The organism is Serratia myotis, assembly GCF_027474885.1.
Lineage (GTDB): Bacteria > Pseudomonadota > Gammaproteobacteria > Enterobacterales > Enterobacteriaceae > Serratia > Serratia proteamaculans.
In genome coordinates this window covers 2,814,000-2,929,342 of sequence record NZ_CP099707.1, presented here as the reverse complement: position 1 = coordinate 2,929,342, position 115,343 = coordinate 2,814,000, and the positions used below count along the sequence as shown (strand labels likewise).

Below are 115,343 nucleotides of genomic sequence, written 5' to 3'. Positions count from 1 at the left end.
CCAGCTTGATTTTGTGATCAAATTAACAGATTTTAGTAAATTCTACAATTGGTTAGCCCATTCCGGTAACGCTAAAAACGGGTAAGCGTTATCAATAGCGGCGGTATTAATTAAGGGTAGTTGGCGACGCTGGAGCATGACGGATATTCGTGGCGAATACGGGGTGAAATAACTTCGTTGGCCTGAGCCAAAAAAAATCCCCACGGGGGTGTGGGGAATGGCTTCTCTAGTACAGTTAGCTGGTTGCTGACTTTTGTTAGAATGCTTGCAAGACTATTAATGATCAAATCTAACGACAATAACAAAAGTCTGAAACAGGCCATATTCATGTGATGAATATGTAACTAAAACTTACAGCACCCGCATCAATGGCTATAAAAGCCCCTGTCCGGGGCATCTTCTTCGGTCTCGGCTTCACCCTATGTCAAATTCATGCCATCATTATTGCCAATTCAGGCATAGACTTAGCCTAAAGGGTCTTTGGCCCGGGCAAAGGGCGGCTAACTCAGGAATGAAACAATCATTTAATGACTAAGCGATTGAAAGTATTCATAGGGATTGTGGTAAGTATGCTGATCCTGCTGCTGGCGCTGTGGCAAACTCTGCCGCGCTGGCTGCCGCGTGTGCTCTCACACTGGTTGCCGCAGGGCAGTCAGTTGGTTTTGCAGGGCAAATTACAGTGGCGGCAGGGAGCCTTGCAGTTGGATGGCGCCCGCTTTTTAGCCCAGGATTGTTTACTTGCCGCCGTCGGCCCAACCCGATTGGCTTATCAGCAGGGCCGCTGGCAACTCGTCAGCGACAAGCTGAACGTCGATAGTGCCTGTTTATCAAAATTGCCTGCCGGTGACGCCAATAGTGCGCCTCTGGCGCTAGACCAATTGCAAAAGCAATTGCCACTGCTGGATATCACCATCAAGGATCTCTCGGTGCTGCCATGGCAGTATTACGCCGGCAAACTGCAGGTACATGCCACTGCAGAAGGCCAGCGTCTGCAGTATCAGGGCCCTAACATCAGCGTCGACGCGCTGTTGGATCCCCATCAGCAACTGACTCTGAACAGCCTGACGCTCAAGGCGCCAAACAGCCCACAGCCGCTGCATCTGACCGGCAAGATAGCCATTCCGCTGGATTTGGACAGTATGCCGACGCAAGGAGCACTGCAGGGCGAAATACAGACCGCTTACCTGGAAAAACCGTTGCTGCTGGACATGCGCTGGCAGCAGCAGCAGGGGGTGCTGACGCTGACGGAAAAGGGGGCAGATAAACCGCTGGCGAGCTTGCCGTGGGAAATCAACCCACAGCAGGTCAGTATTAAACAGGGGGAGTGGCGTTGGCCGTACAGCCAGCAACCGCTTAACGGTGGCCTGAGCATTGCGCTGCATAACTGGAGCAAAGGCTTTGATGAAACCCAGATCAGCGCCCGTTTAAACGTCATTACCGACGGCCATAACGGCAAAGGCAATGCGGTATTGACGTTGGGGCCGGGTAAGGTCGGGTTGATTGACAGCGATTTACGCTTCCAACTGACCGGTCAGGCGAATCTGGCCGATTTTTCAATGACCGCCTCCATTCCCGGCATCCTCAGCGGCACCATTCTTAACCCGACGCTGGTATTGCAGTCAGGTTCACTGCTGCGGTTGTGGGGCAACGCCACGCCGGAAATGAAACTTGAAGAGGCGCGGTTGCCGCTAGCCGGTGTGAAAGTCACTGCCGCCGGTATCACCGGCCGGCTGCAGGCGATCATTAACGCCAGTGACAGCTACTGGGGCCGCTTTAAGCTGCATCTGGACGGTAAGGCACAGGACTTTTGGCCGGACCATGGCAACTGGCAATGGCGCTACTGGGGTAACGGTCAATTGCCGCCGCTGCAGGCCGCCTGGGATGTCGCCGGCAGCGGCAGTTGGCAGGATACCACCCTGGTACTGGATCGCCTTTCTACCGGTTTCGATCAGTTGAAATACAGCATGGTGACGGTGGATGCGCCGCGGCTTAGCCTCAGCCAACCGCTGCGTTGGCAGCGTGACCCGCAGGCACTGGCGTTGAATGGTGAACTGCAACTGGTCTCGGGCAAGGTCAGCTTCACCAACGGCGGTTACCTGCCAGCCCCGGTGCTGGCTCTGCAGCTCAAGGGCAAGACGCCGGACAGCTTCCAGTTACAAGGCAAGCTGCAGGCGGAACAGATAGGGCCGATAACTCTGCGGGGGCGCTGGGACGGCGAACGTTTACGCGGCGAGGGCTGGTGGCCGAAACAATCGCTGAAAGTGTTCCAACCGCTGATCTCGCCGGATCTGAATATCAAACTGCGTGACGGCGAGTTTTATGCCCAGTCCGCGTTCTCCGCCGCCCGGGTTCAGGGCTTTGAGGCTGGTGGGCACTGGGTGGTGAAAAATGGCGGCATGTGGCTGAAAGACGGTGAGATGAGCGGCCTGGACTTTGTGATGTCCTACCGACTGAAAAATCATCTGTGGCAACTTGGTGCCAAGCAACCGGTGACGTTACGTATCAAGTCGTTCAGCAACCTGTTCGAAATGCAGAATATTAGCGCCGATCTTCAAGGTACCTATCCTTACAGCGAGCAGGCACCGCTGACGCTGAGCAACGTCGGGGTGGACGCGCTGAACGGCCGTATCAGCCTGTCAGCACTGCGCATGCCGCAGCACGATGCTGCGGTACTGAAACTGGATAAGGTCGATCTCAGCGCCTTGTTTACCGCGCTGAAGCCCAAACAGTTTGCCATGTCCGGGCGGGTGGACGGCGAGCTGCCGTTGTACCTGAATCACCCCAAATGGCTGGTGCACAACGGGTGGATCGCCAACGCCGGCATGCTGACGCTGCGGTTGGACAAGGACATGGCCGATGCTATCGGCAGTAATAATCTGGCGACCGGCGCGGCAATCGACTGGCTGCGCTATATGGAGATTAACCGCTCCAAGGCCAGGGTCGATCTGGACAATCTCGGTGAACTGACGCTGAAGGCGCGTATCGACGGGGTCAACCCGCAAAAAAGTGCCAAACGAGAGGTTATCCTGAACTATAGCCATCAGGAAAACGTGTTTCAGCTGTGGCGCAGTCTGCGCTTTGGCGACAATTTACAGGAGTGGCTGGAACAGGCCCTCTCAAAACCTGGGGAACAACCATGAAAATCATTAGCGGGCCATTGCTGCTCGCCGTGCTGGGCACCTCTATGCTGAGTGGCTGCGTGCCGCGTATTGAGGTCGCGACGCCTAAAGATCCGATCACCATCAACATGAACGTGAAGATCGAACATGAAATTCACATCAAGGTGGATAAGGACGTCGATAATCTGCTGAAAACCCAAAGCGGCCTTTTCTAGGAGCCAACATGAAAAAACGTTATTTAGGCTTATTGGGCGCCGGGTGGTTGTTCAGCAGCATGGCGATGGCGCTGACGTTGGATGAAGCCAAACAGCAGGGCCGCGTAGGGGAAACGCTCAGCGGTTATATCGCGCCGGTGAAGCAGGACGCCGAAACGCTGACGCTGGTGAAAAACATTAATGCCGGGCGCACTGAAAAATACCAGCAAGTGGCGGACGGCAATCATATCACCATCGACGATGTGGCGCGCATGGCCGGGCAGAAGCTGGTAACGCGAGCTCCTGCCGGAGAATACGTACGCGGCATCAACGGTCAGTGGTTGAAGAAATAAAAAAGCGCGCCATCAGGCGCGCAATAAAATACAGCATTGGATTTTTATGAGGGTAGAACAGGTGTGACAGGACTTGGGTCTTTCTGTTGTGGCTTCGCAGGGGCACAACACCCCTGCGAGGGATATCAGGCAGCAACCACCTGAGTCAGCACGGCCTTGGCATCGGCCTGCGCTTTGGTCGCGACATCCGGGCCGTAAGCGATGCCTTCAGCGAACACGAACTCAACGTCGGTGATGCCGATAAAGCCCAGGAACAGACGCAGGTAAGGTTCAATCAGGTCAGTTGGGGTGTCTTTATGAATGCCGCCGCGGCTGGTCAGGATGATGGCGCGTTTGCCTTTCACCAGGCCTTCCGGGCCGTTTTCGGTGTAACGGAAGGTTACGCCGGCACGGGCAATCAGGTCGAAATAGTTTTTCAACTGGGTAGGGATGTTGAAGTTATACATCGGCGCTGCGATAACGATGGTGTCATTGGCCTGCAGCTCAGCGATCAGTTCATCGGACAAGGCCAGCGCTTCGGTCTGACGTGGGGTCAGCGGGGTATCGGAAGGACGCAATGCACCCACCAGTTCGCCGTCCAGTACCGGGATTGGCTGTGCAGCCAGGTCACGTACGGTGATGGTGTCGTTGCCATGAGCGCTTGCCCACTGTTCAACGAAGAAATCGGCCAGTTGATTAGACTGAGAGTAGCCCGCCAGGATGCTTGATTTGAGAACCAATACTTTGCTCATCGGTAATTCCTTACGTTATGACAGTGACATCAGGACGGTGCGTCCCTTGCATGCAGTACACTCTATTCACATTTTTCCAGCAGTGATAGCGCAATATTTCGAGGCCTTTGTTCGATTTTATTGAATGACCTGTTGGGCCATAAGCGGCCGGATTATGGGGAAAAAGCGGCTTGTGATATTCTGCGCGTCCAAAGCTAAAAACTGGCTAACCCATTATCAAAACGTTGCTAAAGCTTGATACAGCAGCGATGAAACAAGGAATACCGAACGTGAAATCTCCGCTCGCGGCATTGTCTGTCCAACTGGGCGAGCTGATGCTCCGTGATCAACAACGCCTGCAACGTCGGCTGCAGGGCGCACGAAAAATCAAAAATCCCGATGCTCTGTTGGCGGCCGCCGTTGAAATCGAAAGTGACATCGCGCTGGCGTTGCACAAGGCACAGTCCCGTGCCGCGAGCTGCCCAAAAATAACCTACCCGGCCAACCTGCCGGTCAGCCAGAAGAAGCAGGATATTCTGCAGGCGATCCGTGACCACCAGGTGGTGATTGTCGCCGGTGAAACCGGTTCGGGGAAAACCACGCAGTTGCCGAAGATCTGCCTGGAGTTGGGGCGTGGGGTGAAAGGGCTGATCGGCCATACCCAGCCACGACGTCTGGCGGCGCGTACCGTGGCCAACCGCATTGCCGACGAGCTGGAAACCCCGTTGGGCGGCAGCGTCGGTTACAAGGTGCGTTTTCACGATCAGGTCGGGGAAAACACCCTGGTCAAGCTGATGACCGACGGTATCCTGCTGGCGGAAATTCAGCAGGACCGGCTGTTGATGCAGTACGACACGCTGATTATCGATGAGGCGCATGAACGCAGCCTGAACATCGATTTTATTCTCGGTTACTTGCGTGAACTGCTGCCGAAACGCCCGGATCTGAAAGTTATCATCACCTCGGCAACTATCGATCCGCAGCGGTTTTCGCGCCATTTCAACAACGCGCCGATTATTGAAGTTTCCGGCCGGACTTATCCAGTGGAGGTTCGTTACCGTCCGGTGGTGGATGACGCCGACGATACCGACCGCGATCAACTGCAGGCGATTTTCGATGCGGTGGACGAACTTGGCCGCGAAGGGCCGGGGGATATCCTGATCTTTATGAGCGGTGAGCGCGAAATCCGCGACACCGCCGACGCTTTGAACCGCCTGAATCTGCCGCATACCGAAGTCTTGCCGCTGTATGCGCGGCTGTCGAACAGCGAACAGAACCGGGTGTTCCAGTCGCACCACGGTCGGCGCATCGTGCTGGCAACCAACGTGGCGGAAACCTCACTGACCGTTCCGGGCATCAAGTATGTGATTGACCCAGGTACCGCGCGTATCAGCCGTTACAGCTTCCGTACCAAGGTACAGCGACTGCCGATCGAGCCGGTGTCGCAGGCCTCTGCCAATCAGCGTAAAGGCCGCTGTGGCCGCGTGTCGGACGGTATTTGTATTCGCTTGTATGCGGAACAGGATTTTCTGTCGCGACCGGAGTTTACCGACCCAGAGATCCTGCGGACCAACCTGGCATCGGTGATCCTGCAGATGACCTCGCTTGGGCTGGGGGATATCGCCGCTTTCCCGTTTGTGGAAGCGCCGGACAAGCGCAATATTTTGGACGGTGTGCGCCTGCTGGAAGAACTGGGCGCGATTAAAACCGCAGAGAATGGTCATTACCAGCTTACCGCGCAGGGCCGTCAACTGGCACAGTTGCCGATCGACCCACGGCTGGCACGTATGGTGCTGGAAGCACAGAAGAGCGGTAGCGTACGTGAGGTGATGATCATCACCGCAGCGCTGTCGATCCAGGATCCGCGTGAGCGGCCAATGGACAAACAGCAGGCGTCGGACGAAAAACACCGTCGTTTTGCCGACAAAGACTCGGATTTCCTGGCCTACGTAAACCTGTGGGACTGGCTGAAAGAGCAGCAAAAAGAGCACTCCTCCAGCCAGTTCCGCCGGCTGTGCCGCAATGACTTCCTCAACTACCTACGGGTGCGCGAATGGCAGGATATCTACACCCAACTACGTCAGGTGGTGAAAGAGCTGGGGCTGCCGGTTAACAGCGAGCCTTCCGATTACCGCAGCGTGCATACTGCGCTGCTGACCGGATTGCTGTCGCACATCGGCCAGAAAGATGCTGACAAGCAGGAGTTCACCGGTGCCCGCAATGCGCGTTTCTCGATCTTCCCGGGTTCCGGCCTGTTCAAGAAGCCACCGAAGTGGACCATGGTGGCCGAACTGGTGGAAACCAGCCGCCTGTGGGGACGCATTGCCGCGCGCATCGAGCCGGAGTGGATAGAACCGTTGGCTCAGCACCTGGTGAAACACAGCTACAGTGAACCGCACTGGTCTAAATCCCAGGGGGCGGTAATGGCCAGCGAAAAAGTGACGCTGTTCGGGTTGCCGATTGTGGCTGCACGAGCGGTCAATTACAGCAACATCGATCCGCTGCTGTGCCGTGAGCTGTTTATTCGCCATGCGCTGGTGGAAGGTGACTGGCAGACGCGGCATGCGTTCTTTGGCGCTAACCTGAAGCTGCGTGCCGAAGTGGAAGAGCTGGAACACAAATCACGTCGCCGTGACATTTTGGTGGACGACGAAACCCTGTTCGCCTTTTACGATCAGCGCATTCCGAACGATGTGGTGTCCGGACGCCATTTCGATAACTGGTGGAAAAACGCCGGTAAGCAAAACTCAGACCTGCTCAGTTTTGAAAAAGAAATGCTGATCAAAGACGGTGCCAATCAGGTCAGTGCGCTCGATTACCCAAACACCTGGTATCAGGGCAACCTCAAGCTGCGCCTGAGTTATCAATTTGAACCGGGCACTGACGCGGATGGCGTTACGGTACATATTCCGCTGCCTATTCTGAATCAGGTAGAGCAGCAGGGCTTTGAATGGCAGATCCCGGGAATTCGCCGTGAACTGATCATTGCTCTGATCAAGTCGTTGCCGAAGCCGGTACGCCGCAACTTTGTGCCGGCACCCAACTACGCCGAGGCTTTCCTGGGGCGGGTGACCGCGCTGGAATTGCCGCTGGTGGATTCGCTGGAGCGAGAGTTACGGCGCATGACTGGCGTGACGGTGTCACGTGAGGACTGGCAATGGGATCAGGTGCCCGATCACCTTAAGATGACTTTCCGGGTGGTGGATGAAAAGCACAAAACCCTGCGCGAAGGCAAAGATCTGACGGCGCTGAAACTGCAGTTGAAGGACAAGGTTCAGGAAACGCTGTCGGCGGTGGCGGACGATGGGCTGGAGCAAAGCAATCTGCATATCTGGAGCTTCGGCAAACTGCCGGAGTTTTATGAACAGAAACGCGGTGGCTACTCGATGAAGGCCTACCCGGCGCTGGTGGACGAAAAAGACAGCGTGGCAATCCGCCTGTTCGACAGCGAGCAAGAGCAGCAGCAGGCGATGTGGCAGGGTACGCGTCGCCTGCTGTTGCTGAATATTCCTTCGCCGGTCAAATATCTGCATGAAAAACTGCCTAACAAAGCCAAGCTGGGGCTGTATTTTAACCCCTATGGCAGGGTGCTGGATCTGATCGATGATTGCATCTCGTGCGGCATCGACAAACTGATTGCTGAACACGGTGGACCGGTGTGGCAGGAGGAAAACTTCGCCCGTCTGCAGGAACTGGTGCGTGGTGAACTGAACGAAACGGTGGTGGGTGTCGCCAAACAGGTTGAACAGGTCCTGACGGCGGTGTTCAACATCAACAAGCGCCTGAAAGGCCGGGTTGATATCTCGTTGGCGCTGGCGCTGTCGGATATCAAAACCCAGCTCGGTGCGCTGGTTTATCGTGGGTTCGTGACCAATAACGGCTGGAAGCGTCTGCCGGATACGCTACGTTATCTGCAGGCGATTGAACGCCGCTTGGAGAAGCTGGCGACCGATCCGCACCGCGACCGCGCGCAAATGCTACGGGTGGAACAGGTGCAACAGGCCTGGCAGCAGTGGCTGAACAAGCTGCCGCCGAAACGCCTCCAGGATGACGAGGTGAAAGAAGTGCGCTGGATGATCGAAGAGCTGCGCGTCAGCCTGTTCGCTCAGCAACTGGGCACGCCTTATCCGATCTCGGACAAGCGTATTCTGCAGACTATCGAGCAGCTTTCGGGCTAAGCCATTGGGGCAACAAATTGCCCTTGATTCCGGCGCGGGATCCCACGCCGGAACATAACGATTTATTTCCCCGTAGCCAGTGCGTCCAGCGCATCGCGGATACCGGTGACGGCCAAAGCGCGGTTATCGGCGCGGTAACGATCTTTAGCCGCCGGTGCGGAGCTTTGAATGGCAATAAGCCGCCAGCCGTTGGCGGTTTTCAGCAGTAACGGTGAACCGCTATCGCCGGGCAGGGTATCGCACTGATGCGAAAGCACGCCCTGTTGCGCCCAGCCTGTCACTTTGCAGTTCTGGTGACTGTAGAGGTCATCCAGATGATCTCCCGGATATCCTGCCTGGGTAATCAGCCGTTTGGCCTGCTTCATTGCCAGAGTCAGTGCCTTACTGTCACCTTGCCACAGCTGCAGGGGTTTAATCGGCAAGGGCTTTTTATCCTTTAAGCGGATTAGCGCGAAGTCATAGGCCGCCGCTGCCGGCGGCACAATCCAACCCTCACCATCTGGCTTGAGTTTTTTCCCCAGCTTGCGATCCACCAACGTCTCAATATTGTCGGTCTGGTATTTCCAGGTCTTATTACCGGAAACAAAACGCAGCGCAATGGCCTTATCCAATTGACCTGGAGGCGCCAGCACACAGTGACCGGCGGTGAGTGCCAGATGAGGAGAGATCAGCGTGGCGGTGCACAGGTTACCGCTGGCGGTTTCCACCTGCCCAATGGCTTGCCATGGCCACCCGTCGGTTTCCGTGACCTTTATGCGTTCATCTTTACCAAAAAATAAGCGAGTTTGCTCAGCGGCCGACGCGTCGGATGGGCTATCAGCCCGTACTGAAAGGGGAAGTGCGAGTGGGAATGAGCACAGCAACAGCAAAACGGTTATGCGCATAGGTTTCTTGCCTGGAAAATACGGGTCATCCATAAACACACTGAATGGTAACTATAGACTGATTTAGTCGCCGTGTGGATGGGCAGTGATTGATTTTTCAATAATTTCTTATCCAGAGGAGGGGGGCGGTTACAGGTAAAAAAAGGCGGCGATCAGTCCGCAGAGGATCAGCGTGGTCAGAATGATTTCAAATAAGTAGCGACGCAGCATGATGAGAACCCCCGATGAAAAAACACCCGGCGAACCGGGTGTTGGACAACTCAAGTCTTGACTGGTGAGGGGAGCCTCACATCAGATTGCTGTTACGCCGCTTTCTTATGGCTGGTTTTTTTGTGGTGTTTTTTGGCTGCCTGGGCTTTCTGAGCCGGCGCTTTCTTGGCGGTGGCTTTGTGGTGCTTTTTAGCCGCCTGGGCTTTTTGAACCGGTGCTTTCTTCGCGTGATGTTTTTTCACGTGAGTGGTCTTGGCCGGTGCAGCCATGGTGGTGGTAGCCGTTGCCGCTGGTGCGGTAGTCGTGGTGGTGGCAGCGTCAGCAGCGAAGGCAACAGAAGACAGACCCATTGCAGCGGCAACAACCAGAGCTAATACTTTTTTCATTGTTGATTCCTTAAATTACTCATCATGTATCAAGCCCACTGCGGGGCCGGTGACAAGATAGTAGGCAAACGGCGGGAGGCTTTCCGTGAGTGATTGGTTTCGGCGTGTAACCTAATGTACATCGTGGATAGTGGCCGGTTAATCCACCGGGTTTGGCGGCCTTTCAATCTCATTTTAGTTACAACATACATATAGAGGGTAACCAACCCGCACTCTGCGGCCAGGGTGTCTTGGGTAGGGGGAGTGCGCTATGGAATACTTGCGGCAAAACAGGGGGAAAAAGCACGGGGTTAGCCGTGCCTAGGGAAGGTATTACAGGTAACGGCTTTCCAGATGCTTGCGGAAATAGCTCGGGTTCAAGGTTTCACCGGTCGCATTGGCGATCAGGCTATCGGTAGGGAAACGGCTACCGTGACGCCAGATATTCTGTTTCAGCCAGTGGAACAGTGGGTTCAGATTGCCTTCGGCGATGTCACTGTTCAACGTCGGCAGCGCTTCACGCGCACTATTGAACAGTTGCGCGGCATACATGGCGCCAAGGGTATAAGTCGGGAAGTAACCAAATGCGCCATCGGTCCAGTGAATATCCTGCATGCAGCCGTTGCGATAGTTGCCGACGGTGTCCAGGCCCAGGTAGCCGCGCATTTTTTCGTTCCACAGCGCCGGGATGTCTTCCACCTCAATCTCGCCTTCGATCAGGGCCTTTTCAATTTCATAACGCAGGATCACGTGCGCCGGGTAGCTGACTTCGTCAGCGTCTACGCGGATCAGGCCTGGCTTCACTCGTTGATTCAGGCGGATGAAGTTACTTTCTTCCAACGCTGGTTGCTCGCCGAATTGATTGACGACCAGCGGGCGCAGAATTTTCAGAAAATCGCTGCCGCGCGCCAGCTGCATTTCAAACAGCAGGCTTTGTGATTCATGAATAGCGGTAGAGCGTGCCTGCGCCACCGGTTGGCCCAACCATTCACGCGGAAGATTTTGTTCGTAACGGGCATGACCGGTCTCATGCACGATACCGAGCAGAGCGGTCAGGAACTCTTTGTCGTTATAACGAGTAGTGATGCGCACATCTTCCGGTACACCGCCGCAGAACGGGTGTGCGCTGACGTCCACCCGGCCGCCGTCGAAGTTAAAGCCAAGCAGTTTCATCACGCTCAGGCTCAGTTGACGTTGAGTTTCCACATTGAACGGCCCCTGCGGAACCTGGCAAGGTTCCTGAGCCTGTTTGGCTACCACTTTCTGCAGCAGATCGGGCAGCCAGGTTTTCAGATCGCCAAAGATACGGTCAATGTCGCTGCTGCGCATCCCCGGTTCATACAGGTTCAGCAGGGCATCATAACGGCTGGAGCCTGCCGCTTCGGCGCGGATCTGCGCTTCCTGCCGGCTCAGTTTGACCACTTCACGCAGGTTTTCCGAGAAACCTTCCCAGTCGTTGGCCGGGCGTTGGGAACGCCAGGCGTGCTCACAACGTGCGCCAGCCAGCGACTTGGCTTCGACCAGCGATTCCGGTACCAGCACCGCGTTGTCGTACTGACGGCGCATCTCCAGCAAATTAGCCAGATCGATGTCATCCAACGTTTCTTGCTGTGCGCGTTCGAACAAACGACCGGTTTTTTCCGCCGTTAAAATTTGGTGTTGCAGCACGTTCAGCTCGGCCAGCGCTTCCGAACGCGCTTTGCTGCCACTTGGTGGCATCATGGTTTGCATGTCCCAGCCGGCAATGGCGGAGAGGTGACCGAAGCGCGACAGTCGGGTGAAAATGGCACGCAGCTCGTCGTAGGAAGAAGGGGAATGTGCAGATGTCATCGTTTAGCTCCATTTTATTGTAAACCGGATAACTCTTTCGCGTTTTCATGCTGCCGCGTAAACAGGGTTACACCGGGTCTGCTTTTAAATTGAAAGTGGGCTTTAGCGGCCAACAGAAGCGGAAGCTGGCACCGCCGAGTGAACTGGCGTCTACATACACCTGGCCCTGATAGGCCACGGCGATAGAATGAACAATGGCCAGGCCCAGCCCGCAGCCACCGGTAGCGCGATCGCGGCTGGGATCGAGCCGCACAAAGGGTTCGAATACCCGTTCACGTTCTTCCGGTGGAATACCCGGGCCGTCGTCTTCTACCTGAAGGCAGGCGTTGTCGCCGTCAAACCACAGGCCGATACGCAGACGTTTTTCACTATAACGCAGCGCATTGTTCACCAGGTTATCCAGCACTCGCTCCATTAGCCGTAAATCGACGCCGCCAAAATCGCCGACGTGTGGGATATCCAACTCGATTTCCCGTTCCGGGTGGATCAGGCGCAGGTCGTCAGCCTTGTCCTCCAGCCACTTGGGTAAATCGAGAGGTTCTATATTGAGTGCCACCTGCGGACGGTCGAGACGAGCATAGGTCAGCAGTTCGTCGATCAGTGACTCCAACTGACCGATATCGCGGTTCAGCGCCTGCTGCTCGCTTTCGGTCAGGTTATCGCTCATCGCCAGCCGGTAGCGCAACCGCACCAGCGGTGTTCGCAGCTCATGGGCGATGCCGTCGATCAACTGTTTCTTGCTGGCGATCAGCGTATTGACGTTATCCGCCATCTGATTAAACGCCACCCCGAGCCGATTGAGGCTGGAGGTGGGATCGAAATGGGTGCGTTCATCAAGATGCCCGGCACCGAGGCGCTGAGCCGCGTTTTCCAGCTTGAGCAAGTCCTGCCAGTGCGGGCGCATCCACAAAAATACCGGCAGGGCCAGCGACATGCCGATAAACACCAGCAGGGCCAAATCCAGCAACCGCATTTGATGCAGATAGAACAGATAAGGGATCGGCCCGACGACCAGCACGTAGTGGCTGCGTGGAATCCGCTGCATAAAGGTGTATTGGTCGTCGAGGGCGATAATTTCCCCAAGACGTAGCCGCTTCATCAGATCTTCACTCAGATCCTGTTTGCCGAGCGGTTCAATGTGCAGTTTAAACGACAGGTTCAAGTCCAGCGTGGCGATGGTCTTGTTCCAGTCTTTCAGCGGAATTTCCCGCAGTTCACTGCGCATCAGGTACAGCGAGCTTTTCATCAGGTCGTCCATCGACTGGCGGCCGGCGCGTTCGGCGGTGACTTTGTACACCAATCCCACCAGCATCGCCATCACCAGGAAGCAAACGAAAAGCAGCAGGAAGAACTGCACAAAAAGCTTTCTCATTGCTGCACGAACTCCCAGGCATTCGGGGCGAACAGATAGCCTTTATTGCGCACGGTTTTGACGCGGAAGGGCTCCAGCGCATTGTCGTACAGCTTGCGTCGCAGGCGGGAAATCGCCACGTCGATACTGCGATCCAGACCGTCATAACTTACGCCGCGCAGGTTTTGCAGCAGGGCTTCGCGATCCATGATTTGCCCGGCATGGGTGGCCAGTTCCCACAGCAGATCAAAATCTGAGGTGGAAAGAGTGATGATCTCTTCGCCCAGCGTCACCTGACGGTTGACCGGGTCGATGCATAGTAAGCCGAAGTGCAAGGCGTTGTGTTGGGTGATCGGCTGAGTCGATTCTTCCTTTGGCTGATTGCCATGCTGACGCAGATGCAGACGTAGCCGCGCCAGTAATACTGCCGGTGGCGTGGTTTTCAGGATGTAATCGTTAGCGCCCATTTCCAACGACAGGATATGGTTCATGTCGCTGTCGAGTGAGGTGAGCAGCACAATTGGGCCGGGGAAGGTCGGGCGCAGATCGCGACACAGCGTCATGCCGTCCTTGCCGGGTAACATGATGTCCAGCAGCACCAGATCCGGTTGTTCCAACTCGATGCGTGCCTGTGCACTGTCGCCGCGTGGCTCAATCAATACATCAATGTCGTGCTTGCCCAGATAGGCGGCAATCAGTTTGCCGACTTCCGGATCGTCTTCCACAAAAACAATTTTATGCATATTCAGCGGTTTTATCAGAATAACGAAATTCAGCATAGCGCGGGGGGCCGCGATATACCATGCAGATCTGTGCGCTAGCGCAGTGGACGGCCACCGTCTACGCCATGGGTACGGCCGGTGACATAGCGGCTTTCCAGCAGGTAGTTCACCAGGTTGACCACTTCACACTCGCCAGGGGCGATTTTCATCAGTGATTTTGCCAGCGCCTGCTGACGATACGGCTCGTCATCACCCGGATTGAAGATAATCAGCGCCGGTGCGATGGCATTGACTTTGACCTCTGGCGCCAGCTTGCGGGCAAATGAACGGGTCATATTGTCCAGTGCGGCCTTACTGGCGGCATAGGCAATGTGTTTATCGCTGCCTTTCTCCACCACATAGTCGGTCAGGTGGATAATATCCGCACCGGCTTGTCCCTGGCCCAGCAGGCAAGACTCCAGCAATTGATTGAGCAGATAAGGGGTATAAACGTGAATTTGCAGCATCGCCGCCATAACCTGCTCCGGCGGCACTTCCGGCGATTCGGCCTGCCAGGCGCTGGCGTTGTGGATCACCGCGCGCAGTTTGGGAGCGACCTGACGAACCTGCTCAGCAAAACGGTAGATGCCGTCATGCGTCGCGAAATCGCCCTGAATGCAGATTGCCCCCAGTCTTTTCAGCTCGCTCAGTGCCGGGTAGTCGCTGCGATAGGCGATGATCACGGGAATATCGCGTTGCAAGAATGACCTGGCCAGCGCCAGTCCAATCCGGCGTGCGCCGCCCGTAATCAGCACCGGGGCTGAGTTGTGATGTTCCATTGATTAAAGCTCCTGGACAGACTGGCAAACAATAGGGGAATTATGCCATTATACGGCGGAAATTCGTTAAAGCTTCGCATCGATTATCCATTTCAGGATGTAATACACTGGCAATGAGAGGAAGGGATGAACAGCAGTCACCTTGCACCCGTCGCCCGCAGTGAGAGAATCTGCTTTGATTACATGGATTTTCTGTCCGCATCGTGCAAGAAGCACTGGCGCTTTGTTGATGCAATCTATGGTGTGATGCCATTTTTTGGCATGGTATTGAAATCTCAGGCTTCCGCTTCACAAACGCGGAAAGAGCAATTGGAAGCGTTGGCGCTGCAGGTGGTTTCCACCCAGGTCAGCGACGAAACCAACATCGTGCGCCTGATCGATCTGGCGCAGCAGCAGGGGTTGGCAGTATTCGACATTAAATTGCCCTATGCTCTGGATATGCAGCAGTTGGCGACCATTCAGCAAGAGTGCGTTGAGGGGGTTATTATCTCTCAGGTTGGGGAACGCATGACCATCAGTCTGCACCAGTCTCAAAGTTACTGACCGGGTGATCCCACCCGGCCATTCTTCACCTACTGCAGCATAAACCAGCCGGCCGGTACCGTGGCCACCAGCAACAGAAAAATACTGCCTTTCTCCAGTTGATTCAGCAATTTGACGTCATCATGTCCGCTGCGGGCATAGATAAACACCAGCAGCCCCGGTGCATACAGCAGCACCGACATCAGCAAGTGCATCAATCCTGAAGCGTAGAGCAGCCAGATTCCATACAGGCAGGCGCCTGTCGCGGCGAACATCAGCCGTTTGTCCTGACGACGGATCGCCACCTTGAACAGGAAGGCACCGACCAGGAAATAAGGCACCAGGATCATTTCCGAAGCGATAGTCAGCAGAGAATTGTAGTTACTGCCGGTCAGCCAGATCAGCACCAGAGCGAACTGAACCGCAATATTGGTCAGCCATAGCGAAGCCGAGGGCGCGTGGTTCTTGTTCTGCTTGCGGAAAATCTTCGGGAAAGCGCCGTGTTGAGCGGCCAGCAACGGCACTTCGGCGGCCATAATCGTCCAGCTCAGGTAAGCCCCGCAGACCGAAACGATCAGCCCGGCCGCGATAATCACATCACCCCAGGGGCCAATCAGATCGACCATCAGCACCGCCATAGAAGGATTGCGCATCTCGGCCAATTCGCTGCGCGGCACCACGCCCAGTGATAACAATGTCACCAACAGATACACCGCCAATGCGGAGATCACTGCCAGCATGGTGGCACGGCCGACATCCTTCTTATGACGTGCCCGCGCAGAAACCACCACTGCACCTTCCACACCGATAAATACCCACAGGGTAATCAGCATGGTATTTTTTACCTGCTCCCACACCGGTTTACCGAGAGCAACGCCGTGGAAATCCAGCGTGAAGACGTCCATGTTGAACGCCATCGCGGCCAACACGGCAAACATCCCCAGCGGCAACAGCTTGGCCAGGGTCGCGACCAGATTGATGCTGGCGGCGGTTTGCACACCCCGCAGCACCAGCGCATGGACGATCCACAGCAATACGGACTCCGCCAGCAGCGCTTGCCAGGTATTGCCGTCGCCGAGAATGACCTCACCGCCGCGATCGGTGAATAAACTCAGCGCGGCAAACACGATCACCAGGTAAGAGACATTGGCGATCACCGCGCACAGCCAATAGCCCCAGGCAGAACAGAACCCGACCAGCTCGCCAAAACCTTCTTTCGCATAGGTGAATATGCCGCCGTCCAGATCGGGACGCAGGCGGGTAAGCAACAGCATGGCAAAAGCCAGAAACAGGATGCCGACGCCGGTAATCGCCCAACCCAGCAGCAGGGCCGCCGGGCTGGCGACCTGCGCCATGTTTTGTGGCAGGCTGAAAACCCCGGCACCCAGCATTGAGCTCAGCACCAATGCGGTTAACGCGGTAAGACCTAATTTCTTTTCCAATGACGGATCCTGAACGCAGAATAAACAACTGGGAGGGAACTGCTTGGCAGTAACAACGTAATGGCAATTACTGAACGAGTAGACAATAGCCCTAAAAATTGGCGCAAATTCTACGGATGGATGCGGATGGATGCAATGATTAAGTATGCGTAATTTACAAAAAACTATTCAACTGGCAGGGCGCTGCGCGACCCAAACAATAAATATCCTCCGGCATAGCCGGAGGTTTTTCATATGCGCCTATAAGGCTCTGTTACCAGCCGCGCCCTAACAGGCGCATAGCAATCTGACATTTGCATCTATGGATTACTTACGGCCCGTAAACGGGCTACCTGGATACGGGATCGAGAGTTGCTCACCCATTTTATCCTCTTCCAGTTGGTGCTTTATGTATTCTTGTATCCTGGCCGTGTTTTTCCCTACCGTATCAACGTAATACCCTCGGCACCAAAACTCCCTGTTACGGTATTTGAACTTCAAATCCCCAAACTGCTCATAAAGCATCAGGCTGCTCTTTCCCTTCAGGTACCCCATAAACCCCGATACACTCATCTTCGGCGGGATTTCCAGAAGCATATGAATGTGATCCGCACAGCATTCCGCTTCCAGAATATTCACGTTTTTCCATTCGCACAGCTTTCTTAAAATACTGCCAATCGCTTTGCGTTTTTCCCCGTAGAACACCTTTCTTCGGTACTTCGGCGCAAAAACTATGTGATATTTACAGTTCCATCGGGTGTGCGCTAAGCTTTTTTCGTCCCTCATTGGGACCCCCTTTTGATTTCTTGTTGAACATTTGCAGTTGCCAGACCGCAAACTGTTTTAACAAATCAAAAGGGGTTTTTATAACTGGCTCAAAGCTGAAAGCTTTACTGAACCCCCAGCCTAGCTGGGGGTTTTCTGTGCACAAAAAAACGGACAGCTCAATGGCTGCCCGATGGTAAACCGCAAAGTGAAACTTATTTGAACAGGTCAGCGCTGACGGTCAGGTTACCGCCGCTCTTGTTCTGCCACTGGCGGGTCACGTGATAGTACTTGGCGCCTTTCTCGGCAGCACGTTTAGCAACTTCGGTAGAAACGTCGGTCATGCTGTTGAAGTGGCCAGTGAAGGTCACAGAATCAAACGGCACCATCTGCGCAGCAGTCACGTTGTTCACTTCCTGAATCTGGGTACCGTTCGGTAAAGTGACAGTATAACGTTTGCCGGTAGAAGACTGGGTTTCGAAGAAACGGCCCACGTCACGGCTTGGTGAGCCGGAAGAGGCAACACCCGGGATTTCAACCTTGGCAGCAGCAGCGCCACCGGCAGCCAGTGCGGCCTTACCGGCTTCAGAGTCGGCCGGGATGGCATCCGGGCTCTGTACTGCACGTTTAGGGGCATCGGCTTTATAGATATAGGCGGTAATGAACTGGTTGCCGCCCTGATTGGCATCGACCTGACGTACGATAAAGAACGAGGCTGCGCCTTTCTTTTTCGCTTCTTTGGTGATGGCATCGTTGATGTCCGGCTGGCTGCGGTAGAAGCCGCTGACGCTCACCGTGTCGTACGGCTCCAGCAGGAAGGCTTGTTCTTTCGGCAGCTCGGTAACGCCGTTAATCACGCGGTACTTCGGCTCTTTGCTCACTTCCGGCGCATCTTTATGATAAAGATCTGCGGTGACGCGCCAGTTGCCGCCGTTATTGCTGTTATTGCTGTCCTGGATGTAGAAGGAGTCTGCGCCCAGTTTGTCTGCACGGCGGGATACGGCATCAACGGCTTCATTGATGGCATTAAAGCGGCCGGTAATCGTGATGCGATCAAACGGCTTCAGCGCCGCTGCTTTTTCAGGAGTTAACTCTTGTGCCGCCTGAGCAGACAGCGCAGTGAGTGATAACAAGGCTGATGCGATGATCGTGTTCTTCAGCTTCATAAAAAATCCTTTCGCCTAGCGCATTAACGTTGATAACGTGCTGAACTGTTTAGGTGTAATTCAGCCGCCGATTATTACATGTAATCTCGAGCAGTGTCTCAGCATTTTATGTTATCCCATGAGACAAATCCCTTGAACGAGCGTGCCCGTTATTTTGCGCAGAATCGTCATAAGTTTCAATAATAAAGCCTTTGATGTCATAAGTGTTAATTATTCACAATTTTATAACTTTTATGCGTTACTGCCGCGCAACGCCGGAAGTTCTCAACCTGATGGCTGCCACAATATGGCCGTAAAAACGGTATTCCAGCGGGCTTTTTAACTTTAAATTGCGATTTGTCATGTCGTTGCCTGCGTTTTTATGTAAAAACAGACCTGAATGCGTAAGCAATTATGGATCATCGATCATATTTTCAGTAGGTTATAGATGGCGTCTTAATTCGCTGCCGACAAGGTTAACAAAAAGCTTGTCGGCCGGGGCCATCGCTATGGGTAGGAAGATAATAAACATCATCAAAGACAGGTGAGAAGGGAACATTATGCGTATTGGTGTACCAAGAGAACGGTTGGCCAATGAAGCCCGGGTCGCAGCAACGCCGAAAACGGTGGAACAATTGCTGAAGCTGGGCTTTACCGTCGCGATTGAAAGCGGGGCGGGCAAACTGGCAAGTTTTGACGATGGCGCTTATGAAGCCGCTGGGGCAACGATCACCGACACGGCCGATGTTTGGCAGTCGGATCTGATTTTGAAAGTTAACGCACCGCTTGAGGACGAGATCGCGTTAATGCGTGAGGGTAGCACCCTGGTCAGCTTTATCTGGCCGGCGCAAAACCCGGAGCTGATCGCGAAGTTGGCTGAACGTAACGTCACCGCAATGGCTATGGACTCGGTGCCGCGTATTTCACGTGCGCAGTCCATGGATGCACTGAGCTCAATGGCCAACATCGCCGGTTACCGCGCGATTGTTGAGGCCGCACACGAATTCGGCCGCTTCTTCACCGGCCAGATCACCGCCGCGGGCAAGGTTCCACCAGCCAAGGTCATGATCATCGGTGCCGGCGTTGCAGGTCTGGCGGCGATCGGTGCCGCAGGCAGTCTGGGGGCCATTGTTCGCGCCTTCGACACCCGTCCGGAAGTCAAAGAGCAAGTACAGAGCATGGGGGCCGAATTCCTCGAGCTGGATTTTGAGGAAGAAGCGGGCAGCGGCGACGGTTATGCCAAAGTGATGTCCGAAGCCTTCATCAAGGCCGAGATGGCACTGTTTGCCGCTCAGGCGGCCGAGGTCGACATCATTGTCACCACCGCGCTGATCCCGGGTAAACCTGCACCGAAGCTGATCACCAAAGAGATGGTGGCTTCAATGAAGCCCGGCAGCGTGATCGTCGATCTGGCGGCGCAAAACGGCGGTAACTGTGAACTGACCGTCGCCGACCGAGTGACCGTTACCGACAACGGCGTGAAAATCATTGGTTATACCGATCTGCCAAGCCGCCTGCCCACCCAGTCTTCACAGCTTTACGGCACCAACCTGGTTAACCTGCTGAAGCTGCTGTCGAAAGAGAAGAACGGCGAAATCGACGTAGATTTCGAAGACACCGTGATCCGCGGCGTTACCGTAGTACGCAGTGGCGAAGTCACCTGGCCGGCACCACCTATCCAGGTTTCTGCCCAGCCTAAACCGGCGCAGGCCGCCGCCCCCGTTGCCAAACCGGCGGCAAAACCGGTTTCGCCGTGGCTGAAATATGGCCTGATGGCGTTAGCCATCATCCTGTTTGGCTGGCTGGCCAACGCCGCACCGAAAGAGTTCCTGTCTCACTTTACCGTGTTTGCGCTGGCCTGCGTGGTGGGTTACTACGTGGTGTGGAACGTCAGCCATGCATTGCATACCCCGTTGATGTCGGTCACCAATGCGATCTCAGGGATTATCGTGGTCGGTGCGTTATTGCAGATTGGCCATGGCGGCTGGGTGAGTTTCCTCTCCTTTATCGCCGTGCTGATCGCCAGCATCAACATTTTTGGTGGATTCACCGTCACTCAGCGCATGCTGAAGATGTTCCGCAAGAACTAAGGGGTAGCATATGTCTGGAGGATTAGTTACAGCTGCATACATTGTCGCCGCTATCCTGTTTATTTGTAGCCTGGCTGGCTTGTCGCGCCATGAAACGTCAAAACGCGGCAACCTGTTTGGCGTCGCCGGGATGGCAATTGCGCTGATCGCCACCATCCTCGGGCCGGACTCCGGCAACGTGGGCTGGATCATCATCGCGATGATTATCGGGGGTTCCATCGGGGTCTATCTGGCGAAAAAGGTCGAAATGACCGAAATGCCAGAACTGGTGGCGGTGCTGCACAGCTTTGTGGGCCTGGCTGCGGTCCTGGTGGGGTTAAACAGCTACCTGGATCACGGTGCTGCGATGGAACCGGTGATGGAGAATATCCATCTGACCGAAGTGTTCCTCGGTATCTTTATCGGTGCGGTTACCTTCACCGGTTCGATTGTGGCCTTCGGTAAACTGCGCGGCATCATCTCATCCAAACCGCTGGCGCTGCCAAATCGCCACAAAATGAACCTGGCGGCACTGGTGGTCTCCTTCCTGCTGCTGGTGGTGTTTGTTCGTGCCGACAGCGTGGGTTGGCAGGCGGTGGCACTGGTGCTGATGACCGCTATTGCACTGGCGTTTGGCTGGCATCTGGTGGCATCCATCGGCGGTGCTGACATGCCGGTGGTGGTGTCGATGCTCAACTCCTATTCGGGGTGGGCGGCAGCGGCGGCCGGCTTCATGCTGAGCAACGATCTGCTGATCGTGACCGGTGCGTTGGTGGGCTCTTCGGGTGCCATCCTGTCTTACATCATGTGTAAGGCGATGAACCGGTCGTTCATCAGCGTGATCGCCGGCGGGTTTGGTACCGATGGCTCTTCGACCGGTAATGCGGAAGAAATGGGCGAGTATCGCGAAACCACCGCGGAAGAAGTGGCCGAGCAGTTGAAGAACTCCACTTCGGTGATCATCACTCCAGGCTATGGCATGGCGGTGGCGCAGGCGCAGTACCCGGTGGCAGAAATCACCGAGAAACTGCGTGCACGCGGCATCAAGGTGCGCTTTGGTATTCACCCGGTTGCCGGGCGCTTGCCGGGCCACATGAACGTGCTGCTGGCCGAAGCCAGGGTACCCTATGACGTGGTGCTGGAAATGGACGAAATCAATGACGATTTCGCGGACACCGACACCGTGCTGGTGATCGGCGCCAACGATACGGTGAACCCGGCCGCGTTGGAAGATCCACGCAGCCCAATTGCCGGTATGCCGGTGCTGGAAGTGTGGAAAGCGCAAAACGTGATTGCCTTTAAACGTTCGATGAACACCGGTTATGCTGGCGTGCAGAACCCGCTGTTCTTTAAAGAGAACACCCAGATGCTGTTTGGCGATGCCAAAGAGAGTGTGGAAGCGATTCTGCGTGCGTTGCAGGCGTAACGAAAGCCAATAAAAACGGGCCTGTCAGGGCCCGTTTTTTTATGCGCTAAACATCAATCTTCGTCGTCGTGCTCATCGTCCTCATCAGCTTCGATCGGGCAATTGAAGTTTTCCGGCTTAATCACCAGCAGGTCACATTTCAGATGATCGATCACATGTTCTGCCGTGTTGCCAATAAACGCCGCCGAAATGCCGGTACGGCCCAGGGTACCTAGCACCACCACACCTGCCTGCAAGTGCTCGGCCAAATCGGGGATCACCTCTTCCGGCAGACCTTTCTCAACGTGGGTAAATTCTTCTTTAATGCAGAATTTCTGCCTTAACGCCTTCATGGCGATCAGGTGTTGCCCGCGAATGGCATCGTTGTAGACACTGGGGTCAAAATCAGGCAGCTCGATAGCGATATTAATGGGAGTAACGGGGTAGGCGCCGACCAGATGCACTTCGGTTTGGTTGACGTTTTGTGCCAGTTCAACGGTTTCCTGCACCAGCTTGATGTTCAATGGGTCATGGTAGGGTTCTTCGCTGGCCAGATTAACCGCCACCACGGCTTTGCTGCCTTCCTGCCAGGGTTGATCCTTGACCATCCACACCGGGCAAGGGCATTTGCGTAGCAGGTGCCAGTCGGTTGGGGTGAAAATTACGGATTCCAGCCGGTCGTGTTGATGCGCCATTTTCAGCAGCAGATCGTGCTTACCGGCGATCACTTCCTGAATAATCGCCTCATAAGGACGGTTATGCCAGACCACTTTGATTTCTATAGGGACGCCTTCGTCGAGGTAAAAACGGCATTGCTCGTTGATCCACGCGGCACGTTGGCTGATAACACCTTGTCGCATCGCCGTTCTTTCGTCCGGGGAGAGCAAGGTCGTCATCTCGTAAGAGAAGTCGTAAATAGGCAGGAAGGCCTTAATGCGCCCGCCATTTCGTTTTATCAGGTATACCGCCCGGCGTAGTGCCGGCTGGTCGTCCTGATTGGGGTCAATAGCCACCAGAAGATTCTGATACTTCGCCATAGGGCCTCCTTACAGCTGAAATTCAACAGTCTGTTAATTTACAGAGTAACCCAACATTGAAAAACAGAACAGTGGCAGAGATGTGCTGGGTCAATAATTCTGTTGAATTACCAACCCAGCTTAGGATCAGGCGTTTACGGTCACGTTAATCCGTGGCGTACCGGCCAGCACCGACAGGGCGTCGACGTTTTCGATGGTGATGTATTTGCCTTTAACGCTGAGGATTTCGCTTTTCTGGAAGCGGCCCAGCAGGCGGCTGATGGTTTCTACCGTCAGACCAAGGTAGTTGCCGATATCGCCACGGGTCATGGTCAGGCGGAACTCACGGGGTGAGAAACCGCGTTCCGCAAAACGGCGCGACAGGTTATAGACGAAAGCCGCCAGGCGCTCTTCGGCATTTTTCTTCGACAACAGCAGGATCATGTCTTGGTCGCCTTTAATCTCGCCGCTCATCAGACGCATGATTTGCTGGCGCAGGTTTGGCATTTTGCCGGACAGGTCATCCAGGGTTTCGAAGGGGATCTCACACACCATGGAGGTTTCCAGCGCCTGAGCGAAGCTTGGGTGTTTCAGGCCGCCAATAGCGTCAAAGCCAACCAGATCGCCCGCCAGGTGGAAGCCGGTGATCTGCTCATCACCTTGTTCGGTGATGGTGTAACTCTTGATGGTCCCGGAGCGGATAGCGTACAGCGATTTCAGCTCGTCGCCCGCCTTGAACAGGGTCTGGCCCTTCTGGATAGGCTTTTTCCTTTCGATAATGTTGTCGAGCTGGTCCAGCTCATGAGCATTAAGAGTAAAAGGAATACACAGTTGGCTGATACTGCAATCCTGACAATGGATCGCACAACCACCAGACTGGATACGACGAATCACGCGTTTTTCCGGGATCATAGATTACGCTCATTCAATAATTGATATGCGTCAATTTTAACATCTTTTCTTGCAGGTGATAAGGGTAGCATTAATAACAACGGGGGCATTCTGTGCGAAATTTGAGCAAGCATGCCGCAGATTGTTCTGTAGTTGCCTGAAATGTTTTGATTTCCTTGCCACTTACAGCAATACGTAACGCTTTGCGCAGCCGGGGTATCTTGCGATGTCCGGCTGCGGGGGGGTTAAAGCAGTTCGTTTTGCAAATAGCCTTCATGCTTTAACAGCCATTGTTTTCGCTGAACGCCGCCGGCATAACCAGTCAATGCGCCCTGCGAACCGATCACCCGGTGGCAGGGGACCACGATACTGATGGGGTTGGAGCCGTTGGCCATACCTACTGCACGTGAGGCAGTCGGGCGACCGATGCGTTTCGCCAATTCGCCATAGGTAATGATCTCACCGCATGGGATCTGACGCAGTTGCTGCCACACACTACGCTGGAATTCGGTGCCGGCGGTCATCACCGGCAACTGATCAATGACATCCAGCTCACCAGAAAAATAGCGCTGCATGGCATCGGTCAGGCCACCAGGATTGGATTTGTCTACCAGTTGGAAGCGATCGGCACGGTAGTGAGTATTCAGCAGCTTCATCAGGCGTACTTCATGCTCAGTCCAGTCGATGGCGCGTAACCGGTCCTGCTCATCGGCAATCAGCACCAGTTCACCCACTGGCGTCGCCATACGGTCAATAAAAAAAGTTTGCATGTGAACACTCCTCTTGTTTGATGAGCCGATTATTACATGAAATGCGGGGGAGCGATGGCGGATTCCGGACATACAGATGGGCAACCTGAGGTCGCCCATACTGTGAGAATGAATGTGGTGTGTAGATTTATGCCTCAAATGTATAAAATAAATTTATAAATCTTCAATAAGTTTATTTAATTGAATCAAAATTAATACTAAACAAATACCGCAGGTGATTAATAAAAGTAACGTAGGTTATTAATAAAAGTACCGCAGGTTATTTATAGCTTATTGTGATGTTCTTTAGTTTTTCGTTATTATTAATCATTTCGGTTGTCACGTTGGAAACTAGTTCAGGTGATATTTTATTTAATGGGGTGATGATATAGCCATTGCCGTTCGTCGAGGTTTGACCAAAGCAACTGGAGATGATTCCTTCATCTTGATGTTTGATAGTGCAGGCCGGGGAGGTGATTTTACCCGTAAAGCGGATGGTGCCGCCCTGAGCTGCCTGTAAGGTAGCAGGGAGGAGGGCCAGTAACACCAATGCCATGATAGAGTTTTTCATTATTAATTCCTTTTTAAAATGAACTGATAAAATAAGTGATTCCAATTAAATAAAGTTTAAACAGATATGCCTGACTTCATCCGCAAACAAAAACTTTCGATTTTCCTTCTTTAATATCTTATATACTATTCTTAATTTTTAGTGCCGATGGATTTAATAATAGGGTGGGGGGTGGGAAAAACTATGATTTAGATCATGGTGAAGGCGGCTTAATGATTAGCAGGAGAATGTAGCCGGTGTACTGTGAACTCTGTCACGTTAAAAAAATGGTTATGGCCGCAGTTGAATCTGAAACGGCGGCCAGGCTTGGTGCTTTATTCTGAGTTACAGCATGCCGCTGCTGCCGCAGATGCGGATTTTCTCGGCAACCACCTCTTTCATCGCCAGTTTGCCGGGCACGATGTACTTGCGTGGATCGTTGGCGTCCGGGTGCTGGGAGAAATAGCTCTTCACCGCGTCGGCAAAGGCGATTTTCAGCTCGGTCGCCACGTTGACCTTGCAGACCCCCAGTGAAATGGCGCGTTTTACCATGGCTTCAGGAATGCCGGAGGCGCCGTGCAGCACCAGCGGGATATCGACCTGCTCGCGGATCAGCGCCAGACGATCAAAATCCAGTTTGGGTTCGCCATGGTACAACCCGTGGGCGGAACCAATCGCCACGGCCAGCGAATCGATACCGGTCGCGGTGACAAATTCACGCGCGGCGGCCGGGTCAGTAAAGAAGCTGTCGGTAGAATCGACAATCAGGTCGTCCTCCTGCCCACCGAGGCGGCCCAGTTCGGCCTCTACGCTGGCCCCGTAGCGGTGGCACAGCGCCACGGCCTCGGCCACCTTGGCAATATTCTGCGCGAATGGCAGGTGTGAGCCGTCGATCATCACCGAACGAATACCGCTTTTGACCTTGTGTTCGATATCATCCATTTCTTCGTGGTGGTCCAGATGCAGCGCCAACGGCAGATCGTAACGGTGTGCGGCCGCCTGGCAGATGCCAATCAAATAGTCAGTACCGGCATAGCTGAAGGTGCCGGGTGTACCGGCCATGATCACCGGCGAGCGGAGTTCGGCGGCGGTTTCCGCCACCACCTGCACGGTTTCCAGATTATGAACGTTGAACGCCGGTACGGCATACCCCTGGCGCTGCGCTTTCAGCAGCATTTCGCGGTTGGATATCAGGTACATAGAGATTCCTTACGCCACAGATGACGGATAACGGTAAATGGTGACGCCTTTCACTACCCGGTTAACTTCACCGGTCGGGCACGGGTTATCTGGCGTCAGGTCAAGCGCCAGCGAACTTTCAAATGCCAGCATCTGGGTGAATAACAGGTAAGGGAACAGCAGCCAGACGTCATCTTCGGCGTGGTGGAGGTTCAGTATCATGTCGCACAGCGGCTGGGTGCTGCCGGCCAGGCCGACCATCTGCATTGCCAGCCCGTCACGTTGCAGCTCATTCCACAAATCGCGATCGTACTGACGGGCATAGTCGCCGCTGGAGAACATCAGCAGGACCAGGGTCTGGTTATCGACCATAAACTTGGGGCCATGGCGCAGGCCGAGCGGCGAATCGTAGCGGGTGACAATCTGTCCGGCCGTCAGCTCCAGCATCTTCAACGAAGCCTCTTCTGCCAGCCCGGTGAAGCAACTGCCACCCAGCGTGATATAACGCCGGAAACCGCTGGCCGCCAATGCTTTCACCTGAGGCTGCAGGGTTTCACGCAGTTCATTGCAGCGTGCGACCATCGCCGTCAGAGGCCGCTGGGCCTCGGCCAGGGACTGCGGGCCGAGCAATAGCGCGGCAGACAGCATCATGCAGCTAAAGCTGGAGGTCATGGCGAAGCTTTGATCGTTGGAGCCCTGTGGCATCACCAATGAACAGACGTTGTCGCGCTGATGGGCATATTGCGCCAATTGGCTGTCCGGGTTGCACACCAGCATCAGGTGATAGCTTTCCGGCAGCAGTTGGTCTGCCAGTTCCACCGTTGCCACGCTCTCCGGGCTGTTGCCGGATCGGGCGAAAGAGACCAGCAGCGTAGGGCGCGTAAGATCGAGGTACTGGTGCGGGTTGGCGACAATATCGGTAGTGCCGTAGGCCACCACGTCACGGCCGGTTTTCTCACGCAGCCAGGGCGCCAACGCGCGGCCGGCGAAGGCAGAGCTGCCCGCGCCGCACAGCACAATCTGCAGGCGAGGGTTAGCCAGCAGCGGGTCAAGGAAAGGCTGCCACAGCGCTTGTTGCTGCTGTAACTGCTGGTGCAGGGCGGCCCATAAATCCGGCTGCTGCCAAATCTCACGTGCGGTATGCAACGCGTGTCGTTGTTCCAGCCAGCCCGCATCGTAAGCAAAATAACCGTTCATGTTGAAAACTCCTTAAAAAACCTCGGTTAACGGTCGGCGATAATCACATCGACCCCTAAATGGTTCAGCGCATTCAGGTAGCTTTCCGGGATGCGGCTGTCGGTGACCAAACGCTGGATTTGGCCGATTTCACGGATCATGCAAAAACTGGTGCGACCGAACTTGCTGGCATCCGCCACGGCGATCACTTCGCGTGCGACGTCGCACATGGCGCGGTTAAGTTGCGCTTCGCCCGGATCCGGCGTGGTGATGCCGCTTTGCAAATCAAAACCGTCGACGCCGAGAAACAGCTTGTCGAAACGGAACTGACGCATGTGCTGTTCGGCGGCCGGGCCATACAGAGACCAGGATTTACGCCGTACGCTGCCGCCGACCACCATCAGATCAACCTGTTCGTTGTTGGCCAGTTCGAAAGCGATATTCAACGCGTTGGTCATCACCACCAGATCTTTTTTGCCGACCAACTGCTGCGCCATTTGGCTGGTGGTGGAGCCTGAGTCGAGAATGATGGCGTCGCCGTCGTTGACCAGGGCTGCCGCTGCACAGGCAATGGTGTATTTCACGTCGCGATTGATGCGGCCCTTGTCCTGTAACGGACGATCGAAGGCGAACTGCTTGTTGAGCATTGCGCCGCCGTACGCCCGGACCGCACAGCCGCTTTTTTCCAGTTGACGCAGATCGCTGCGGATAGTGACGCTGGAAACGGCAAACTGGGCACTGAGTTGTTCGACGCGTACCGAGCCTTCGCGACAAAGCTGGTCGATAATTAATTCCCGTCGTTTTAGGGTATTGATCATTAACGCGTGACTCCTGATTTAGCTGTAGCCATACCCGGCCGCGGCGCAATGCGTCGCAGTTAATCTGGCAGGAGTGCTTTCAGTTGTTCGTGGCGAATTACAGCAAACGAAACAATGAAATGCAACCGGTTATTTTATAAAAAACTATATGTATCAATTGTTTATATCGCAACTTCCTTTCGGTTCGCCCTCAACCGAAAGCTGCCGGGAAATAAAGTGAAAAGCCGTAATCCGTTATTTATCAGGCGGCAACTTACCGCCCGGGTTAATTTGCCGAAAGCAGGATGAAAGCTGTGCCATTGATTTTTTCCTGACGGCCTTTTCACTCTTTTTTATTGCCAGCTTTGGCGTAATAATGCGGCGCCGCGTACGCCGCTGCTGTCGCCGTGCACCGGTGGGTAGACTGCCGCCGGTTCGGTACCGGGCAACAACCAATGGCTCATGGCTGGCGGCAGCAGGGAGTACAACTCGCCAACGTTGGACAGTCCGCCGCCGAGCACGAAGGCGTCTACGTCCAGCAGCAGTTGCAGGCCGGCCAGTGCGCTGGCCAGAATATCGACGTACATGGCCATCAACCGCCGTGCCAGAGGGTCTCCCTGTCGAAAACTGGCGATTAACGCCGGGACGTTATCCGCCGGATGACCGAAATGGCGGCTCAACGCCAACAGGCCACTGCCGGAAACATAGCGCTCAAAGCAGCCGGTTAGCCCACAGTTGCAGGTGAACAGCGGTAAGTCGTAGCGTTGTGCCAATTGGGCGGAGATAGGGGTGTGCCCCCATTCACCGGCCAGCCCGTTGCGTCCTTTATGCAACTGTTTGTTCATCACCAATCCACCCCCAGCCCCGGTGCCGATAATGGCGCCAAACACCAGCGCCAGATGGTCGGTTTGCGGCGTACTGGCTTCGGAAAGGGCAAAGCAGCGGCAGTCGTTTTCAATTTCAACCGGTCGTGCCAAGGTTTGCGCCAGGTCGTCCGCCAGACAGTGGCCGGTCAGGCAGGGCACATTCACCGCCAGTTGTCGACGGCTGCGCGGATCGGTCACGCCCGGTAAACCGATGCCGATACTGCCCTGGGTGTGCAACTCTCTATCGGCCTGCTCGACCAATTGATGGATGCAGGACAAAAACTCGCGGTAATCGCCGGTGGGGGTGCCGATCCGCTGGCACAGCACCTGCCTGAGCTGCCGGTCGTAGGCCGCCATTTCGATCTTGGTACCACCGATGTCGAAACCGTAGCGTATCTGGGATATGTCCACGTATTCAGGCTCCGCTCAGGGTAATAACGGCGGATTCACGGCGCGCGCGCTCTGCCGCAAACACCATCAGATGACTTTCCAGCGTTTCTGCCGGACCGGACAGTATCTGGGAAGGATCGTTGGTACGGATCGCGTCGATAAAATGCTGCATCAGGTAGTAATCGCCACCGCCGTGGCCGGCCATGGCGTGCAGATCTTCGGCTTCATCGACGTCGTAGACCTTTTCACTGTCGTCGACGAAAGAGGTGATACGGATGTAACGTCCGTCACCTTCGAGACAACCGTGGCTACCAAAAATACGGGTTTGGCGATCTTCCAGTCGGGTAAAGGCGGTCATGGTGAAGGAGGCGGTACGGCCACCGGTAAACTGCATATTGACCACCTGATGGTCGACCACGTTATTGTCGCAGCGGTAGACGCAACGACCATATTGACCGTCGCGCAGTGCCGCCTGCAGATGCGGCTGATCGACCTCGGGTGTTAATACCCGCAGAAAACCCGGCGTTGCCTTGTGGTTGTCACCCAGATAAATGCGTTTTGCGGAGTAAGGGCAGTTGGCTTCCACCGCGCAGTCCAGGCAGTTGTCCGCCGCACCGGCCGGTTGGTTTTCCTGGCGGAAGTGGCGCAGGCCGCCGAAGGAACTGATCTGCTCACAGGGCAATTCCATGATGTAGCGGATCCAGTCGATGTCGTGGCAGGACTTCTGCAGCAACATAAAGGCCGCCTCACCGTCGTTGCGCCAGTTGCCGCGCACGAAGGAATGGGCCTGATGCCAGTAACCCACCGGCTCCAGGTGCTGCAGGCTGACGATGTCGCCAATCACGTTATCGCGCAGCAGTTGTTTCAGCTTTTGGGTATAGCGCGTATAGCGCAGCACGTGGCCGACCGAGAAAATCAGCTTCTGGCGCACCACTTCCTCGACGATAGTGCGGCATTCACTGGCATCCGGCGACAGCGGTTTTTCCAGCAGCATGGCGTAACCCTGTTTGGCAAAGGCCAGCGCCGGTTCGAGGTGCAAAGTATCCTGAGTGCAAATCAGCACCGCATCGGCCAATTTGCCGGCGTCCGCGGCCTGCTGCCAGTCGGTGAACACCTTGTCCGCCGCTATGGCATGTTGTTCGACAAACTGCCGGCGGTAGACATCTCGCGGTTCTGCCACGGCCACCACCTGCATTAAATCCGGGTGCGCCAACGCATAGCGCGAGTAAATTTCCCCGCGTGCCCCGGCACCAATCACCAGCACCCGAACCGGGCGACCGGCATAACCATGTTGTTGAGCTGACGACATTGCACATTCTCCGATCTAGTTATTTGAGGTTTTGGCCGCTGATTTCGTCAAACAGGTGTGCGCGGGACAGATCGAAAGCCAGGTGGATCTGTTCCCCCAGGCGCGGTTCCCAGTCAGGTTGTGACGCCATGCGCAGCACAAAGCGCAGCCCGGCCAGTTCGCAGTGCAGTAACTCTTCATTGCCCATTCGTTCGATGGTGACAATCTTCGCCGGGAAGCAATTGCTGCTGCCGGGGGCGCAAAGCCGCAGGCACTCCGGGCGAATACCAAGGCACACACGCGCATGGGGGTAACTTTCCAACAGCTGTTGCAGCAATGCCGGCAGTTCGAGAGGGTGTTGATTGCCGATACGCAGCCCGATGCCCTGCGCGCTGCGGGTAATCGCCATATCGTGCAGGTTCATCGAAGGACTGCCGATAAACTCGGCGACAAAGCGGTTGGCGGGCTGGTGGTAAAGGTTGATCGGCTTATCCACCTGCATAATGGCGCCCCGATTCATCACGCAGATGCGGTCCCCCATGGTCATCGCTTCTACCTGATCGTGGGTGACATACACCATGGTGGCGGCGACACCTTCCTGTTTCAGTTGGTTATGCAGCTCGATCAGCTGTACGCGCATCGTGACCCGCAGCTTGGCATCCAGATTGGACAACGGCTCATCGAACAAAAACACCTTGGGTTTACGCACGATGGCGCGGCCGACCGCCACGCGCTGGCACTGGCCGCCGGATAACTGACCCGGCTTACGTTGCAGCAGATTGGTGATCTCCAGCTTTTCGGCGGCATCACGCACCCGGCGGTCGATCTCGGCCTTGCTTTCCTTACCTATCAGGCCAAACGCCATGTTTTTGTAGACCGTCATATGCGGATACAGCGCGTAGTTCTGGAACACCATGGCGATGCCGCGATCTTTGGGCATGGTGTCGTTGACGCAGCGATCGTGGATCATGATCTGACCCTCACTAACGCTCTCCAGCCCGGCTATCATCCGCAGCAGAGTGGATTTGGCGCAGCCGGAGGGCCCGACAAACACCATAAACTCGCCGTCTTTAATGTCCAGATCGACACCCTGTAACGCATTGAATCCGTTGGGGTAGACCTTCTTCACATTGTTTAACTGTATACCGGCCATGTTTTTTACCTTGTGTTCGCAGTTAGCCTTTTACCCCAGCGCTGGCGATGCCCTGGATGAAGTAGCGTTGGAAAAGAATGAACAGCATCAGCATCGGGATCACCGCCATCAGCGCACCGGCCATCAGCAGTGGGTATTCCACCCCGGCGCGGCTGGACAGCGACGCCAGCCCGACCGGCAGCGTCAGTTTCTCGGTGGTGGTGTTGACGATCAGTGGCCACATCAAGTTGTTCCAGCTCCACAGGCCATTGATGATGATGCAGGCGATAATGCCGGGGCGGATCAGCGGCAGCATGATGCGCCAGAAGATAGCGAAGTAGCTGTAACCGTCGATCAGCGCCGCTTCCTCCATCTCTTTTGGCACCGCCAGGAAGAACTGGCGCAGCAGGAAGGTAGCGTAAATGCTGAAAATACCCGGCAGCACCAGCCCGGTGATGCTGTTTACCAGCCCCAGTTTCTGTACCACCAGGAACTGCGGGATCAGAAAGGCCTGACCCGGCACCATCAGGATCGAAATACACACCAGGAATACCGCATCACGGCCGCGAAAGTGCAGGCGTGAGAAGCCGTAGGCGGCCATGGTGGCGATCACCATCTGCAGCGTGACGGTGAAAAAGGTCGCCAGCAGCGAGTTCACATAGAAGTCGGTGAAGGGGATTTCGCGCATAACCTTGCCATAGGCCTGCAGGCTCGGGTGCGCCGGTAACAGTGTCAGTGGGATCTGGATACTCTCGGCCTGAGTTTTCAGCGAGGTCACCAGCATCCAGATGAAGGGCACCACCGAGGCCAGCGCCGCCAGAACCATAAACAGATACACCAGCGTTTTTTTACTTATGCTCATCGTCATGGCTCCTCAGCTGACTTTCAGGCGTTTGCCAATCACCATTTGAATCAGGGTGATCAACAGGGTGACGGCGAACAGCACCACGGTGATGGCGGAGGCGTAACCTTTCTCCTGCAGATAAAAGGCGTATTTGTAGAACAGGTTGGTCACGGTCATCACGTCGCTTTCCACCAACGCGCGGTCAAACATCAGGAACACCACGTCAAAGACTTGCAGGATCTCGATAAAACTCATCACCGAGACGAAGAACAGCGTGGGCACCATCATCGGCAGGGTAATGCAGAAGAAGCGGCGCAGGGTGCTGATCCCGTCGATGTCGGCAGCCTCATACAGTTGGCGTGGAATGCTTTGCAACCCGGCCAGCAAAATGATGATTTTCAGCGCCAGCGACGACCAGATAATGATGATGGAAACGCTGATGCGTACCACGTCCGGATCGGACAGCCAGGCCACCGGCGAAATACCCAGCAGGCCCGTCGCCTGGTTAATCAGGCCGAAGTCCTTGTTGAACAGCCATTGCCAGACCATCGCCACTGCGGCAGGCATGGTGACCGCCGGCAGGAACAAGAGGGTGCGCAGCAATGCCTTGCCGCGGATGTTCTGGTTCAGGCCAATCGCCAGCAGCAGTGACAGGCTCAGGCTGATCGGCACGCACACCACCACATAGAACAAGGTGTTGGCGGCGGCGGTGTAAAAGTCGTCGTCTTCAAACAGATTGACGTAGTTATCGACGCTGAGGGTGCTCCAGCGCATAAACTGGTTGAGGTCGGTAAAGCTGTAAAAGATGTTCTGTAAAAAGGGGACCAGGTAAAACACCGTCAAGCCAATCAGCAACGGCAAGATCATCACCCAGCCCCAGAAGCGCTCGGCACGCTCCAGGCGGCTGAGTGCCGGTCGTGGGGTACTTTTTTGTTGTTTTAGGGCACCGTAGCTTTCTGCCAGCGACATGTTGCCTTTCCTCACCTGTAACTGCTCTGCGGTATTCCGCGGCCGGTGCGCCTTCGGGCAGGCGCCACCGGCACGGGGTGATTACTGCTCCATCACGCGTTCAATCTTCTTAACCGACTTGTCCATTTCAGGTTTGGCCTCCGCGCCCATAAAGATTTTCTTCAGGCTGGCGATCCACATGTTCTGCCATTTCGGCGTGTTGGTCCCGGCAGTGGGGTAAGCTTCGGTGACGTTGAGGGTTTCAATGTAAGGCGTCACATCGACCTTGGTGATCGCCGCCGCCCAGGCTTTGGCCGCCAGTTTGTTGGCCGGGATCACCGCTTTCGCCAACTCAGTCTGTGAGGCTTCGGAACTCATAAACTCAATGTATTTCCAGGCTTCCTGCTTGTGCGCGCTGTTGGCAGACATGGCAAACGCCAGGCTGTGCGCCACGCCAGACTGGCGCTCGATTTTCGGCATCATCACCACGCCAATATGATCGTTAATCAGCGGATTGTTGGCGAAGGGGGCCGCCAGCCAGGAACCGGCATACACCATCGCCGCACGGTTGGACTGGAAGATGTTTTCGGTTTTGACTTCGCTCATCTGTTGGGCGCTGGGCATCAATCCGTCTTTCATCATGGATTGCAGCTGTTGATAGACCCAGATCGACTTGTCGTTGGCAATGTCGGTCGGCTGGCCGTCTTTTGGCACAATGTGGTTGCCGTTCTGGAACAGCAGGTTCATATAGCTGTCCTGGCCGTCGATGCTCAGATCCATGACCAATGGGAAGGCGCTGCCTTTCAAGCCGGTTTTCAGTGCGGTCGCTTTGCTCTTCAGGTCATCCCAGCTCCAGTCGTTGGTGGGGTAGCTGACTCCGGCCTGATCGAACAGTTTTTTGTTGTACCACACCGCGATCGAGTCAACATCGCGGGGAATGGCCATCTGCTGGCCGTCATACTGATAGGCTTTAACCGAACTGGCGACGACATTATTTAATTGCACGCTACTGCCGGTAATATAGGGTGTTAAGGGTTGCATGATGCCATTCTTGGCGTATTGCACAAAATAAGGCATGTTTATCCAGAATATATCTGGTGCGACGCCACCGGCAGCGGCGGAATCTAATTTGACAAAGTATTGCGCCGAGGGGGTTAATTCTATGGCGATTTTAATGTTAGGGTTTTCTTTTTCAAATCGCTTGGCAATTTCCTGCTCGGCAGGTAATTGATTTCTGTCCCATACGGCGTAGCGCAAAGTTATTTGATCGGCGGCGTATAACATGGTTGGCAATAATAATGCAGCCGCAATGGCAGAGTGTGCCAGAAGACGACCGGTATTTTTTATCGGTGACATTGCTTTCCCCTTGGTGAACGACGAATCAATATTTTCGTAATGTGAATTCTTTCTATCCCTTAACTTTCAATGTGTCAATACACCCCGATCTGCCCAAAAATGGGGCATGAATGTTTCGTTGTTGTTAAAATCGAAAGGGTTGAAGCCTAAACTGAAAGCGTTACTTGTTCACAATTCGTTAACCTTTCTGGCCGGTTTTAGCCCTGCCGTGCAGCAATTATAGGCTGCTGGCGTCATAGGAATAAGTGATAACCCTTGCACCATAATGGGGATTAAAAACATTTTTATTGTGCATGCCGGGTTATCTTTCATTTTTGTGATGCAAATAAACAAAAAAATCGTATATGACTTCATTCGAAGCCTCTTGCAGTCGGTTTTTGAAAGAGGGCTATTGTTTGAATCGATAAAAGGGTTTAGCCTGAAAATCGCCCCTCGGTATTTTCTAATTAAAGTGAGATTACTGTTATGCGTCTTTCATTGACCTTTACTCATTGCCTGGAAAAAATATTTCACAGCCATAATGCTCCGCAGATCACACAGATAAATAAACTCAGCGGGCTGAATAACGAAATGATGTGTTGGCAGGGGGTTTATTGCCTGCAGCGGACCGATAACGAAACGCGACGTGAATTAGGCTACCGTATTGAGGGACCATTGTCGGAGTATATCAGCGTGCGTCAGGTGCAGTCGGTACCCAGCCACTTTCCCTGTTATACCGAGACCGATGAAAACTATCTGCGCACCGAACCAGGGTTATTTCCCGATCCGCTGGTACCGCTGGTCGATCGGCGTTTCTTTGCCACCTGCAATTATTACGGCGGCCTGTGGTTGACCTTAACCTCACCGTCGATACCGGTGGCTGGCGGGGATTACCCCCTGACACTGACGTTGTTTGATGTGGCAAGCGAGGACGTACTGGCCAGTGCTGAGTTGACGCTGCATATCGTGGCGGCCGCACTGCCACCGCAAACCCTGTTGCACACCGAATGGCTGCATTCCGATTGCCTAGCAGATTATTACCATCTTGCGGTATTCAGCCCCGAATACTGGCTGGCGACGCGCAACTTTGTCCGTACCGCGGTTAACAGTGGGGTAAATATGCTGTTGACGCCGATCTTCACGCCACCGCTGGATACCGCCGTCGGCGGCGAGCGTACCACGGTGCAACTGGTGGGTGTGCAGCGGTCTGCGCAGGGCTACCGGTTTGATTTCCAGCGTCTGGCCCAATGGGTGGATATGGCGCAGGAGGAGGGCATTGAACACTTTGAAATTGCCCCGTTGTTTACCCAGTGGGGGGCCGCCCATGCGCCAAAAATCATGGTGGAGACAGACGGCACGCTTAGCCCGCTGTTCGGCTGGCATACCGATGCCCATGCCGAAGAGTATCAACAGTTCCTGCAAGCCTTGTTGCCGGCACTGACCGGCTGGCTCCGCGAGCGGCAGTTACAACAACGGGTGTGGTTTCACATCTCGGATGAACCGACGCTGGAAAATATCGCTGTTTACCAAGCTGCCAGCGCTACCTTGCAGCCGCTATTGGCCGGGTTCCATACTTTTGATGCCTTGTCAGATTATGCTTTTTACCAACAGGGGCTGGTGGAAACGCCGGTGGCCGCCACCGACCATATCGAACCTTTTATCGAAAACCGGGTACCTGGCCTGTGGGCTTATTATTGCTGCGTGCAAAAAACCGAGGTGGCCAACCGTTTCTTTGCCCAGCCCTCGGCGCGCAACCGCATTTTGGGTATCCAGCTTTACCGGTACAACATCGCCGGTTTTCTGCATTGGGGCTTTAATTTCTATAACAGCGGGCATTCGCGGGAGAAGCTCAATCCCTACGCGGTGACGGATTGCCGCAATGCGTTCCCCTCAGGGGATGCCTTTGTGGTTTATCCCGGAGAAAACCTGACGCCGGTGGAGTCACTGCGTTTACGGGTACTGCATCAGGGCCTGCAGGACATGCGAGCCCTGCAACTGCTGGAAAGCCTGACCGATCGTGCGACGGTAGAAGCCTTGATTGAACAACAACTGGGGATGCACATCACTTTTAAACGCTATCCCCATCAGGCGGAACCGCTTCTGCGGTTGCGCGAAGTGGTAAATCAGCGCATCGAAGCCTTAACTTCGGCGGCATAAAATGCGGCGGTGTGGCGATGGGGGTCCCTTCGCCACCAATTTTTCAATAATTTGCTATAACTGATAGCTGAGGGATTCATTTTTTTGTCATGTTACTGACATGTTAGGGTCATGGCGCTGGCTTAAGTTTGCAGCGACTAAGCCAGGAGATAACGCGATGTTTAGCTTGGACTCTCTGTTGCATGATGCATTTCCACACCGCAAGACCCCTGCCTGGCAGCGTAGCCTGCTGAGAACTTTACTCTTCGAAAAAGAATTCAAACAGTTTGCCGCCGATTATCCGCACCTGAAGGGGCTGGATCTGATCGAACAGGTGGTGGACTACTTCAACCTCAGCTGTGAATTGGTCGATGGCGATTTGGAAAACATCCCGAGCCAGGGGCCGGTGGTGCTGGTGGCTAACCACCCGATCGGTTCGCTGGACGGCCTGGTGCTGCTGCGTGCGGTGGCGGCGGTAAGACCGGATGTCAAAGTGGTCGCCAGCCAACTGTTGACCTACATAGAACCGCTGCGCAACCTGTTTGTACCGGTGGACAACGTGGGCAACAAGACCAACCGCAAGCAAATTGAAGGCATGCAGGCGCAGTTGGATAAGCAGGGCGCGCTGATCCTGTTCCCCGCCGGGGAGGTGTCACGCATGAGCCCGAAAGGCATTCGTGACGGCCATTGGCATACAGGATTCTTACGCCTGGCGGCCAAGGCGCGAGCGCCGATTGTGCCGATCCACATCAGTGCACGTAACAGCAACCTGTTCTATTTCACCTCGCTGGTTTACCGACCCTTGTCCACACTATTGCTGGTGCGCGAAATGTTCCAGCAGCAGGGCGGACGCATCAAAATCCGCGTGGGTGGCCGTATTCCCTTTACTAACTGGCATGACGGGCACACCAGTGCCAAAGATCTGGCCGAACGCTTCCGTCGCCATGTTTATCGTCTGGGCCAGGGTAAGGAAGGGCTGTTCGCCAGTGAATCGCCTATCGCCCTGCCAGAGGACCGATTGGAACTGAAAAAGGCGCTGGCAAACTGTGAACGTCTTGGGGTCACTCCGGACGGAAAAATTATCTTCCTGTATCGCCGTCAGGGTGAGGCGCGTGCGCCTATCCTGCGTGAACTCGGTCGTCTGCGTGAGATTGCCTTCCGTGCGGTGGGTGAAGGATCTGGCCGCCGTCGTGATTTGGACAGCTATGACGACGACTATTACCACCTGGTACTGTGGGATGCCGAGGAACTGGAAATTGTCGGTGCCTATCGTTTTATTCCTACCGCCGAGCAGTTGGAGCGCAAGGGGCTGGAAAGTATCTACAGTAACAGCCTGTTCCATTATGACCGCGAGATGGCCCCGATCCTGGCGCAGGGTATCGAACTGGGACGCAGTTTTATTCAACCGGCTTACTGGGGCAAGCGTGGGCTGGACTATCTGTGGTTAGGCATTGGCGCATATCTGGCAAAATACCCGCAGTATCGCTATCTGTTTGGTCCGGTTTCCATTTCCGGCGGTATGCCGGTGACGGCGCGTGACCTGTTGATTGCCTTCTACCGGCTGTATTTCTCGCCAAATCATGCGTTGGCGCAGTCGCGTCAGCCTTATCCGGCCTCGCTGCCGCAGGTGTTGGCGCAGTTTGCCGGCGATAACTATCAGGAAGATCTGGTTCGGCTGAAAAGCCTGTTGAGCAACATCGGCTGCTCGATCCCGACGCTGTATAAACAATATACCGAGCTGTGTGAGCCGGGCGGGGTGCAGTTTATTGATTTCGGCACCGATCCGGCCTTCAATAACTGCATTGACGGCCTGGTGCTGGTTGATCTCACCCGGCTTAAACCCGCACGGTTCCAACGGTATATTGCGGTGCACCAGCCGCAGGATGCCTGCATAGAATGATCGGCTTCTCATTCATGCATTTTTGATCTAACCCGAAGCTTGGCGTCGGCGGTGGGATTTAGCCTAAGATAAGGCTTTGTTCCTCCGCCGGAGTCTTGCATGCCACAGTCGTTTGTCTCGTCTTTATTATCCGCCGAAGATCCCGCCGCCGTGGCGATTGAAACGCCCAGGGGCGTCGCGCCCTTTTTATTGCTGTGCGATCACGCCGGTCAGGCGATACCGCAGCAGTTGGGCAATTTGGGTCTGCCACCCGGTGAAATCGACCGTCACATTGGTTGGGACATCGGCGCATTAAACGTTTCGCGCTATCTCAGCCGTCAACTGGACACTACGCTGATTCATCAGCGTTACTCACGTTTGGTCATTGACTGTAACCGCACGCCCGGCATCGCCAGTTCGATCCCGTCACTGTCAGAATTGACGCCGATCCCCGGGAATGTCGGTATTGATGCCAGACATGCGCAGGCGCGCGAGCATGAGATTTTTAGGCCTTATCACCAGGCGATAACCGACAATCTGGATCAACGCCAGCGCAACGGGCTGCCGACGGCGATTATCGCCATGCACAGCTTCACCCCGGTATTCAAAGGCAACGAGCGGCCGTGGCAGGTGGGGCTGCTGTTTAACCGCCAGCCGGAGTTTGCATTGCTGCTGGCAGAGCTGCTGCGGGAGGAAGGGGATTTGCAGGTCGGCGTTAACGAGCCTTACGCCATGACCGATGCAACGGATTACACCCTGCCGGTGCACGCCGAGCGGCGGGAGCTTCCCTACGTTGGCATTGAGATCCGCCAGGATTTGATTGCCGATCAACAGGGTCAGCAAGCCTGGGCGGAACGCTTCGCCAGACTGCTGCCACAGGCCTGGCATCGTTGGCAAATTTGACTTTAGGAATATTCCCAGTGATGATAACTGTAAGGAACGTGTAAAGCGTCATTGGGAAGAGTCAGGAGCGACGAGTGGAGCAGAATGATAACGGATTGTTTATCAAGCAGGAGCGTTTTGAGGTACTGGCGATACTGCGTGAGATTTGTAAACAGCGCACGCCACTGAAGGTTGTCAATGACCAACAGCAGTTTCAAAGTCTGCTGTTGAGCGTCGGGCCGGATAATATTGTGTTCAGCGGCGATGAGGCGGACACGACGGTCGACGGTGAATGTACCATTGTGATTGAAAGCCATGACGCAAAGATCGAATTCTCCGTAGGTCAGGCTGAATTTACCAACCATCAGGGCGTTAATGCCTGTTCAACCCGCCTGCCAAAGGAACTGGTGTACATCCAGCGCCGCCGTCAGTTTCGCGTGACAACCCCCCACTGGCGTGAGTTTCTCTGCAGCGGCGAATACGCCGACGGTAGCGAGTATCAGTTGAGGATCCACGATCTTTCTGCGGGTGGTGTTGGTTTGCGCGTTGACGGTCCGCTGCCGGAAAATCTTCAGCCTGGATTCCAGTTCAAAAAGGCGTTGTTGGATTTTGGCAGCTACGGCAGTTTCAAGGTTAATATGGAACTGGTGGTGATCAACGAAGACCAGGAGCTGGATGACGACGACCAACTGGTGCGTTTCTCGCGTCTGTCGTGCCGCTTTATGAAACTGGGCCTGGCGATGGAAAGAAAAATTCAGAGCGCGGTGTTTGCGTTCGAATTGGATTTTAATAAAAAGAAAAAACGTTAAATAGTCACCAGAGGGGCAGCAGGCTGCCCCATCATCCCGGCCTATTTCAAGGCACGCAGGCTGCCAATTTCCTCCCAACCGAAATGCTCCGCTTCAGTCAGCACATCGCAGACCTCGCCGCTGGCCGAGACAATCGCGTCATTGAGGCTTTCACCGTGCAGCAGGTGGCTGACCAGCAACGCGGCAAACATGTCCCCGGTGCCTTTAACCTTCGATTGAATTTTAGGATGGGTATAGCTTTGCACCTGACTGCGACTGACCAGCAGTAGCCCAACCTGATCGTCGTTTTCTGCCACGCCAGGTGCACTGGTCACCAGGACCCACTCGGTGGTGTCATTCAATAATGCCTGTGCGGCATGCTGTGTTTGTTCCAGGCTGGTCAGAGGATGCCCGCAAAGCTGCTCCAGTTCGAAACCGTTAGGGGTCAGACCATTGGCCAACTGCAGGAAGGGGGAGCGATAGCAACTGACGATGCGCTTATCCACATACACGCCTTCACCGTAATCGCCCATTACCGGATCGATATAGATTTTTATTTGCGGGTTGATAGCGCGTACGCGTCGCAGCCAGCTGTCCAGCATGTGGCACTGGCCGACATCGCCCAGATAACCGACGATCACCGCCCGGGTGCGTTTCATCACGCCGCGAGTCAGTAAATCTTCCAGAAAGCCGCTGAACCACTCGGCAGGGATCACGCCGCCGCTGGGTGCGCCGTAATAGGGCGGGCAACCGAACAGTACGCTGGGTACCTGTAGCACTTCCAGCCCCTTTTTCAACAGGGTGCGATAGGCGATACCATTGCCGACGCTGCCGTAAACCACCTGCGATTGAATGCTGATCACATCAATCTGCGGTGGCTGTAATTGAGAAACTTGCTGCATCTATAACTTCCTTGGTTCGATTTTATCCAGCCACCGCGCAAATACCTGGCGGGCGCGCTGTTCTAATTCTGTGCCGTAACGAGCGGCCTGTTGACGCAGGCGCTGCGGCAGGATACCGGCCAACTCCAGCTCGCAGGCATGGCCAACCAGCCAGCGTTCCAGATCGTGATGATCGGCTTCCAGATGGAACTGTAGCCCAAGCGCGAAATCCTGATATTCAAATGCCTGATTAGGGCACACTTCGGTACCGGCCAGGCAGGTCGCGCCCTCTGGGATCATAAACATATCGCCGTGCCAATGCAGTACCGGCGTTGTCCCCAGGGGCGCCAACACGGAGTCTTCATTCTCTGCCAACGTCAAGGGTTCGAAACCGATCTCTTTGACACCCAGCGAAATAACATCGGCACCCAAAGCCTGAGCCATCACCTGTGCGCCAAGACAGATGCCTAGCGTAGGCCGTTTTTGCTGGAGTCGTTGTGTCACCAGTGCTAATTCGTCGTTGAGAAACGGGTAATGCTGCTGGCCGGCAAAATGCTGCGCAGCGCTGATTGGTCCGCCTAGCACCACCAGCAGGTCGGTCTCCTCATTATCGATGGCCCGGATATCGTCACGGCCGGCATCGTAGTAATCAATCTGATAGCCCCGCAGTGAGAGCAGTGAACCCAGAATACCGAGGTTTTCAAAATTGACATGCCTGATAGCGACAACTTTTTTCATTGCTGTACCTCTGTGCTGTGGGGATAAGCTTCCAGTTCCAGCGTATCGCCGAGGATGGTGATGCCGTTGATGCCGCTTTGATAAACTATCCGACGCTCTTTGACCTGGCTGATGTGCAATTGGTAGCCCTGCTCGGCAGGGAACAGCGCCTGAGCCTGCTGCAGTTGGTCGGCAGCCCAGGGGGTGAACATTTGCAAACGGGCAAACGCTTTCCCGCCGTGTTGAATATCGAGCACGTAATGTTTTTCCATTTTTACCCCTTAACTTTTCCATTCGAAACAGGTAATCTGTTTTGAACTAATACAAAAAGGTTTTATGTATGGGTTCATTGTATGCACAAGGCGGCAGCGCTGTCCAGATTGCTGAGCAGATCAGCACGCAGATCAAACAGGGGGATTTGCAGGCGGGGGACCTGTTACCACCGGTGCGTCAACTGGCGGGCGAATTGGGAGTCAATCCCAATACTGTCGCCAGTGCGTATGCCAAGCTGCGGGATGCCGGTTTGGTCGCCACCCGCGGGCGTGCGGGTACGCAGGTGCTTGAGCAACCCCTGATGGCGGCGCGCCATATCCGTCAAGTGCCCGAGGGCATGCGTGATTTGGCCAGCGGCAACCTGGATGGGGCTTTGCTACCGGCACTGTCAATGAGTGTGGATGACATCTTCCCGCAGCAGAATGGCTATGACGTTAGCGGTGATTTACCGGCTTTGTGTCAGCTTGCCGGTGACTGGTTGAGCCAACAGGGTGCGATTCTGGGTGAGACAGCGGTGTTTTCGGGTGCGCTGGACGCCATCGAAAAGGCGCTGCGCAGCCATGCGGCACCGGGGGCGTCGGTGTGGGTGGAAGATCCCTGCTGGCCGCCGTTACTGACGCTGCTGCGGCATCTTCGTCTCAAACCCTTGCCGTTGCTGGTGGATGAGCAAGGGTGTCGATTGCCGGAGAAAGACGCCGGCCAGCAGGGTTGCGCAGTGATCCTGACACCGCGTGCGCAGAACCCAACCGGCATGTCGCTTAGCGCGGCCCGCGCCAATCACTGGCGTGAGTTTCTGGCGCAAAACCCGGGCTGTCTGGCGATCGTCGATGACTTCTGGGGGCCGCTGTCGCAACAACCGCTGCATTTGCCCTGTACTGCCGACAATGGCCTGTATGTGCTGTCGGTGAGTAAATTCCTCAGCCCGGATCTACGTATTGCGCTGGCCTGCGGCAAGCCGCAATTGCTACAGGCGATGCGTGCCGATCAATACATTCGTGAACGTTGGGTCAGTCATATCCTGCAGCAAATTGCCGTCAAGTTATGGACGCAGGCGCAGCGCGATGGTTTGCTGGTTCGCGCGCAGCAAGCTTATCAACAGCGGCGCGATGCGTTGGCGGAACGGTTGCAGGCGTTGACCGGTGCGCCATTGCCAGCAGGGGAAGGGGTACATATCTGGCTGCCGGTGCGTTCGGAAGCCGCCGCTGGCCAAATCATGGCACAGCGCGGCTGGCTGGTGCAGGGCGGCGAGCCGTTCCGCCTGAAAAGCGGCCCGGCGATCCGTGTCAGTCTGGCTAACCTGATCCCGGCACAGTTGGAGACACTGGCGCAGGATCTGGCGGTCGCTATAGGCTCGGGCGCGGTAGTGAACTGATCAGGCCTGCGCCAGCAGTTGCAAAGAGGCCAGGCGGGCAGCGGGAGCGCTGATCGGCGTATCGATCACAAACTCTTCCACGCCATATTGCCGGTGTAATTGGTCTAACTGACTGCGCACCTGCTGCGCGGTACCAAGCAAAATATGGCTTTCACGTGGTTCGATGCGGTAATCGGTGGCCCCGGCCTGCTGAACATAACTCTCTGCCTGCTCCAGGCTGCCGACCGTCACGCTTTGTCCTCCGGCCACATGCACCCGGTATTGCTGGATCCCGGCCGCCAAAGCCTGGGCCTGTTCGGTCGTATCGGCGACGATCACCGCGACCGCCAGCAGAGCTTTACGTCCACCGCTCTGCTCAGAGTAATGTGCCAACGCGTGCTGAATATCGTCCGGATTGCCATTGAGCTGTGCGGCAAACACAAAGGCCCAGCCGTGTTCGGCAGCCAGTTGGGCACTTTCGCTGCTGGCCCCCAGCAGGAAGCGCTGTGCGGGCTGGACTGGTTGCGGTGTGGCACTCAGGCCGGGTTGCGCGTCATCATTCAGGTAGGCATTGAGTTGAGCCAGCTGTTGCGGGAAGTCCGGCTTATTCTGTTGATCGTGGGCGGCCTGCAGTGCCTGGGTGGAGAGCGGTAGCCCGCCGGGCGCTTTGCCCACCCCCAGATCGACCCGACCCGGTGCCAGCGTCGCCAGCAGATTGAAGTTTTCCGCCACCTTGTAAGCGCTGTAGTGTTGCAGCATGACGCCGCCGGATCCGATACGGATACGGGAGGTTTGTCCGAGCAAATAGGCGATCAACACTTCGGGCGAAGGGCAAGCCAACTGCGCGGTATTGTGATGCTCGGCCAGCCAGAAACGACGATAGCCCCAAATTTCCGCCTGCTGCGCCAAATGCAGCGTACGCGTCAGCGCCTGGGCGGCAGTTTCTCCTTCGGCAATCGGACTTTTTTCCAACACGCTCAGGGCATAAGCCATTTTCCTGCTCCTTTATCATCAATTATCCATGACAAATAGCATGCCCAATCCAACAGGCTTAATACTGATTTTGGATAGGATATTCCATTGATAAAAAACGGATTTAGATATGCTCAGAATGGTAAACGGGCGCGTGATTGACGCGCCCGAATCAGATCAGGATTCCAGCCAGGCCTTCAGGCGAATGGCGTCTTTATAGTGGCCATAACGCTGCTTTGATCCGAGCAGGATCATCACCACCGGTTGCCCGTTGATCAGGGTACGCATCACCAGACAGTGGCCGGCTTCGTCGGTGAAACCGGTTTTTTGCAACTGGATTTTCCAGGCGGGATTATTGATCAGACCGTTGGAGCTACGGTAGACCAATTGACCGCGGCCAGGACGCACGATTTGCTGTTTGTCGGTACTGAAACGACGGATGGTCTGATAGCGGTAGGCGTGGTTAACCATTTTCAGCAGGTCATTGGCACTGGCGACGTTGCGCGGTGTCAGCCCGGTCGGATCGTAGAAGCGCGCATGTTTCATGCCGATAGCGCGCGCTTTTTGATTCATTTTCGCTACAAAGGCTTTGCGACCACCGGGATAGTTGCGGCTCAGTGCCGACGCGGCGCGATTCTCCGACGACATCAGTGCGATGTGCAGCATATCGCGACGGCTAAGGGTGGAACCGATGGTCAGACGTGAGTGAGTTTTTTTCAGTAAATCCCGGTCGGCGGGGGTGACCTGCATCCTGTTGCCCAATGGGCGTTTGCTGTCCAGAGCGACCATGGCGGTCATCAGCTTGGTTAGCGAGGCGATGGGTTGCACGCGATTGGCCTGTTTCTGATACAGCGTTTTGCCGGTGCGTTGATTGACTACCAACACCGATGTCGAGTGCAGCGCCAGCGGTGCAGTGGCCTGCGCGGCAGACGTAACCAACAACAGAAAGAGAACCAGAATGGCGCCGAAGCGACGGGGGTGGAGGCGACGAATAAGGGCATTAAATAAAGACATGGCGACCGTGACTGTGTCCTGACAGGTGAATGAATATCAGCAAGAGTCTGCACAGCAAATGTGGAGAAAATAGGGTGGCGTTGTAACGGGATGAGAATCCAGCGGTGACGTTATTGCGGGCAAAAGGCAGGGAAGCGGTGTTCCGCCTCCCTGGGTAAATCAATACACTTCAGGTACTACCATGGTGTCTGGCACCGGATGGCGGTTGTAATCCGGGCTGCGTTTGCGCGGTGGCAGGGTGATCACATTGCCTTCCGCCTCTTCATAGGGCAGCTGTTCCAGCAGATGGCTGATGCAGTTCAAACGCGCCTTTTTCTTGTCGACCCCCTGAACCACCCACCATGGCGCTTCCGGAATGTTAGTGCGCGCTAACATGATTTCCTTGGCTTCCGTGTAGTCTTCCCAGCGGCGGCGGCTCTCCAAATCCATCGGGCTGAGCTTCCATTGCTTTAACGGATCGTGGATGCGGCTGAGAAAACGCAGCTCCTGCTCATCGTCGGTGATCGAGAACCAGTATTTGACGATTTGAATGCCGCTGCGCGTCAGCATTTTCTCGAACTCAGGCACGCTACGGAAAAACTCTTCATATTCCTCGTCATTGCAAAAGCCCATCACTTTTTCCACCCCGGCGCGGTTGTACCAGCTGCGATCGAACAGCACCATTTCACCCGCCGCCGGCAGGTGGGCGATAAAGCGTTGAAAATACCACTGGGTGCGTTCGCGATCGTTCGGTGCCGGCAACGCGGCCACGCGGCAGGTGCGTGGGTTCAGGCGTTGAGTGATACGTTTGATCACGCCACCTTTGCCGGCGGCGTCACGACCTTCAAAAATGATCACCAGCCGGTGGCCGGTGCGCATCACCCAGTCCTGTAGTTTGACCAGCTCACCCTGCAGCCGCAGTAGCTCGCGGAAATACTGTTTGCGCCAGGCTTTCTTCTGGTCGCTGTCCACTTCGCTGTCGTCAAAGCGCAGGTCGTCCAGTTCCATCTCCAGCTCTTCGTCGTAACTGTCGTAGAACTCCTGCAACAGACGCTGATTGAAACTCTCGTCGCGGTCAAATTCATGCATAGCCATAATTAATTCTCCGTGTTAGCCCGGTTTTAGAAATGGTTGAAGATCCAGTACAGCCCGGCGGAAAGCAGCACCGAGGCCGGCAGCGTCAATACCCAGGCCATCAGCAGATTACGCAGGGTAGACATTTGCAGACCGGAGCGGTTGGCCGCCATGGTGCCGGCGATACCGGATGACAGAACGTGAGTGGTGGAGACCGGTAATCCGAAGATGTCCGCGGCGCCAATAGTGGTCATTGCCACCAGTTCGGCGCTGGCGCCCTGGGCATAGGTCAGGTGACTTTTGCCGATCTTCTCACCGACGGTGACCACGATGCGCCGCCAACCGACCATGGTGCCCAGCCCGAGAGCAATCGCCACCACCACCTTGACCCAGAACGGGATAAAGCGGGTGGCGCTGTCCAGATCGCTTTTCAGGGCATCCAGATTGCGCTGCGAGTCAGCGGATATTTGCAGCTGTTTTTCAGACTTCAGGTGTTTAATGACTTCCGATGCCAGATACATATCGTTACGGGTGTTGGAAACCGCCTGCGCGGGGATTTTATCGACCGAACCGTACTGACGAACCTGGTCACCGATGGCACCGGTCAGTTGCGCCAGCGCGGGCACCACTTCTGGCGTCAGTTCATTGGTGCGTACATACCCGGTCAGCACCTCACGGGGCTGTGCCTGGCTGACCGCCGGGAACTGGCTTAGCAATTGGTTTTTGGTGACTTCCGCCAACGCCGCTACACGTGGGATTTGTTCTGGCGGCATTGAACGGTTGAGCGCGTAGGCGATGGGCATGGTGCCGACCAGGATCAGCATGATCAGCCCCATGCCTTTTTGTCCGTCGTTGGAGCCATGGGCAAAGGAAACTCCGGTACAGGTGAGGATCAGCAAACCGCGGATCCACAGCGGCGGCGGCGAGTCATTCTTGGGGGCGGTATACAACTGGCGATTTTTGACAAAGACTTTCAGCGCCAGTAACAGCAGGGCGGCAAACACAAAGCCGATCACCGGTGAAAGCAGCAGTGCGTAACCCACCTTAATCGCCTGGCCCCAGTCGACACCGCTGGTGCCGGTGCGCCCGTGGATCAGGGCATTGGCCACGCCAACGCCGATGATTGATCCAATCAGAGTATGAGACGACGACGCAGGCAACCCGAGCCACCAGGTGCCGAGGTTCCAGATAATCGCCGAAAACAGCAGGGCGTAGACCATGGCGAAACCGTTGCCGGTGCCGGCCTGTAAGATCAACTCGACGGGCAGCAGCGAAATGATACCGAATGCGACCACGCCGCTGGAGAGCAATACGCCGAGAAAGTTAAAGAACCCTGACCAGACTACGGCCACCATCGGCGACAATGAATGGGTATAAATAACGGTGGCCACCGCATTGGCGGTATCGTGAAAACCATTAACAAATTCAAAGCCCAACGCAATCAATAACGCTAACCCCAATAACAGGAACGGCAGATAACTGGTATATACCGCACCGGCATCGCTGACGTCGTTAAATAAATTCACTCCGGCAAAAGCTATCCCCAGAACTAATAAAAAAACAAAAAAAAGAACAGTGAGTCGACTGTTCTTTTGGTAGATCTTTGGCAGACTGGACGCGGATGGCACACCCGCCTGAACGGCGCTGTTATCGCTCATAAAGGACCTTCCCGATAGACTTCATTAGAATACTGACGCTGCGGTACGCTGTTGCCATCAAAGTATTGGGAAATAATGTGACTTTTTTATGACGCTAATATTAATCATCGGGAAAAGTGAAAATAATTAACATTGGCATTTAAAGGTTGATATAAAGGCGGAAGCCGATTAATTAATGGGTGTGGTTATTCAGGATAAAGGTTTATGGCTCAAACGGTTGCGGAAAAATTACACAAACTTGATTTTGATGATGAGGTTACCGGGCTGATTTACGGCCACGTGTTCCGTACGGCCGAGCCGCCGCAGCGGGTGTCTTCGCAGCAGGCTTGCCAGGCCTGTCAGGCGCTGTTGCCGGGTGAGGGTTTTATCTGGTTGCATCTCAATTTGAACCATGCGGCCGCGGAAAAATGGCTGAAAAACCACTTTGCAATTTCCGACTTTTTCTTCGACGAGATCCGCCACGGTTCCCATACCACCCGCATTGAGCGTCAGGGAGATGACCTGTTCGCCGTTCTCAACGACGTGATTTTTCATCCCAAAGAGAACAGCCCGGAGATCGCGACGCTGTGGCTATATTGTCGCAGCGGGTTGGTGGTCACGGCACGGCACAAGCCGCTGCGTTTGATTGAACGGCTGTTGGGGCGGCTGGGGCCGTTGCAACTGGCGTCGTCTACCGAGTTGCTGGCACATTTGCTGGAAGAACAGGAAGAAGTTCTGGAGCAGGTAGTGCGGCAGGCCAACCAGTATGTCGACACCATTGAAGATCGCCTGTTGAGCAGCCATGTGAAGCGTAACCGTACCGAACTGGGGCGCATGCGGCGTATGTTGTTGCGCTTTCAACGCCTGCTGGCACCGGAACCGGCGGCACTGTTTCGCCTGTTGAATCGCCCGCCGACCTGGTTGAGCCGCGACGTCGTTCAGGATCTGCGCCAGTTCACTGAAGAGTTCACCGTGGTGTTGAACGACCTTGCCAGCCTGACCGAGCGCATTCGTCTGTTACAAGAGGAGATCGGCGCCAAGCAGATGGAGCAGAACAACCGCACGCTGTACACCCTGACGGTGATCACCGTCCTGGCGCTGCCGATCAATATCGTTGCCGGTTTCTTCGGGATGAACGTGGGCGGGATCCCACTGGCCAGCAATCACCACGGTTTTATCCTGTTGGTGTTGCTGGTCGGTGGCTTTACGCTGGTGACCGGCTATCTGGCCTTCAGACGCCGGGATGAGGGCTGATTACAGTCTGGCCCGGTACTCTTCCTCCAGCTTGGCGTGGGTGCTCCAGAACGGCTGTGGCTGACGATCGTGCAGGCGATCGACCAGGATATCCAGATGGGTGTGCCAGCCACCGGCCACGCTGAGCATTTCGTCACGGTTGGCCAGGCGACGGTGGGTGACCGTCAGCAGTACGGCGTTACCCTGTTCGGTCAGCTCGAAGGTCACCTCGGAAGGACGGTTCTGCCCCTGTTCCGCCCAGGTAAAACTCAGCAGCCGCGGCGGGAACAGGCAGGTGATATGTCCGATATTGCTGACGCTGCAGCCAAGGTTTTTATATTTGGCCGGTGTGGCTTCATGCTCGCCGGTCAGATCGGAATTGCGAAACACCAGCTCAACCTGGGCACCGTTCTCCAGCTTCATGTCGCCGGCGGCCAGCCAGGTGGCGCGTTTGTCGGATTCCGTCAGATAGGCCCAGACCCGTTCGATCGGGCCGGGCAGCAGCCGCTGAATGCGCAGCGTGCCGGTTTCAATAATCATGCCGTAGTCGTTCATAGTTCACTCCTTGGGAGGATGCGGTTCGGGCTGCAGCAGCGCTATTTCCAACGCGTCCAGCCGCTCTGTCCAGAAATGCTCGTAGGTTTTCAGCCATTGCATGGCCTGTGCCATTGGCTCGGGTTCAAGCCGGCAGATATGGTTTCTTCCTTGCACGGTACGCTGCACCAGCCCAGCAAGCTCCAGTGCCTTGATATGCTTGGAAGCGCCGGCAAATGACATTTGCAGCGGCGCAGCCAGTTCACCAATGCTGTGCTCACCACCGGCCAGGGTACGCAGTATCGCGCGCCGCGTCGGGTCGGAAAGTGCACGAAAAATGGCGTCCAGCTGTGAGGAAGATAATTTAACCATATGGTTGAATATAGAACAGGTGGGCTAATATTCAACCAGTTTGTTGAATATTTTTTTCCAGGCCCCGGCCGATACACCGGGGCTGCGGGATCAGGCGCGGGTTTGCGCCAGCAACGCGTTAAGCAACACGTTGGCCCCGGCGGTCGCCCACGCAGGCGAGATATTTTCCAGTTCGTTGTGGCTGATACCCTCCACGCAGGGAATGAAAATCATCGCCGTAGGTGCCACCCGACTCAGGTAGCAGGCGTCGTGCCCGGCACCGGAAACCATATCGCGGTGCGAATAGCCCAGCGCCAGTGCTGCCTGGCGGACACTGTCGATACAGCCCTGATCAAAGCGTATGGGTTGATACTGGAAGATGCGCTCGGCACTGGCGCTCAGCCCCTGGGTGCCGACCTCGGCCACCGCCGCCAACAGCTGTTGTTCCATCTGTTCCAGCACCACCTCTTGCGGGTGACGGAACTCAATGCTGAAGAACACTTTGCCTGGGACCACGTTGCGTGAATTGGGCGTAATTTGAGCCATACCCACGGTGGCTCGTGCGTCCGGCATGAAATTCTTGCCGATGGTATTGACTGCCATAACCAGAGTGGCGAAACCGAGCAGAGCGTCACGACGGCGATCCATCGGCGTTGTGCCGGCATGGGCGCTAAAACCGGTGATTTCCAGTTCATACCAGCGTTGACCTTGCGCGGTAGTCACTACGCCAATCTCAATGTTTTCCGCCTCGAGGATCGGGCCTTGCTCAATATGCAGCTCAAAGGCGGCGTGGATCGGCATGCCACCCACCGGGTGTTCACCGGCGTAGCCAATGTGCTGCAACGCCTCACCGAGACTGATGCCTTGTGCATCGCTGCGCGACAGGCCGTAAGCCAGGTCGAACACTCCGGCAAACACCCCGGAGGAAATCATCGCCGGGGCGAAACGTGCGCCTTCCTCGTTGGTCCAGTTGACCACTTCCATCGCTCGCTCGGTGGCGATCTGGCGATCGTTAAGGGTGCGGATCACTTCCAGACCGGCCAGCACGCCATAAATCCCGTCGAAACGGCCGCCGTTGGGTTGGGAGTCAACGTGAGAACCGGTGATCACCGGTGCCAACTCCGGGCGAGTCCCCTCACGGCGCAGAAACATATTGCCCATGCGATCAACCCGCACGCTGCAACCGGCTTCCTTCGCCCAGTCACGCAATTGGTCGCGTGCCTGACGGTCTTCTTCGCTCAACGCCAGGCGGGTGACGCCGTCTTTCGGGATGGCGCCGAACCGGGCCATGTCGAGCAGGCTTTGCCACAGGCGTTCGCCATTTACCTGATGCGTCATTTTTTCTCCCCCTGCGATTTGGCGGTGTAGCGGAAATCGCAGCAGGACGCGCCGGACATAATGGTCTGGGTGCGCTGCAGTTCGACATCCGGCGCATAGCCGACGATAAACTGGCTGTCGCGGGCACAGGACAGCAGGTGGCCGATTTCGCCCAGTCCCATCTGGTGGTACATCTCGGCATAACGGCAGCGGGTGACGTTATAGTCGAAATGCTGCGGGTCCTGGTTGATCACCTTCACCTGCAGCGCATCGTCTTTTTCCCACAGGTATTGCAAGGCGGCGAAACTCTGCAAATCAGCGCCATTCGGCTCCTGCGCGGCAAAATTTTTACCGGCTTCAATGGCCGCTTTTTCGATGGCTTCGCCTATCACCGCCTGCGCTCGCTCTTTGCCGATCTCACGCACCAGGATTTGGTAGATTGGCTTGATGATTTCCGCCTCTATGCGGCGCCGGGCCAGAATACCCAATTCGTTTTTTGCTTCGCTCATTGCCTTGCTCCTCATTGCCTTGCGGATGGTTATGGTGCTTTTGCGCCGCCCAGTACGCTTTGCGGCTGCCATTTGCCGTCAACCACCCGGTAAAGGGTGAAGCTCGGCTGTTGCAGGTTGCCTTGTGCGTCGAATGCAATGCTGCCGGTGACGCCCTGATAATGAATGGCGCGCAGCTTGGGCAGATAATCGGCCGGATCGGCGGACCCCGCCTGCTCGATGGCGGCAATCAATACCCGGGTGGCGTCGTAGGCGAACGGCGCATGCAGTTCGATATGGGTTTTGTAGCGGTCACGGTAGGCCTGCTCAAAAGCCTTGCCGCCCGGCATCTGTTCCAGCGGCAGGCCCGGCTCCAGTGCCACCACGCCATCACCTTCTTTCTGTGCCAGCGTCAGGAAAGTCTGGCTGACAAAACCGCCGGCGCCCATCAGTTGGGTGTTCATCCCCAGTTGTTTGATGCGGCGGGCCAGCGGGGCGGCCTGCGAGTCCACACCGCCGAAGAAGATCAGATCGGCGTTCTTGCTGCGCAGGGTAGTCAGCACCGCACTGAAATCAACGGTCTTGTCGTCGACATACTCGCGCGCGACCGGTTGGACGCCCTGAGCCGCCAGTGACTTGATAAACTCATCCGCCAGCCCCTGGCCGAACGCGGTGCGATCGTCAATCACCGCAATGCGTTTGGCTTTCAGTACCTTGACCGCATATTCACCGGCATAATTACCGCCGTCATCATCATGGCCCATCACGCGGAAGCTGGTATCGAACCCTTGCTGAGTATAGCCGTGGCCGGTGGCGACCGGTGCGACCTGAGCAATACCGGCGTCGTGGTAAATGCGGGCCGCCGGAATGCTGGTGCCGGTATTCCAGTGCCCGACCACGCCGGCGACACCTTCGTCCACCAGGCGTTGGGCTACCGCAACGGCGGTACGCGGATCGGACTGATCGTCTTCGGACAGCAGTTTAAAGGTGACCGGCTTGCCTTTCAGCATCGGTTTCTGGGCATTAGCATCGGCGATCGCCAATTGCGCGCCATTCTCCAAATCCTTGCCAATACGGGCGGAAGGGCCGGTCAACGGGCCTGCCAGCCCGATCAGAATAGTTTCATCGGCCAGAACCGGCGATGCCGCGCCCAGGCTGGTCAGAATAGCGGCGGCCAGCGCCAACGGCTTCAAGCGAGTTATCTTGTTCATGTAAAACTCCCGGAGTGATTAAAAGTAAAAACGGTTATTCGCCCAAATAGGCTTGTTTGATTTTTTCATCATCCAGCATGTCGGCAGAGCGGCCACAGTGGCTCAGACTGCCGCTGTCCAATACATAGGCACGGTCAGTGGATGCCAGTGCCAGTCGGGCATTTTGTTCCACCAATAGTAGCGTGACACCGTCACGAGAAAGGTTTTTGATGACCTCAAAAATGGCTTCAACCACGATCGGTGCCAACCCCATCGAAGGCTCATCCAGCACCAACAGGCGCGGACGGCTGAGTAACGCCCGACCGATGGCCACCATCTGCTGTTCACCGCCGGAGAGAAGCCCGGCCTGCTGTTGTAGCCGTTCACGCAGACGCGGAAAAAGAGTACAAACCTGTTCCAGATCCTGGCGTACAGCCGGTTTGTCACGGCGTGAATAAGCACCAAGCTGCAGGTTTTCCCGCACTGTCATACGGGCGAAAATACCGCGTCCTTCCGGGACCATCACCAGGCCCTGTTGCAATAAGCGATGCGGTGGCATACCGCGAATAGAGCGCCCGTCGAACAGGATTTCCCCTTCGAACGGTTGTAGGCCGGTTAGCGCACGCAGGCTGGAAGTTTTGCCTGCACCGTTGGCACCGATCAAGGTCACCTGTTCGCCGCTGTTTACCGTGAAATCGATGCCTTTAACCGCATGAATACCACCGTAAGACACTTTTAACTGTTTGACTGTCAATAAGGGTTCAGACATGAGCCGACCCTCCCAGATAAGCGCGGATCACCGCCGGTTCACGCCGTACCTGTGCCGGTTCGCCTTCGGCGATCACCTTGCCGTAGTCGAGCACCGTCAGGCGATCGCACAGTCCCATCACCAGCTTGACGTCGTGTTCGATCAACAACAGGGTTTTGCCACTCTCGCGGATACGTTGCAGTAGCTCGCGTAGCGCCACCTTCTCGGCGGCGTTCATGCCGGCTGCCGGTTCATCCAGCGCCAGTAATTTAGGTTCGGTGGCCAAGGCTCGGGCGATTTCCAACCGGCGCTGGTGGCCATAGGAAAGATCGCCGGCGCGGTAATGGGCGAACTGACTAATGCCGACGTATTCCAGCAGCGCGTGAGATTTCTCCCGCGTGGCGTGTTCTTCCTCGCGGGCGCGCCGATGGCGTGAAATTGCCGCCCACAGACCGTTGCGGGTGCGCAGATGGCAACCGACCATCACGTTTTCCAGGACGCTCATTTCATTAAACAACCGCAGGTTCTGGAAGGTGCGGGCGATACCGGCCTGTGCCACCTTGTCGATGGCCTGCGGCTTGTAGCGACGATCCTGCAGGCGAAACTCGCCGCTGTCGGCGCGATACAGGCCGGTGATCAGGTTGAAACAGGTGGTTTTGCCCGCACCATTTGGGCCGATCAACCCGTAGATCTCGCCCTGACGAATACTGATGCTGACGTCATCCACCGCGGTTAGCCCACCAAAGTTTTTACTGACGTGACTGAGTGTGAGAAGTGGCGTCATGAGGCGGCTCCCGGTTGATGACGTGCCGGCCACAGGCCCGCCGGGCGATACAGCATCACCAGGATCAGTGCCAGCCCATAGAACAGTTGGCGAATAATCTCGGGGTCAATCCACACCTGACCGAATAGCGCCTGTTGCAGGGGGCCCATGGTGCTGCGCAGCAGTTCTGGCAGGGCAGCCAGCAGCAATGCGCCGAGGATCACGCCGGGTATGTGGCCCATACCGCCCAACACCACCATCGCCAATACGGCAATCGACTCTTGCAGGGTGAAGGATTCCGGTGAGACAAAGCCCTGAAACGCCGCAAACAGTGCACCGGCGACACCGCCAAAGGTGGCACCGATGGCGAAAGCCAGCAGTTTGAAGTTACGGGTGTTGATGCCCATCGCCCGTGCCGCGTCTTCATCTTCGCGGATAGCGGTCCAGGCGCGGCCAACCCGCGAATGCTGCAGGCGCAGGCAGATAAACAGGATCAGCAACAGCAGGGCGGCGAACAGGTAGTAATAGAGATACAGGGATGAAAAACGGATGCCGAACCACGAATGCATACCGGAAAACTTCAGGCCGAACAGCGTGACCGGATCGATAGCGGAAATCCCCTTTGGGCCGTTGGTGATGTTGAGCGGGCGGTCCAGGTTACGCATCAAAATACGCACGATCTCACCGAAGCCCAGCGTGACGATCGCCAGATAGTCCCCACGCAGCCGCAGCGTGGGCGCTCCCAGCAGAATGCCGCACAACGCGGCCAGCAACGCGGCCAGTGGGATCAACAACAGAATCGACAGATGCAGCCCCTCCGGGAACCACTGCAACAGCAGCGGAAATTGCTGAGTGAGGTGCGGTGATGAAAGCAGTGCGGTCAGATAGGCGCCGACCGCGTAAAAAGCGATAAATCCCATGTCCAGCAGGCCGGTAAGGCCGACCACAATGTTCAGACCCAGTGCCAGCATCAGATACAGCAGCGCGAAGTCGATCACCCGTACCCAATAGTTACCGCCGACGGATCCGGCCACCCAGGGGGCCAGCAGCAGGCCGAGCATAAACAGAGCTACGCCAAGTCTGGCGCGATGCGGGGAGGCGGTGTGCAGAGTCTCGGTCAGAATAGTCATCTCGTGTCCTCAGGCGCGGGTGGCGACGCGTTCGCCCAACAGCCCGGATGGGCGCAATACCAACACGGCAATCAATATCAGGAAGGCAAATACGTCCTGATAGTTACTGCCGAAGGTGCCGCCGGTCAGTTCGCCGAGATAACCGGTGCCCAGCGCTTCAAACAACCCCAGCAATAATCCGCCGAGCATTGCACCGCGCAGGTTGCCGATACCGCCCAGTACGGCAGCAGTAAAGGCCTTGATGCCCGGCAAGAAGCCCATGGAGAAACCGGCATTGCCATAGTTGCTGGCCATCATGATGCCCGCCACGGCCGCCAGTGCGCCACCAAGGGCAAAGGTCAGAATGATGATACGGTTGGGATCGATGCCCATCAGGCCGGCGACCTGCGGGTTTTCTGCCGTGGCACGCATGGCGCGGCCAAAGCGCGAGTGCTCGACCAGCAACAGCAACCCGGCCATCACCAGCACCGCGACCACCAGCGTGGCGATACCGGTGCCGGTGATCACAGCGGGCGCGTGTTCGGCGCTACCCTGGGTCAGGGCGATAGGTGACATTGGCAGCAGTTGCGGGAACATTAACGGGTTACGCGACCAGATCAGCATCGCCAGTGTTTGCAGCAGTAGCGATACGCCAATCCCGCTGATCAGCGGTGCCAGACGCGGGGCATTCCGCAGGCGGCGGTAGGCCAGCCGTTCAATGCTCATCGACACCAGCGCGCAGACCGTCATGGCAACCAGCGCCGCCAGCAACAGCATGATGTAGGGTGATAGGCCAGGGAAATGATGTTGCAACACGCCGAGGGTGGACAGGGCGCTCAGCGCGCCGACCATCAGCACATCGCCGTGGGCAAAATTGATAATACGCAGAATGCCGTACACCATGGTGTAACCCAGGGCGATCAACGCATAAATGCTACCGAGCATCAGTCCGTTGACGGTCTGCTGTACCAGCGTATCCATAGGGAGAGTCCCGAAAAATAATGATTCAGGAAGCTCAGAGTAGAGAGTTAAAGAAAATTGTAAAATACGGAAATATAATTTCTTATACAAAAAATGTGTGTTTTTAATTTATTGATTTATTTGTATATTAATTTTAAACCGTCACCGATATTTAGCCAAAATAGTCAACATATGAAAAAAACAGAACAATGCGTCACATCGTTGCCTAACGATCCACCGCTGCGTGCAGTGCGGGCGTTTGAGGCTATCGCCCGTCTGGGCAGCATTACCGCTGCTGCCAAAGAGCTGGCGATATCCCCGTCGGCGGTCAGTCATCAGCTCAAAACGTTGGAGGCCTTTCTGCAAATGCCGCTGACCGAGCGGCAGGGCCGTAACCTGATCTTGCGTAACGAAGGACGGGATTATTACCGCTCGATCCGCTCGGCGTTTAACGTATTGCGTCAGGCGACCGAGCAGGTGCGCGAGCAATCGGCTTCCCGGCAGGTCACAATCAGCCTGATCCCGCTGTTCGGCATGGGCTGGTTTATTCCGCGTTTGCACGGATTTTTGCGCGAGAACCCGGATATCGACATCAATGTGGTGTACGCCAACCACCGTAATTACCTCAGTGACGCCGCCGATATTTCGATTCGTTTTGGCGCCGGGCAATGGACCGGTTATCGCAGCGAAAAACTGATGTCCGGCAAAATGGTACCGGTATGCAGCCGGGGGTTTATCAAGTTGCACGGGTTGTTGGACACGCCGGATCAGCTTTCGCCACTGCCGCTGCTGCATGACGAAGAACGCACCACCTGGATGCAATGGTTTCAGTTGGCCGGAGTCCGGCGGCCGCTGCGCAGTACCGGCCCGATGTTTGAAGATGGCTTGCTGACGTTGGCGGCGGTACAGGCGGGTTTGGGCTGCGCCCTGATGCGTGAGCCGTTGATCGCGCCTTATCTCAGCAGTGGCGAATTGATTAAACTGTTTGATCTGGCGATTGATGACGGCCGAGATTATTACCTGTGCGTAAGGCAGGACACTGAACTGTCGCCGGAGGGACTGAACCTGCAACGCTGGTTACTCAAAGAGGCCGGGGCCTGAGTGCAATGGGCCAATAAAGGACTCACGCTAACTGCCTGAATTGACTATGCTGGTTTTATCCTAATGGCTTGGTCAGGAGCTCTCAATGAGCACAGGGAACGAACCGGAAAAGACGCCCAAAATGAGCCTGCCGCTGCTGGCCGGCGGCGCACTGGGGGTGGTGTTTGGCGATATTGGCACCAGCCCGCTGTATACCCTGAAAACCGTGCTGTTTCTTTCCGGTGATGCGCCGTCCCCGCCGGTGATCCTCGGCCTGCTGTCGCTGATTTTCTGGACGCTGGTGATTGTCACCTCGCTCAAATACGCCATGTTCGCCATGCGTATCGATAACCGTGGCGAAGGTGGCATCATGGCGCTGATGTCACTGTTGGTCAGCAAGAAAAAAATCCGGCCAATGGTAGTGTTTGCCGGTCTGTTCGGTGCGGCGCTGATCTACGGCGATGGGGCCATCACCCCGGCGATCTCGGTGCTGTCGGCACTGGAAGGGTTGAACATCGTGTTGCCCGAATCGCAGCCTTATATCTTGCCGGCGGCGGTGGTGATCCTGATCAGCCTGTTCGCCATTCAGCCGTTGGGCACCGCGCGCATCGGCAGGGTTTTCGGGCCGATCATGGCACTGTGGTTCTTTTCTATCGCCGCTCTGGGCATCTGGGGCATTATTCAGCATCCGGCCGTCTTGATGGCGTTGAACCCGCTGTACGGCATCCGATTCCTCTTCTCTAACGGGCTAACCAGCTTCCTGGTGTTGGGCGGCGTTTTCCTCTGCGTGACCGGGGCAGAAGCGCTGTACGCTGACATGGGGCATTTCGGTAAAAAACCGATTTGGCTCGCCTGGTTTGGCATTGTTTTTCCCAGTCTGTTACTGAACTATGCCGGGCAGGCCGCACTGATCCTCTCCGGTGCTGACGTCACCCAAAATATCTTTTTCCGCCTGTGTCCGCCGGTGCTGCAAATTCCGCTGGTGATTTTGGCGACCCTGGCCACCATCATCGCCAGTCAGGCGATCATCAGCGGGGCCTTTTCCATGACCCGCCAGGCGATCCAACTGGGTTGGTTGCCACGCCTGCGAGTCAAACAGACCACCGAAGAGAGTTATGGGCAAATTTACATCGGTGCCATCAACTGGTTGCTGATGGCGGTGACGGTATTTCTGACCGTGTTCTTCAAATCCTCCGATAACTTGGCCGCCGCTTACGGCATTGCGGTTTCGCTCACCATGATCATGACGACCGGGTTGCTGTTTGTGGCGATGCGTGAGGTGTGGCGCTGGGGAACGATTGCCAGCCTGCTGGTGGCCGGTAGTTTCTTTATCGTCGATCTCAGCTTCTTGCTGGCCAACCTCAGTAAAGTGATGCAGGGCGGGTATGTTCCGCTGCTGCTGGCCACCCTGGTGTATGGCGTGATGTTGATCTGGCATCGCGGGGTGATCGCGGCTTCCCGTACGCTGGGCGAAAAGAGTCTGCCGCTGGCGGATTTTTTGGCCCAGCTCGAGCAGCAGAATATCCCCCGGGTTCCGGGCACCGCAATCTTTCTTACCCGAACCCTGAGCGGCACGCCGCCGGTGATGAAATGGCACGTCAAGCGTAACGGGTCGCTGCATGCCAATGTGCTGGCGCTGCATATCATGATTGTTAACGAGCCCCGGGTGGCAAACGCTGAACGGTTGGTAATGCGACAACAGTCGCCAGGATTTTGGTGTGGCGTGGCGAGCTATGGCTTTATGGAGCGCCCCCATATTCCCCGCTTGTTGCAGCATGCCGAGGCGCAAAAGACCGGGTTGAACTTTGGTGATGCCACCTATTATCTGGGGCATGAAAGCGTGGTGCGCCGTGAAGCCAATGACAGATTGCCGGCCTGGCAACGCAACATTTTTTCGCTGATGGTGCGTAACGGTATGCACGTGACGGATTACTACTATTTGCCGAGCGACCAGGTGGTGGAAATCAGCCGCCGGGTGCCGGTGTGAGCCGTTTGGCTATAGGTTAAAATCAATGGTTATTTAGCCGTCGGCGAATGAAAAGGTAAATTGCCGTGGCAGCGATGGTGCTGCTTACGGATGAAGCCTTATGTCATTATTCGATCTTACTGCGTTGGCCGCCGATTTACCGCAGGCCTGGCGATCCAGCGTGCTTGGGCGCGTCGGCCCAGCCAATATCAAAGTATTGCGGATGGATCAGCGTGAGATTGCCGATGAAGTTCATGACTATCACGAAGGATTACTGGTGATCTCCGGGCAACTACGGATTGAAGTGCAGGGCGAAGAGATTAGGGTGAATGCCGGGCAACTGTATCAGGCCGCGGCCGGTGTGCCTCACCGGGTGCTTGCAGGTAGTCACGGCACCCTGGTGATATTTGATTTGCCGGAATGATTAACCGCCGCTTTCCAACGCCAATAGTGCAATCCTGACCGCGGCTTCTAACCGGGCGCGGCTGACGCCATCGCGCGCCTGCACCGACAGACCGTGCAGGAAGGCGGCAAAATAGTCACCGAGGGCATCAGCATCGGTCTGTGGCGGTAATTCTCCTGTGGCTACAGCGGCACGCAGTTGGTCAATAATCCCCTGGGTGCGCAGCAGGCGGTGCTCTGCCAACCAGTCTTTGATGCTGCTGTTTTCGTCACTGACGCTGGCGGCGGAAGAAACCACCATGCAGCCTTGCGGCAGGTCCGTGCGGCTGTAGAGCATCACCGCGTCGTTCAACAAGCGTTTTATCGCCACGCGAATGCTGCTTTCCTCGCTGAATGCGCGATCGGCAAAGCCGCCCTCATGACTTTCGTAGCTGGCCACCGCTTCGCGGAACAGTAACTCTTTCGAGCCAAACGCCTTATAGATACGTGCGGAGGCAATGCCCAGTTCGGCGACCAAATCCGACAGTGAAGTGCCTTCATATCCCTGACGCCAGAATAGGTCGCGTGCTTTCAGTAACGCCTGTTCGCGGTCGAATTCGCGCGGTCTGCCTGCCATTCCTCTGCTCCTGTTAACCTGTTGCTCTGTGAAACAGGATCGCTTAAATCCACTGTAATACCAACGAGTTTTTAAAATTCGCTTGCTGATATATTCATTTAAGCCTATTGTTTGTCAATCAACAACCAATAGGAGTTTAGGATGAAAACCATGAAAGGTCCAAGCCTGCATCTGGCACAGTTCAGTGACGATGCCGCCCCCTTTAACAGTCTGCCGGCTATCGCCCACTGGGCGGAAAAAACCGGTTTTAAAGCGCTGCAAATCCCAGCGTGGGACCGTCGCCTGTTTGATTTGGCCACCGCCGCAGAAAGCCAAACCTATTGCGACGATCTGGTCGGCATGCTGGCAGAGCACGGGCTGGTGGTCAGTGAACTGACGACCCATATTTTTGGCCAGTTGATGGCGGTGCATCCGGCCTATGACCCACTGTGCGACAGCTTTGCGCCGCCGGAACTGCATGGCAACCCGCAGGCTCGTGGCGAGTGGGCGCACCAGCAACTGCTGTTGGCCGCCAAAGCCTCTGCACGGCTGGGGCTGAGTGAGATGGGCACCTTTTCCGGTTCGTTGGCCTGGCCCTATTTGTTCCCATTTCCGCAGCGTCCGGCGGGGCTGATCGAAACGGCATTCGATGAACTGGCCAAACGTTGGCTGCCGGTGCTCAATGCCTGCGACGAGCAGGGGGTAAATCTGTGTTATGAAATTCACCCCAGTGAAGACCTGCACGACGGTGTGACCTTCGAAATGTTCCATCAGCGCGTCGGGGGCCACCCGCGCTGCCAGATCCTGTTCGACCCGAGTCACTTCGTGCTGCAACAGCTGAACTATCTGGATTACATCGATATTTATAAGGACTTCATCCGCATGTTCCACGTCAAGGACGCCGAGTTCAACCCGACCGGACGGCAGGGTATTTACGGCGGCTATCAGTCATGGGCCGATCGTGCCGGGCGTTTTCGCTCGTTGGGGGACGGTCAGGTGGATTTCAAAGGGATTTTCTCGCGGCTGACCCAGCATGGATACGCCGGATGGGCGACGCTGGAGTGGGAGTGTTGCCTGAAACATCCGCAGGATGGCGCACGTGAAGGTGCCGCCTTTATTCGTGACCACATCATCAACGTCACCGATAAAGTGTTTGATGATTTTGCCGGTGCGCCGGTTGACCAACAACAAATCAATGCCTTGCTTGGCCTGCGTTAAGCCAGACTATTTCACCACGGAGAACACCAATGACACTGCAAAATAACGGGCCCATGCTGAATGGACCTGAACCCGAACACGTCTATGCGCGGGTAAATGGCAACCGTATTCACTGTGTGACGCTTGGCGAGGGGCAGCCGGTATTGCTGATCCCCGGCTGGCCGCAAACCTGGTACACCTGGCGGCATGTGATGCAGCCGCTGGCGGCGGCAGGCTTTAAGGCGATAGCGGTGGATCCGCCGGGCATTGGCGATTCCGACAAGCCTTGTGGCGGCTATGACACCGGCAGCGTGGCCGCCACGCTACACCAGACCATGCTGCAACTTGGGCATGCGCGTTATCAACTGGTTGGTCATGATATTGGCATGTGGATCGGTTATGCGATGGCGAGTGATTTTCCGCAGGCGGTAACGGGACTGGTACTGACGGAAGCGGTGATCCCGGGGTTGGCCCCGGCGCCGCCGATTTTTGTGCCGGCGGAGCAAAACATTTTCCTGTGGCACTTCATGTTCAACCAACTGGCAGACCTGCCGGAGGCGTTGACGTTAGGGCGTGAGAGGGAGTATCTCAGCTATATCTTTAACCGCTGGTCCTACCGGCGCGATAGGGTGGCGGCGGAAACTTACATCGCCGCCTATTCGGCACCGGGCAGCCTGCGGGCCGGATTTGATTACTACCGTGCCATTCCGGAAACCATTCGGCAAAACCAGCGCCGCGCTGAAACTCCGCTCGGTATGCCGGTGATGACCATTGGTGCGGAACATGCAACCGGTGATGCGCCCTTTGTTACCTTACGGGATAACGCCGTTAATCTGCGCGGTGAGACGGTCGCCGACTGCGGCCATTTCATTACCGAAGAGTGCCATGAGGCATTTATTGCCCTGGTGGTGCCTTTCTTGCTGGGGAGTCAGGCTGATGCTGCTTGATCCACAGATTGCCCGTTTTCTGGCGGAAACGGCGGGGGCCGCAGCACCGGCTTCCCTGGCGGAGATGCGCGCCGCCGCCGAGGCCGGGCTGTTGGCATTGCAGGGCGAGGGTGAAGCCAGCGGCGGTGTCAGGGATGGGACGGTGACCGCCAATGACGGGCACGAGATCGCCATTCGCGCCTATATGCCCCTGGGGGCGGTAGCGGATGAACCGATGCCTGCGATGCTATACGCCCACGGCGGCGGTTGGTGCCTGGGCTCGCTGGCGTTATATGACCGACCTTGTCAGGCGCTGGCTAACGCTAGCGGGCGGCTGATCCTGTCGGTTGATTACCGACTGGCACCGGAGCACCCTTATCCACGGCCGTTGGAGGATGTGTATCAGGCGCTGTGCGAGGTGGTTGAACGGGCCGATGAGTGGGGGATCGATGCCTCGCGGATTGCGGTGGGGGGTGACAGCGCCGGGGGTAATCTGGCGGCAGCCGTTACGCTGTTGGCCCGTGACCGGGGTGGCCCATCGATTGAGCATCAGCTTTTGCTGTATCCGGCGTTAAGCCGTGCGATGGATACGGCCAGCTATCAGCAATATGAACAGGGTTTCTTTTTGACGCGCGAGGTAATGGAATTTTGCTGGCACCAGTATCTGGCTGAAGAAGTTCAGGGGCACGAACTCTACGCTGAACCCTTGCATGCCGCGACGTTGCGGCGATTACCCCCGGCGACCATTTTGAGCTGCGAGTACGATCCATTACGCGATGAGGCTGAGCATTATGCACAGCGGCTGCGGGAGGATGGGGTAGCGGTACGTTGTGAGCGGTTACCGGGCATGGTGCATGCCTGCATTCATATGCTGGGCTTAACCCCGGCAGCGCGAGTGTTATTCGATAAGGTTGGTTGAAAAAAATGCCCCGTATAGAACGGGGCATTGGTCGTTGCCTGTGTTAATTATCGACCGGCGACGGTAACAAAGCGGGTTTCCAGATAGGATTCGATGGCTTCGCTGCCGCCTTCGGTACCGTGACCGGAGTCTTTCACGCCGCCAAACGGCGTTTCCGGCAGGCCGAAACCGATATGGTTGATGCTCAGCATGCCGCTTTCCACATCACGCCCCAATGCCGTTACCGTAGCGATGCTGCGGCTGTAGGCATAGGCCGCCAGACCGTAAGGCAGGCGATTGGCCTCGGCGATGGCTTCCTCATAGGTCGCGAACGGACGCAGCAGGGCGACCGGGCCAAAGGGTTCTTCCGACATTGCCCGGGCGCTCAGTGGCACGTCGCGCAACACCGTCGGCTCAAAGAAATTACCGGGGCTAGCTACGCGCTTGCCGCCGGTAGTGGCTTTGGCACCCTCGGCGATAGCATCTTCCACAAAGGCCTCAATGGCGTCCACGCTGCGTTGTAGCACCATGGGTCCCATGGTCACGCCTTCCTGCAAACCGTTACCCAGCTTGATTTCACGCACCGCGGCGGTGAATTTCTCGACAAAGGCTTCATAAACGCCTTGCTGGATCAGGAAACGGGTCGGGGCAATGCACACCTGCCCGGCGTTACGGAACTTGGCCAATGCCAGTTCTTTGGCGGCCGCATCGAGGTCGGCATCGTCAAAAATCAATACCGGCGCATGACCGCCCAGCTCCATGGTGGCTTTTTTCATATGCTGACCGGCCAGTGCCGCCAGATGTTTGCCGACGCGGGTTGAGCCGGTGAACGAGATCTTGCGAATGGTCGGATGCGGGATCAGGTATTCAGAGATTTCCGCCGGGGTACCGTACACCAGCGCGATCACGCCGGCTGGAACACCTGCGTCGGCAAAGGCTCTGATCAGCTCCGCCGGTGAGGCCGGGGTTTCTTCCGGCCCTTTGATGATGATTGAGCAACCCGCGGCCAGCGCGGCGGACAGCTTGCGCACGATCTGGTTAATCGGGAAGTTCCACGGAGTAAAGGCCGCGACTGGCCCTACCGGCAACTTCAGGGTTTGCTGCTGAACGTCCCGGCTGCGGGACGGGATGATCTGGCCGTAGGTACGGCTGGCTTCACCGGCAAACCAGTCAATCACGTCCGCCGAGTTAAGAATTTCGACCTTGGCCTGCGCCACCGGTTTGCCCTGTTCCTGGCTCATGATCGCGGCGATTTGCTCTGCCCGTTCACGAAACAGTGCAGCGGCCTTACGCATCAGGTTTGCCCGCTGGTAAGCGGAGGTTTCACGCCAGACTTTAAAACCGCGTTCGGTCGCAGCCAGCGCCAGATCGAGATCGGCCGTGGTGGCATGTGCCACGCTGCCAATCACCTCATCGGTAGCGGGGTTGGTGACCGGCGTGGTTTTGCCGGCCACTGCGTTGCGCCATTGTCCGTCGATATAGAGTTGAGTATCTGGATACATTGTTGCCTCTTACTTTCAGGGGGGTTAAAGACGGTTTCCCACTCTGTGGCGGGATAATCAACAGGTCGGCGCTGACTTGCAGGCACCAGACGCTGGATAAAATACCCTACGCGCAATGAGCATCAGCGTCCAGAGCACCGCGTGCGCCACTACTCAAAGCCCGTCGCTTTGACTATCATACAGCCACGAGCGGCATTGAAGCAGGGTGGTACGGGTGCAGGGTGTTCCACAGCAGTTTCCCTTTGAAAAAGACAGCGCGCAGTTCCGGCAGTTATCGCAGGTGCCGGGCGTAGAGCTTTATCACGCCCATATTGAGCGTTATGCCTTTGAGCCGCACACCCATAATGCCTTTGCCATAGGTACCGTCGATTTTGGCGCTGAGCGTTTTCGCTATCGTGGGGCGCAACATCGGGCGGCACCGGGTTCACTGGTGCTGATGAACCCGGATGAGCTGCATACCGGCGAGGCAGAAACCGCTGGCGGCTGGAATTATCGTATGCTTTATCTGGAGCCGGCCACGCTGGAGCGGCTGTCTGGCGAGCAGGGGTTCTGGTTCACCGATGCGGTACGCCAGGATCCGCAGGCGGCGCAGCAATTGTCGGCCGCGCTGGCGGCACTGTGGCAAGCCGATGACGCACTGACCATTGACCACCTGTTACTGCAGGTGATTGCCATTTTTCGCCCGCATATTCAGGCCGCCCGGCCGCTGAAGGCGGAAGCCGCGCACCGTTTTGATATCGTCAAAAGCTATCTGCAAGATAACTTCGCCACCGTCATTACGTTGGATCAGTTGGCGGCACTGGTTTCCCTCAGCCCCTATCATTTCCAGCGCAAATTCAAAGCCGAATACCATGTATCCCCTCAACAGATGCTGATGGCGATCCGTCTGTCACAGGCCAAACAGATGCTGGGGCGTGGTATGCCTGCGGCGCAAGTGGCGGTGGCGGCGGGGCTAACCGATCAGGCCCATTTGACCCGGGCTTTCGCCAACCGTTACGGTGTCACGCCAGTGCGTTATCAAAAGCAGGTTACGGCCCGCTAAAACAGCAACCTGCTACAATATTCCTTCGCCAAAGTCGGCTAGCCTGACCCCAGGTTTTATTCACGGGTTCTGATGGAGTCACTATGTTTGCTGGCGTGTTATTTGCCCTGTCTGCGGGCTTGATGTGGGGCTTGATTTTTGTTGGCCCGGTGCTGATCCCGGAATATCCGGCGGCGTTACAGTCCACCGGCCGCTACCTGGCCTTTGGCTTAATCGCTTTGCCGTTGGCGTGGCTGGATCGTCAGCGACTGAAAAAGTTACGGCGTAACGACTGGCGGGAGGCGCTGAAGCTGACGGCGATCGGTAACCTGCTGTATTACCTGTGCCTGGCCAGCGCCATTCAGCGCACCGGGGCACCGGTATCCACCATGATTATCGGCACGTTGCCGGTGGTGATCTCGGTGACCGCCAACCTGTTTTACAGCCGGCACGACGGACGCCTTTCCTGGCGCAAACTGACGCCGGCGCTGATATTAATCGCCTGTGGACTGGCGCTGGTTAACGTTGCCGAACTGCAGGGCAATAGCGCACCGGTTGACGTCTGGCGTTATACCAGCGGGCTGGGGTTGGCGCTGGTCGCCGTGGCATGCTGGACCTGGTTCCCCCTACGCAATGCCCGTTGGCTGCGGGAAAACCCTAACCAAAGGCCTGCCACCTGGGCGACCGCGCAGGGCCTGGTCACCTTGCCGCTGGCACTGGTTGGTTATCTGTTGGTCTGTGGCCAATTGGCGCTCACCCAGCCGGCGTTTGCGCTGCCGTTTGGGCCAAGGCCGGAGGTGTTTTTGCCCTTGATGATCGCTATCGGCATGCTGTGTTCCTGGATAGGTGCGCTGTGCTGGAATGAGGCGAGCCAGCGCTTGCCTACGGTGTTGGTGGGGCCGCTGATTGTCTTCGAAATTCTGGCGGGGCTGGCTTACACCTTTATGCTGCGTCAGGCCTGGCCGCCGCTGTTGACGCTGGGCGGTATTGCCTGCCTGATTATCGGGGTGGTGTACGCGATGCGGATTAAGCCGCAGCCGGTGGTGGTGTCTCTGGCCGCGAAAGAGTGAAGCCTGCCGCTGGGGGCGGCAGGCGATGAGGTTATTTTTTACTGTGGTGAATGATCTCTTCAGCCACGTTGCGCGGCGCTTCGGCGTAGTGGCTGAATTCCATGGTGTAGGTAGCACGCCCCTGCGACATTGAGCGCAGCGTGGTGGAATAGCCGAACATCTCGGACAGCGGTACCTTGGCGTGAATTTCTTTGCCGCCACCGCCCGGGATATCCTCCATCCCCTGTACCATACCGCGTCGTGACGACAGGTCGCCCATCACGCTACCGGCGTAGTCTTCGGGCGTTTCTACCTCTACCGACATGATCGGCTCGAGGATCGCCGGATCGGCCTGGCGGCAGGCCTGTTCCGAAGAGTCGACGTCGTGGTAAGAGCCGAAGGTCAGGTGTACCTTGACATCCACCACCTGATAACCGGCCAGTACGCCATTACTCAGCGCCTCCAGCAGGCCTTTTTTCACCGCCGGGATAAACTCGCCCGGGATCACGCCGCCTTTGATCTCATCTAAAAACTCGAAGCCTTTGCCCGGTTCATTCGGTTCAACCGTCAACACCACGTGGCCGTACTGGCCTTTACCGCCAGACTGGCGCACAAACTTGCCTTCCACATCGGTAACGCGCTTGCGGATAGTCTCGCGGTAAGACACCTGAGGTTTGCCGGTGGTGGTTTCCACACCAAACTCGCGGCGCATGCGGTCGACGATGATCTCCAGGTGCAATTCGCCCATGCCGTAAATAATGGTCTGGCCGGAATCCTCATCGGTGCGCACGCGGAACGACGGATCTTCGGAGGTGAGACGCTGCAGCGCAATGCCCATTTTCTCCTGGTCGGCTTTGGTTTTCGGCTCGATCGCCTGTGCGATCACTGGTTCCGGGAAGACCATTTTTTCCAACGTGATGATGGCAGCCGGATCACACAACGTATCGCCGGTGGTGACGTCTTTTAGCCCCACGCAGGCGGCGATATCACCGGCGTGCAGTTCCTCGACATCCTTGCGATCGTTAGCGTGCATTTGCACGATGCGGCCGATGCGCTCTTTCTTGTCTTTTACCGGGTTGTAGACGCTGCTGCCTTTGGTTAGCACGCCGGAATAAACCCGCACAAAGGTTAGCTGGCCGACGAAGGGGTCGGTCATCAGTTTGAACGCCAGCGCCGAGAATTTTTCATCATCGGCGGCACGGCGGATAACGATATTGTCGTGCTGGTCATGGCCTTCCATTGGCGGAACGTCGAGCGGTGAGGGCATCAGTTCGATTACCGCATCCAGCATGCGCTGCACGCCTTTGTTACGAAAAGCCGAGCCGCACAGCATTGGCTGGATTTCACCGGCCACGGTACGCAGGCGCAGGCCGCGGACGATCTCTTCTTCGCTCAACGGCACCTGATTGAGGTATTTGTCCATCAACTCTTCCGAGCCTTCGGCGGCGGCTTCGATCATTTTGTCCCGCCATTCCTGTGCGGAATCGCGCAGTTCGGCGGGGATCTCTTCAAAGCTGAAGCTCATACCCTGGGACGCCTCGTCCCACAGGATGGCTTTCATACGCACCAAATCCACCACGCCGGTGAAATGGTCTTCGGCACCTATCGGGATGACGATCGGTACCGGGTTGGCTTTCAGGCGGTCGATCATCATTTTGCGCACGCGGAAAAAGTCAGCGCCAACGCGGTCCATTTTATTGACGAACGCCAGCCGCGGCACCTTGTATTTATTGGCCTGTCGCCAGACGGTTTCTGACTGTGGTTGTACGCCGCCCACCGAGTCATAAACCATCACCGCACCGTCCAGGACGCGCATGGAACGCTCGACCTCAATGGTGAAGTCCACGTGCCCCGGGGTGTCGATAATATTGATGCGATGCTGCGGATAATTATGCTGCATGCCGTTCCAGAAACAGGTGGTCGCCGCCGAGGTAATGGTAATCCCGCGTTCCTGCTCCTGTGCCATCCAGTCCATGGTGGCGGCGCCGTCGTGCACTTCGCCCAGCTTGTGACTGACCCCGGTGTAAAACAGAATCCGCTCGGTGGTGGTGGTTTTGCCGGCATCAATGTGCGCCGAGATGCCGATATTGCGGTAGCGTTCGAGGGGGGTAGTACGTGCCATAATTAACCTTTCTTAGCCGCATTAAAGAACAGCGGCTCAAACAGTATGAATAATTATGATAATCCTCTGTGGGTTATCTCCGGACGGGCGAATGATTACACCGGTCACAGACTAATCGTAGTTGATGAAGGGGGTTTTAGTATTCGATGGCTGCGATAGGTTTTATCTTTCTGAACGGCGGGGAAGTAGACGGCTAATAAAGTTGGCTTTGGCCAACTGGCCTGAATAGCTGGGGCACCAAAGCGCCCCTTGCTGTATTACTCGGCAAAGATATGCGCCTGGCCGATGATATTCAGACTGACGTGAGAACCGGCGCGAATACCTTCGCGGCTGACGGTTTTAATCTCGATTGCGGTATCACTGCCGGTCATGCGCAGGTTTAAGGTGGAGACAAAACCGGCGAAATCGATACTGGTCACCATCGCCTGGCTCTGCTGCTGTGCCTCGCACTGGCTGATTTGGATCTGTTCCGGACGCAGCATGATGCGGGCAGGGCCACGGCGCTGACGATCGTCCACGGCAATTCGCCCGAGCACGCAATCGGCCCAGCCTTGCTCAAGCTCGGCGGAAAGCACCAGCGTTTCACCTAAAAAGGTGGCGGTCGGCTCGTCCACCGGGCGCAGATAGAGATCCTGCGGCGGTCCAACCTGCGCCAACCGCCCGTTGCGCATCACCGCCACCTGATCGGCAAACGACAGGGCTTCGGTCTGATCGTGGGTCACCAGAATCGAGGCAACTTTGGCTTCGGCCAGCAACTCCGCCACGGCTTTGCGGGTCGCGGCGCGCAGGCCGGTATCGAGCGCGGAGAAGGGTTCGTCCAACAACATCAGCTTGGGCTGCTGAGACAGGGCGCGAGCCAGGGCCACTCGTTGTTGCTGCCCACCGGAAAGCTCGTGTGGCCACAATGCCCCCAGACGACGATCCAGCGCCACCATTTCCATCAGCGCATCAATACGCAGTTGCTTGTCACGCTTGCTGCCTTTCAGGCCGAAACCGATATTGCCGGCCACGGTAAAGTGCGGGAATAACGCGCCGTCCTGCGGTACAAAACCTATACCACGCAGGTGTGCCGGTACCCAGCCACTGCCGTTGGCCATCGGTTGGCCCTGCAGCATCACCTGGCCGCTGTCCGGTATTTCAAAACCGGCAATGATACGCAGCAGGGTGGTTTTCCCTGAGCCGGAAGGGCCGACAATCGCGGTGCGGCTGCCCTGTTCGACTCGCAAGTCAACATGCTCCAGCACCTTGACCGAATTATAGGATTTACCGATGCCTTGCAGTTCAAGCGTGCTCATAATCCCGCCGTACGTTTGGATTGAGAATAAAGAAGCCAGGTCAGTGGCAGAGACAATGCCACCATAATCAGGGCGTAGGGCGCGGCCGCCACATAGTCAATTTCGCTGGTCAGCGCCCAGAAGCCGGTAGCCAACGTACGGGTGCCATTGGGGGCCAGCAGCAGCGTCGCGGTCAGCTCATTGGAGATTGCCAGGAATACCAGTGCCGCACCGGCGGCGGCGCCAGGCGCGGCCAGACGCAGCGTGGTGCTCCACAGCGCCTGTGCCGGTGAGCGACCAAGACTGCGGGCCACGTTTTCCAGCTCTACCGGGGCCTGAGCAATACCGGCGCGCAGGTTGATCAGGGCGCGTGGCATAAACATCAGCAAATAGGCCAGCAGCAGGGTGATTTCAGTCTGATAAATAGGCCGGAAGCTGTGAATGGTGATGGTCACCAGCGCCAGCGCCACCACAATGCCGGGCAGCGAACTGGTGACGTAATTGCAGCCTTCCAGCACCCGATACAGTCGGGCCGGGTAGCGTACCGACAGCCAGGCCATCGGGATGGCGCACAGGGTGATCAACAACGCCCCGCTGGCGGCCAGTGACAGCGTTTGCAGCAATGCCGGCAGCAGTTCGGCGTTGCGCCATACTTCGATCCCGCCCAGGGTCAGCCAGCGGGCCAGCGTAATAAAGGGCACGCCCAGCGCCAATGCGGTGAGACTCAGGGGCAACAGCAGGCCGAACAGGGTAGCGAGGAGGCCAAGGCGATAGGCCGTTTGACTGCGCGCACTGCCGGAACCGACGCGGGCATAACGCGCCCGGCCGCGGCTGGCAGCCTCCAGCATCAGTAACCCCAGACAGCACAGCACCAGTACCCCGGCCAGCATATTGGCCGCCGGGCCGTTAAAGGTGGACTGGAACTGATCGAAAATGGCGGTGGTGAAGGTGTCAAAGCGGATCATCGCATACAGGCCATATTCGGCCAGCAAATGCAGCGCGATCAGTAGCGAACCGCCCCAAATCGCCAGTTTGAGCTGCGGCAACACCACGCGGAAAAATACCGCCAGCGGTCGCGTGCCGAGCGAAGTGGCAACGTCTTCAATTCCGGGATCCAACCGGCGTAACACCGCAGCGGCCGGCAGGTAAATAAACGGGAAGTAGGCGATGACCGAAATGAAGACTCCGGCACCGAGCCCATGCATTGAGGGGACCAGGCTGATCCAGGCGTAGCTTTGCACGAACGCCGGAACCGCCAGCGGCGCGGTCGCCAGCAGTGACCAAATGCGACGGCCCGGCAGCGAAGTGCGTTCGGTCAACCAGGCCAGCGTTACCCCCAGAATGGCGCAAATCGGCAACGTGAACACCACCAACAGCAGGGTATTCAACAGCAGTTCGGCCACCCGGGGGCGGAATACCAGCGCTTTCACCGTTGACCAACCGGTTTCAAACGCCACGCTAATGACAAAACCCAACGGCAACAACGCCAACAGGGAAAATAAAATGGCGGCCGCGACGATAAACAGCCCTGGCCGTTGATGGCGGCGGGCCGAAGCATAGCGTGGCGCCGTGCCTGCGGCGTTGAAACCGATATTGGACATAGGGTTAAAAGCTCTCTGTACTGATCAACCGGCTTACATCAACCCGGCTTCGGTCATCAATTCGACCACTTTTTTGCCATTCAGCGCGGAAGCGTCAACTTTTGGCGCGTCCAGCTCTTTCAGCGGAACCAGTTTCGGGTTAGAAGCCGCGTTGACGCCAACCGCATATTCGAAGGCGTTGTTGGTGCGCAGGATCTCCTGACCGTTTTTACCAGTGATCCACTTAACGAACTCTTGTGCCTGCTGTTGGTGCTTGCTGGAGGCCAGCACACCGCCACCGGAGATGCTGACGAACGCGCCCGGATCCTGGTGTTTGAAGTAATAAAGCTTGATATTTTTACTGTTCTCGCCGGTTTTGGCACCGTCGACGAACGGATAATAGTGGTAGATAACGCCGCTGTCGATTTGGCCGGCATTGACCGCTTTCATCACGGTGCTGTTGCCTTTATAGGCGGTGAAGTTGGTTTTCATCGCTTTCAGCCATTCCAGCGTGGCTTTTTCGCCTTTCAGTTCAAGCAAAGCACTGACAATTGCCTGGAAATCCGCCCCGGAAGGCGAGGCAGCCCAGCGGCCTTTCCATTCTGGCTTGGCCAGATCCAGCAGCGATTTGGGCAACTGCGCTTCGGTCAGTTTCGCCGGGTTGTAGACGAACACCGTTGAGCGGGCGGCTATGCCGATCCAGCGGCCGTGCTGCGGACGGTATTGCGGTTCAACCTGCGCCAGCGTGGTGGCATCCAACGGGGCAAACAGTTTGGCGTTATCCACCAACACCATCGCCGGGGAGTTTTCCGTCAGAAACACGTCGGCAGGGGACGCGCTGCCTTCCTGCACCAGTTGGTTGCCCAACTCGCTGTCGCCGCCGTTACGCAGGGTCACTTTAATGCCGGTGTCTTTGGTAAAGCCATCCACCCAGGATTTCACCAGGTTTTCGTGCTGGGCGTTATAAATAACAATGCCTTCATCCTGGGATGCCGCATTGGCCGACAACGCCAGCATCATGGACGACGCCAACAGGGCAATCGGGCCGAGAGAAGAAAAACGCAGCTTCATACAGTCATCCTTTTTTATTGAGGGAGTGCAGAGAAGTACAGTCAACAAGGCCTGACGGGCGTCGGGCTGCCCTGATTGTATATAAGAACATTAATAATGATAGTGAAAACGATTCGTATTAATTTATTTTTAGATTTCGCTCACTAATTATCTTGTCTTAAGGAAAAATTAAGTTTCGCCATTATTACGGAGTCCGATAACCTATTTCATAACTGTTTGTATTGTTTAAAAGTCATGTCTGCGGACCCTTAACGCTTCATTTCTGCCGCCACCCAGTCGGCCAGTTGTGCCACGGTTTGCGGGTGCTGGCCATCAGGATTACTGACGAAATAGTGTGCGGCACCCGGCAACGCCATATTGAACGGGGCGACCAATAGTCCAGTGTTCAGCGCGTGTTGAACCATTAACTGACTGACGATCGCTACTCCCTGACCGGCAATCGCGGCCTGAATGGCGTGTGCTTCGTCGGTGAAACGGGGCCCGGCGTCAATCTGCAATGCCGCCGGACCAAACTCGCTGCGCCAATGCTGCCAGTCTGGCGCCGGTTGGGGAACCCGACGGCCATCGGTATGGATCAGCGTGGCCTGCAGCAGATCCTCCGGCGTTTTCAGGGTTAGCTGCGGACTGGCGACCAGCACAAAACTGTCCTGATACAGCAAGCGCGGTGTCAACTGCGCGCCAGGCTCGGCACCATAACGCAGGGCAACATCTATCTGTCTGCTACGCAGATCCACGATGCCGTCATCGGCATGCAGCCGCAGGTCAATATTGGGGAACTGACGCATCAGCGCCGGCAGCCGGGGGACCAGCCAGTGGCTGATCATCGCGGTGGTGGCGGTTAGCGTCAGGACTCTGGGCCGCTGCCTCTCTCCAATCTTTTCCGCCGCGGCTTGCAACAGGGCGAAAGCCTGAGCGGTCGCCTGCTGCAAAACCTTTCCGTCAGCGGTCAGTTCCACTTTGCGTGGCGTTCTTTCAAACACACTGACCTCCAGCAGGCCTTCCAGCAGCCGGATTTGGTGGCTGATGGCCGTGGGTGATACCCCGATTTCTTCGGCGGCCAGCTTAAAGCTTTGCAGCCTGGCGACCGCATCAAAAGCCCGCAGTGCACCCAGCGGCGGCAGTTTTCTTTTCATGGTGAGTTATTTTCATCTTTGGCTGAAAACTATGACTTTGAATTACCGCATGACGGCAAGTTATCTTCTTGAAGCAGCTTAGCAGATGAAAATTACTCAGCCAAATAACCAGGAGATAACCATGTCTGCATCATCGGTAAAACAGCTTCGTCTGGTGATCACCACCGAAGATTTTGATAACGCTTTGTCCTTTTATCGCGATCGGCTTGGGCTGACTCAGGTTGACGCCGTGCCGCCGGACAGCGGCAGGGTGGCGATCCTCGAAGCGGGCAAGGCCACGCTGGAACTGGTTGAGCCGGCCACGGCGGCCTACATCGACAATATTGAAGTGGGTGAACGTGTCTCCGGTTGGGTGCGGGTGGCCTTTGAGGTGACCGATATTGCCGCAACTACCGCCAGCCTGGCACAGGGGGGAGCACAGGTGCTGTCTGAACCCCGTGTGACGCCGTTTAACTCACTCAATAACCGGCTGGAAGCACCGGCCGGATTACAGTTAACGTTGTTCCAACCCTTGTAAATAAAGACCCGCCGTAATGGCGGGTATTCATTTGATTATGAAAGAAATTCATGTTGTTGCATGGGTGCGGTTTTGGTTATGAGTCATAGCGTTTAATCATTTAATTTATTCAACTGCTTCAATGTATATATACGTCGACAAAACACCAATAAGGGATATCGACGTGAAGTATTCATTCAAGCTTAAAGGATTGACTGGTCTAATCCTCTTGTCTTTACAGGCTGGCATTGCGGTTAACGCCGCCGAGGTACCGGCAGGGACTCAACTGGCCACCACGCAGGAACTGGTACGGGCCAATGGTTATGAACCTGCAACACTGGATCCGAACCTGGCGGAAAGCAACGTGGAGTTTTATATCTTCAATGACCTGTTTGAAGGGTTGTTGCGGGTGGGGAAAAACGGTGAGGTGATCCCCGCACTGGCGACCCAATGGGAAAATCAGGGCAATGTCTGGACCTTCCATCTGCGTCCGGAGGCCAAATGGTCGAACGGCGATCCGCTGACCGCTGAGGATTTTGTTTTTAGCTGGCGACGGCTGACCGACCCGAAAACGGCTTCCCCCTACGGCAGTTATCTGGCATCGGCCTACGTACTGAACGCTGCAGAGATCAACGCCGGCAGCAAGCCGCCGAGCGAACTGGGCGTGAAGGCGCTGGATGCGCATACCCTGCAAGTCACACTGACTGAACCCAACTCGTATTTGCTCAAGCAGTTGGTGCATTTCCCTGTGCTGCCGGTGAATCAGAAAGTGGTGGAGAAATACGGCAAAGACTGGACGCAGCCGAAAAACTTTGTCGGCAACGGCGCCTTCCGGTTGGCACAGTGGGTGGTGAATGAAAAGGTGGTGGTAGAGCGCAACACTCAGTATTGGGATAACGCCCACACGGTGCTTAATAAGGTGACTTTCCTGCCGCTGCAAGGGTTCCCGGAGGTGGCACGTTTCCGGGCCGGTGAGATTGAACTGGGCTACAGTGCGCCGTCGGAATTGTACCAACAGCTGAAAAGCAGCCTGGGTGATGAGCAATTGGTGACTTATCCGCTGTTGTCGACCAGCTACTTTGCCTTTAACAACCGGCAGGCGCCGTTTAACGATGTACGGGTGCGTCAGGCGTTAAATCTGGCGCTGGATAAAGAGATTATTGCCACCAAAGTGCTGGGCTATGGCCAACAGCCGGCCTGGACTTTTACCCCAACCGGGGCTGGCGGCTATACCCTGCGGGCCGGTGAAGCGGCGGGGTGGTCACGTGAACAACGCATTGCACAGGCGAAAAAACAGCTGGCCGCAGCCGGTTTTAACGCGGAACATCCATTACGCTTTACCCTGCTGTACAGCAACGACGCGACCATCAAGAAGATTGTGATCGCCGCCAGTGCGATGTGGAAAAAGAACCTCGGTGTGGAGGTCACCTTGCAAAATCAGGAGCGTAAGGTGGTGCTGGACAACATCAACAACGGGCAATACAGCGTGGCCTTCAGCCGTTGGCTGGCGGACTACAACGATCCCTCGACTTTCCTGAACGTGTTCCGCTCCACCAGCAGTGAGAACTCGGCCAAATACGCCAATCAGAATTACGACCGCGTGTTGCATCAGGCCACTGCCGCCCAGACGCCACAGCAGGTGCAGCAATACTTCCAGCAGGCCGAAGACCTGTTGTCGGCAGAGACGCCGGTGGCCCCGGTTTACTACGAAGCCAATGCGACCCTGGTCAAACCCTATGTGAAGGGCATCGACTTTACCCGGCAGGGGCCGCTGTACGATAAAAACGTGTATATCATCGCACATTAAGCTTTTAATAATGCGGATTGGGAGGATTCTGGTCCGCTGTTAATTACTTTTTGTGACTGCTCCCCGCCGTAAACGGCGAGGCTTCCCACTTCTCAGGCCGCAACCGTCGATATGACGGATTTACGCTGGCCTCCGTGGGCAGAAACGACGAGTCCCGCCGCCTGTAAATCCGTTATGCCCTTGCGCTGGATGTTGATGGCCGCGTTAATATCGCGGTCATGTTCAACACCACAGGCCGGGCATGGCCAGATACGTTTATTCAGCGGCATCTCTTCCATCTTGTGACCACAACAATGGCAGGTTTTAGAGCTGGCAAACCACTGATCCAGTTTGACCAAGTGAATACCTGCCGCCGCCGCTTTGTATTCCAGTTTCGTGACAAATCCTGCCCATGCCGCATCGCCAATGGCGCGGGCGAGGCAATGGTTTTTCATCATGTTTGCCGCTTTCAGTGTCTCGACAATTACCGCTTGGTTTTCGTCAACAAGTGTTCGGGACAGTTTGTGCTGGAAGTCGGCGCGGGCGTTAGCTACCCGTTCGTGTACGCCAGCCAGAAGTAATCGGGCTTTACGGCGATTGGCACTGCCTTTCTGTTTTCTGGATAGCGCTTTTTGTTTACGGCGCAGATTGTGGCTGGCATTGATAAGATGGCGGGGGTTCGTGATTTTATCGCCACTGGATTTTATCGCATAGTGGCTCAATCCCATATCCAGCCCGGTTACGCCTGTTATCAGCGTAGGTTTTTCCGGGGCTTCCTGTCCGTCGTCACAGAGAATTGAAGCATAGTATTTTCCCGTGGCGGTGCGGCTGATCGTGATACTGGACACCTTGCCAACAATTTCCCTATGAATATTGGCCCTCACGGGCTTCATTTTCGGGATCTGGATAGCGCCAGTTAACACTTTTCCATTGGGATGATAGCTGGATTGCTTCCCATGCTTGCGCTTGAAAGACGGGAAGCGAGCACGTTTTTTGAAGAAGTTTCCAAACGCTGTATCGAGATTAATTACCGCTTGCTGCAATGCCAATGAGTCATATTCTTTCAGCCAACTATAGCGTCGCGACTTTTTGCCCACCGCCAGTAAAGGCTTTAAATCGCGTTTAATGCTGACAGATATACCGTGGCGTTGGTACATATGGCGACTGATATGCAGAGCCTTATTGTATGCAAAACGCACAGCGCCGAACTGAGCATTTAAAAATGCCGCCTGTTCATCGTCTGGGTAAATGCGTACTTTAGTCGCTCTTTTCATTTTGGGTGCTCATATGTATTATGATTACAATTTAAGGCTTTATGAGGACTTTTTCAAGTGAGTGTGCATAACGATGAGCTGGCGGGATATCTTCGCCGTCGCCATTCAGTTAGTAAACTGGTGGTACACTTAATCTTCACGACAAAGTATCGCCGTAGGCTGCTTGATGGCGCAATGATTGAGCAGATCCGGGAAGCATTTAATTCAGCGGCTGAGTCGCTTGAGGTTGAGATTTTAGAAATGGATGGCGAAGCGGATCACGTTCACATACTGGTTGCGTACCCGCCGAAACTATCCATCAGCGTGCTGGTTAATAACCTGAAATCAACCAGTAGCCGTTATGTCAGGATTTTGAATACCCATCTTCGTAAGCAAAGTAATACCGGAGTGCTCTGGTCACGCTCCTACTTTGCTTGTAGCGCTGGCGGAGCAACAATTGAAACGCTGAAAGCGTATGTACAATCGCAGAAAACCCCTGATTAGCACCCCTTATATCCCCGCCCGATTGGGCGAGGATTTACGGGGCAAATGCTAAATGTTTCATAAACGGTCAGCCAGATTTTCACCCGAAAATAAAAAACCGCGCCTATACTGCCTCCCGTAGTTTATATGCAGTATCTCGTTTGGCGAGGCTCCTATACAAACACAGGTTACTGATCTGACGACATCGAGAGATGCCCAAGGTTAAGACAGGCTTTATCGGATTAAGGTTCAGCCCAAAGTAACTTCTGATGCATACCATCAGATACGTTGTATAGTGCTAAAACCTGGACGCGGAGATAGGCTGTCTGCACTCCCTCTGTGGTTAACGCCCCTATGCGATTCGCTGTTGAAGTTTAAACAGAAATAGGGACTAACATAATGAAGTCACATCACAACTCCCCCTGTTCGGCGCTGGCCGCAACTGAAACTCTTGATGAGTCTTCGGTAGCGGGCTATATGAATGCCGATTTTATTACGATCCCAGGCAATATGACGGTCAATAAAGCCAAAGCGTATTTCCTTTCGCAGCTTAAAACCGACGAAATTCCGACACAGCTGTTTGTCACCGCCGACGATTATCATTTGCGTGGCACGCTGTCGGTTAAAAAATTATTACAGTGTGAAGATCACGATAAAGCCGTTGGCGTCATGATCAACCACAGCTATTTTCAGGTTTCCCCGGATGACGATCGTAATGACGTCGCCCATTTATTGGGTAAGGGTGGGCTGGACGTGGTGCCGGTAGTGGTGAATAAAACCCTGGTCGGCGTGCTGGGCGAAAAAGAAATTGCCCGGCTGATTGAAGACGAAAATACCGAAGATGCACAACGCCAGGGCGCCAGCCTGCCGCTGGATAAGCCTTATCTGGAGACCAGCCCCTGGGCATTATGGCGCAAGCGGTCGGTATGGTTACTGATGCTGTTTGTTGCCGAAGCTTACACCGGCAATGTGCTTAAGGCGTTTGAAGAACAGCTGGAAGCGGCGATCGCGCTGGCATTCTTTATTCCGCTGCTGATCGGTACCGGCGGCAACAGTGGCACCCAGATTACCTCTACCCTGGTACGGGCCATGGCCCTGGGCGAGGTTAGCCTGCGTAATCTGGGCGCGGTGATCCGTAAAGAGGTGTCCACGTCACTGTTGATTGCGGTCACCATCGGCATCGCCGCCTGGGTGCGGGCCTGGATCATGGGCGTGGGGATGGATGTGACGCTGGTGGTCAGCCTGTCGCTGGTGGCGATCACCGTCTGGAGCGCCATTGTTTCCTCGATTATCCCGATGCTGCTCAAGCGATTGGGGATCGACCCGGCCGTGGTTTCGGCACCCTTTATCGCCACCTTTATTGATGGCACCGGCCTGATTATTTACTTCAAAATCGCCCAGTACATTCTGGAGATTTAAACCGCGATCCGCTCCGTGTCGCAGCCGGAGCGGGCATTTTATCTCACTGAACAGGAGGAAGGTAAATATCCATGAGTAATGACAATCCCCGCTTTTTAATTAAAGGGGCATCTATCGATATTAGTTAACCGAGGACAAAATAATGGGAAACATGACAATTTTTGTAGGATTCCTGAGCATTATCAGCTCGCTGGGCCTGTTGGCCGCCTATATGAGCACCAAATGGGATGATTAATGAACGCTAAAGATCCGCCTGGATGCATCCTCCCCGTAGGTTTTATTTACGTCGGGGAGGATGCGATTAAATACTGACCGCCTGGAGCGAATTTCAGGGAGTATTACCACCATGACTATTTTTATTCTTGGCCTGCTTTATGCCATTTTGATGATCTCCGTCGGTGTGAATGAGATTTATTTTTATTCAACCGGAAAATCAGAATTCCTTTCTAGTTTACTGCTGACATTCTCGGGTACTATGCTGCTGGTTGCTTTTGTCTGGCAATGGTCGACTAAAATAAAAAAATGAATTACCTATTTGAATGTGAGCCGTAATATGCAAAACGAAAAAGAATCCGTTGCCAGAAATTCCATGATAGCCAGCGGGCTATTGGCGACCGGTAAATTTATTGCCGGTATTTTTACCGGCAGTATTGGCCTTATTTCCGAAGGGATCCACTCGCTTACCGATTTTGTTGCCACCAGTATTACCTGGCTGGCGGTGCGTATCAGCGACAAGCCGGCCGATGATGACCACCATTTTGGCCACGGCAAGGTTGAAAACCTGGCGGCGCTGTTTGAAGTGCTGCTGCTGTTGGGCGCCGCGGGCTGGATAGTTTATGAGGCAGGCAAAAGCCTGCTCGGCGAAGCCCATCAGATTGTCGCGGCACCGGTGGTGATCGCCGTGCTGTTGATCTCGATTGTGGTCGACTTTTTCCGCGTCAAGGCGCTGAATCGCGTGGCCAAGGCCACCGACAGTGCGGCTTTGGAAGCCGATGCGCTGCACTTCTTCTCCGATATGCTGGCTTCCGCCGTGGTGTTGCTGGGCATGGTGTTTGTTCTGCTGGGCTTCAACCGTGCAGATGCTATTGCCGCGCTGATCGTGGCCTGTTTTATTGTGGTGGCAGCGATAAAACTGGGGAAACGCTCGTTCGATTCCCTGATGGACACGGCGCCGGCCGGTGCCAAAGAAGAAATCAGCGCCTTGCTCGACAGCTTCCCGGCGATTTTGGCCACCGAGAGTATCCGTATTCGTAACGCCGGTGCCATTGTGTTTATTGAAGTCACCGTCGCCGTTTGCCGTACCTTGCCGCTGGAGCGTATCAACGCGTTGAAACAGTCTATCGCCGAGCGTCTGGAACAGCAGTATGCCCACGCCGAGGCCACGGTGATTGCCAATCCACAAACCCGCAGCGATGAAGACATGGCAACCCGTATCCGGGTGATCGCCGCCAATCACGGCGCGGTGGTGCAAAATGTGGCGTTACAGCAACTGCCGGAACGGATGTCGATCAGCATGGATCTGGCGGTGCCGGCCAATGCCAGCGTCGCGCAGGCCCACGATATTGCCAGTGAGATTGAAACCCTGCTGCGGCAGGCGATAGGTGAAGATACGGAAATCGAAACGCACCTGGAACCGCAGATGCACCACTGGATTGCCAGCGAGGATGTTGCGCCGGACCAGCTGGCAAGCATTCGCCAAATCCTGCAGACGGTGGTGGAGAACGGCGAGATGGTGCAGGACGTCCATAACATCCGCGCACGTAAAACTGCCGACGGCATTATCGTCAATTTCCATTGTCGGGTTTCCCCGGCGGCTTCCATTGTGTCAGCGCACGCGGCGGTGGACAGCATAGAGCGCCAACTGCGCGCGCTTTACCCAAGTATTTCCCGGGCAGTAGGGCACGTTGAACCGATCAAACCCAAATCCAGCATCTGAGTCCCGCCGTTATTGATCTGTATTAATCGCCGCCAGGCAGCGCGCTGGCGGCAATCCTCGATGTAAACTCCTTAAGTGACAATGTCACAATAAGCGAGCAAAGGTCCGCCCTCGATGAGATGAGTCGGTCTCTTGTTTGTTTAGTTTATTTACTTTACTGTAAAGTAAATAAACGGATGTTAATTGTCCTTGTCCTGAGTGAGGGTTCAACCATGCTGGCGCATTTCTTTGTTTTTCGACCGGTGTTCGCCGCCGTACTGGCTATTTGCATTATGGCGGCGGGTATTCTGGCTTTACTGACTTTGCCGGTGGAACAATACCCGGATATCGCGCCGCCCGGTGTCACGGTCACCGCCAACTATCCGGGGGCGGCGGCAAAAACGGTGGAAGACAGCATCACGCAGGTGATTGAGCAGCAAATCAAAGGGATTGATGGCCTGCTGTACTTCTCATCGACCAGCAGTTCAGCCGGTCAGGCACGTATCAGCCTGAGCTTTGAGCAGCAGACCGATCCGGACATTGCTCAGGTGCAGGTGCAGAATGCGGTTAACCAGGCCAACTCACGACTGCCGCAGGAAGTGCAGCAGCAGGGCATTACCGTCACCAAATCGCAGGGCGACAGCCTGATGGTAGTGGCGCTGTACGATACCAGCGGGCAAATGGATAACGTCGATATCAATGACTACCTTGTCAGCTCACTGCAGGACTCGCTCAGCCGGGTGGACGGAGTTGGCGAAACGACGGTGTTTGGCGCGCAATTCGCCATGCGCATTTGGTTGGATCCGCTGCGTTTAACCAGCTACGGCCTGATGCCATCAGACGTTCAGGCGGCGGTAGAGGCGCAGAATGCGCAGGTCACCAGCGGTGAGCTGGGATCGCTGCCGACCGAGCCCGGCCAGGCGATGAATGCCACCGTGACGGCCCAATCACGGCTGCAAACGCCGGAACAGTTCAGCAATATTATTTTACGAACCAACACCGACGGCTCAGCGGTTTATCTTCGCGACGTTGCCCGGGTTGAGATAGGGGCGGAGAATTATCAGAACCAAACCCGGCTGAACGGTTATCCGGCTGCCGGCATCTCCATACAGTTGGCCTCCGGTGCCAATGCATTGGCGGTGGCCGAAAGCGTGCGTGCCGAGGTTGAACGTATGACCCCGCAGTTTCCCGCCGGCTTAAAAGTGGCCTATCCACGCGACAGCACGCCCTTTGTCACGGTTTCAATTGAAGGCGTGGTGCAGACGCTGATCGAGGCGATTATTCTGGTGGTGGTGGTGATGTATCTGTTTTTACAGAACTGGCGTGCCACCTTGATCCCGGCGATCACCGTGCCGGTAGTGCTGTTGGGCACCTTTGGCATTCTGGCGCTGTTGGGTTACAGCATAAATACCCTGACCTTGTTCGCCATGGTGCTGGCAATTGGCTTGTTGGTGGATGATGCGATAGTGGTGGTCGAAAACGTCGAACGCGTCATGGATGAGGAGGACTTGCCACCACAGGAGGCGACACTGCGCTCGATGAGCGAGATCAACAGTGCGCTGATCGGTATTGCGCTGGTGCTGTCTGCGGTGTTTATTCCAATGGCGTTCCTCGGTGGTTCCACCGGGATTATCTACCGTCAATTCTCGATTACCATCGTTTCATCTATGGTGCTGTCAGTGCTGGTGGCACTGACGTTAACGCCGGCCCTGTGCGCCGGTTTGCTGCGTCCGTCATCCCATGGCCAACGCGGCTGGTTTTTCAGCCGATTTAACCGCGTAGTCGACCATAGTCAACAGGCTTACGGCCGTGGTTTGGCGCACATTCTGGCGCGCAAAGGGGTATATAGCCTGGTGGCATTGCTGATTACCGGCCTGATGGTGTGGCAATACTTGCGCATGCCGACCGGTTTTTTGCCGGTCGAGGATCAGGGCTCGGTGATGGTGCAATTTACTATGCCCTCCGGTACACCGATGGCGAAAACACAACAGGCCGCCGACGCCATTGCCGACTATTTCATGACCGAAGAAAAAGACAACCTTAGCGTTATTTTTATGGTGGTCGGGCGAAACAATGCCGGCAGCGCGCAGAATGTCGGCATGGCGTTTGCGGAGTTAAAAAACTGGGATTTGCGCGACGGCAGCGAGAATACCGCGCAGGCGATTATTGCTCGCGCCAACCAGCATTTTAAAAGCGCCCGTGACATGCAGGTCAACGTGCTGTCACCTCCGGCGGTACGCGGTTTGGGGCAGTCCAGCGGCTTTGAATTATGGCTGCAGGATCAGAGCAATGCCGGCCACGACGAACTGCAACAGGCACAGCAACAGGTGATTGCCGCCGCGACTGATAACCCACTGCTTACCGCGGTACGGGTGAACGGCCTGGAGGACAAAGCGCAGCTCCAGGTGGATATCGACCAGCAGAAGGCCAGTGCACAAGGGTTGCAGCAGGCAGATATCAACAACACGCTGTCGGCAGCCTGGGGGGGCGCCTATATCAATGATTTTATCGATCGTGGGCGGGTGAAACGCGTTTATATGCAGGGGGAGTCCTCCTCGCGCTCCGCGCCGGATGACATTAATCAGTGGTTTGTTCGCGGTAGCAGCGGCAGCATGGCGTCATTCGCCAGCTTTGCCAACACGCGCTGGCTTTCCGGGCCGCAAATGCTGCAACGCTTTAATGGCTTATCGGCCACTCAATTGCAGGGTTCGTCGGTGTCAGGCGAGAGCTCGGGCACGGCCATGGCCCAGATGCAGGGCATTATCGCGGAGGTGGAAGGATTTGGGCTGGAGTGGAGTGGGCTTTCCTATCAGGAACAGGTGGCCGCAGGCCAAACGCTGTGGATCTATCTGGCTTCCGTGCTGTTTATTTTTCTGTGCCTGGCGGCACTGTATGAAAGCTGGTCGATTCCGATCGCGGTAATGCTGATTATTCCCCTGGGGATTGTCGGCGCGGTGCTCGCTACGCGGCTGGCAGGGTTTGAGAACGACATCTATTTCCAGGTGGGTATGCTGACCACGATTGGGCTATCGGCCAAGAATGCGATCCTGATTATCGAATTTGCCGAGGCGCAGATGAAATCAGGCCAGGCACTGTTGGCGGCCACGCTTGAGGGCGCGCGCCTGCGTTTGCGACCTATCGTTATGACCTCGTTGGCGTTTGTCGCCGGGGTGATCCCGCTGGCGCTGTCGGTGGGGGCCGGTGCATCAAGCCGCCGCGAGATAGGGATTGCGGTGATCGGCGGCATGATTTCTGGCACACTGTTGGCATTGTTATTTGTCCCGCTGTTTTTTGTGCTGGTTAAACAAGGGCTGGCACGCTTAAAAAGCAAAAAATAATCCTTTCGACATGATGTCTGCATGGCAGGAGTGAATACACCATGAACAACCGGCAACCGGGGCGTCCCATGAAGGCCAAACCGCGAATATTGGCCACTGCCAGCGAGCTGTTTTTGACGCAGGGGTTGGATATTTCGCTGGATGTGATTGCCACCGAGGCCGGCACCACCCGACAAACGCTGTACAACCATTTCCCGGGGAAAGATGCGCTGGTGCTGGAGACCTTCGGTTATATGAAGGAGCTGATGCAGCCGCCGTTAAACACCCTTTTGGCTGGAGATACTCAGGATTTATCCCCGGTGCTGATGCGTTTTGCTGCCGTCGTGCAGGATCACTTTTTTCAGAGCAAAAATATTCACTTTCAGCGCTTGCTGATCCAACTGTTACAGCAACGGCCGGAATTATACGCCACTTTGCAACAGCGAGAGTCCGGGCGGGTTCTGCAAGGGTTAGTCAGTTTATTACAGCAGGCGCAGCAGCGAGGGCAACTGCAACTCGGCGACGTTGAACTGCAGGCACAGGCATTTTTGGGTGCCGTGATGGGTTACTCGCTGCCTGCGGCGCTGTTGTCTGACGAACTGCCGGATAAGGCCCACTTGCAACGGTTGGCCATCACCACGGTAACGATCTTTTTACGTGCCTGGGGTTATCAGGGCGAGATGCCGGTGGAGTGAGGCCGCCCGCGGGCGGCCTGTGAAGGTTAGTCCAGATTCAACCGGCCGCTGAGGGTGGCAATCTCTTCGCGCCATTGCTGTTGCAACTGGGTTTTTTGATGCTTGGGTTTGCGTGCCAGATCCTCCTGCAGTTTGCTTTCCAGCTCAAACAGCGCGGCCAGCAGCCGCTCTTCGTCATCCTGCGCCAACGGATGACTGACGGCATCCCGGCTCGCTGCGGTTACTGGCGCAGCATCACGCTCTTCTGCCAGTCGGGTATAGACCGGCTCCAGATCCTGCCACTCTTCCAGCTGCTGATGGTCAATCAACCAGAAACGGTTGCAGCTATTTTCGATCAGCATCCGGTCATGAGTAACCAGTATCACTGCACCTTCAAACTGGCGCAGCGTCTCCGCCAACTCTTCCTTGCCTTCCATATCCAGATGGTTGGTCGGTTCGTCGAGTAACAGCAGCGAATGGTTAGCCAGCGTCAGGCCAACAAACAGCAGGCGTGAACGCTCGCCGCCGCTCAGGGTACTGATGCGTTGTTGATGACGCAGATAAGGGAAACCGGCGCCAATCAATGCCATTTTCCGCTGGTCTTCGGTCAGCGCAGCGAAGTGGGTTAATGCTTCGCTCAGCGTGTCGTCATCATGCAACTGTTGCAGACTTTGATCGTAATACCCAATGCGTACCCGCGGATGGAAAACCGTTTCCCGCAGGGACGCGTCCTGGTATTCCCGCCACAGATGCTGCAGCAGTGATGATTTACCGCAGCCGTTACGCCCGACGATGGCGATGCGGTCTCCGCTTTTGACCCGCAATGGATCGAGACGGAACAGCACCGGTGCATCGACCGCCGGGCGCACTGCCAGTGCTGGCAGAGCCAATAGACGATCGGCATCCACGGCTTCCCCCTTCAGCCTGAGGCGCCACTGGCTGCCCGCGCTGAGCGTGGTTTGCTCCTCCTTCAGCCGATCAACGCGCTTTTCCATTTGCTTGGCCTTGCGGGCCAGATCTTCGTTATCGTAAACCTTGCCCCAGATGGCCAGCCGCTGGGCGCTTTTTGCCACCCGATCGATCTCTTTCTGCTCCGCCTGACGGCGATGGGCATCTGCGGCATCCTGTTCCTCCAGCGCCTGACGCGCCGCAGTACAGGGCAAACGGAAGAACTGCAGGGTTTTGTCACGCAGGATCCAGGTGCAGTTAGTCACCTGATCCAACAGGTAACGATCGTGGGAGACCAGCACAAAGCTGCCGGACCAGTTTTGCAAGAACCGCTCCAGCCACAACAGCGTGGGCAAGTCCAGATGGTTGCTGGGCTCATCCAGCAGCAGCAGGTCGGGTTGACGGATTAACGCGCGCGCCAGCAGCAGGCGGGTGTGCTGGCCACCGCTCAGGGTACCGGCGGTCAGCGTCCATGACGCTGGCGCGAAACCCAGACGGGCCAGCAGCACTTCGCCTTGCCAGCTTTCACTGACGCGTTGATTTTCTGGCAGCCGGGCCAGTACCGCCTCCAGCAGGGTACAGCCGTGCAGGGTTTCGGGCAGGTGTTGTTCTACCCGCGCCATCAAACACTGATGAGCCGGGGTCACGCTGCCGCTGCCGGCAGGCAGATCGCCGCTGAGAATTTTAAGCAGGGTGCTTTTGCCACAGCCGTTGTGGCCGATTAAACCAATGCGGTCGCCTTTCTTCAGGCTAAAAGAAACCTCAACCAGCAGAGGGCCGAAATTGTTGTCGTAACCGACAGATTGTGCAGAAAGTAATGTGCTCATTGCTTACTCAAGAGTTACAGGCATGCAGATGCCTATCGTCAAACATCGCTGACGACAACCCGGTAAGCCGGAGGGAAGGGACTTCAGATTTTAGTAAACTTCGCTCAAGCCTGGGTTATCGCAGCACGATACCGGTAATGCTTGAGCAGCCGTGATTACTATAGAAGTGTGAGTAAAAAAATAATTCACACATCGACATAGTAATCCTCCTTTTATAACGTTGGTTAATGAGTGAGCTGAGTATAGGGCGCTTTGGTCGGTTACGCCACTGTGAATGACTTTAGTTATCAGTGTGGTAAACGGAAAAATCTGTTGGTGTCACGCAGAGAAATGCGATGGTGTAAATAATCGTGCTGAATGGGAGTAATACTGATATTTAAGCGCAGATTAAGCAGTTATCATAATCACAGTTTATGATTAGCCAGGCGGGTCGGTAAATACCGACCCGCCTGTTTCGTCTGTCTATCATGCAAACGCTGAGCACCGAATTTATGTTAAAGCCCCGCCAGATTATTCTTTTCCTGTTCCTGCTGTTTGGCTTGCAGTTAGCGCCGCTCACCAGCGTCGCTGCGCAGGATGATGCCCCGGTTGCCGAAAGTACGCCGGATACTGCCACCGCGCTGAAGAACTACCAAAAACAGTTGGACAGCATCAAGCAGCAGGTCTCCAAAGCTGACAATGATAACCAGCTCAGCAAGCTGAAGTTGGCTAACGACGATCTGGCCGCTGGGCTGGACAAACTGGCGACCGATCTGCAACCGGCGCAGGAAAAACTGCAGGGGCAGTTGGACGTCCTGGGCCCACAGCCGGTGGCCGGTTCGATGGCTGAAACCGCCGCCGTGGTACAGCAGCGTAATGCCTTGAATAACAGCAAAAAGCAGCTGGACGATGCGGTAAAACGCGCGCAGGCCATGAAAGCCAGCGCGATCGACCTGGGCCAGCAAATCAGCGACTTGCGCCGTGTGGCGTTCAAAACCCAATTGGCGTTGAACACCGGCAGCGTACTGGGTGGCAAGTTTTGGTCACCGGTAGTGCAACCTGCGGACAGTGACGTGCAGCGATTGAATGAGTTCAATACTGCGATGAAACAGGCCTGGGATGCCAGTTGGCAGGAAGAGTGGCGCTACGGCACCCTGAGTCTGCTGGTGTTGGCGGTGGTTATCTGGTTATGGGGGCGCTATTTCTCCGAACGCTTTCTGGCCTGGGTGAGCATCCGCTTTCTGCCGGACGGGCGTTTACGCCGCAGCTTTATGGCCATGGTCACCGTCAGCGTTACGGTGATCACCACCAGTATTGCGCTGAATCTGCTGTATCTTACTTTTACCCGTGCGCAGCCTTTGCCGGGGATGCTGGAGGATTTCGCCGAGGGCTTTAATCGACTGGGGATTTTCTGTGCGTTGATCGCCGGGCTGGGCCGCGCGACGTTGTCCCTCAACCGCCCGTCATGGCGTCTGGGCTCGATGGATGATGCCGTTGCCGCCGGTTTGCGCTATTTTTCGCCGCTGTTGGCGGGGCTAACCTTGGCATTTGGCTCGATAGAACTGGTTAACAACGTGGTGAGTACCAGCCTGGCCACCACTATTTTCGGCAATGGTTTGGTTGCCGGATTAATCGGTATGGTGCTGTTGGCGATGCCGCTGCGTTCCCAGCGCATCCGTCGCCAGTTGGAACAGCAGGGCGAACACGTAGAGAAACGCTCCACCATCAGTGGTTTGTTGCACATGAGCACCCTGGTGTGTTCAGTGGTTATCCTGTTCTCACTGCTGGTGGGGTATATCGCCTTCGCCCGATTCCTGACCTATCAGGTGATCTGGATTGCCCTGGTGTTGATGGCATTCTATTTCCTGCTGATGTTCGCTACCGACCTGTGCGGGGCGATCTTTTCGCCGCAGACCGCCAGCGGCAAAACGCTGAAAAAGTCGTTTAACTTTAAGGATCGTCATCTGGAGCAGATGGCGATTATCTTCACCGCCATTGCCAAGTGTTCGCTGCTGTTATTGATGATTGTCTCGCTGTTTAACGGCTCGTTCGGCACCACCACGCCCAATTCCTTGCTGGACAAGATCATCGCCATCCTGAGCGGTGAAGGGTTGCAGCGATTGAATATCGTGCCGGGCAACCTGATCAACTCGGTGATTTGCCTGGTGATTGGCATCTATATTCTGCGGGTTACTCAGCGCTGGCTTAGCCAGGAACTGCTGCCGAAAACCATTTCAGACATTGGTATTCGCGCATCGCTGGTTACGCTGTTCAGTAATGTGGGTTATGTGCTGCTGATCCTGATCACCCTGGCGGCGTTGGGCATCCAGTGGAACAATTTGGCGTGGATCGTCAGTGCGTTGTCGGTCGGTATCGGTTTTGGTCTGCAGGAAATCGTGAAGAACTTTATTTCCGGACTGATCCTGCTGACCGAACGGCCGGTAAAAGTGGGCGATATGATCGGGATCGGTGGCGTGGAAGGGGATGTGCGTCGCATTAACGTGCGCGCCACCGAGATCCAGCTCAGCGACCGTTCGACGATGATCGTACCCAACTCGCAGCTCATCTCGCAAAACGTGCGTAACGCCACCATGGGTAATGCCCAGGGTGTGGTGACTATCGCGCTGACCTTCCCGACAGATATCGACCCGGAGCAGGTGCGCAATATTCTGCTGAGTGCCTACCAGGAGTATGAAGCCATCCAGGATACCCCGGCGCCTTATGTTCGCTTTAGCCAGCTCGGCCCGGAAGGCATTATCCTCAGCGTGACCGGCTATGTAGCCAGCCCGCGTATGGTTGGCGCCACCAAAAGTGAGCTGCTGTTCAATATTCTCAAACTGCTGCGGGCTGAGCGGGTCAATATGTCCAGCCCACAGGAAGTGGTGTTTATGAAACAGCAGGCGAAAAACCTGATCAACGACGAAGAGCAATCCTCGTAATCTGCTGACTTCTACGGCCGGGTCCTGAGGGACCGGACGTAGGAGTAAACTCAGTGCATCGCCGGTACCACGGACTGCGAGCAGTCGCTGTTGGCACTGGCGGAAGAGTTATTACAGGTCTGTGGATCATTATGCACCGGCGGTGGCGGTACATCCTGCGGGCCGCCCCGGCCCATACAGCCGGAAAGCATCAGCAGCAAAAACAGGGGGATCATCGCTTTCATTTCACTTACCTCCGAACTCATCATTCCATTAAGTATATGCCCTGAAAGGCACTCCCACCGCCCAATGATGCGTTATAGATGGCGTCTATATCCGAGTGGATGAAACCAATTTCACTTCAACCGCCCGCCGGCTCTATGCTGCTGTTGCATAGGGCAATCTCATTCAGGGGGCATCATGGAAACACATCAATTGGCGGCATCACTGCTGGCCGCGTTCGGCGGTGAAGAAAATTTGGTCAAACTGCGCTACTGCGCCAGCCGGATCAGGGCGGAACTGCACGACGGCGGGCGACTGGATCGGCAGAGCATCGATAACCTGCCGGGCGTTAAAGCCTTGCTGGAGGTGGAAACGCCCCAGTCGACCACCGAGTATCAGTTGGTGGTCGGGCCGGGGAATGCCAAACCCTTGTATCAGGCGCTGATCGCGCTGAGTGGTGAGAAGTAGCTACAGCAGCGGGCGGATCTGTTCCAGGTGTTGCTGCATTAAGCTTTGCATCTGCACCACGTGGGGCGCATCTGCCTTTTCGCGCATCAGGTAAATACCGACGGTGCAGCGTTGGCCTGGCTGCGTCAACTGCAGCGGCTCAATGCCGTATTCGACAAAATACCCGGCCATACAAGAAGGATAGGCCAGCAGCACCGCATCGGAATCGTTGATCATATCCACCGCCGACATCATCGAATTGGTCGAACAAATCACCCGTTCCGCCAGGTGCAGGCGGTTGCGTGCCAGCTTTTTCGGCTGCATATCCTCCACCATATGATGATAGCGGCTTTCATCCGGCGTCAGCTCAACGCAAGAGTAGTCCAGCAGCGCATCCGGCCCCACCGGTTGGCCCAGCAGTGGGTGTCCGCGCCGCACGAACATGGTGTCGCGGGTACCGAACAGCGGCAGAAAACTGATGCCTGCCTTGGGGTTCAACCCCTGAATTTCGTGGCCGATAAACAAATCGATATCCCCACCCAATAACAGATCCATCAGGCGCAGGTGGTTACCCAGATCGATATGGATATTCACCATCGGGTGGAGTTGGCGGTAGGCATTGAAGCTGTCACGCACAAACATGTACCACCAGGCATGGCCGGTGCCCATGCGCAGACTCTGCTCCTGACGCGCCTTGATAAACGCCAGTTTGATCAGCGTATTGTCATAAATTCGCTGCATCATCTGCGCCTGTTCCAGCAGTAAATCGCCGTACTCGGTGGTTTTCACCCCGGTGGAGGTGCGCTCCAGCAGCTGCACCCCCAGATTCTCCTCCAGCTTCTTCATGTTGTGGGTCAGCGTCGGCTGGCTCAGGCAAAGCTTGTTTGCTGCATGACTCACATTTTTGAACATCGCTACTTCGATAAACTGCCGCAGAATTTTGTCCACGATCATATTTTCCACTGGTGGTATAGAAAGTTTCTATATCGTAGCGGCGAAAAACGATTTCCGCCAATGACCCGCCTTCGATAGCTTGCTCTCATGCCGGTATTTCCAGCCGCCACCAGAGAGGATGCAATGAGAAGATTGATACCGAGTATGGTTGCCGTCGCCCTGGCGCTGATGTCCGGTCAGGTTGTGGCCGAGACGCTGCGCATGCAGTGCGCGCCCAGCAAAGAAGGGCGCCAATACTGCAATGAGATTAAACAGCGTTTTGAGGCTCAGACCGGCTATACCCTGGAGTTTATCGATCTTCCCCCGGCCTCTGATGAAAAGCTGTCGTTGTTCCAGCAACTGTTTGCCGCCAAAGACGCCAGCGCCATCGATCTGTTTCAGGCAGATACCGTATGGATTGGCGTGCTGAACAAACACCTGTTGGATCTGACCGACAGCGTGGCCGACATCAAACAGGATTTCTTCCCCGCCGCCTGGCAAAACAACGTGGTAAACGGCCGTGTGAAAGCGGTACCGGCTTACCTGGACAGCGGCGCGCTCTACTACCGTAAGGATCTGCTGGAAAAATACGCTGAGCAACCCCCGGTAACCTGGGCCGATCTGACCCGTATCGCCACCCGCATTCAGCAGGGCGAACGTGCCGCCGGGCATAAAAACTTTTGGGGACTGGTGTTCCAGGGCAAATCCTATGAGGGGTTGACCTGCAACGCCCTGGAGTGGGTGGCTTCGCAGAACGGCGGCAGTTTTATCGACGCCCAGGGCAATATCACCATCAATAATCCCCAGGCGGCACAGGCGCTGGATATGGCCGCCGGCTGGATCGGCAAAATCACCCCGAAGGGCACGCTGGGTTACATGGAAGAAGAGTCGCGGGCGCTATTCCAGAACGGCGATGCGATGTTTATGCGCAACTGGCCATACGCCTACGTCCTGGCACAGGACAGCAGCAGTGCGATCCGCGGCAAGGTGGGCGTGATGCCGTTGCCGAAAGGGGCCGACGGGCACTCGGTCAGTGCGCTGGGCGGCTGGCAGTGGGCGATCAACGGTTACACCAGGCACCCGCAGGCAGCAATCGCGCTGCTGAAAATCGTCAGCGACGCCGAATCACAAAAACGGGCGCTGGCACTGATGGGCCAGGCACCTTCACGCACCGCGTTATACGACGATCCACAGGTATTGGCGCAGGCGCCTTATCTGGCGGACTTCAAGGGCATTTTCGCCCAGGCGATGCCACGCCCGGCCACCCAAACCAAACGCCAGTATGCGCAGGTCTCCAGAGCGATCTACAACGCCACCTTTAACGTATTACGCGGTGATAGTGACGGTGTCACGGCGGTGGCGGATTTACAGCAGCGACTGGAGCGGATCAAAGCCAGAGGATGGCGTTGAAAGCAGGGCAATCATCCATTAACCGCCGGAGTCTGATGCATGAAACGCAATACTGAGGCTTTATCCCTGACGGTCACGCCCGCTTCCGCGCAGGCACGGCCGGCCAGACGCAGCAAGCTTAATCACCAGCAGCGTCGCAGCCGTATCGCCTGGTTGCTGGTGGCCCCGGCGATGCTGTTGCTGGCGGCGGTGGCGGGCTGGCCGTTGCTGCGCACCCTGTTTTACAGCTTTACCGATGCCATGCTGGACGCACCGGACGATTACCGCTTTGTCGGTTTTGCCAATTACCTGGACCTGACCGATGGCGGCCACCATTACGGCGTGCTGGCAGATCCGCTGTGGTGGCTGGCAGTGGGCAATACGCTGCGCTTTAGCCTGCTGTCAGTGTCGCTGGAGCTGGTGTTCGGCATGCTGCTGGCGCTGTTGATGAATCAGAAGTTCCGCGGTCAGGGGTTGGTACGCACCGCCATTCTGGTGCCCTGGGCCATTCCGACCATTGTTTCCGCCAAGATGTGGGGCTGGATGTTCCACGACCAGTACGGGGTGGTGAATGACCTGTTGCTCAAGACCGGCATCATCGCCACGCCGTTGGCCTGGGTGGCGGAGCCGGGGCTGTCGATGTGGGCGGTGGTAATTGCCGACGTCTGGAAAACCACGCCGTTTATGGCCTTGATGCTGCTGGCCGCGCTGCAACTGATCCCCGGCGATCTGTATGAGGCCGCCCGGGTCGATGGGGCCAACGCCTGGCAGCGCTTCCGCCGCATTACCCTGCCACTGATTATGCCGGCGATGATTGTCGCGCTGATTTTCCGGGTGATGGATGCGCTGCGGGTGTTTGATCTGATCTACGTGCTGACCTCCAACAGCGAGGCCACGGTATCGGTATCCGGCTATGCCCGCGATCGCATGGTCAGTTATCAGGAAATGGGTGCCGGCTCTGCCGCTTCGGTGCTGGTGTTTATGATGGTGGCGGGCATTGCCGCCTGCTTCCTCACGCTGGGCCGCCTGAATGACAAGGAGAAACGAGCATGAAACTGAGCCGCCAACAACAAAAATACGGCCATAAGACGCTGATCTTTGCCAGTGCCGCATTGGCCAGCGTGATCTGCCTGTTTCCATTCTATTACGCGCTGATCACCTCGTTACGTTCCGGGCAGGATCTGTTCCAGGTCGCCTATTTACCGGGCAACCTGCACTGGGGCAATTACCTGACCGCGCTGATGGATAACGGCATTGCCCGCAGCCTGCTGAATTCCATCGTGGTGGCGACGCTGACGGTAGGTATCTGCCTGCTGGTGTCGATTACTGCCGCCTTCGCCCTGGCGCGCATCCGCTTTCGCGGCCGTAAATACCTGCTGTTCACCATCCTTTGTGTATCGATGTTCCCGCAGGTGGCGGTGTTGTCCGGCATGTTCGAACTGGTACGTTTTATGGGGCTGTATGACTCGCTGGGCGCGCTGGTGCTGTCCTATACCACGTTCTCACTGCCGTTTACCGTCTGGGTGCTGACCACCTTTATGAAGGCGATCCCGGCGGAGCTGGAAGAGGCGGCGATCGTCGACGGCGCCGGTACCTGGACCATCATCACCCGCATCTTTGCTCCCATTATGGGGCCGTCGCTGGTGACCACCGGGCTGCTGGCCTTTATCGGTGCCTGGAATGAATTCATGTTCGCCCTGACCTTTGTTATCTCCAGTGGCAAACGCACCGTGCCGGTGGCGATCGGCATGCTGCAGGGCGCCTCTCAGTACGAACTTCCCTGGGGCACCATCATGGCGGCCTCGGTCATCGTCACACTGCCGATCATCGCACTGGTGCTGATTTTCCAGCGCCGCATCGTCAGCGGATTAACCAACGGCGCAGTAAAAGGCTGATTTTCGATTAACCCAAAGCAGGAGCAAACCAATGGCTACAAAAATCGTTTTAGTGGGTGCAGGCAGCGCGCAATTCGGCTACGGCACGCTGGGGGATATCTTCCAGAGCAAGACGTTGTACGGCAGTGAAATTGTGCTGCATGACATCAATCCTGCCGCCCTGGCGGTGACCGAGAAAACGGCCCGGGACTTTTTGGCAGCGGAAGATCTGCCGTTTACCGTCAGCGCCACCACCGATCGCAAAACGGCACTGAACGGGGCGGCATTTGTGATTATCTCCATCGAAGTGGGTGACCGTTTCGCGCTGTGGGATCTCGACTGGCAAATCCCGCAGCAGTATGGCATTCAACAGGTGTATGGCGAAAACGGTGGCCCCGGCGGCCTGTTCCATTCACTGCGGATTATTCCACCGATCCTCGACATCTGCGCCGACGTCGCCGATATTTGCCCGAACGCCTGGATATTTAACTATTCCAACCCGATGAGCCGCATTTGCACCACCGTGCATCGTCGTTTCCCGCAGCTCAACTTTGTCGGCATGTGCCACGAAATCGCCTCACTGGAACGCTATCTGCCGGAAATGCTGGGTACATCGTTCGACAATCTCACCCTGCGGGCCGCCGGGCTTAATCACTTTAGCGTGTTGCTGGAAGCCAGCTATAAAGACAGCGGTAAAGATGCTTATGCCGACGTGCGTGCCAAGGCACCGGATTACTTCTCCCGCCTGCCGGGCTACAGCGACATTCTGGCTTACACCCGCACCCACGGCAAACTGGTACAGACCGAGGGCAGCACCGAGCGCGATGCGCTGGGCGGTAAAGACAGCGCTTATCCCTGGGCTGACCGCACGCTGTTCAAAGAGATTCTGGAGAAATTCCACCACTTGCCGATCACCGGCGACAGCCATTTTGGTGAGTACATCCGCTGGGCCAGCGAGGTCAGCGACCACCGCGGCATCCTCGATTTTTACACCTTCTATCGCAATTACCTGGGCCATGTGCAGCCAAAAATCGAACTCAAGCTGAAGGAGCGCGTGGTGCCGATCATGGAAGGGATCCTGACCGATTCCGGTTATGAAGAGTCGGCGGTCAATATCCCGAACCAGGGCTTTATCAAACAGCTGCCGGCGTTTATTGCGGTTGAAGTGCCGGCAATTATCGATAGCAAGGGCGTGCACGGCATCAAGGTCAATATGCCCGCCGGTATCGGTGGCTTGCTGAGCAATCAGATCGCCATCCATGACCTGACGGCTGACGCGGTGATTGAAGGCTCGCGCGATCTGGTGATCCAGGCGTTGCTGGTGGATTCGGTTAACGACAAATGCCGGGCGATCCCCGAACTGGTGGACGTGATGATTTCACGCCAGGGCCCGTGGCTCGACTACCTGAAATAAGCCGGATGGCGGGGCGCGGAACGGCGTCCCGCTAATTGCCCACTGTGGTGCGAACGGGAGGAATATGGCGCAACTAACGCTGGAAAAACTGCAAAAACGCTATGGCGCTAACGCAGAGGTTATTAAATCGCTGGATCTGCAGATCAACAGCGGAGAGTTTGTGGTGATTGTCGGCCCCTCCGGCTGCGGCAAATCTACTCTGTTGCGGATGATCGCCGGGCTGGAGGAGATCAGCAGCGGCGGCATGTATATCGATGGCAACTACGTCAATGACGATACGCCGGCCGAACGCGGCATCGGCATGGTGTTCCAGTCTTACGCACTTTATCCGCACATGAGCGTGTACAAAAATATGGCGTTTGCGCTGGAGTTGGCGGGGCATTCGGCGGCGGAGATCGACAGCCGGGTACGTGAAAGTGCGCGCATTTTGCAGCTTGAGCCGTTACTGGAACGACGGCCGAAGGACCTTTCCGGCGGGCAGCGGCAACGGGTGGCGATTGGTCGCGCCATCGTGCGCGAGCCGAAGCTGTTTTTGTTCGATGAGCCCTTGTCCAACCTTGATGCATCGCTGCGGGTGCAGATGCGCATGGAGGTGGCGTCGCTGCATAAGCGACTGGGGGCGACCATTATATATGTGACCCACGATCAGGTTGAAGCCATGACGCTGGCCGACCGCATTGTGGTGTTGAACCAGGGGCATGTTGAACAGGTAGGCACACCGCTGGAGTTGTATGACCAGCCGGCCAATGAGTTTGTCGCTCAGTTTATCGGCTCACCCAAAATGAACCTGATCCCGGCAATTTTGCGGCGCGCCGGTGAGCGTCAAAGCGTGGTAGAGCTGGACAACGGCAAGGCGCTGGTGCTGCCGATCGCCACGCCGACGGCGGCGGAAGGCCAAAGCGTTAACGTCGGCATTCGCCCGGAGCATATTCGCGGGGGTGAACAGGCACAGTGTGAGTTTCAGGGCGAAGTGATGTTCGTGGAGCACATGGGCAATGAAACCTATCTCTACCTGGATAACGGTAATGCCGGTGAACCCTGGGTACTGCGCAATCCCGAACGTTCGACCATCAAGGCCGGGGATAGGGTGGGCGTGCGCCTGCCGGTCGAATGCTGTTACCTGTTTGACCGTCAGGGCCGGGCATTCCAGCGTATTCTGGCGTCGGATCAGGCGCATTAATCAATTTAAGGGAGCAGGGACATGGGCGGTGGAGAAACGGTGCGTTGGTGGAAACAGGCGGTGGTTTATCAGATCTATCCGCGCAGCTTTATGGATTCTAACGGCGATGGGATTGGCGATTTGAACGGTATCACTGCCCGGCTGGATTATTTGCAGTGGCTGGGCATTGACGTGCTTTGGATCTGTCCGATGTACCGCTCGCCGAATGACGACAATGGCTACGATATCAGTGATTATCAGGCCATTATGACGGAATTCGGCACCATGGCGGACTTTGATCGCCTGTTGGCCGAGGTGCATGCCCGCGGTATGCGGCTGATACTGGATCTGGTGGTTAATCACACCTCGGACGAGCACCCGTGGTTTATTGAATCCCGGTCATCTCAATCCAGCGCCAAGCGCGACTGGTATATCTGGCGCGAGGGCAAAAACGGCGCAGAGCCCAACAACTGGGAAAGCATTTTTAACGGTTCGGCCTGGAAATATGACGCCGGCAGTGAGCAATACTTTTTGCACCTGTTCTCTGAGCGCCAGCCTGATCTGAACTGGGAAAACCCGCAGGTGCGGGCGGCGCTGTACGACATGATGCGCTGGTGGCTGGATAAGGGCATTGACGGTTTTCGCATCGACGCCATCTGCCATATGAAAAAACAGCCGGGCCTGACCGACATGCCCAACCCGCAGGGGCTGCGCTACGTGCCGTCGTTCGAACGACACCTTAACTACGAAGGGCTGCTGGATTACGTCGATGACCTGTGCGAACAGGTGTTTAACCGTTATGACATCATGACGGTGGGGGAAATGAACGGAGCCTCGGCAGAGCAGGGTGAAGACTGGGTGGGCGAACAGCATGGCCGCCTGAATATGATCTTCCAGTTTGAACATGTCAAACTGTGGGAAACCAGCCATCAGCAGTCGCCAGACGCCGGGGTCGACGTTCTGGGCCTGAAAAACATCTTTACCCGCTGGCAGACCTTGCTGGAGGGAAAAGGCTGGAACGCGCTGTATGTTGAAAACCACGATATTCCGCGTGTGGTATCGAAATGGGGTGACGACAAGCGGTACTGGCGCGAAAGTGCCACCGCCATCGCGGCGATGTATTTCCTGATGCAGGGAACGCCGTTTATCTACCAGGGGCAGGAACTGGGGATGACCAACACCCGCTTCAACTGTCTGGCCGATTTTAACGATATCGCTGCCAGAAACCGCTTCGCCAAACTGCAGGAGCAGGGTATGGAGGAAGCGCAGACCCTGGCGTTCCTCAGTCGCAGCGGCCGCGATAACTCACGCACGCCGATGCAGTGGGACGACAGCCCCAACGCCGGTTTTAGTCTTGCCAAGCCGTGGTTTGCGGTGAATGCCAATTATCAGCAAATTAACGTGGCGCGCCAGCGTGAAGAACCCGACTCGGTACTGAATTTTTACCGGGCGTTAATCCATCTGCGCCAGCAGGATCCGCTGTGGGTTTACGGGCGTTACCAATTACAACTGGCAGCACATCCGCATATTTACGCCTATTCCCGTAGCCAGGATGAGCGACAAGTATTGGTACTGTGCAACCTGAGCGCTGAAACTCAGCAAATTGACGCTCAGGATTTATCGTTGGAAAAAAGAGCGTTGTTACTGAGTAATTATCCCCAAGAAGGTGAGCGACAAACACTTCGCCCTTATGAGGCGCAGATCTATCAGTAGGGATTTATATCGGAATGGATTAATATCCACCCTAAATTAATTTAGTGGGAAAGTTATTTTAATTCTCCAGCTTTCCCCATTAATGACTTCCCTTACGAATCATTAAATAGACGACTTGCCCCGTTTTAATGCTGGGGAGTGAGGGTGAAAATTCCCCACACAGGCACTGCGATAAGAAAAATATCTGAAAAATCCCGCCCTGGATTTAAAATCTCACACACTGGCGTATGCGATGGCATAAATGAACAAAAACCATACAGACTTCTGTTTGATTTTTACTCTGTAACCATGTATTTAATTTAATTTATTGATATTTAACATTTTTATTTTAAGTTTGGTTTGGTGGAAGCATTTCTCTGGTGGTGCCCTGACTACAACGCTAGCTAAACCGAAGTGAAATTTTATGATTTTTTACGATTTCACTTTTAATTTCATATTAACAAATCGGTCTATTCCTTTAATATTATTTTTTTTCACATGCCAGCTTGCAGCTTTAGCGCTACTCTGATTTGGCTGTGTCTAATCAAGGATGATGTCGGGCGGAATAGGCAGATTAACATAGGGATATGCTACCCATTTCTCTGTTGCCCATTGATTTTCATTTCCTGGAGGTTCGCTTCCAAAGCGCTCCTTGTTTATGGCTCCGCGAAGTTTTCATTTAAATAAAAATGAGTTTTCAAAGGCAAGATATGTTCGGAATTTTGTGAAAATAAAATGACGGGATGTTGGGGCCATTTTGATCTTTTAAATTTTGGTCGTCACTTTCCAAAACACAGAATACATATCTGTAAGTATATACATTCAGGAGCACACACAATGAACCAGTGTTTGGACTTTATCGGTATTGGCATCGGTCCGTCCAACCTCAGTATTGCTGCACTTGGTAGCGAAATCGAAGGTTTTAATTGTAAATTCCTCGAGCGCAAACCGCATTTTTCCTGGCACCCAGGCATGATCCTGGCAGATTGCAGTATGCAGACCAACTTTTTGAAAGATCTGGTGACGGCCGTCTCGCCAACCAACCCTTATAGTTTTCTCAACTATCTGGTGAAAAGAAAAAAATTCTACCGCTTCCTGACGACAGAACAACGCACCGTGTCACGAGAAGAGTTTGCCGATTATCTTGGCTGGGCGGCAACGGGCCTGGATTCACTGGTTTTTAACCAGGACGTTCAGCGCGTGGAGTTTGATGACCAACAGCGGCAGTTTGTTGTCACCACCCAGAATGAGGTGTTTCGCGCCAAACATGTCTGCGTGGGGATTGGCAAGCAAGTCAAACTGCCTGACTGTGTGACCGAACAAAACGATCGATGCTTTCACGCCAGCGAAATGATGTTTCGCCAGCCAAACCTTAGCGGAAAACGTGTGGCCATTGTGGGCGGCGGTCAAAGCGGGGCCGATCTGTTCCTTAATGTTTTCCAGGGGGAATGGGGCCAGCCGGAACAGCTGAGTTGGATCTCCCGGCGTAACAACTACAACGCCCTTGATGAAGCTGCATTTGCCAACGAGTATTTCACCCCCGATTATGTCGAGGACTTCTACACGCTTGGCAACACGGCCAAACAGCAGATGCTGCGCGAACAAAAAATGACCTCGGATGGGATCACCAGCGAGTCGCTTTTGGCCATTTATCGCGCCATGTATCACCGCTTCGATGTCCTTCGGGATAAAAGATGGGTACGACTGCTGCCCAGCCGTTCCGTTACGGCCCTTAATGCCAAAGACAATTCATATCAGCTAGAGACACTGCATCATCTTGATCAAGGGCGTGAGACTCTTGATGCCGACGTGGTGATCTTTGCTACCGGTTATGAGCAAGCCCGCCCGGCATTTCTTGAATCCCTGGCTGACCGAGTGTTAACCGACGCGGATGGACAATATCGCATTGCCTCGGATTTTACCCTTGAACGGGAAGGGGTCCATGAGAATGCTTTGTTTGCCGTCAACGCCAGCATGCACCACCACGGTATTGCTGACCCTCAACTCAGCCTGATGGCCTGGCGATCGGCCCGCATCCTCAACCGGGTTTTAGGTAATAGCCAATTTGATCTGAGTACGGCCCCGGCGATGATTCAATGGCGCAGTGAGCAATAACAGCCAATCGCTTTAACCTTCTTGGGTTCCTGCCAGGAGCCGTTTTAATACTTTTATCAAATGATAAGACAGGTTGTATGAGAAAACACATTAACAAATTTATCATGAATCAGTTGGCTACATTCGCGCCGACCTTCAAGACCAAATTTATCTACCAAAAAGCATTCGGAAAAAAATTAAATCTAAACCCGCCGATGACCTGGAACGAGAAGATAAATTATCTCAAACTTAACGATTACAGTAACAATGCACTGGTGACGCAATGTGCAGACAAATATGCCGTCAGGGAGTATTTGAAGGCGAAAGGCTGTGAGGAAATACTCAATGAGCTTTACTTCGCCTGCGATTCAGCTCATGAGATCCCGTGGGAGTCGTTACCTGACAAGTTTGTGATTAAGGGCAACCACGGTTCTGGTTACAACCTGATTTGCCAGGATAAAAAGTCACTGGATACCGTACAAGCCTCTAAAACCATTGAAAGCTGGATGAAAGAAGACTATTGGAAGGTCTATGCAGAGTTAAACTACAAGAAGATCACTAAAAAAATAATAGGCGAGAAGTTTATAGCCTCACCGGGTGGTCATGGCCCTGATGACTATAAAATATACTGCTTCCATGGTGTCCCTTACTGCACATTACTTTGTGTCGGTAGAGAAACCGGGATGCCGAAATATTACTTTTTTGATAAAGACTTTAAATTTCTTTGCTACAGCCAGGATTGTCTGGCGCTCAGCCAGCAAGAGATCGAGGCCTTTGTGAAACCCGAAGGTTATGACGCGCTGTTTGAGTACGCCAAAAAATTGTCTGAGCCCTTTGAATTTGTCCGCGTTGATTTTTATATCGACAACGGCAAACCCATTTTTGGCGAATTGACCTTCACGCCTTCCGCCGGCATCGATACTGACATGCTCGAATCAACCGATATTCTGCTCGGGAAGATGCTGAAACTGAAATAGCGGCACGCCGCAGACAACGCTTGTAACTGTCTTTCCTGCTGGTTCACTCAGGCATGACAGTTGACCTCTTGACACCCTGTGAACCCTCCAGGGTGTTTTTAATTTGCTTGCAGATAATCCCGCCGAATCCCGCTCACCAGAGCAGCACCGACTGTAAATCATCCCAAAGTCTGAGGCTACAGATTGATACATAATCATATTTTAAAATTATCAATTAACGGATGCCAGGTCTGAGAAAAGTAGCAATAATGTCAGGCTGGCTGCTCAATTTACACCCGTGGTCAGACATGACCGGCAGGCTCATGGCCACCGTCATGCAGGCAGGATTTTATCCGTATTCTTCGTAAGCCCCTGGAAGCAAGATGCACACCACTGAGTTACCTGTCGCCACAAAATTACAGCCTGCGCTGATCGTCTTTCTGCTGGTGTTTGCCACCTGCATCTTTGGCATTGAAAGCCGCCCGACTGGCCTGTTGTCGGCATTCTGGCCAACCAATGCGGTATTGCTGGCGATATTGGTGCGTTATCCGGTGCTTGCCAGCCGTGTGGGGTGGGTGATGGCGATGCTGGGCTATTTGGCGGCGGATTTGATCACCGGCAGCACGCCCGGCAAAGCCATATTGCTCAATGGTGCCAATATCGCCGGCGTGGCGGTCGGGTTTTATCTGTTTATGCGTTTATCGCCGCAGGTAAGAACTCTGGAGCGCACCTCATCCAGCATTTTTCTGTTTGCCATCTGCCTGACGAGCGCCACCGTCACGGGGCTCCTCGGGGCTGGGGCTTCGGTGCTGCTGTTTGATCGCCAGTACTTACCCTCATTGGCGTTGTGGCTGTCGTCAGAATTCACTAATTACATCACGCTGATGCCGTTTATTCTGGCCTTCCCGACAGACGGGAAAAGCTATCTGCGCAGTATCGTCCAGGCGATCACCCTGCGTAGCCAGTGGTATAACACCTGCAGAAAAATGGCGGTGTTAATCCTGCTGCTGTTGGCCTGCATCTGTAGCATCCTGATTGGTGGCCCTGGCGCGGTGATCTTCCCGATGCCAATCTTGCTGTGGTTGGCGATGTCTTTCTCCCTGTTCACCACCATGATCACCGTGCTGGCCTATGTGATATGGTGCCATTTGGCGATCGATCTGGGCCTGATCACCACTAACCTCGATATGAAAATGCTGCAAAATACGGTGTCGATGCGTCTTGGTGTGGCGCTATTGGCACTGGGTCCGATAGCCGTTGCCAGCATGAACTTTGCCCGCAATGCACTGCTGCGCAAACTTGAGCACGTGGCGAACCATGATGCATTAACCCACGTATTGACTCGCAGCGCCTTTATGCAGCGCGGTACCAGGCTGGTGAGCCAAAAGGGCGAGCGGATCTGTATCATGATGCTGGATATCGACTACTTTAAATCGATCAATGACCGTTTTGGTCATGCTGGCGGCGATACGGCATTACTGTCTTTTACCCGTACCATTACTGCCGATCTGCGTGATAACGACCTGTTTGGCCGCATGGGCGGGGAAGAGTTTGCGATCGTTTCACCGATCGCACAGCTACAGGATGCGCTGTTGTTGGCCGAACGCCTGCGGCGCCGGGTTGAAATCGAATCTATCACCATGCCAGCCGGTACACCGCTGCAGATCACCGTCAGTATCGGCATGGTTACCTGCATCGGCGGAGCCGGGCAAAATCTGGACAACCTGCTGAAAATCGCCGATCTGGCGGTCTACAAAGCCAAAAATAGCGGTCGCAACCGGGTCGCTACGCCAGAACTGCTGCAACGTATTGACTCCGAGCTTTGAAACCCGTCGCTGTGCTTAATGGTTGACCCCGCTAATGGGGTCTAAAATGGAAGAGGGCGCAGGCAGCTCCGCCGGCGCCAACCCGACTGTCGAACCGACAAGAGGACACTCCGATGAAATATGTAGAAGGTTTTGTTGTGGCGGTGCCGGCCGCCAATAAGGAGGCGTACAAAAAACTGGCCGCCGCGACGGCACCGTTGTTTAAAGAGTTCGGTGCTACGCGGATCGTCGAATGCTGGGGCAATGATGTTCCCGATGGAAAAGTCACCGATTTTCGCGGCGCGGTTAAGGCCGAAGCCGACGAGGTGGTGGTGTTCAGTTGGATCGAATATCCGTCAAAAGAGGTCCGCGATGCCGCAAGTCAGAAAATGATGACCGACCCGCGGATGAAGGCATTCGGCGACCAAATGCCGTTTGACGGTAAACGCATGATTTTCGGCGGCTTCGAAACTATTCTGGACCAGTAGCGGAGGGGTATCGTGAAAATCACCCAACACCTGTGGTTTGAGAAAGACATGGAAGCGGCGTTGCGTTGCTACGTGGCTTTAATCCCCGGTTCCTCCCTGACCTGGCAGTCCACCTTGCCTGCCGATACCCCCAGCGGACCGGCCGGCAGTGTCAAGCTGGCGTCATTTACCCTTGGCGATCAGCGCTATGCGGCGATTGAAGCTGGTCCTTTGGATCCCTTCAATCACAGCTTTTCCATTATGGTCGAATGTGCCGATCAGGCCGAAGTGGACCGCTTATGGGAAGCATTGAGTGACGGTGGCCAGGTTGAGCAGTGTGGTTGGCTGCGCGATCGCTGGGGACTGAGCTGGCAGATTGTCCCGAAACGCCTGTCAGAGCTGATGAGTGATCCTGACAGCGTCAAGGTGCGCAGGGTCACCGAAGCGATGTTACAGATGGTCAAACTGGATATCGCCGGACTGGAAGCAGCGGCTCGCGGGTAAGCGTCGGTGCGTTAATGCCCCGCAGCCTCTTTTTCGTTGCGGGGCACTTAAGGTGATTTTCTGTCACTCAAGGAATCAATGTGAGCGATAAATTGACGCAAATCATCTTTTTGCATCAATACTGCTCACCCAAGGCTGAGATTTTATCATTTGTCAGCCTGAGCAAATCGCTGCACCCTAGGGCTAACCTTTATGCAGCGCAGAGAACAATCATGGAAAAGACACAGATTCAGCAGTTGGTTACGCAATTCCCACTGGTGCAGGAACTGATCGAGCTTAAACCAGTGACCTGGTTCAATCCGCGAGCGACTACTTTGCAGGTCGGGTTACCGTTTGTAGGGCTCGACGCCAGCGACGTGAGTGATGCAGAGCAACGGCTGGCGCGTTTTGCCCCTTATCTGAGTGCCGCCTTCCCGGAAACCCGTGTCACCCACGGAGTGATCGAGTCCGAAGTGGTCGCCCTTCACGCCATGCAAACTGCGCTCGATCAGCGCTATGGCCTGACGCTGGCTGGCCGCTTACTGCTGAAAAAAGACAGCCATCTGCCGATTTCAGGCTCGATCAAGGCACGTGGCGGCATCTACGAGGTGTTGGCGCATGCAGAAAAACTGGCGCTGGCCGCGGGGCTGCTGCAACTGACGGATAACTACGCCAGCTTGTTCTCGGAGGAGTTCCGCGAATTCTTCAGCGGTTACCGCATTGCCGTGGGGTCGACCGGTAATCTGGGGATGTCGATCGGTATTATCAGCGCCCGGTTGGGTTTTAGCGTCAGCGTGCACATGTCGGCCGACGCCCGCGAATGGAAAAAGCAAAAGCTGCGTGAGAATGGCGTCAACGTGGTGGAGTACGCGCAAGATTATGGCGTTGCCGTGGAACAGGGCCGCTTGCAGGCGGCGAGCGATCCGCGCTGTTTCTTTATCGATGACGAGAATTCGCAGACGCTGTTCCTGGGCTATGCCGTGGCCGGTGGCCGTCTGAAGCGGCAGTTTGCCGACAGCGGCGTCAAGGTGGATGCTCAGCACCCGTTGTTCGTTTACCTGCCTTGCGGCGTCGGCGGTGGCCCTGGCGGGGTGGCGTTTGGCCTGAAATTGGCCTTTGGCGATCACGTACATTGCATCTTTGCCGAGCCGACGCATTCACCTTGCATGCTGTTGGGGGTGCATACCGGCCTGCACGATGGCATCGCGGTGCAGGATCTGGGGATTGATAATCAGACGGCGGCGGATGGGCTGGCGGTAGGGCGCGCATCCGGCTTTGTCGGCCGTGCCATGGAGCGGCTGCTTTCCGGTTTTTACACTCTCAGTGACCGCGAGATGTTTGCACTGCTGGGGCTGCTGGACAGCCATGAGCACATTCAGCTCGAACCTTCGGCGCTGGCAGGCATGCCGGGGCCATGGCGCGTCACGGCTGATGTCGAATGGTTGGCGAGCCAGGGGCTGAATGCGGAACAGATGAACAATGCCACCCACCTGGTGTGGGCCACCGGCGGCGGTATGGTGCCTGAGGCGGAGATGACCAAGTATTTGGCCACCGCGCACCAGTCGATTTAATGAGTGAGTAGCGAAAGCTCCTCTGCACCTTCCAGCAGGATCGGCAGGATACGCTCGGTCAGTTCGTTCAACGGGACATGACCGGCCTGCACCCCCACGTTTAACGCGGCCGTGACGCCGCCGTTGACCGAGGTAATCGGCACTGCGATGGAGCGCAGGCCGATTTCCAACTCCTGATCGTTAATCGCATAACCCTGCGTACGAACCCTATCCAGTTCGTCACGCAGTTTGTCGACTGACCCAATGGTGTATTGCGTATAGCGCATCAGAGTGATGCGTTGCAGGTAATCCTCACGCTTATCTAGCGGCAAATGACTCAATAACACCCGGCCCATCGAGGTGGCGAATGCCGGCAGGCGGCTGCCAATGTTCAGGTCAATGGTCATAATGCGTTCGGCAGAGGCGCGGGCGATATACAGTATATTGTCGCCGTCCAGCGTGGCGATAGAGCAGGATTCATTCAATAACTGGCTGATGTGTTTCAGCACCGGCTGGGTGGCTTTCGCCAATGGCGTGGCACCAAGATAGGCATGGGCCAGCGTCAGAATGCGTGGGCGCAGCTCAAAATTCTTACCGTCCTGGGCGTAGACAAATCCCAGCTTGTTCAGCGTATACAGGCAGCGGCGTACCGCAGCACGCGGAATGCCGGTTTTCTGGCTGATTTGCGAAATCGACATCAACCGGCGTTGCGGGGTAAAGGCCTGGATCACCTCAAGCCCCCGGGCCAGCGACGCCATAAAATTGGGATCGCCCTTGAACGGATCGCCGCTGGCGGCGGACAGTGAACTATCAGGCGCGGCGATCTCTTCGCCGGATGAGGTCTTGGTCATCACAGTCTCCCAGGGGCCGTGCTTACAGAGCCAAATAACGCAGGGTTGCCACGACGGCTAACCGACGGATGTGACGAGCCTGATCTTCCTGCGGCTCATGGTTTTCAAACAGCGTATTAAAGGTGTACTGGTTGGCGACGTAGTGGAAACACAGGCTGCTGATCAAACGATGCACATCTGTGGCGCTGGCGTCCGGGGTGAACTCTTGCGCTTGCTTGCCGCGCTGCAAAATATCCTCCAGCAGGGTCAGGGCGCTCTGATTCAATGCCTTAATACGTGGCGACTGGCGGATATACTGACCGCGCATCATGTTTTCCATGCAAATAACCCGGATGAAGTCGGGGTGCTCCGCATGGTAGTTAAAGCTTTCCTCGACCAGCCTGGTCATGGCCGCCACCGGCGGTAATGCCTGCAGATCCAACCCCATTTCGTGCGCTCGGATGTGCTGATATACGTGTTCCAGTACCTCCAGGTAGAGCGATTCCTTGGTCTTGAAGTGATAAACCACCATGCGTTTGGTGGTGGCCGCGTGCTCGGCAATGTTTTCCATGCGGGCGCCTTTCAGGCCGGCCTCGGCGAACTCGGTCAGCGCCGCAGCGAAAATACGCTGCTTCAGGCCAACGGGGTCGTTTTTGCGTTTGGTGGCAGTGATCTCATCATTCTTCAAAACATCAGTCACTTATCTTTAGGGGAACACCGGTTAAGAGTAACCGGGGTCACACGGCAATACAATCCGCCATAGCCGGGCTTTTGTGAACGACGTCATATTGCTCACCGGTAAACCTGTGCGGCGATAACCTGAGGGGCGAGACGATCCTTCTCACAATTCGACAACATTATTTCCCACCGGCAACGGACTGCCGGCCGGGTGATAAAGGGCTTTACGGGTTTGCTTGTTAGCATATTGTTTTGAGTTGATCGGATGCGGCAGTTTTTTTAATTGAGGGTAAATGTACCGTCAGGTTCGATAGGCGCCAGATTATCGATAATCCCCGTTGCCGACCCGCACCGGAGTTCATACATTAGAAGCGGGAAATTTACTGTCAGTTCGATTATCGAACATCTGCACTTATTGGCGTCTGTCCAAGGAAAAATTGTGGCTTCAAACGAAATTGATGTTCGTACGCTGATCAACGATCGTCCGCTGTGTGGTTACCAAAAACTGATTATTTTGCTGGGTTTTATCGTGGTTGCGCTCGACGGCTTCGACATTACCCTGATGGGATTTATCGCGCCGGAGCTGAAAAGTGAGTGGGGCGTCAGCAATCAGCAACTGGGTATGGTGATGAGCGCCGCGCTGGTCGGCCTGACCCTCGGCGCACTGCTTTCCGGGCCACTGGCGGACTGGCTGGGCCGTAAAGTGATCATCATCAACAGCGTGTTCTTTTTTGGTGTCTGGACGCTGGTCACTGCGTTTTCGCACACTATTGATCAAATGATTTTCTTCCGATTTATGACCGGGCTGGGGCTGGGGGCGGCGATGCCGAATGTCGGCACGCTGATCTCTGAATATGCGCCGGAAAAGAAACGTTCTTTTATTATCACCGTGGTGTTTTGCGGTTTTACTTTCGGTGCCGCGCTGGGCGGGTTCGCTGCCTCGTGGATCATTCCGCAGATGGGCTGGCATGCATTGTTGTTGCTGGGGGGGATACTGCCGCTGTTGAGCGTACCGTTGTTGATCGCCAAACTGCCGGAGTCGGTACGATTTTTGGTCACCAAACGTGCCAGCAAGCAACGCATTGGCAAGATAGTGGAAAAGCTGGCACCGGGCAGTACCGACGCCAACACCCACTACACACTGCCGCCGCGGGTGGCACCCGGCAAAGGCTCGATGCAGATTGTGATCTCCCGGCAGTACCGATTTGGCAGCCTGATGTTGTGGCTGGGCTATTTCATGGCGCTGTTTCTGGTCTATCTGCTGGGCAGTTGGTTACCGACGCTGGTAAAAGGCATTGGCATGAGCGTGGCGCAGGCGGCGGTGATTACCGCGTTGTATCAGGCTGGCGGCACCTTCGGCTCACTGTTTGCTGGCTGGTTGATGGATAGGGTCAATCCTCACCGGGCGCTGGGCGTGATTTACCTGTTGGGTGCCGCGTTTACGTTGTCGATCGGCCTGGCGTCCCACAGCAGTTTGATGCTCGGTGTGTTGGCATTAGCCTGCGGCTTTTGCCTGAACGGCGCCAATACCGGCATGAATGCGCTGTCGGCTCATTATTACCCGACTGAGGCGCGGGCCACCGGCTCCAGTTGGATGCACGGCGTTGGACGTATCGGCGCCATTCTGAGCGCCTTTGCCGGGGCGGAAATGCTGGCGCTGGGCTGGGGCTTCGATCGCATTTTTACCCTTATCGCCATTCCGGCGCTGATCACCGCCTGCGCCATTTTTATCAAGGGTGCCAAGGGCTTTAACCGTCAGGCGCAGTTGGCCGGCCAGGTTACCGCCAAAAGCCTTTGACCTCACTGGCTGAGTCTTTGCAATTGAACCTGGTCGGCTTGACGCGCTTGCTCCGCCAGTGCGGAAAACTGTGCAGGGCGATAGAATGTGTTGGGTGCAGGCAGGCCGCGCATATCGTTTCCTTTGTGGATTTGCAGCTCACCAAGGCGGCTTAGCGTCATCCCTGCTATTTTCTCCGGCATAGTCAGGCGGTACGGCAGGGCTTGTTCGAAAGGTACCGCGGTGGGCATTCGGTTTTCGCCAAGATGGTAATTGCGTTTAAGCACTAAAAATTTATCCGGTACCCGACGTTGGCTATTCCACCAGTCACCGTCGACTTCGCGGAACTGACGTTCGGTTTCGGCCTGATTCACCGCCTCAAGGCCAATTAAAGCCTGAGAAAGCGCCTTATCCATCGCCAGATTGTAGTTATCTACCGAACCGGCATGCCCCTGCAAAATCACATTGATGGCCAGCCTGGCCCCCAGCAGATTGGCGTAGAGATCTTCCGGTGAAAATGCAGAGATTTCCTCAGAAAACCCGGGGACAGACTGGAAGCCATACCACTGGGCGATCTCATGCCACTGTGCCAGTTGAAAAGCCAGATGCCCGGCCAGCCACGCCGCCAGATTATAGCGGTCCACCTTCGATGCCGGCGGGGTAAAGGGGTAAAGCTGAACGCGTCTGAGCCCCAATTCCTCACTGTAAAACAACCGCCATTCCCGACCCAGCCGTGGGTACAGTCGGGTGAACAGATAAAAGGTGTTATCGGCAGTATCACGAACGTGGGCGATATCAATAAAGCCGCCGCGCCGCGTATAGATCAAGCCGTTGGCTTCATCGCTCAGACCCACGATATTCTTCACTGCACCCAGCGCAGTGTCATTGTAATGATGGTGACCCAGAGTGCTGAGTGACAGCACGTTACCAATCTGGTAAACCGGAATGGGAATGCCTGCCGCGCGCACATGAAGGTTATAGCCAAATGCACAGCAAGGGCGCAGCGATTCCGGCGGCGAAAGGTTCTGCGCGACGGGCCAAACGCGAGTTGCCTGCTCAAAAGGTAAAATGTCGGCCTCACCCGGTTGCGCATGGGCAAAAAAGGTAATACCCAGCAGCACTGCGAGAAAATAACCACGCATTAAAAGGCCTCCGCGACCTGGAAATAAAACCCTGCGCTCTCTCGACCCACGCCGAGATCGAGACGCAAATTCATATCTGGTTTAATTTCAAAACGATACCCTGCGCCAAGGGTTGGAAGAATAGGGTGTTGTCCCATTTTATCCGGGCTGGCACCCAGTGAACCTGCGCCTAGCCAGAGCACGTAACCGTGCCGCCAGTTGAGCTTTTTGCGGTATTCAATCTGGGTGCTCACCACATCTTTATCCCGGTAACGCCCCTGGTAGTAGCCGCGTAACCGCCGATCATCACCGGCTTGTGAAAGCCGATCCCAAGGAACTTCTCCTCGGGCAAAACGTCCCCAGGCATCGAACGCCAATACGTCATTCTCGTTAAGCGGAAAATAGTAATTGTATTGCAGCTGCAGGGCGGTGAAATGCGTATCCGAGCCCAGCGACGGATCAAACAGGCTGTATTGGACGCTGGCATACTGCCCATTTTTCGGCTGCGTGATAGCGTCGCGGGAGTCGTAATTAAGGGCGAAAGTCGCGCCGGAACTCCGCGGTGACGTTGACTCGGTATAACGAGAGAAACTATCGCCAGGCTGCGGATCTTCAACTTTGGCCTCCAGAGTAGAAAAGTCCCAGCCAACACCGGCATAAAGATTATCTACCAGACGATAAAAAACCTGCGGATGAACGCTAAACGAATCCTGGGTATATTTCTGGCCCGATCCCTGCGCGGCATCGTAGCCCACGCCCCAGAACTCCGTAGGGATCTTTGCCACCGAGCCTTCAACAAACAGCCGCCACTGGTCGTCACTAAAAAAAGTGTAATTATTTAACCCAAGCCCCAGTGCGCCGCTGGTACTGATAAAACCGGTAAATGAAATGGAGGAGTTTTGTGTCAGCTTATCGTTAGGATCGACGCGATAAAGCCCGGCCACCGCCGTTCCCAATCCCAGCTTTAACTCGGGCGTATAAAAGGGCCCTGGCAGCACCGTCCAGTTCACCCCTTTAGCGGCGTGGTATTGATCGTCTGCCCCCATGGTGCCAAGAAACTGATCGATGGACTCACGCGTCAGCAACTCCGCATTAACGGATAAGGTCAACAGGCTACAGAGTCCGCCTAACCACAGCACAGGTCGCTTCATTAGAATCGATATTCACCCGCCAGGAAAAAACTGTTTCGCTCATTGAAACCGACTTCGGCCAGTAGGTTAAAGTTCTGCGTGAGTTCGTACTGCGCCCCAATCAGCGTATTCCACGGCGATGTGAGATGCTGTTTGACATCAAAGCGTCCGGCGTTGTCTTTATTCACGGTGTCAATAAGCGGCTGAAGTTCTGCCGGCATATGTAAATCCGAGAGGTTGCCTTTAAACTCCTGATCCACATCCTGATACATGCTGCCTATCCACAGGCTCAGGTGGGAAGGGCCAGAGATGGCGGGCATATCAAAGCGATAACCCACGCGCGGCGAAACCGTGATGGCTGAAATTTTGCCATCGAGAATGTCAAAATCCGTGCGGGTATAGTTGGTATCCACCAGTGCGAACCATTTCTCATAGCCGCCCGCCAGAGTAAACCCGGTGCCCCAGGTAGTGCCTTTAAAATCCAGGGCAAACTCGATGTCCCTGAGATCGCCATTTTGGTTAAGGCGATGAACCGCCGAGGCGATAATTCGGTCGACACCGGTGTATTGTGATGGGTCGGCATCGACAGAAACGTTAGAAACCGATGATCCCCGGGTGTGCCCGACCAGGCCATAAATATTCAAAAAGGGGAAGACCCACATATCCAGCCGCAGGTTCTCGCTTTTGCTGCGTTCGCGAGTGTGTCCGACATCAATATTGAACAGATCGCTGGGAATCGGATGATTGCCCAGTTTCAGGCCGGAAAAGGTAATGCTGTCGACATCAATATTCTGGCGCATATTCATATAACTGAGATTGACGCCGAACGGCAGCGGGATGTTATAGCCGCGGGCGCGGGCTTCATCTCCCCAAATAGGAAAGGTACTGTCACTCTGGGCCGGGGCGGGGGCTGCTGCGCCCCATGCGGTACCCGATAAAAACAACAAAGGAAAAACCACTCGTTTAGCGTATCGGAGTGAGATGTTTTTGATGCTGGTTTGGCAATCTCTGTGATTTGTCATTATTGGATCCTCCACGTTAGGCAAGCGAGAGAAGACCGGCTTAAAGCCCAGAGCCGACATTGAAATAGAGCGCCTGATCGCTGTTGCTGAAAGCGACATCGATCCCGGTATGCAATCCAAATTTTCGCGCGATCAGGTAGCGGAATCCGCCGCCCCACGCCACTTCAGTCTTATCGAACAACGTTTGGCTATCACGGCTGGCGCTGCCGGCCCCGACAAACCCTTGCACCACCCAACGCGGTGTCACCTGCCACTCTAATTGGCTTTGGCCCACCGCAACGTAATCACCCTGATAGCGATAGCTCGGGATGCCACGGAGTTTGATATAGGGGCGCGCCATGGGGGGTAAATGGCTTTCGTGATCTGACAGTGACTGGTAGTTACCGGCGAGCGCCAGGGTGAAGTTTCGGCCAAGCGGATGGAAATATTTCCCGTCCAGGGTCAGCGTGTCATAGCGGTAATCGCCACCCAGGAAGCCGGTGTAAAACTGATATTCAGCGGAGGCCGATAGCCCATGGCGCGGGTAGAAAAGGTTGTCCGTGGTGTCATATTCCATCACCAGACCCAATCCGGAGCTGGTACTGGAACCCCCCAGCACCTGTTGCAGTGCCTGGCTGATAAAGGGTTTATCAGCTGAGATTTGGGTATTGGCGTAAAACTGCGAACCGCCGACAAAGAAAGGCGTTTCGGCAAGGCGGAACAACAGTTTCTGCGTTCCGCCGTAGCCTTTCGTTTGGGTGCTGACCCCATGACCGCCGCCAAAGCCGGCAACATCGCCGGTGTAAATATCCAGATTGATATCTGCGTAACCTACGGCCACAAGATAGCGAATGCTGTCATTATTCCAGGTGTGTCGATGCCCGCCACCGACAAACCAGGTGCCATTTTGCGTAGCCCCGCCGCCAAAGGCGCTGATTGCGGGTGGCGCGCTGCGCCTGCCTGAGCGAGGTGTTTCATTGGGTTGGCCGGTG

Annotated in this window: 102 protein-coding genes and 1 riboswitch (1 of these 103 only partly in view); of the genes, 45 read left to right on the top strand and 57 right to left on the bottom strand. The window is 55.6% G+C overall.

Going from position 1 to position 115,343, the window contains the following annotated elements; genetic code table 11:
- Positions 1-527: 527 nt before the first annotated feature.
- The 3 genes from NHG65_RS13840 to NHG65_RS13830 are packed head-to-tail and all read left to right on the top strand — an operon-like array spanning position 528 to position 3,666.
- Positions 528-3,140, top strand: a complete 2,613-nt coding sequence (locus NHG65_RS13840; RefSeq protein ID WP_499182311.1) for a YdbH family protein — start codon at positions 528-530, stop codon at positions 3,138-3,140.
- Positions 3,137-3,334, top strand: coding sequence for a YnbE family lipoprotein (locus NHG65_RS13835; RefSeq protein ID WP_099062920.1), 198 nt, complete (start codon positions 3,137-3,139; stop codon positions 3,332-3,334). The genes NHG65_RS13840 and NHG65_RS13835 overlap by 4 nt, the downstream gene beginning before the upstream one ends.
- Positions 3,335-3,342: 8 nt before the next feature.
- On the top strand, positions 3,343-3,666 hold the full coding sequence (locus tag NHG65_RS13830; protein ID WP_207976592.1) for a YdbL family probable chaperone protein: 324 nt from the start codon (positions 3,343-3,345) through the stop codon (positions 3,664-3,666).
- 125 nt (positions 3,667-3,791) lie between these two features.
- Here NHG65_RS13830 and azoR read toward each other — a convergent pair whose 3' ends face one another.
- On the bottom strand, positions 3,792-4,397 hold the full coding sequence (azoR, locus tag NHG65_RS13825) for an FMN-dependent NADH-azoreductase (protein ID WP_099062922.1): 606 nt from the start codon (positions 4,395-4,397) through the stop codon (positions 3,792-3,794).
- 269 nt (positions 4,398-4,666) lie between these two features.
- Here azoR and hrpA point away from each other — a divergent pair, with 269 nt between their 5' ends.
- The gene (hrpA, locus tag NHG65_RS13820; protein WP_499182310.1) at positions 4,667-8,554 is read left to right on the top strand and encodes an ATP-dependent RNA helicase HrpA; all 3,888 of its coding nucleotides are present in this window, start codon (positions 4,667-4,669) and stop codon (positions 8,552-8,554) included.
- A 62-nt stretch (positions 8,555-8,616) separates the two neighbouring features.
- On the opposite strand, the gene NHG65_RS13815 is transcribed toward hrpA, so the two are convergent.
- From NHG65_RS13815 to folM, 7 genes are all read right to left on the bottom strand, one after another.
- A complete protein-coding gene (locus tag NHG65_RS13815; RefSeq protein WP_261426505.1) occupies positions 8,617-9,438 on the bottom strand; it encodes a trypsin-like serine peptidase in 822 nt (273 codons plus the stop codon).
- Between the two features lie 129 nt (positions 9,439-9,567).
- Positions 9,568-9,648, bottom strand: a complete 81-nt coding sequence (gene ydgU / locus NHG65_RS13810) for a small membrane protein YdgU (RefSeq protein ID WP_455431200.1) — start codon at positions 9,646-9,648, stop codon at positions 9,568-9,570.
- Positions 9,649-9,740: 92 nt separating this feature from the next.
- A complete protein-coding gene (asr, locus tag NHG65_RS13805; RefSeq protein WP_099062925.1) occupies positions 9,741-10,034 on the bottom strand; it encodes an acid resistance repetitive basic protein Asr in 294 nt (97 codons plus the stop codon).
- Positions 10,035-10,346: 312 nt separating this feature from the next.
- Entirely contained in the window at positions 10,347-11,843 is a 1,497-nt protein-coding gene (locus NHG65_RS13800; protein WP_499182309.1) for a carboxypeptidase M32, read from the bottom strand.
- A gap of 67 nt (positions 11,844-11,910) precedes the next feature.
- Entirely contained in the window at positions 11,911-13,215 is a 1,305-nt protein-coding gene (rstB, locus tag NHG65_RS13795) for a two-component system sensor histidine kinase RstB (protein ID WP_099062927.1), read from the bottom strand.
- Positions 13,212-13,937 (bottom strand): two-component system response regulator RstA, encoded by a 726-nt coding sequence (gene rstA, locus NHG65_RS13790; RefSeq protein ID WP_099063046.1) that lies wholly within the window; start codon positions 13,935-13,937, stop codon positions 13,212-13,214. The genes rstB and rstA overlap by 4 nt, the downstream gene beginning before the upstream one ends.
- A 74-nt stretch (positions 13,938-14,011) precedes the next feature.
- Positions 14,012-14,734 (bottom strand): dihydromonapterin reductase, encoded by a 723-nt coding sequence (folM, locus tag NHG65_RS13785; RefSeq protein ID WP_219016359.1) that lies wholly within the window; start codon positions 14,732-14,734, stop codon positions 14,012-14,014.
- A 126-nt stretch (positions 14,735-14,860) separates the two neighbouring features.
- Between folM and NHG65_RS13780 the strand changes: the two genes are divergently transcribed.
- Positions 14,861-15,277, top strand: coding sequence for a hypothetical protein (locus tag NHG65_RS13780; RefSeq protein ID WP_099062929.1), 417 nt, complete (start codon positions 14,861-14,863; stop codon positions 15,275-15,277).
- 29 nt (positions 15,278-15,306) lie between these two features.
- Here NHG65_RS13780 and NHG65_RS13775 read toward each other — a convergent pair whose 3' ends face one another.
- From NHG65_RS13775 to ydgH, 3 genes are all read right to left on the bottom strand, one after another.
- Positions 15,307-16,698, bottom strand: a complete 1,392-nt coding sequence (locus tag NHG65_RS13775; RefSeq protein WP_129934554.1) for an amino acid permease — start codon at positions 16,696-16,698, stop codon at positions 15,307-15,309.
- A gap of 306 nt (positions 16,699-17,004) precedes the next feature.
- Complete coding sequence (gene tnpA, locus NHG65_RS13770) at positions 17,005-17,463, bottom strand: IS200/IS605-like element IS1541C family transposase (RefSeq protein ID WP_129935314.1); 459 nt, start codon at positions 17,461-17,463, stop codon at positions 17,005-17,007.
- Positions 17,464-17,657: 194 nt separating this feature from the next.
- On the bottom strand, positions 17,658-18,608 hold the full coding sequence (ydgH, locus tag NHG65_RS13765) for a DUF1471 family protein YdgH (RefSeq protein WP_099062931.1): 951 nt from the start codon (positions 18,606-18,608) through the stop codon (positions 17,658-17,660).
- 539 nt (positions 18,609-19,147) lie between these two features.
- Here ydgH and pntA point away from each other — a divergent pair.
- A complete protein-coding gene (gene pntA, locus NHG65_RS13760) occupies positions 19,148-20,677 on the top strand; it encodes a Re/Si-specific NAD(P)(+) transhydrogenase subunit alpha (protein WP_099062932.1) in 1,530 nt (509 codons plus the stop codon).
- A 10-nt stretch (positions 20,678-20,687) separates the two neighbouring features.
- Positions 20,688-22,082, top strand: coding sequence for a Re/Si-specific NAD(P)(+) transhydrogenase subunit beta (pntB, locus tag NHG65_RS13755; RefSeq protein WP_085116973.1), 1,395 nt, complete (start codon positions 20,688-20,690; stop codon positions 22,080-22,082).
- A 53-nt stretch (positions 22,083-22,135) separates the two neighbouring features.
- Here pntB and uspE read toward each other — a convergent pair whose 3' ends face one another.
- The 13 genes from uspE to NHG65_RS13690 all read right to left on the bottom strand — a co-directional run bounded on the left by uspE (position 22,136) and on the right by NHG65_RS13690 (position 35,243).
- A complete protein-coding gene (gene uspE, locus NHG65_RS13750; protein ID WP_099062933.1) occupies positions 22,136-23,098 on the bottom strand; it encodes a universal stress protein UspE in 963 nt (320 codons plus the stop codon).
- 126 nt (positions 23,099-23,224) lie between these two features.
- Entirely contained in the window at positions 23,225-23,989 is a 765-nt protein-coding gene (fnr, locus tag NHG65_RS13745) for a fumarate/nitrate reduction transcriptional regulator Fnr (RefSeq protein WP_012145310.1), read from the bottom strand.
- Between the two features lie 224 nt (positions 23,990-24,213).
- Complete coding sequence (gene ogt / locus NHG65_RS13740; RefSeq protein WP_099062934.1) at positions 24,214-24,738, bottom strand: methylated-DNA--[protein]-cysteine S-methyltransferase; 525 nt, start codon at positions 24,736-24,738, stop codon at positions 24,214-24,216.
- A 259-nt stretch (positions 24,739-24,997) separates the two neighbouring features.
- Positions 24,998-25,288: a YmdA family protein gene (locus NHG65_RS13735; protein ID WP_099062935.1), complete on the bottom strand. Its 291-nt coding sequence runs from the start codon at positions 25,286-25,288 to the stop codon at positions 24,998-25,000.
- Between the two features lie 324 nt (positions 25,289-25,612).
- Positions 25,613-26,467 (bottom strand): tagatose bisphosphate family class II aldolase, encoded by an 855-nt coding sequence (locus tag NHG65_RS13730; protein WP_099062936.1) that lies wholly within the window; start codon positions 26,465-26,467, stop codon positions 25,613-25,615.
- Positions 26,468-26,476: 9 nt separating this feature from the next.
- Positions 26,477-27,643 carry an SIS domain-containing protein gene (locus tag NHG65_RS13725; RefSeq protein ID WP_413481476.1) on the bottom strand — a complete coding sequence of 389 codons (1,167 nt, stop codon included), beginning with the start codon at positions 27,641-27,643 and terminating at the stop codon, positions 26,477-26,479.
- Between the two features lie 26 nt (positions 27,644-27,669).
- Positions 27,670-28,440, bottom strand: coding sequence for a transcriptional repressor AgaR (gene agaR / locus NHG65_RS13720; RefSeq protein ID WP_207976609.1), 771 nt, complete (start codon positions 28,438-28,440; stop codon positions 27,670-27,672).
- 332 nt (positions 28,441-28,772) lie between these two features.
- The gene (locus NHG65_RS13715; RefSeq protein ID WP_499183481.1) at positions 28,773-29,681 is read right to left on the bottom strand and encodes an ROK family protein; all 909 of its coding nucleotides are present in this window, start codon (positions 29,679-29,681) and stop codon (positions 28,773-28,775) included.
- A gap of 19 nt (positions 29,682-29,700) precedes the next feature.
- A complete protein-coding gene (locus NHG65_RS13710) occupies positions 29,701-30,984 on the bottom strand; it encodes a Gfo/Idh/MocA family protein (RefSeq protein ID WP_499182308.1) in 1,284 nt (427 codons plus the stop codon).
- A gap of 19 nt (positions 30,985-31,003) precedes the next feature.
- Positions 31,004-32,116 (bottom strand): ABC transporter ATP-binding protein, encoded by a 1,113-nt coding sequence (locus tag NHG65_RS13705; protein WP_499182307.1) that lies wholly within the window; start codon positions 32,114-32,116, stop codon positions 31,004-31,006.
- 22 nt (positions 32,117-32,138) lie between these two features.
- Positions 32,139-32,957 (bottom strand): carbohydrate ABC transporter permease, encoded by an 819-nt coding sequence (locus NHG65_RS13700; protein ID WP_085116964.1) that lies wholly within the window; start codon positions 32,955-32,957, stop codon positions 32,139-32,141.
- A gap of 12 nt (positions 32,958-32,969) precedes the next feature.
- Positions 32,970-33,908 carry a carbohydrate ABC transporter permease gene (locus NHG65_RS13695; protein ID WP_085116963.1) on the bottom strand — a complete coding sequence of 313 codons (939 nt, stop codon included), beginning with the start codon at positions 33,906-33,908 and terminating at the stop codon, positions 32,970-32,972.
- A gap of 81 nt (positions 33,909-33,989) precedes the next feature.
- Positions 33,990-35,243, bottom strand: a complete 1,254-nt coding sequence (locus NHG65_RS13690; RefSeq protein WP_207976615.1) for an ABC transporter substrate-binding protein — start codon at positions 35,241-35,243, stop codon at positions 33,990-33,992.
- A gap of 465 nt (positions 35,244-35,708) precedes the next feature.
- On the opposite strand from NHG65_RS13690, the gene NHG65_RS13685 reads away from it, so the two are divergent.
- The 4 genes from NHG65_RS13685 to NHG65_RS13670 all read left to right on the top strand — a co-directional run bounded on the left by NHG65_RS13685 (position 35,709) and on the right by NHG65_RS13670 (position 40,928).
- The gene (locus tag NHG65_RS13685; RefSeq protein ID WP_499182306.1) at positions 35,709-37,379 is read left to right on the top strand and encodes a DUF4091 domain-containing protein; all 1,671 of its coding nucleotides are present in this window, start codon (positions 35,709-35,711) and stop codon (positions 37,377-37,379) included.
- 157 nt (positions 37,380-37,536) lie between these two features.
- Entirely contained in the window at positions 37,537-39,258 is a 1,722-nt protein-coding gene (gene olsF / locus NHG65_RS13680; RefSeq protein ID WP_099062946.1) for an ornithine lipid synthase OlsF, read from the top strand.
- A gap of 99 nt (positions 39,259-39,357) precedes the next feature.
- Positions 39,358-40,140, top strand: a complete 783-nt coding sequence (locus NHG65_RS13675) for an N-formylglutamate amidohydrolase (RefSeq protein WP_219016348.1) — start codon at positions 39,358-39,360, stop codon at positions 40,138-40,140.
- A 74-nt stretch (positions 40,141-40,214) separates the two neighbouring features.
- Positions 40,215-40,928 carry a flagellar brake protein gene (locus NHG65_RS13670; RefSeq protein ID WP_099062947.1) on the top strand — a complete coding sequence of 238 codons (714 nt, stop codon included), beginning with the start codon at positions 40,215-40,217 and terminating at the stop codon, positions 40,926-40,928.
- 41 nt (positions 40,929-40,969) lie between these two features.
- Here the strand turns inward: NHG65_RS13670 and pdxY are convergent, their stop codons facing one another.
- Genes pdxY through NHG65_RS13655 form a run of 3 tightly spaced genes read right to left on the bottom strand, consistent with a single transcriptional unit; the run spans position 40,970 to position 42,777 of the window.
- On the bottom strand, positions 40,970-41,809 hold the full coding sequence (gene pdxY, locus NHG65_RS13665; protein ID WP_207976623.1) for a pyridoxal kinase: 840 nt from the start codon (positions 41,807-41,809) through the stop codon (positions 40,970-40,972).
- The gene (locus NHG65_RS13660) at positions 41,810-42,526 is read right to left on the bottom strand and encodes a glutamine amidotransferase (protein WP_207976625.1); all 717 of its coding nucleotides are present in this window, start codon (positions 42,524-42,526) and stop codon (positions 41,810-41,812) included.
- The gene (locus NHG65_RS13655; RefSeq protein ID WP_099062950.1) at positions 42,523-42,777 is read right to left on the bottom strand and encodes a hypothetical protein; all 255 of its coding nucleotides are present in this window, start codon (positions 42,775-42,777) and stop codon (positions 42,523-42,525) included. Before NHG65_RS13655 ends, NHG65_RS13660 begins: the two co-directional genes overlap by 4 nt.
- A gap of 68 nt (positions 42,778-42,845) precedes the next feature.
- Here NHG65_RS13655 and NHG65_RS13650 point away from each other — a divergent pair, with 68 nt between their 5' ends.
- Positions 42,846-44,150, top strand: coding sequence for an aminotransferase class I/II-fold pyridoxal phosphate-dependent enzyme (locus NHG65_RS13650; protein WP_499182305.1), 1,305 nt, complete (start codon positions 42,846-42,848; stop codon positions 44,148-44,150).
- On the opposite strand, the gene NHG65_RS13645 is transcribed toward NHG65_RS13650, so the two are convergent.
- The 4 genes from NHG65_RS13645 to NHG65_RS13630 all read right to left on the bottom strand — a co-directional run bounded on the left by NHG65_RS13645 (position 44,151) and on the right by NHG65_RS13630 (position 48,826).
- Complete coding sequence (locus tag NHG65_RS13645; RefSeq protein WP_499182304.1) at positions 44,151-45,122, bottom strand: LLM class flavin-dependent oxidoreductase; 972 nt, start codon at positions 45,120-45,122, stop codon at positions 44,151-44,153.
- A 156-nt stretch (positions 45,123-45,278) separates the two neighbouring features.
- Positions 45,279-46,115: a D-alanyl-D-alanine endopeptidase gene (gene pbpG / locus NHG65_RS13640; protein WP_099062953.1), complete on the bottom strand. Its 837-nt coding sequence runs from the start codon at positions 46,113-46,115 to the stop codon at positions 45,279-45,281.
- Positions 46,116-46,274: 159 nt separating this feature from the next.
- A complete protein-coding gene (gene ppk2, locus NHG65_RS13635) occupies positions 46,275-47,189 on the bottom strand; it encodes a polyphosphate kinase 2 (protein ID WP_099062954.1) in 915 nt (304 codons plus the stop codon).
- 26 nt (positions 47,190-47,215) lie between these two features.
- Positions 47,216-48,826 carry an inorganic phosphate transporter gene (locus NHG65_RS13630; RefSeq protein WP_219016337.1) on the bottom strand — a complete coding sequence of 537 codons (1,611 nt, stop codon included), beginning with the start codon at positions 48,824-48,826 and terminating at the stop codon, positions 47,216-47,218.
- A gap of 204 nt (positions 48,827-49,030) precedes the next feature.
- On the opposite strand from NHG65_RS13630, the gene NHG65_RS13625 reads away from it, so the two are divergent.
- Positions 49,031-50,059, top strand: a complete 1,029-nt coding sequence (locus tag NHG65_RS13625; RefSeq protein WP_099062956.1) for a transporter — start codon at positions 49,031-49,033, stop codon at positions 50,057-50,059.
- Here the strand turns inward: NHG65_RS13625 and NHG65_RS13620 are convergent, their stop codons facing one another.
- The 9 genes from NHG65_RS13620 to NHG65_RS13580 form a co-directional block, all read right to left on the bottom strand.
- Entirely contained in the window at positions 50,060-50,593 is a 534-nt protein-coding gene (locus tag NHG65_RS13620; RefSeq protein WP_099062957.1) for an SRPBCC family protein, read from the bottom strand.
- Between the two features lie 3 nt (positions 50,594-50,596).
- Complete coding sequence (locus NHG65_RS13615; protein ID WP_099062958.1) at positions 50,597-50,944, bottom strand: ArsR/SmtB family transcription factor; 348 nt, start codon at positions 50,942-50,944, stop codon at positions 50,597-50,599.
- Positions 50,945-51,034: 90 nt separating this feature from the next.
- Positions 51,035-52,261 (bottom strand): Zn-dependent hydrolase, encoded by a 1,227-nt coding sequence (locus tag NHG65_RS13610; RefSeq protein ID WP_413481459.1) that lies wholly within the window; start codon positions 52,259-52,261, stop codon positions 51,035-51,037.
- The gene (locus NHG65_RS13605; protein WP_499182303.1) at positions 52,258-52,749 is read right to left on the bottom strand and encodes an L-2-amino-thiazoline-4-carboxylic acid hydrolase; all 492 of its coding nucleotides are present in this window, start codon (positions 52,747-52,749) and stop codon (positions 52,258-52,260) included. The genes NHG65_RS13610 and NHG65_RS13605 overlap by 4 nt, the downstream gene beginning before the upstream one ends.
- Before the next feature lie 29 nt (positions 52,750-52,778).
- Positions 52,779-53,939 (bottom strand): branched-chain amino acid ABC transporter substrate-binding protein, encoded by a 1,161-nt coding sequence (locus tag NHG65_RS13600; protein WP_261417387.1) that lies wholly within the window; start codon positions 53,937-53,939, stop codon positions 52,779-52,781.
- A gap of 34 nt (positions 53,940-53,973) precedes the next feature.
- Positions 53,974-54,687 (bottom strand): ABC transporter ATP-binding protein, encoded by a 714-nt coding sequence (locus tag NHG65_RS13595; RefSeq protein ID WP_207976639.1) that lies wholly within the window; start codon positions 54,685-54,687, stop codon positions 53,974-53,976.
- Complete coding sequence (locus tag NHG65_RS13590) at positions 54,680-55,450, bottom strand: ABC transporter ATP-binding protein (RefSeq protein WP_085116920.1); 771 nt, start codon at positions 55,448-55,450, stop codon at positions 54,680-54,682. Before NHG65_RS13590 ends, NHG65_RS13595 begins: the two co-directional genes overlap by 8 nt.
- Positions 55,447-56,559 (bottom strand): ABC transporter permease subunit, encoded by a 1,113-nt coding sequence (locus NHG65_RS13585; RefSeq protein WP_085116919.1) that lies wholly within the window; start codon positions 56,557-56,559, stop codon positions 55,447-55,449. Before NHG65_RS13585 ends, NHG65_RS13590 begins: the two co-directional genes overlap by 4 nt.
- Before the next feature lie 9 nt (positions 56,560-56,568).
- Positions 56,569-57,519 (bottom strand): branched-chain amino acid ABC transporter permease, encoded by a 951-nt coding sequence (locus tag NHG65_RS13580; RefSeq protein ID WP_085116918.1) that lies wholly within the window; start codon positions 57,517-57,519, stop codon positions 56,569-56,571.
- A gap of 171 nt (positions 57,520-57,690) precedes the next feature.
- Here NHG65_RS13580 and NHG65_RS13575 point away from each other — a divergent pair, with 171 nt between their 5' ends.
- The 3 genes from NHG65_RS13575 to NHG65_RS13565 all read left to right on the top strand — a co-directional run bounded on the left by NHG65_RS13575 (position 57,691) and on the right by NHG65_RS13565 (position 60,968).
- Complete coding sequence (locus NHG65_RS13575) at positions 57,691-58,599, top strand: LysR substrate-binding domain-containing protein (RefSeq protein ID WP_369804752.1); 909 nt, start codon at positions 57,691-57,693, stop codon at positions 58,597-58,599.
- Between the two features lie 85 nt (positions 58,600-58,684).
- Positions 58,685-60,565, top strand: a complete 1,881-nt coding sequence (locus NHG65_RS13570) for a potassium transporter Kup (protein ID WP_099062964.1) — start codon at positions 58,685-58,687, stop codon at positions 60,563-60,565.
- 100 nt (positions 60,566-60,665) lie between these two features.
- Complete coding sequence (locus NHG65_RS13565; protein ID WP_099062965.1) at positions 60,666-60,968, top strand: cupin domain-containing protein; 303 nt, start codon at positions 60,666-60,668, stop codon at positions 60,966-60,968.
- On the opposite strand, the gene NHG65_RS13560 is transcribed toward NHG65_RS13565, so the two are convergent.
- Positions 60,969-61,562 carry a TetR/AcrR family transcriptional regulator gene (locus NHG65_RS13560; protein ID WP_099062966.1) on the bottom strand — a complete coding sequence of 198 codons (594 nt, stop codon included), beginning with the start codon at positions 61,560-61,562 and terminating at the stop codon, positions 60,969-60,971.
- Between the two features lie 141 nt (positions 61,563-61,703).
- Here NHG65_RS13560 and NHG65_RS13555 point away from each other — a divergent pair, with 141 nt between their 5' ends.
- Genes NHG65_RS13555 through NHG65_RS13545 form a run of 3 tightly spaced genes read left to right on the top strand, consistent with a single transcriptional unit; the run spans position 61,704 to position 64,583 of the window.
- The gene (locus NHG65_RS13555; RefSeq protein ID WP_099062967.1) at positions 61,704-62,759 is read left to right on the top strand and encodes a sugar phosphate isomerase/epimerase family protein; all 1,056 of its coding nucleotides are present in this window, start codon (positions 61,704-61,706) and stop codon (positions 62,757-62,759) included.
- A gap of 29 nt (positions 62,760-62,788) precedes the next feature.
- Complete coding sequence (locus NHG65_RS13550; protein WP_099062968.1) at positions 62,789-63,685, top strand: alpha/beta fold hydrolase; 897 nt, start codon at positions 62,789-62,791, stop codon at positions 63,683-63,685.
- Positions 63,675-64,583, top strand: coding sequence for an alpha/beta hydrolase (locus NHG65_RS13545; RefSeq protein ID WP_099062969.1), 909 nt, complete (start codon positions 63,675-63,677; stop codon positions 64,581-64,583). The genes NHG65_RS13550 and NHG65_RS13545 overlap by 11 nt, the downstream gene beginning before the upstream one ends.
- A gap of 47 nt (positions 64,584-64,630) precedes the next feature.
- On the opposite strand, the gene NHG65_RS13540 is transcribed toward NHG65_RS13545, so the two are convergent.
- The gene (locus NHG65_RS13540; protein ID WP_499182302.1) at positions 64,631-66,064 is read right to left on the bottom strand and encodes an NAD-dependent succinate-semialdehyde dehydrogenase; all 1,434 of its coding nucleotides are present in this window, start codon (positions 66,062-66,064) and stop codon (positions 64,631-64,633) included.
- A 214-nt stretch (positions 66,065-66,278) separates the two neighbouring features.
- Here NHG65_RS13540 and NHG65_RS13535 point away from each other — a divergent pair, with 214 nt between their 5' ends.
- Both NHG65_RS13535 and NHG65_RS13530 read left to right on the top strand, forming a co-directional pair.
- Positions 66,279-67,106 (top strand): AraC family transcriptional regulator, encoded by an 828-nt coding sequence (locus NHG65_RS13535; protein WP_099062971.1) that lies wholly within the window; start codon positions 66,279-66,281, stop codon positions 67,104-67,106.
- 83 nt (positions 67,107-67,189) lie between these two features.
- The gene (locus NHG65_RS13530; protein ID WP_099062972.1) at positions 67,190-68,155 is read left to right on the top strand and encodes a DMT family transporter; all 966 of its coding nucleotides are present in this window, start codon (positions 67,190-67,192) and stop codon (positions 68,153-68,155) included.
- A 31-nt stretch (positions 68,156-68,186) separates the two neighbouring features.
- Here NHG65_RS13530 and fusA read toward each other — a convergent pair whose 3' ends face one another.
- From fusA to NHG65_RS13505, 5 genes are all read right to left on the bottom strand, one after another.
- A complete protein-coding gene (fusA, locus tag NHG65_RS13525) occupies positions 68,187-70,256 on the bottom strand; it encodes an elongation factor G (RefSeq protein WP_499182301.1) in 2,070 nt (689 codons plus the stop codon).
- A 257-nt stretch (positions 70,257-70,513) separates the two neighbouring features.
- Positions 70,514-71,551 (bottom strand): ABC transporter ATP-binding protein, encoded by a 1,038-nt coding sequence (locus tag NHG65_RS13520; RefSeq protein WP_099062974.1) that lies wholly within the window; start codon positions 71,549-71,551, stop codon positions 70,514-70,516.
- Complete coding sequence (locus NHG65_RS13515) at positions 71,548-73,131, bottom strand: ABC transporter permease (RefSeq protein WP_099062975.1); 1,584 nt, start codon at positions 73,129-73,131, stop codon at positions 71,548-71,550. The genes NHG65_RS13520 and NHG65_RS13515 overlap by 4 nt, the downstream gene beginning before the upstream one ends.
- Positions 73,132-73,164: 33 nt before the next feature.
- On the bottom strand, positions 73,165-74,181 hold the full coding sequence (locus NHG65_RS13510) for an iron ABC transporter substrate-binding protein (protein WP_219016320.1): 1,017 nt from the start codon (positions 74,179-74,181) through the stop codon (positions 73,165-73,167).
- Positions 74,182-74,429: 248 nt separating this feature from the next.
- Positions 74,430-75,314, bottom strand: a complete 885-nt coding sequence (locus NHG65_RS13505) for a LysR substrate-binding domain-containing protein (RefSeq protein ID WP_099062977.1) — start codon at positions 75,312-75,314, stop codon at positions 74,430-74,432.
- Between the two features lie 121 nt (positions 75,315-75,435).
- Between NHG65_RS13505 and NHG65_RS13500 the strand changes: the two genes are divergently transcribed.
- Positions 75,436-75,831: a VOC family protein gene (locus tag NHG65_RS13500; RefSeq protein WP_099062978.1), complete on the top strand. Its 396-nt coding sequence runs from the start codon at positions 75,436-75,438 to the stop codon at positions 75,829-75,831.
- Positions 75,832-75,952: 121 nt separating this feature from the next.
- Positions 75,953-77,617 (top strand): ABC transporter substrate-binding protein, encoded by a 1,665-nt coding sequence (locus NHG65_RS13495; protein WP_099062979.1) that lies wholly within the window; start codon positions 75,953-75,955, stop codon positions 77,615-77,617.
- 92 nt (positions 77,618-77,709) lie between these two features.
- Here the strand turns inward: NHG65_RS13495 and NHG65_RS13490 are convergent, their stop codons facing one another.
- A complete protein-coding gene (locus tag NHG65_RS13490) occupies positions 77,710-78,870 on the bottom strand; it encodes an RNA-guided endonuclease InsQ/TnpB family protein (protein WP_261426540.1) in 1,161 nt (386 codons plus the stop codon).
- A gap of 57 nt (positions 78,871-78,927) precedes the next feature.
- On the opposite strand from NHG65_RS13490, the gene tnpA (NHG65_RS13485) reads away from it, so the two are divergent.
- From tnpA (NHG65_RS13485) to NHG65_RS13455, 7 genes are all read left to right on the top strand, one after another.
- Positions 78,928-79,353 carry an IS200/IS605 family transposase gene (gene tnpA / locus NHG65_RS13485; protein ID WP_219016315.1) on the top strand — a complete coding sequence of 142 codons (426 nt, stop codon included), beginning with the start codon at positions 78,928-78,930 and terminating at the stop codon, positions 79,351-79,353.
- 128 nt (positions 79,354-79,481) lie between these two features.
- Positions 79,482-79,656: riboswitch (M-box (ykoK) riboswitch) on the top strand.
- A 75-nt stretch (positions 79,657-79,731) separates the two neighbouring features.
- A complete protein-coding gene (locus NHG65_RS13480) occupies positions 79,732-80,751 on the top strand; it encodes a magnesium transporter (RefSeq protein ID WP_198404417.1) in 1,020 nt (339 codons plus the stop codon).
- A 142-nt stretch (positions 80,752-80,893) separates the two neighbouring features.
- Positions 80,894-80,986 carry a protein MgtS gene (mgtS, locus tag NHG65_RS13475; protein ID WP_013813036.1) on the top strand — a complete coding sequence of 31 codons (93 nt, stop codon included), beginning with the start codon at positions 80,894-80,896 and terminating at the stop codon, positions 80,984-80,986.
- 111 nt (positions 80,987-81,097) lie between these two features.
- Positions 81,098-81,277 carry a hypothetical protein gene (locus NHG65_RS13470; protein WP_099062981.1) on the top strand — a complete coding sequence of 60 codons (180 nt, stop codon included), beginning with the start codon at positions 81,098-81,100 and terminating at the stop codon, positions 81,275-81,277.
- A 27-nt stretch (positions 81,278-81,304) separates the two neighbouring features.
- The gene (locus tag NHG65_RS13465; RefSeq protein WP_099062982.1) at positions 81,305-82,687 is read left to right on the top strand and encodes a cation diffusion facilitator family transporter; all 1,383 of its coding nucleotides are present in this window, start codon (positions 81,305-81,307) and stop codon (positions 82,685-82,687) included.
- A gap of 212 nt (positions 82,688-82,899) precedes the next feature.
- Positions 82,900-86,004 (top strand): efflux RND transporter permease subunit, encoded by a 3,105-nt coding sequence (locus tag NHG65_RS13460; RefSeq protein WP_499183480.1) that lies wholly within the window; start codon positions 82,900-82,902, stop codon positions 86,002-86,004.
- A gap of 41 nt (positions 86,005-86,045) precedes the next feature.
- Complete coding sequence (locus NHG65_RS13455) at positions 86,046-86,678, top strand: TetR/AcrR family transcriptional regulator (protein WP_099062984.1); 633 nt, start codon at positions 86,046-86,048, stop codon at positions 86,676-86,678.
- 26 nt (positions 86,679-86,704) lie between these two features.
- Here NHG65_RS13455 and NHG65_RS13450 read toward each other — a convergent pair whose 3' ends face one another.
- A complete protein-coding gene (locus tag NHG65_RS13450) occupies positions 86,705-88,432 on the bottom strand; it encodes an ABC-F family ATP-binding cassette domain-containing protein (RefSeq protein WP_207976678.1) in 1,728 nt (575 codons plus the stop codon).
- 491 nt (positions 88,433-88,923) lie between these two features.
- Between NHG65_RS13450 and NHG65_RS13445 the strand changes: the two genes are divergently transcribed.
- Entirely contained in the window at positions 88,924-91,350 is a 2,427-nt protein-coding gene (locus NHG65_RS13445) for a DUF3772 domain-containing protein (RefSeq protein ID WP_499182300.1), read from the top strand.
- Between the two features lie 50 nt (positions 91,351-91,400).
- On the opposite strand, the gene NHG65_RS13440 is transcribed toward NHG65_RS13445, so the two are convergent.
- Positions 91,401-91,574, bottom strand: coding sequence for a hypothetical protein (locus NHG65_RS13440; RefSeq protein ID WP_165366349.1), 174 nt, complete (start codon positions 91,572-91,574; stop codon positions 91,401-91,403).
- Positions 91,575-91,749: 175 nt separating this feature from the next.
- On the opposite strand from NHG65_RS13440, the gene NHG65_RS13435 reads away from it, so the two are divergent.
- On the top strand, positions 91,750-92,019 hold the full coding sequence (locus NHG65_RS13435) for a PTS sugar transporter subunit IIB (protein WP_413501868.1): 270 nt from the start codon (positions 91,750-91,752) through the stop codon (positions 92,017-92,019).
- Here the strand turns inward: NHG65_RS13435 and NHG65_RS13430 are convergent, their stop codons facing one another.
- The gene (locus NHG65_RS13430) at positions 92,020-92,952 is read right to left on the bottom strand and encodes a LysR family transcriptional regulator (RefSeq protein WP_499182299.1); all 933 of its coding nucleotides are present in this window, start codon (positions 92,950-92,952) and stop codon (positions 92,020-92,022) included.
- Between the two features lie 123 nt (positions 92,953-93,075).
- Here NHG65_RS13430 and NHG65_RS13425 point away from each other — a divergent pair, with 123 nt between their 5' ends.
- The 12 genes from NHG65_RS13425 (at position 93,076) to dsdA (ending at position 107,835) form a co-directional block, all read left to right on the top strand.
- The gene (locus tag NHG65_RS13425; RefSeq protein WP_099062989.1) at positions 93,076-94,341 is read left to right on the top strand and encodes an ABC transporter substrate-binding protein; all 1,266 of its coding nucleotides are present in this window, start codon (positions 93,076-93,078) and stop codon (positions 94,339-94,341) included.
- 39 nt (positions 94,342-94,380) lie between these two features.
- Complete coding sequence (locus NHG65_RS13420) at positions 94,381-95,373, top strand: carbohydrate ABC transporter permease (protein ID WP_499182298.1); 993 nt, start codon at positions 94,381-94,383, stop codon at positions 95,371-95,373.
- Complete coding sequence (locus NHG65_RS13415) at positions 95,370-96,215, top strand: carbohydrate ABC transporter permease (RefSeq protein WP_176979357.1); 846 nt, start codon at positions 95,370-95,372, stop codon at positions 96,213-96,215. The genes NHG65_RS13420 and NHG65_RS13415 overlap by 4 nt, the downstream gene beginning before the upstream one ends.
- A gap of 31 nt (positions 96,216-96,246) precedes the next feature.
- On the top strand, positions 96,247-97,608 hold the full coding sequence (locus tag NHG65_RS13410; protein WP_099062991.1) for a family 4 glycosyl hydrolase: 1,362 nt from the start codon (positions 96,247-96,249) through the stop codon (positions 97,606-97,608).
- A 64-nt stretch (positions 97,609-97,672) separates the two neighbouring features.
- Positions 97,673-98,788 (top strand): ABC transporter ATP-binding protein, encoded by a 1,116-nt coding sequence (locus NHG65_RS13405; RefSeq protein ID WP_499182297.1) that lies wholly within the window; start codon positions 97,673-97,675, stop codon positions 98,786-98,788.
- Between the two features lie 21 nt (positions 98,789-98,809).
- A complete protein-coding gene (locus tag NHG65_RS13400; protein ID WP_499182296.1) occupies positions 98,810-100,480 on the top strand; it encodes a glycoside hydrolase family 13 protein in 1,671 nt (556 codons plus the stop codon).
- A gap of 816 nt (positions 100,481-101,296) precedes the next feature.
- Positions 101,297-102,574, top strand: coding sequence for a lysine N(6)-hydroxylase/L-ornithine N(5)-oxygenase family protein (locus tag NHG65_RS13395; RefSeq protein ID WP_207976690.1), 1,278 nt, complete (start codon positions 101,297-101,299; stop codon positions 102,572-102,574).
- 77 nt (positions 102,575-102,651) lie between these two features.
- Positions 102,652-103,530, top strand: coding sequence for an ATP-grasp fold amidoligase family protein (locus NHG65_RS13390; RefSeq protein WP_207976692.1), 879 nt, complete (start codon positions 102,652-102,654; stop codon positions 103,528-103,530).
- A 362-nt stretch (positions 103,531-103,892) separates the two neighbouring features.
- Complete coding sequence (locus NHG65_RS13385; protein ID WP_499182295.1) at positions 103,893-105,335, top strand: GGDEF domain-containing protein; 1,443 nt, start codon at positions 103,893-103,895, stop codon at positions 105,333-105,335.
- Between the two features lie 113 nt (positions 105,336-105,448).
- Positions 105,449-105,802 (top strand): DUF1428 domain-containing protein, encoded by a 354-nt coding sequence (locus tag NHG65_RS13380; RefSeq protein WP_099062996.1) that lies wholly within the window; start codon positions 105,449-105,451, stop codon positions 105,800-105,802.
- Between the two features lie 12 nt (positions 105,803-105,814).
- Complete coding sequence (locus NHG65_RS13375; protein ID WP_112349893.1) at positions 105,815-106,285, top strand: VOC family protein; 471 nt, start codon at positions 105,815-105,817, stop codon at positions 106,283-106,285.
- Positions 106,286-106,497: 212 nt separating this feature from the next.
- The gene (dsdA, locus tag NHG65_RS13370) at positions 106,498-107,835 is read left to right on the top strand and encodes a D-serine ammonia-lyase (protein ID WP_219016306.1); all 1,338 of its coding nucleotides are present in this window, start codon (positions 106,498-106,500) and stop codon (positions 107,833-107,835) included.
- Here the strand turns inward: dsdA and NHG65_RS13365 are convergent.
- Entirely contained in the window at positions 107,832-108,665 is an 834-nt protein-coding gene (locus NHG65_RS13365; RefSeq protein WP_099062999.1) for an IclR family transcriptional regulator domain-containing protein, read from the bottom strand. The two genes, dsdA and NHG65_RS13365, sit on opposite strands and share 4 nt — an antisense overlap.
- Before the next feature lie 22 nt (positions 108,666-108,687).
- Positions 108,688-109,344, bottom strand: a complete 657-nt coding sequence (locus NHG65_RS13360; protein WP_413477027.1) for a TetR/AcrR family transcriptional regulator — start codon at positions 109,342-109,344, stop codon at positions 108,688-108,690.
- A 414-nt stretch (positions 109,345-109,758) separates the two neighbouring features.
- Here NHG65_RS13360 and NHG65_RS13355 point away from each other — a divergent pair, with 414 nt between their 5' ends.
- The gene (locus NHG65_RS13355) at positions 109,759-111,120 is read left to right on the top strand and encodes an MFS transporter (protein ID WP_499183479.1); all 1,362 of its coding nucleotides are present in this window, start codon (positions 109,759-109,761) and stop codon (positions 111,118-111,120) included.
- 2 nt (positions 111,121-111,122) lie between these two features.
- On the opposite strand, the gene NHG65_RS13350 is transcribed toward NHG65_RS13355, so the two are convergent.
- The 4 genes in view from NHG65_RS13350 to NHG65_RS13335 are tightly spaced (at most 40 nt apart) and all read right to left on the bottom strand, a layout consistent with a single transcriptional unit that may run on beyond the window.
- On the bottom strand, positions 111,123-112,241 hold the full coding sequence (locus NHG65_RS13350) for a DUF4056 domain-containing protein (RefSeq protein ID WP_499182294.1): 1,119 nt from the start codon (positions 112,239-112,241) through the stop codon (positions 111,123-111,125).
- Positions 112,241-113,371, bottom strand: a complete 1,131-nt coding sequence (locus NHG65_RS13345) for a BamA/TamA family outer membrane protein (protein WP_499182293.1) — start codon at positions 113,369-113,371, stop codon at positions 112,241-112,243. The genes NHG65_RS13350 and NHG65_RS13345 overlap by 1 nt, the downstream gene beginning before the upstream one ends.
- Complete coding sequence (locus tag NHG65_RS13340; protein WP_232519044.1) at positions 113,371-114,372, bottom strand: hypothetical protein; 1,002 nt, start codon at positions 114,370-114,372, stop codon at positions 113,371-113,373. The genes NHG65_RS13345 and NHG65_RS13340 overlap by 1 nt, the downstream gene beginning before the upstream one ends.
- A 40-nt stretch (positions 114,373-114,412) precedes the next feature.
- Positions 114,413-115,343 carry the 3' portion of a BamA/TamA family outer membrane protein gene (locus NHG65_RS13335; RefSeq protein WP_232519035.1) on the bottom strand. The gene runs 212 nt beyond the window's last position, so only the last 931 of its 1,143 coding nucleotides appear in the window; its start codon lies beyond the right edge, outside the window; the stop codon is at positions 114,413-114,415.

What these genes read in the sequence shown, in the direction of transcription:
- NHG65_RS13840 (WP_499182311.1), top strand. Translation starts at nt 528, where the DNA reads ATGACTAAGCGATTGAAAGTATTCATAGGGATTGTGGTAAGTATGCTG.
- NHG65_RS13835 (WP_099062920.1), top strand. Translation starts at nt 3,137, where the DNA reads ATGAAAATCATTAGCGGGCCATTGCTGCTCGCCGTGCTGGGCACCTCT.
- NHG65_RS13830 (WP_207976592.1), top strand. Translation starts at nt 3,343, where the DNA reads ATGAAAAAACGTTATTTAGGCTTATTGGGCGCCGGGTGGTTGTTCAGC.
- azoR (WP_099062922.1), bottom strand. Translation starts at nt 4,397, where the DNA reads ATGAGCAAAGTATTGGTTCTCAAATCAAGCATCCTGGCGGGCTACTCT.
- NHG65_RS13815 (WP_261426505.1), bottom strand. Translation starts at nt 9,438, where the DNA reads ATGCGCATAACCGTTTTGCTGTTGCTGTGCTCATTCCCACTCGCACTT.
- ydgU (WP_455431200.1), bottom strand. Translation starts at nt 9,648, where the DNA reads ATGCTGCGTCGCTACTTATTTGAAATCATTCTGACCACGCTGATCCTC.
- asr (WP_099062925.1), bottom strand. Translation starts at nt 10,034, where the DNA reads ATGAAAAAAGTATTAGCTCTGGTTGTTGCCGCTGCAATGGGTCTGTCT.
- NHG65_RS13800 (WP_499182309.1), bottom strand. Translation starts at nt 11,843, where the DNA reads ATGACATCTGCACATTCCCCTTCTTCCTACGACGAGCTGCGTGCCATT.
- rstB (WP_099062927.1), bottom strand. Translation starts at nt 13,215, where the DNA reads ATGAGAAAGCTTTTTGTGCAGTTCTTCCTGCTGCTTTTCGTTTGCTTC.
- rstA (WP_099063046.1), bottom strand. Translation starts at nt 13,937, where the DNA reads ATGCATAAAATTGTTTTTGTGGAAGACGATCCGGAAGTCGGCAAACTG.
- folM (WP_219016359.1), bottom strand. Translation starts at nt 14,734, where the DNA reads ATGGAACATCACAACTCAGCCCCGGTGCTGATTACGGGCGGCGCACGC.
- NHG65_RS13780 (WP_099062929.1), top strand. Translation starts at nt 14,861, where the DNA reads ATGAACAGCAGTCACCTTGCACCCGTCGCCCGCAGTGAGAGAATCTGC.
- tnpA (WP_129935314.1), bottom strand. Translation starts at nt 17,463, where the DNA reads ATGAGGGACGAAAAAAGCTTAGCGCACACCCGATGGAACTGTAAATAT.
- ydgH (WP_099062931.1), bottom strand. Translation starts at nt 18,608, where the DNA reads ATGAAGCTGAAGAACACGATCATCGCATCAGCCTTGTTATCACTCACT.
- pntA (WP_099062932.1), top strand. Translation starts at nt 19,148, where the DNA reads ATGCGTATTGGTGTACCAAGAGAACGGTTGGCCAATGAAGCCCGGGTC.
- pntB (WP_085116973.1), top strand. Translation starts at nt 20,688, where the DNA reads ATGTCTGGAGGATTAGTTACAGCTGCATACATTGTCGCCGCTATCCTG.
- uspE (WP_099062933.1), bottom strand. Translation starts at nt 23,098, where the DNA reads ATGGCGAAGTATCAGAATCTTCTGGTGGCTATTGACCCCAATCAGGAC.
- fnr (WP_012145310.1), bottom strand. Translation starts at nt 23,989, where the DNA reads ATGATCCCGGAAAAACGCGTGATTCGTCGTATCCAGTCTGGTGGTTGT.
- ogt (WP_099062934.1), bottom strand. Translation starts at nt 24,738, where the DNA reads ATGCAAACTTTTTTTATTGACCGTATGGCGACGCCAGTGGGTGAACTG.
- NHG65_RS13735 (WP_099062935.1), bottom strand. Translation starts at nt 25,288, where the DNA reads ATGAAAAACTCTATCATGGCATTGGTGTTACTGGCCCTCCTCCCTGCT.
- NHG65_RS13730 (WP_099062936.1), bottom strand. Translation starts at nt 26,467, where the DNA reads ATGTACCTGATATCCAACCGCGAAATGCTGCTGAAAGCGCAGCGCCAG.
- NHG65_RS13725 (WP_413481476.1), bottom strand. Translation starts at nt 27,643, where the DNA reads ATGAACGGTTATTTTGCTTACGATGCGGGCTGGCTGGAACAACGACAC.
- agaR (WP_207976609.1), bottom strand. Translation starts at nt 28,440, where the DNA reads ATGATCAATACCCTAAAACGACGGGAATTAATTATCGACCAGCTTTGT.
- NHG65_RS13710 (WP_499182308.1), bottom strand. Translation starts at nt 30,984, where the DNA reads ATGTCGTCAGCTCAACAACATGGTTATGCCGGTCGCCCGGTTCGGGTG.
- NHG65_RS13705 (WP_499182307.1), bottom strand. Translation starts at nt 32,116, where the DNA reads ATGGCCGGTATACAGTTAAACAATGTGAAGAAGGTCTACCCCAACGGA.
- NHG65_RS13700 (WP_085116964.1), bottom strand. Translation starts at nt 32,957, where the DNA reads ATGAGCATAAGTAAAAAAACGCTGGTGTATCTGTTTATGGTTCTGGCG.
- NHG65_RS13695 (WP_085116963.1), bottom strand. Translation starts at nt 33,908, where the DNA reads ATGTCGCTGGCAGAAAGCTACGGTGCCCTAAAACAACAAAAAAGTACC.
- NHG65_RS13690 (WP_207976615.1), bottom strand. Translation starts at nt 35,243, where the DNA reads ATGTCACCGATAAAAAATACCGGTCGTCTTCTGGCACACTCTGCCATT.
- NHG65_RS13685 (WP_499182306.1), top strand. Translation starts at nt 35,709, where the DNA reads ATGCGTCTTTCATTGACCTTTACTCATTGCCTGGAAAAAATATTTCAC.
- olsF (WP_099062946.1), top strand. Translation starts at nt 37,537, where the DNA reads ATGTTTAGCTTGGACTCTCTGTTGCATGATGCATTTCCACACCGCAAG.
- NHG65_RS13675 (WP_219016348.1), top strand. Translation starts at nt 39,358, where the DNA reads ATGCCACAGTCGTTTGTCTCGTCTTTATTATCCGCCGAAGATCCCGCC.
- pdxY (WP_207976623.1), bottom strand. Translation starts at nt 41,809, where the DNA reads ATGCAGCAAGTTTCTCAATTACAGCCACCGCAGATTGATGTGATCAGC.
- NHG65_RS13660 (WP_207976625.1), bottom strand. Translation starts at nt 42,526, where the DNA reads ATGAAAAAAGTTGTCGCTATCAGGCATGTCAATTTTGAAAACCTCGGT.
- NHG65_RS13655 (WP_099062950.1), bottom strand. Translation starts at nt 42,777, where the DNA reads ATGGAAAAACATTACGTGCTCGATATTCAACACGGCGGGAAAGCGTTT.
- NHG65_RS13650 (WP_499182305.1), top strand. Translation starts at nt 42,846, where the DNA reads ATGGGTTCATTGTATGCACAAGGCGGCAGCGCTGTCCAGATTGCTGAG.
- NHG65_RS13645 (WP_499182304.1), bottom strand. Translation starts at nt 45,122, where the DNA reads ATGGCTTATGCCCTGAGCGTGTTGGAAAAAAGTCCGATTGCCGAAGGA.
- pbpG (WP_099062953.1), bottom strand. Translation starts at nt 46,115, where the DNA reads ATGTCTTTATTTAATGCCCTTATTCGTCGCCTCCACCCCCGTCGCTTC.
- ppk2 (WP_099062954.1), bottom strand. Translation starts at nt 47,189, where the DNA reads ATGGCTATGCATGAATTTGACCGCGACGAGAGTTTCAATCAGCGTCTG.
- NHG65_RS13630 (WP_219016337.1), bottom strand. Translation starts at nt 48,826, where the DNA reads ATGAGCGATAACAGCGCCGTTCAGGCGGGTGTGCCATCCGCGTCCAGT.
- NHG65_RS13625 (WP_099062956.1), top strand. Translation starts at nt 49,031, where the DNA reads ATGGCTCAAACGGTTGCGGAAAAATTACACAAACTTGATTTTGATGAT.
- NHG65_RS13620 (WP_099062957.1), bottom strand. Translation starts at nt 50,593, where the DNA reads ATGAACGACTACGGCATGATTATTGAAACCGGCACGCTGCGCATTCAG.
- NHG65_RS13615 (WP_099062958.1), bottom strand. Translation starts at nt 50,944, where the DNA reads ATGGTTAAATTATCTTCCTCACAGCTGGACGCCATTTTTCGTGCACTT.
- NHG65_RS13610 (WP_413481459.1), bottom strand. Translation starts at nt 52,261, where the DNA reads ATGACGCATCAGGTAAATGGCGAACGCCTGTGGCAAAGCCTGCTCGAC.
- NHG65_RS13605 (WP_499182303.1), bottom strand. Translation starts at nt 52,749, where the DNA reads ATGAGCGAAGCAAAAAACGAATTGGGTATTCTGGCCCGGCGCCGCATA.
- NHG65_RS13600 (WP_261417387.1), bottom strand. Translation starts at nt 53,939, where the DNA reads ATGAACAAGATAACTCGCTTGAAGCCGTTGGCGCTGGCCGCCGCTATT.
- NHG65_RS13595 (WP_207976639.1), bottom strand. Translation starts at nt 54,687, where the DNA reads ATGTCTGAACCCTTATTGACAGTCAAACAGTTAAAAGTGTCTTACGGT.
- NHG65_RS13590 (WP_085116920.1), bottom strand. Translation starts at nt 55,450, where the DNA reads ATGACGCCACTTCTCACACTCAGTCACGTCAGTAAAAACTTTGGTGGG.
- NHG65_RS13585 (WP_085116919.1), bottom strand. Translation starts at nt 56,559, where the DNA reads ATGACTATTCTGACCGAGACTCTGCACACCGCCTCCCCGCATCGCGCC.
- NHG65_RS13580 (WP_085116918.1), bottom strand. Translation starts at nt 57,519, where the DNA reads ATGGATACGCTGGTACAGCAGACCGTCAACGGACTGATGCTCGGTAGC.
- NHG65_RS13575 (WP_369804752.1), top strand. Translation starts at nt 57,691, where the DNA reads ATGAAAAAAACAGAACAATGCGTCACATCGTTGCCTAACGATCCACCG.
- NHG65_RS13570 (WP_099062964.1), top strand. Translation starts at nt 58,685, where the DNA reads ATGAGCACAGGGAACGAACCGGAAAAGACGCCCAAAATGAGCCTGCCG.
- NHG65_RS13565 (WP_099062965.1), top strand. Translation starts at nt 60,666, where the DNA reads ATGTCATTATTCGATCTTACTGCGTTGGCCGCCGATTTACCGCAGGCC.
- NHG65_RS13560 (WP_099062966.1), bottom strand. Translation starts at nt 61,562, where the DNA reads ATGGCAGGCAGACCGCGCGAATTCGACCGCGAACAGGCGTTACTGAAA.
- NHG65_RS13555 (WP_099062967.1), top strand. Translation starts at nt 61,704, where the DNA reads ATGAAAACCATGAAAGGTCCAAGCCTGCATCTGGCACAGTTCAGTGAC.
- NHG65_RS13550 (WP_099062968.1), top strand. Translation starts at nt 62,789, where the DNA reads ATGACACTGCAAAATAACGGGCCCATGCTGAATGGACCTGAACCCGAA.
- NHG65_RS13545 (WP_099062969.1), top strand. Translation starts at nt 63,675, where the DNA reads ATGCTGCTTGATCCACAGATTGCCCGTTTTCTGGCGGAAACGGCGGGG.
- NHG65_RS13540 (WP_499182302.1), bottom strand. Translation starts at nt 66,064, where the DNA reads ATGTATCCAGATACTCAACTCTATATCGACGGACAATGGCGCAACGCA.
- NHG65_RS13530 (WP_099062972.1), top strand. Translation starts at nt 67,190, where the DNA reads ATGTTTGCTGGCGTGTTATTTGCCCTGTCTGCGGGCTTGATGTGGGGC.
- fusA (WP_499182301.1), bottom strand. Translation starts at nt 70,256, where the DNA reads ATGGCACGTACTACCCCCCTCGAACGCTACCGCAATATCGGCATCTCG.
- NHG65_RS13520 (WP_099062974.1), bottom strand. Translation starts at nt 71,551, where the DNA reads ATGAGCACGCTTGAACTGCAAGGCATCGGTAAATCCTATAATTCGGTC.
- NHG65_RS13515 (WP_099062975.1), bottom strand. Translation starts at nt 73,131, where the DNA reads ATGTCCAATATCGGTTTCAACGCCGCAGGCACGGCGCCACGCTATGCT.
- NHG65_RS13510 (WP_219016320.1), bottom strand. Translation starts at nt 74,181, where the DNA reads ATGAAGCTGCGTTTTTCTTCTCTCGGCCCGATTGCCCTGTTGGCGTCG.
- NHG65_RS13505 (WP_099062977.1), bottom strand. Translation starts at nt 75,314, where the DNA reads ATGAAAAGAAAACTGCCGCCGCTGGGTGCACTGCGGGCTTTTGATGCG.
- NHG65_RS13500 (WP_099062978.1), top strand. Translation starts at nt 75,436, where the DNA reads ATGTCTGCATCATCGGTAAAACAGCTTCGTCTGGTGATCACCACCGAA.
- NHG65_RS13495 (WP_099062979.1), top strand. Translation starts at nt 75,953, where the DNA reads ATGTATATATACGTCGACAAAACACCAATAAGGGATATCGACGTGAAG.
- NHG65_RS13490 (WP_261426540.1), bottom strand. Translation starts at nt 78,870, where the DNA reads ATGAAAAGAGCGACTAAAGTACGCATTTACCCAGACGATGAACAGGCG.
- NHG65_RS13480 (WP_198404417.1), top strand. Translation starts at nt 79,732, where the DNA reads ATGAAGTCACATCACAACTCCCCCTGTTCGGCGCTGGCCGCAACTGAA.
- mgtS (WP_013813036.1), top strand. Translation starts at nt 80,894, where the DNA reads ATGGGAAACATGACAATTTTTGTAGGATTCCTGAGCATTATCAGCTCG.
- NHG65_RS13470 (WP_099062981.1), top strand. Translation starts at nt 81,098, where the DNA reads ATGACTATTTTTATTCTTGGCCTGCTTTATGCCATTTTGATGATCTCC.
- NHG65_RS13465 (WP_099062982.1), top strand. Translation starts at nt 81,305, where the DNA reads ATGCAAAACGAAAAAGAATCCGTTGCCAGAAATTCCATGATAGCCAGC.
- NHG65_RS13460 (WP_499183480.1), top strand. Translation starts at nt 82,900, where the DNA reads ATGCTGGCGCATTTCTTTGTTTTTCGACCGGTGTTCGCCGCCGTACTG.
- NHG65_RS13455 (WP_099062984.1), top strand. Translation starts at nt 86,046, where the DNA reads ATGAACAACCGGCAACCGGGGCGTCCCATGAAGGCCAAACCGCGAATA.
- NHG65_RS13450 (WP_207976678.1), bottom strand. Translation starts at nt 88,432, where the DNA reads ATGAGCACATTACTTTCTGCACAATCTGTCGGTTACGACAACAATTTC.
- NHG65_RS13445 (WP_499182300.1), top strand. Translation starts at nt 88,924, where the DNA reads ATGTTAAAGCCCCGCCAGATTATTCTTTTCCTGTTCCTGCTGTTTGGC.
- NHG65_RS13440 (WP_165366349.1), bottom strand. Translation starts at nt 91,574, where the DNA reads ATGAAAGCGATGATCCCCCTGTTTTTGCTGCTGATGCTTTCCGGCTGT.
- NHG65_RS13435 (WP_413501868.1), top strand. Translation starts at nt 91,750, where the DNA reads ATGGAAACACATCAATTGGCGGCATCACTGCTGGCCGCGTTCGGCGGT.
- NHG65_RS13430 (WP_499182299.1), bottom strand. Translation starts at nt 92,952, where the DNA reads ATGATCGTGGACAAAATTCTGCGGCAGTTTATCGAAGTAGCGATGTTC.
- NHG65_RS13425 (WP_099062989.1), top strand. Translation starts at nt 93,076, where the DNA reads ATGAGAAGATTGATACCGAGTATGGTTGCCGTCGCCCTGGCGCTGATG.
- NHG65_RS13420 (WP_499182298.1), top strand. Translation starts at nt 94,381, where the DNA reads ATGAAACGCAATACTGAGGCTTTATCCCTGACGGTCACGCCCGCTTCC.
- NHG65_RS13415 (WP_176979357.1), top strand. Translation starts at nt 95,370, where the DNA reads ATGAAACTGAGCCGCCAACAACAAAAATACGGCCATAAGACGCTGATC.
- NHG65_RS13410 (WP_099062991.1), top strand. Translation starts at nt 96,247, where the DNA reads ATGGCTACAAAAATCGTTTTAGTGGGTGCAGGCAGCGCGCAATTCGGC.
- NHG65_RS13405 (WP_499182297.1), top strand. Translation starts at nt 97,673, where the DNA reads ATGGCGCAACTAACGCTGGAAAAACTGCAAAAACGCTATGGCGCTAAC.
- NHG65_RS13400 (WP_499182296.1), top strand. Translation starts at nt 98,810, where the DNA reads ATGGGCGGTGGAGAAACGGTGCGTTGGTGGAAACAGGCGGTGGTTTAT.
- NHG65_RS13395 (WP_207976690.1), top strand. Translation starts at nt 101,297, where the DNA reads ATGAACCAGTGTTTGGACTTTATCGGTATTGGCATCGGTCCGTCCAAC.
- NHG65_RS13390 (WP_207976692.1), top strand. Translation starts at nt 102,652, where the DNA reads ATGAGAAAACACATTAACAAATTTATCATGAATCAGTTGGCTACATTC.
- NHG65_RS13385 (WP_499182295.1), top strand. Translation starts at nt 103,893, where the DNA reads ATGCACACCACTGAGTTACCTGTCGCCACAAAATTACAGCCTGCGCTG.
- NHG65_RS13380 (WP_099062996.1), top strand. Translation starts at nt 105,449, where the DNA reads ATGAAATATGTAGAAGGTTTTGTTGTGGCGGTGCCGGCCGCCAATAAG.
- dsdA (WP_219016306.1), top strand. Translation starts at nt 106,498, where the DNA reads ATGGAAAAGACACAGATTCAGCAGTTGGTTACGCAATTCCCACTGGTG.
- NHG65_RS13365 (WP_099062999.1), bottom strand. Translation starts at nt 108,665, where the DNA reads ATGACCAAGACCTCATCCGGCGAAGAGATCGCCGCGCCTGATAGTTCA.
- NHG65_RS13350 (WP_499182294.1), bottom strand. Translation starts at nt 112,241, where the DNA reads ATGCGTGGTTATTTTCTCGCAGTGCTGCTGGGTATTACCTTTTTTGCC.
- NHG65_RS13345 (WP_499182293.1), bottom strand. Translation starts at nt 113,371, where the DNA reads ATGAAGCGACCTGTGCTGTGGTTAGGCGGACTCTGTAGCCTGTTGACC.
- NHG65_RS13340 (WP_232519044.1), bottom strand. Translation starts at nt 114,372, where the DNA reads ATGACAAATCACAGAGATTGCCAAACCAGCATCAAAAACATCTCACTC.